General features: G+C 49.5%; 108 protein-coding genes, 4 tRNA genes and 3 pseudogenes (1 of these 115 running past the window's edge). 88 read left to right on the top strand and 27 right to left on the bottom strand.

Annotation, left to right across the window (positions count from 1 at the left end; all coding sequences use genetic code 11):
- From opp1B to HW447_RS13990, 9 genes are all read left to right on the top strand, one after another.
- A protein-coding gene (gene opp1B, locus HW447_RS14030; protein ID WP_176255760.1) for a nickel/cobalt ABC transporter permease crosses the window boundary here: on the top strand, window positions 1-704 show its 3' portion. Its footprint begins 235 nt before the window's first position; only the last 704 of its 939 coding nucleotides appear in the window; its start codon lies beyond the left edge, outside the window; its stop codon occupies window positions 702-704.
- 3 nt (window positions 705-707) lie between these two features.
- A complete protein-coding gene (gene opp1C / locus HW447_RS14025; protein ID WP_176255759.1) occupies window positions 708-1532 on the top strand; it encodes a nickel/cobalt ABC transporter permease in 825 nt (274 codons plus the stop codon).
- Window positions 1529-2359, top strand: coding sequence for an ABC transporter ATP-binding protein (locus HW447_RS14020; protein ID WP_176255758.1), 831 nt, complete (start codon window positions 1529-1531; stop codon window positions 2357-2359). Before opp1C ends, HW447_RS14020 begins: the two co-directional genes overlap by 4 nt.
- The gene (locus HW447_RS14015; RefSeq protein WP_176255757.1) at window positions 2352-3149 is read left to right on the top strand and encodes an ABC transporter ATP-binding protein; all 798 of its coding nucleotides are present in this window, start codon (window positions 2352-2354) and stop codon (window positions 3147-3149) included. Before HW447_RS14020 ends, HW447_RS14015 begins: the two co-directional genes overlap by 8 nt.
- On the top strand, window positions 3146-4117 hold the full coding sequence (locus tag HW447_RS14010; protein WP_176255756.1) for a M14 family metallopeptidase: 972 nt from the start codon (window positions 3146-3148) through the stop codon (window positions 4115-4117). The genes HW447_RS14015 and HW447_RS14010 overlap by 4 nt, the downstream gene beginning before the upstream one ends.
- Window positions 4118-4587: 470 nt before the next feature.
- Window positions 4588-5904: an SLC13 family permease gene (locus HW447_RS14005; RefSeq protein ID WP_176255755.1), complete on the top strand. Its 1317-nt coding sequence runs from the start codon at window positions 4588-4590 to the stop codon at window positions 5902-5904.
- 98 nt (window positions 5905-6002) lie between these two features.
- Window positions 6003-6938, top strand: a complete 936-nt coding sequence (locus HW447_RS14000) for a LysR family transcriptional regulator (protein WP_176255754.1) — start codon at window positions 6003-6005, stop codon at window positions 6936-6938.
- Window positions 6939-7194: 256 nt separating this feature from the next.
- Window positions 7195-8616 (top strand): tannase/feruloyl esterase family alpha/beta hydrolase, encoded by a 1422-nt coding sequence (locus HW447_RS13995; RefSeq protein WP_176255753.1) that lies wholly within the window; start codon window positions 7195-7197, stop codon window positions 8614-8616.
- 140 nt (window positions 8617-8756) lie between these two features.
- Complete coding sequence (locus HW447_RS13990) at window positions 8757-9710, top strand: 3'-5' exonuclease (protein WP_176255752.1); 954 nt, start codon at window positions 8757-8759, stop codon at window positions 9708-9710.
- Window positions 9711-9770: 60 nt separating this feature from the next.
- On the opposite strand, the gene HW447_RS13985 is transcribed toward HW447_RS13990, so the two are convergent.
- The 8 genes from HW447_RS13985 to HW447_RS13950 all read right to left on the bottom strand — a co-directional run bounded on the left by HW447_RS13985 (window position 9771) and on the right by HW447_RS13950 (window position 17085).
- Entirely contained in the window at window positions 9771-10463 is a 693-nt protein-coding gene (locus HW447_RS13985; RefSeq protein ID WP_176255751.1) for a response regulator, read from the bottom strand.
- Window positions 10464-10465: 2 nt separating this feature from the next.
- The gene (locus HW447_RS13980) at window positions 10466-11587 is read right to left on the bottom strand and encodes a sensor histidine kinase (RefSeq protein WP_176255750.1); all 1122 of its coding nucleotides are present in this window, start codon (window positions 11585-11587) and stop codon (window positions 10466-10468) included.
- A gap of 50 nt (window positions 11588-11637) precedes the next feature.
- Complete coding sequence (locus tag HW447_RS13975) at window positions 11638-13197, bottom strand: D-alanyl-D-alanine carboxypeptidase family protein (RefSeq protein ID WP_176255749.1); 1560 nt, start codon at window positions 13195-13197, stop codon at window positions 11638-11640.
- Between the two features lie 10 nt (window positions 13198-13207).
- Window positions 13208-13900, bottom strand: a complete 693-nt coding sequence (locus tag HW447_RS13970) for a TIGR01906 family membrane protein (RefSeq protein WP_176255748.1) — start codon at window positions 13898-13900, stop codon at window positions 13208-13210.
- Window positions 13901-14079: 179 nt separating this feature from the next.
- Entirely contained in the window at window positions 14080-15423 is a 1344-nt protein-coding gene (locus HW447_RS13965; RefSeq protein WP_176255747.1) for an MATE family efflux transporter, read from the bottom strand.
- Between the two features lie 136 nt (window positions 15424-15559).
- Window positions 15560-15632, bottom strand: a tRNA-Lys gene (locus tag HW447_RS13960).
- Between the two features lie 50 nt (window positions 15633-15682).
- Window positions 15683-16606 carry a mechanosensitive ion channel family protein gene (locus HW447_RS13955; RefSeq protein WP_176255746.1) on the bottom strand — a complete coding sequence of 308 codons (924 nt, stop codon included), beginning with the start codon at window positions 16604-16606 and terminating at the stop codon, window positions 15683-15685.
- A 14-nt stretch (window positions 16607-16620) separates the two neighbouring features.
- The gene (locus tag HW447_RS13950) at window positions 16621-17085 is read right to left on the bottom strand and encodes an RrF2 family transcriptional regulator (RefSeq protein WP_176255745.1); all 465 of its coding nucleotides are present in this window, start codon (window positions 17083-17085) and stop codon (window positions 16621-16623) included.
- Between the two features lie 464 nt (window positions 17086-17549).
- On the opposite strand from HW447_RS13950, the gene HW447_RS13945 reads away from it, so the two are divergent.
- The 10 genes from HW447_RS13945 (at window position 17550) to HW447_RS13900 (ending at window position 26293) form a co-directional block, all read left to right on the top strand.
- Window positions 17550-18590 carry a methionine ABC transporter ATP-binding protein gene (locus tag HW447_RS13945; protein WP_176255744.1) on the top strand — a complete coding sequence of 347 codons (1041 nt, stop codon included), beginning with the start codon at window positions 17550-17552 and terminating at the stop codon, window positions 18588-18590.
- Window positions 18577-19254 carry a methionine ABC transporter permease gene (locus HW447_RS13940; RefSeq protein WP_176255743.1) on the top strand — a complete coding sequence of 226 codons (678 nt, stop codon included), beginning with the start codon at window positions 18577-18579 and terminating at the stop codon, window positions 19252-19254. The genes HW447_RS13945 and HW447_RS13940 overlap by 14 nt, the downstream gene beginning before the upstream one ends.
- Window positions 19255-19301: 47 nt before the next feature.
- Window positions 19302-20147, top strand: coding sequence for a MetQ/NlpA family ABC transporter substrate-binding protein (locus HW447_RS13935; RefSeq protein WP_176255742.1), 846 nt, complete (start codon window positions 19302-19304; stop codon window positions 20145-20147).
- Window positions 20148-20159: 12 nt separating this feature from the next.
- Window positions 20160-21341 (top strand): M20 metallopeptidase family protein, encoded by a 1182-nt coding sequence (locus HW447_RS13930; protein WP_176255741.1) that lies wholly within the window; start codon window positions 20160-20162, stop codon window positions 21339-21341.
- Window positions 21338-22363 carry a methionine ABC transporter ATP-binding protein gene (locus tag HW447_RS13925; RefSeq protein WP_176255740.1) on the top strand — a complete coding sequence of 342 codons (1026 nt, stop codon included), beginning with the start codon at window positions 21338-21340 and terminating at the stop codon, window positions 22361-22363. The genes HW447_RS13930 and HW447_RS13925 overlap by 4 nt, the downstream gene beginning before the upstream one ends.
- The gene (locus tag HW447_RS13920) at window positions 22360-23028 is read left to right on the top strand and encodes a methionine ABC transporter permease (RefSeq protein WP_176255739.1); all 669 of its coding nucleotides are present in this window, start codon (window positions 22360-22362) and stop codon (window positions 23026-23028) included. Before HW447_RS13925 ends, HW447_RS13920 begins: the two co-directional genes overlap by 4 nt.
- Window positions 23029-23079: 51 nt before the next feature.
- Window positions 23080-23979, top strand: a complete 900-nt coding sequence (locus HW447_RS13915; protein WP_243176308.1) for a MetQ/NlpA family ABC transporter substrate-binding protein — start codon at window positions 23080-23082, stop codon at window positions 23977-23979.
- 120 nt (window positions 23980-24099) lie between these two features.
- Window positions 24100-24831: a gamma-glutamyl-gamma-aminobutyrate hydrolase family protein gene (locus HW447_RS13910; protein WP_243176307.1), complete on the top strand. Its 732-nt coding sequence runs from the start codon at window positions 24100-24102 to the stop codon at window positions 24829-24831.
- A 9-nt stretch (window positions 24832-24840) separates the two neighbouring features.
- Complete coding sequence (locus HW447_RS13905) at window positions 24841-26145, top strand: APC family permease (RefSeq protein WP_176255738.1); 1305 nt, start codon at window positions 24841-24843, stop codon at window positions 26143-26145.
- Between the two features lie 75 nt (window positions 26146-26220).
- Window positions 26221-26293, top strand: a tRNA-Lys gene (locus HW447_RS13900).
- A gap of 81 nt (window positions 26294-26374) precedes the next feature.
- Here HW447_RS13900 and HW447_RS13895 read toward each other — a convergent pair.
- Window positions 26375-26512: a hypothetical protein gene (locus HW447_RS13895; RefSeq protein ID WP_176255737.1), complete on the bottom strand. Its 138-nt coding sequence runs from the start codon at window positions 26510-26512 to the stop codon at window positions 26375-26377.
- Between the two features lie 194 nt (window positions 26513-26706).
- Entirely contained in the window at window positions 26707-27366 is a 660-nt protein-coding gene (gene trmB / locus HW447_RS13890; protein WP_176255736.1) for a tRNA (guanosine(46)-N7)-methyltransferase TrmB, read from the bottom strand.
- A gap of 272 nt (window positions 27367-27638) precedes the next feature.
- On the opposite strand from trmB, the gene HW447_RS13885 reads away from it, so the two are divergent.
- The 30 genes and pseudogenes from HW447_RS13885 to HW447_RS13740 all read left to right on the top strand — a co-directional run bounded on the left by HW447_RS13885 (window position 27639) and on the right by HW447_RS13740 (window position 57811).
- A complete protein-coding gene (locus HW447_RS13885; protein WP_176255735.1) occupies window positions 27639-28070 on the top strand; it encodes a PTS sugar transporter subunit IIA in 432 nt (143 codons plus the stop codon).
- 36 nt (window positions 28071-28106) lie between these two features.
- Window positions 28107-28598, top strand: a complete 492-nt coding sequence (locus tag HW447_RS13880; protein WP_176255734.1) for a PTS system mannose/fructose/N-acetylgalactosamine-transporter subunit IIB — start codon at window positions 28107-28109, stop codon at window positions 28596-28598.
- 28 nt (window positions 28599-28626) lie between these two features.
- Complete coding sequence (locus tag HW447_RS13875) at window positions 28627-29469, top strand: PTS mannose/fructose/sorbose/N-acetylgalactosamine transporter subunit IIC (protein ID WP_176255733.1); 843 nt, start codon at window positions 28627-28629, stop codon at window positions 29467-29469.
- Window position 29470: 1 nt separating this feature from the next.
- Window positions 29471-30283 carry a PTS system mannose/fructose/sorbose family transporter subunit IID gene (locus HW447_RS13870; RefSeq protein WP_207714815.1) on the top strand — a complete coding sequence of 271 codons (813 nt, stop codon included), beginning with the start codon at window positions 29471-29473 and terminating at the stop codon, window positions 30281-30283.
- Between the two features lie 131 nt (window positions 30284-30414).
- A complete protein-coding gene (locus tag HW447_RS13865; RefSeq protein ID WP_207714814.1) occupies window positions 30415-31380 on the top strand; it encodes a sugar ABC transporter substrate-binding protein in 966 nt (321 codons plus the stop codon).
- A gap of 13 nt (window positions 31381-31393) precedes the next feature.
- Window positions 31394-32704: a sensor histidine kinase gene (locus tag HW447_RS18030; protein WP_176255731.1), complete on the top strand. Its 1311-nt coding sequence runs from the start codon at window positions 31394-31396 to the stop codon at window positions 32702-32704.
- Entirely contained in the window at window positions 32704-33378 is a 675-nt protein-coding gene (locus tag HW447_RS13855) for a response regulator transcription factor (protein WP_176255730.1), read from the top strand. Before HW447_RS18030 ends, HW447_RS13855 begins: the two co-directional genes overlap by 1 nt.
- A gap of 107 nt (window positions 33379-33485) precedes the next feature.
- The gene (locus tag HW447_RS13850; RefSeq protein ID WP_176255729.1) at window positions 33486-34802 is read left to right on the top strand and encodes an ABC transporter substrate-binding protein; all 1317 of its coding nucleotides are present in this window, start codon (window positions 33486-33488) and stop codon (window positions 34800-34802) included.
- Window positions 34803-34846: 44 nt separating this feature from the next.
- The gene (locus HW447_RS13845) at window positions 34847-35671 is read left to right on the top strand and encodes a Cof-type HAD-IIB family hydrolase (RefSeq protein ID WP_176255728.1); all 825 of its coding nucleotides are present in this window, start codon (window positions 34847-34849) and stop codon (window positions 35669-35671) included.
- 115 nt (window positions 35672-35786) lie between these two features.
- Entirely contained in the window at window positions 35787-36848 is a 1062-nt protein-coding gene (locus HW447_RS13840) for an SH3 domain-containing protein (protein ID WP_176255727.1), read from the top strand.
- A gap of 280 nt (window positions 36849-37128) precedes the next feature.
- Window positions 37129-38901: a methyl-accepting chemotaxis protein gene (locus HW447_RS13835; protein ID WP_176255726.1), complete on the top strand. Its 1773-nt coding sequence runs from the start codon at window positions 37129-37131 to the stop codon at window positions 38899-38901.
- A 320-nt stretch (window positions 38902-39221) separates the two neighbouring features.
- The gene (locus HW447_RS13830; RefSeq protein WP_176255725.1) at window positions 39222-39533 is read left to right on the top strand and encodes an ATPase; all 312 of its coding nucleotides are present in this window, start codon (window positions 39222-39224) and stop codon (window positions 39531-39533) included.
- 4 nt (window positions 39534-39537) lie between these two features.
- Window positions 39538-40560 carry a V0D/AC39 family V-type ATPase subunit gene (locus tag HW447_RS13825; protein WP_176255724.1) on the top strand — a complete coding sequence of 341 codons (1023 nt, stop codon included), beginning with the start codon at window positions 39538-39540 and terminating at the stop codon, window positions 40558-40560.
- A 15-nt stretch (window positions 40561-40575) separates the two neighbouring features.
- Window positions 40576-42522: a V-type ATP synthase subunit I gene (locus HW447_RS13820; RefSeq protein WP_176255723.1), complete on the top strand. Its 1947-nt coding sequence runs from the start codon at window positions 40576-40578 to the stop codon at window positions 42520-42522.
- 29 nt (window positions 42523-42551) lie between these two features.
- Complete coding sequence (locus HW447_RS13815) at window positions 42552-42992, top strand: ATP synthase subunit C (RefSeq protein WP_176255722.1); 441 nt, start codon at window positions 42552-42554, stop codon at window positions 42990-42992.
- The gene (locus tag HW447_RS13810; RefSeq protein WP_176255721.1) at window positions 42992-43300 is read left to right on the top strand and encodes a V-type ATP synthase subunit F; all 309 of its coding nucleotides are present in this window, start codon (window positions 42992-42994) and stop codon (window positions 43298-43300) included. The genes HW447_RS13815 and HW447_RS13810 overlap by 1 nt, the downstream gene beginning before the upstream one ends.
- 54 nt (window positions 43301-43354) lie before the next feature.
- Window positions 43355-43936, top strand: coding sequence for a V-type ATP synthase subunit E (locus tag HW447_RS13805; protein ID WP_176255720.1), 582 nt, complete (start codon window positions 43355-43357; stop codon window positions 43934-43936).
- Window positions 43937-45703, top strand: a complete 1767-nt coding sequence (locus HW447_RS13800) for a V-type ATP synthase subunit A (RefSeq protein WP_176255719.1) — start codon at window positions 43937-43939, stop codon at window positions 45701-45703. It abuts the gene before it with no gap.
- A gap of 11 nt (window positions 45704-45714) precedes the next feature.
- Window positions 45715-47091: a V-type ATP synthase subunit B gene (locus HW447_RS13795; RefSeq protein WP_176255718.1), complete on the top strand. Its 1377-nt coding sequence runs from the start codon at window positions 45715-45717 to the stop codon at window positions 47089-47091.
- A gap of 11 nt (window positions 47092-47102) precedes the next feature.
- A complete protein-coding gene (locus HW447_RS13790) occupies window positions 47103-47717 on the top strand; it encodes a V-type ATP synthase subunit D (RefSeq protein WP_176255717.1) in 615 nt (204 codons plus the stop codon).
- Between the two features lie 198 nt (window positions 47718-47915).
- On the top strand, window positions 47916-48191 hold the full coding sequence (locus HW447_RS13785; RefSeq protein ID WP_176255716.1) for an HU family DNA-binding protein: 276 nt from the start codon (window positions 47916-47918) through the stop codon (window positions 48189-48191).
- A 3-nt stretch (window positions 48192-48194) separates the two neighbouring features.
- Window positions 48195-48434: an RNA-binding S4 domain-containing protein gene (locus HW447_RS13780; protein ID WP_176255715.1), complete on the top strand. Its 240-nt coding sequence runs from the start codon at window positions 48195-48197 to the stop codon at window positions 48432-48434.
- A 121-nt stretch (window positions 48435-48555) separates the two neighbouring features.
- Window positions 48556-48843, top strand: a complete 288-nt coding sequence (gene yabP / locus HW447_RS13775) for a sporulation protein YabP (protein WP_176255714.1) — start codon at window positions 48556-48558, stop codon at window positions 48841-48843.
- 13 nt (window positions 48844-48856) lie between these two features.
- Window positions 48857-49201: a spore cortex biosynthesis protein YabQ gene (gene yabQ, locus HW447_RS13770; protein WP_176255713.1), complete on the top strand. Its 345-nt coding sequence runs from the start codon at window positions 48857-48859 to the stop codon at window positions 49199-49201.
- A 34-nt stretch (window positions 49202-49235) separates the two neighbouring features.
- The gene (locus tag HW447_RS13765; protein ID WP_176255712.1) at window positions 49236-49553 is read left to right on the top strand and encodes a septum formation initiator; all 318 of its coding nucleotides are present in this window, start codon (window positions 49236-49238) and stop codon (window positions 49551-49553) included.
- Window positions 49554-49696: 143 nt separating this feature from the next.
- Window positions 49697-51112 carry a SpoIIE family protein phosphatase gene (locus HW447_RS13760; RefSeq protein ID WP_176255711.1) on the top strand — a complete coding sequence of 472 codons (1416 nt, stop codon included), beginning with the start codon at window positions 49697-49699 and terminating at the stop codon, window positions 51110-51112.
- A 93-nt stretch (window positions 51113-51205) separates the two neighbouring features.
- Window positions 51206-52627: pseudogene (tilS, locus tag HW447_RS18440) on the top strand (tRNA lysidine(34) synthetase TilS); the annotation flags it as partial.
- A gap of 114 nt (window positions 52628-52741) precedes the next feature.
- Window positions 52742-53272: a hypoxanthine phosphoribosyltransferase gene (gene hpt / locus HW447_RS18435; protein WP_176255768.1), complete on the top strand. Its 531-nt coding sequence runs from the start codon at window positions 52742-52744 to the stop codon at window positions 53270-53272.
- A 63-nt stretch (window positions 53273-53335) separates the two neighbouring features.
- Window positions 53336-55162 carry an ATP-dependent zinc metalloprotease FtsH gene (gene ftsH / locus HW447_RS13745; protein ID WP_176255710.1) on the top strand — a complete coding sequence of 609 codons (1827 nt, stop codon included), beginning with the start codon at window positions 53336-53338 and terminating at the stop codon, window positions 55160-55162.
- Window positions 55163-55696: 534 nt separating this feature from the next.
- Window positions 55697-57811, top strand: a complete 2115-nt coding sequence (locus tag HW447_RS13740) for a glycoside hydrolase family 13 protein (protein ID WP_408609679.1) — start codon at window positions 55697-55699, stop codon at window positions 57809-57811.
- A gap of 72 nt (window positions 57812-57883) precedes the next feature.
- On the opposite strand, the gene HW447_RS13735 is transcribed toward HW447_RS13740, so the two are convergent.
- The gene (locus tag HW447_RS13735; protein WP_176255708.1) at window positions 57884-59056 is read right to left on the bottom strand and encodes a cellulase family glycosylhydrolase; all 1173 of its coding nucleotides are present in this window, start codon (window positions 59054-59056) and stop codon (window positions 57884-57886) included.
- Window positions 59057-59223: 167 nt separating this feature from the next.
- Here HW447_RS13735 and HW447_RS13730 point away from each other — a divergent pair, with 167 nt between their 5' ends.
- On the top strand, window positions 59224-59931 hold the full coding sequence (locus HW447_RS13730) for a response regulator transcription factor (protein WP_176255707.1): 708 nt from the start codon (window positions 59224-59226) through the stop codon (window positions 59929-59931).
- Window positions 59932-59942: 11 nt separating this feature from the next.
- Window positions 59943-61367, top strand: a complete 1425-nt coding sequence (locus HW447_RS13725) for a sensor histidine kinase (RefSeq protein ID WP_176255706.1) — start codon at window positions 59943-59945, stop codon at window positions 61365-61367.
- 169 nt (window positions 61368-61536) lie between these two features.
- On the opposite strand, the gene HW447_RS13720 is transcribed toward HW447_RS13725, so the two are convergent.
- From HW447_RS13720 to HW447_RS13710, 3 genes are all read right to left on the bottom strand, one after another.
- Window positions 61537-61622: transfer RNA gene (locus HW447_RS13720), tRNA-Leu, on the bottom strand.
- Between the two features lie 91 nt (window positions 61623-61713).
- Window positions 61714-61795, bottom strand: a tRNA-Tyr gene (locus tag HW447_RS13715).
- A 72-nt stretch (window positions 61796-61867) separates the two neighbouring features.
- Entirely contained in the window at window positions 61868-62716 is an 849-nt protein-coding gene (locus HW447_RS13710) for a YitT family protein (protein ID WP_176255705.1), read from the bottom strand.
- 196 nt (window positions 62717-62912) lie between these two features.
- Here HW447_RS13710 and HW447_RS13705 point away from each other — a divergent pair, with 196 nt between their 5' ends.
- The 7 genes from HW447_RS13705 to HW447_RS13675 all read left to right on the top strand — a co-directional run bounded on the left by HW447_RS13705 (window position 62913) and on the right by HW447_RS13675 (window position 72808).
- Window positions 62913-64961, top strand: coding sequence for a DHH family phosphoesterase (locus HW447_RS13705; protein WP_176255704.1), 2049 nt, complete (start codon window positions 62913-62915; stop codon window positions 64959-64961).
- A 68-nt stretch (window positions 64962-65029) separates the two neighbouring features.
- Window positions 65030-65476: a 50S ribosomal protein L9 gene (rplI, locus tag HW447_RS13700; protein ID WP_176255703.1), complete on the top strand. Its 447-nt coding sequence runs from the start codon at window positions 65030-65032 to the stop codon at window positions 65474-65476.
- 145 nt (window positions 65477-65621) lie between these two features.
- On the top strand, window positions 65622-66980 hold the full coding sequence (gene dnaB / locus HW447_RS13695; RefSeq protein WP_176255702.1) for a replicative DNA helicase: 1359 nt from the start codon (window positions 65622-65624) through the stop codon (window positions 66978-66980).
- Window positions 66981-67137: 157 nt separating this feature from the next.
- The gene (locus tag HW447_RS13690) at window positions 67138-67836 is read left to right on the top strand and encodes a MerR family transcriptional regulator (protein WP_176255701.1); all 699 of its coding nucleotides are present in this window, start codon (window positions 67138-67140) and stop codon (window positions 67834-67836) included.
- A 110-nt stretch (window positions 67837-67946) separates the two neighbouring features.
- Window positions 67947-69539, top strand: coding sequence for an NlpC/P60 family protein (locus tag HW447_RS13685; RefSeq protein ID WP_176255700.1), 1593 nt, complete (start codon window positions 67947-67949; stop codon window positions 69537-69539).
- Between the two features lie 174 nt (window positions 69540-69713).
- Window positions 69714-70409, top strand: coding sequence for a response regulator transcription factor (locus HW447_RS13680; protein WP_176255699.1), 696 nt, complete (start codon window positions 69714-69716; stop codon window positions 70407-70409).
- Between the two features lie 8 nt (window positions 70410-70417).
- Window positions 70418-72808 carry a sensor histidine kinase gene (locus HW447_RS13675; protein WP_176255698.1) on the top strand — a complete coding sequence of 797 codons (2391 nt, stop codon included), beginning with the start codon at window positions 70418-70420 and terminating at the stop codon, window positions 72806-72808.
- Window positions 72809-72890: 82 nt separating this feature from the next.
- Here HW447_RS13675 and HW447_RS13670 read toward each other — a convergent pair whose 3' ends face one another.
- The 5 genes from HW447_RS13670 to HW447_RS13650 form a co-directional block, all read right to left on the bottom strand.
- Entirely contained in the window at window positions 72891-73640 is a 750-nt protein-coding gene (locus tag HW447_RS13670) for a phosphotransferase family protein (RefSeq protein WP_176255697.1), read from the bottom strand.
- A gap of 202 nt (window positions 73641-73842) precedes the next feature.
- Entirely contained in the window at window positions 73843-75786 is a 1944-nt protein-coding gene (gene glgB / locus HW447_RS13665; protein WP_176255696.1) for a 1,4-alpha-glucan branching protein GlgB, read from the bottom strand.
- 1 nt (window position 75787) lies between these two features.
- Window positions 75788-77128, bottom strand: coding sequence for an alpha-amylase family glycosyl hydrolase (locus tag HW447_RS13660; protein ID WP_176255695.1), 1341 nt, complete (start codon window positions 77126-77128; stop codon window positions 75788-75790).
- A 93-nt stretch (window positions 77129-77221) separates the two neighbouring features.
- Entirely contained in the window at window positions 77222-77461 is a 240-nt protein-coding gene (locus HW447_RS13655) for a YaaL family protein (protein ID WP_176255694.1), read from the bottom strand.
- A gap of 121 nt (window positions 77462-77582) precedes the next feature.
- A complete protein-coding gene (locus HW447_RS13650) occupies window positions 77583-77936 on the bottom strand; it encodes an ArsR/SmtB family transcription factor (protein WP_176255693.1) in 354 nt (117 codons plus the stop codon).
- A 577-nt stretch (window positions 77937-78513) separates the two neighbouring features.
- On the opposite strand from HW447_RS13650, the gene HW447_RS13645 reads away from it, so the two are divergent.
- The 11 genes from HW447_RS13645 to HW447_RS13595 all read left to right on the top strand — a co-directional run bounded on the left by HW447_RS13645 (window position 78514) and on the right by HW447_RS13595 (window position 89244).
- Complete coding sequence (locus HW447_RS13645; protein WP_176255692.1) at window positions 78514-79086, top strand: prepilin peptidase; 573 nt, start codon at window positions 78514-78516, stop codon at window positions 79084-79086.
- 46 nt (window positions 79087-79132) lie between these two features.
- Window positions 79133-80134: a P-loop NTPase family protein gene (locus HW447_RS13640; protein ID WP_176255691.1), complete on the top strand. Its 1002-nt coding sequence runs from the start codon at window positions 79133-79135 to the stop codon at window positions 80132-80134.
- Complete coding sequence (locus HW447_RS13635) at window positions 80127-81359, top strand: CpaF family protein (RefSeq protein ID WP_176255690.1); 1233 nt, start codon at window positions 80127-80129, stop codon at window positions 81357-81359. Before HW447_RS13640 ends, HW447_RS13635 begins: the two co-directional genes overlap by 8 nt.
- A complete protein-coding gene (locus tag HW447_RS13630; RefSeq protein ID WP_176255689.1) occupies window positions 81346-82179 on the top strand; it encodes a type II secretion system F family protein in 834 nt (277 codons plus the stop codon). Before HW447_RS13635 ends, HW447_RS13630 begins: the two co-directional genes overlap by 14 nt.
- A gap of 13 nt (window positions 82180-82192) precedes the next feature.
- Entirely contained in the window at window positions 82193-83563 is a 1371-nt protein-coding gene (locus HW447_RS13625) for a type II secretion system F family protein (protein ID WP_176255688.1), read from the top strand.
- A gap of 68 nt (window positions 83564-83631) precedes the next feature.
- On the top strand, window positions 83632-83811 hold the full coding sequence (locus HW447_RS13620; protein ID WP_176255767.1) for a Flp1 family type IVb pilin: 180 nt from the start codon (window positions 83632-83634) through the stop codon (window positions 83809-83811).
- Window positions 83811-85793, top strand: coding sequence for a DUF5702 domain-containing protein (locus HW447_RS13615; RefSeq protein WP_176255687.1), 1983 nt, complete (start codon window positions 83811-83813; stop codon window positions 85791-85793). Before HW447_RS13620 ends, HW447_RS13615 begins: the two co-directional genes overlap by 1 nt.
- A 219-nt stretch (window positions 85794-86012) precedes the next feature.
- Window positions 86013-86927, top strand: a complete 915-nt coding sequence (locus tag HW447_RS13610) for a hypothetical protein (protein ID WP_243176306.1) — start codon at window positions 86013-86015, stop codon at window positions 86925-86927.
- Entirely contained in the window at window positions 86928-87431 is a 504-nt protein-coding gene (locus HW447_RS13605) for a prepilin peptidase (RefSeq protein ID WP_176255686.1), read from the top strand. It begins immediately after the preceding gene.
- A 15-nt stretch (window positions 87432-87446) separates the two neighbouring features.
- A complete protein-coding gene (locus HW447_RS13600; protein WP_176255685.1) occupies window positions 87447-87851 on the top strand; it encodes a hypothetical protein in 405 nt (134 codons plus the stop codon).
- Window positions 87829-89244, top strand: coding sequence for a DUF6382 domain-containing protein (locus HW447_RS13595; protein WP_176255684.1), 1416 nt, complete (start codon window positions 87829-87831; stop codon window positions 89242-89244). The genes HW447_RS13600 and HW447_RS13595 overlap by 23 nt, the downstream gene beginning before the upstream one ends.
- A gap of 68 nt (window positions 89245-89312) precedes the next feature.
- On the opposite strand, the gene HW447_RS13590 is transcribed toward HW447_RS13595, so the two are convergent.
- Entirely contained in the window at window positions 89313-90716 is a 1404-nt protein-coding gene (locus tag HW447_RS13590) for a family 4 glycosyl hydrolase (protein WP_176255683.1), read from the bottom strand.
- 228 nt (window positions 90717-90944) lie between these two features.
- On the opposite strand from HW447_RS13590, the gene HW447_RS13585 reads away from it, so the two are divergent.
- Window positions 90945-91976, top strand: coding sequence for a helix-turn-helix transcriptional regulator (locus HW447_RS13585; RefSeq protein WP_176255682.1), 1032 nt, complete (start codon window positions 90945-90947; stop codon window positions 91974-91976).
- Window positions 91977-92057: 81 nt separating this feature from the next.
- Here the strand turns inward: HW447_RS13585 and HW447_RS18535 are convergent, their stop codons facing one another.
- Genes HW447_RS18535 through HW447_RS13575 form a run of 3 tightly spaced genes read right to left on the bottom strand, consistent with a single transcriptional unit; the run spans window position 92058 to window position 95373 of the window.
- Window positions 92058-92984: a helix-turn-helix transcriptional regulator gene (locus HW447_RS18535; RefSeq protein WP_330589217.1), complete on the bottom strand. Its 927-nt coding sequence runs from the start codon at window positions 92982-92984 to the stop codon at window positions 92058-92060.
- Window positions 92972-93550 (bottom strand): response regulator, encoded by a 579-nt coding sequence (locus HW447_RS18530; RefSeq protein ID WP_330589216.1) that lies wholly within the window; start codon window positions 93548-93550, stop codon window positions 92972-92974. The genes HW447_RS18535 and HW447_RS18530 overlap by 13 nt, the downstream gene beginning before the upstream one ends.
- Window positions 93544-95373, bottom strand: coding sequence for a sensor histidine kinase (locus HW447_RS13575; protein ID WP_176255681.1), 1830 nt, complete (start codon window positions 95371-95373; stop codon window positions 93544-93546). Before HW447_RS13575 ends, HW447_RS18530 begins: the two co-directional genes overlap by 7 nt.
- A 299-nt stretch (window positions 95374-95672) precedes the next feature.
- Between HW447_RS13575 and HW447_RS13570 the strand changes: the two genes are divergently transcribed.
- From HW447_RS13570 to HW447_RS13545, 6 genes are all read left to right on the top strand, one after another.
- Entirely contained in the window at window positions 95673-97031 is a 1359-nt protein-coding gene (locus tag HW447_RS13570; protein WP_176255680.1) for an ABC transporter substrate-binding protein, read from the top strand.
- A 101-nt stretch (window positions 97032-97132) separates the two neighbouring features.
- Complete coding sequence (locus tag HW447_RS13565; RefSeq protein ID WP_176255679.1) at window positions 97133-98023, top strand: carbohydrate ABC transporter permease; 891 nt, start codon at window positions 97133-97135, stop codon at window positions 98021-98023.
- Window positions 98024-98026: 3 nt separating this feature from the next.
- Window positions 98027-98872: a carbohydrate ABC transporter permease gene (locus tag HW447_RS13560; protein WP_176255678.1), complete on the top strand. Its 846-nt coding sequence runs from the start codon at window positions 98027-98029 to the stop codon at window positions 98870-98872.
- A 51-nt stretch (window positions 98873-98923) separates the two neighbouring features.
- Window positions 98924-99970, top strand: coding sequence for a glycoside hydrolase family 88/105 protein (locus tag HW447_RS13555; protein WP_176255677.1), 1047 nt, complete (start codon window positions 98924-98926; stop codon window positions 99968-99970).
- Window positions 99971-100401: 431 nt separating this feature from the next.
- Window positions 100402-100818, top strand: a complete 417-nt coding sequence (locus HW447_RS13550; protein WP_176255676.1) for an HIT family protein — start codon at window positions 100402-100404, stop codon at window positions 100816-100818.
- A 20-nt stretch (window positions 100819-100838) separates the two neighbouring features.
- Entirely contained in the window at window positions 100839-101375 is a 537-nt protein-coding gene (locus HW447_RS13545) for an RNA polymerase sigma factor (RefSeq protein WP_176255765.1), read from the top strand.
- Window positions 101376-101496: 121 nt separating this feature from the next.
- On the opposite strand, the gene HW447_RS13540 is transcribed toward HW447_RS13545, so the two are convergent.
- Complete coding sequence (locus tag HW447_RS13540) at window positions 101497-102567, bottom strand: undecaprenyldiphospho-muramoylpentapeptide beta-N-acetylglucosaminyltransferase (RefSeq protein WP_176255675.1); 1071 nt, start codon at window positions 102565-102567, stop codon at window positions 101497-101499.
- 110 nt (window positions 102568-102677) lie between these two features.
- On the opposite strand from HW447_RS13540, the gene HW447_RS13535 reads away from it, so the two are divergent.
- From HW447_RS13535 to HW447_RS18430, 9 genes and pseudogenes are all read left to right on the top strand, one after another.
- Window positions 102678-103451, top strand: a complete 774-nt coding sequence (locus HW447_RS13535; RefSeq protein WP_176255674.1) for a DUF4367 domain-containing protein — start codon at window positions 102678-102680, stop codon at window positions 103449-103451.
- 18 nt (window positions 103452-103469) lie between these two features.
- The gene (locus HW447_RS13530; protein ID WP_176255673.1) at window positions 103470-103985 is read left to right on the top strand and encodes a DUF6147 family protein; all 516 of its coding nucleotides are present in this window, start codon (window positions 103470-103472) and stop codon (window positions 103983-103985) included.
- Between the two features lie 39 nt (window positions 103986-104024).
- Window positions 104025-104453 (top strand): hypothetical protein, encoded by a 429-nt coding sequence (locus HW447_RS13525; protein ID WP_176255672.1) that lies wholly within the window; start codon window positions 104025-104027, stop codon window positions 104451-104453.
- A gap of 363 nt (window positions 104454-104816) precedes the next feature.
- A complete protein-coding gene (locus tag HW447_RS13520) occupies window positions 104817-105731 on the top strand; it encodes a phosphate ABC transporter substrate-binding protein (RefSeq protein ID WP_176255671.1) in 915 nt (304 codons plus the stop codon).
- A gap of 28 nt (window positions 105732-105759) precedes the next feature.
- On the top strand, window positions 105760-106695 hold the full coding sequence (gene pstC / locus HW447_RS13515; protein ID WP_176255670.1) for a phosphate ABC transporter permease subunit PstC: 936 nt from the start codon (window positions 105760-105762) through the stop codon (window positions 106693-106695).
- Window positions 106685-107587, top strand: a complete 903-nt coding sequence (gene pstA / locus HW447_RS13510) for a phosphate ABC transporter permease PstA (RefSeq protein ID WP_176255669.1) — start codon at window positions 106685-106687, stop codon at window positions 107585-107587. The genes pstC and pstA overlap by 11 nt, the downstream gene beginning before the upstream one ends.
- Window positions 107588-107605: 18 nt before the next feature.
- The gene (pstB, locus tag HW447_RS13505) at window positions 107606-108367 is read left to right on the top strand and encodes a phosphate ABC transporter ATP-binding protein PstB (protein ID WP_176255668.1); all 762 of its coding nucleotides are present in this window, start codon (window positions 107606-107608) and stop codon (window positions 108365-108367) included.
- Between the two features lie 41 nt (window positions 108368-108408).
- Window positions 108409-109071 carry a phosphate signaling complex protein PhoU gene (phoU, locus tag HW447_RS13500; RefSeq protein ID WP_176255667.1) on the top strand — a complete coding sequence of 221 codons (663 nt, stop codon included), beginning with the start codon at window positions 108409-108411 and terminating at the stop codon, window positions 109069-109071.
- A 195-nt stretch (window positions 109072-109266) separates the two neighbouring features.
- Window positions 109267-109749: pseudogene (locus tag HW447_RS18430) on the top strand (phosphatase PAP2 family protein); the annotation flags it as partial.
- A 60-nt stretch (window positions 109750-109809) separates the two neighbouring features.
- On the opposite strand, the gene fsa reads toward HW447_RS18430, so the two are convergent.
- The 3 genes from fsa to HW447_RS13480 all read right to left on the bottom strand — a co-directional run bounded on the left by fsa (window position 109810) and on the right by HW447_RS13480 (window position 112782).
- Window positions 109810-110463: a fructose-6-phosphate aldolase gene (gene fsa, locus HW447_RS13490; protein ID WP_176255666.1), complete on the bottom strand. Its 654-nt coding sequence runs from the start codon at window positions 110461-110463 to the stop codon at window positions 109810-109812.
- Between the two features lie 348 nt (window positions 110464-110811).
- Window positions 110812-111561 carry a DeoR/GlpR family DNA-binding transcription regulator gene (locus HW447_RS13485; protein ID WP_176255665.1) on the bottom strand — a complete coding sequence of 250 codons (750 nt, stop codon included), beginning with the start codon at window positions 111559-111561 and terminating at the stop codon, window positions 110812-110814.
- Between the two features lie 84 nt (window positions 111562-111645).
- Window positions 111646-112782, bottom strand: a complete 1137-nt coding sequence (locus tag HW447_RS13480; RefSeq protein ID WP_176255664.1) for a glycoside hydrolase family 88/105 protein — start codon at window positions 112780-112782, stop codon at window positions 111646-111648.
- Between the two features lie 457 nt (window positions 112783-113239).
- On the opposite strand from HW447_RS13480, the gene HW447_RS13475 reads away from it, so the two are divergent.
- From HW447_RS13475 to HW447_RS13465, 3 genes and pseudogenes are all read left to right on the top strand, one after another.
- The gene (locus HW447_RS13475; protein WP_176255663.1) at window positions 113240-114616 is read left to right on the top strand and encodes an ABC transporter substrate-binding protein; all 1377 of its coding nucleotides are present in this window, start codon (window positions 113240-113242) and stop codon (window positions 114614-114616) included.
- 201 nt (window positions 114617-114817) lie between these two features.
- Complete coding sequence (locus tag HW447_RS13470) at window positions 114818-115120, top strand: hypothetical protein (RefSeq protein WP_176255662.1); 303 nt, start codon at window positions 114818-114820, stop codon at window positions 115118-115120.
- 27 nt (window positions 115121-115147) lie between these two features.
- Window positions 115148-115343: pseudogene (locus HW447_RS13465) on the top strand (sugar ABC transporter permease); the annotation flags it as partial.

Genomic DNA, 115343 nt, shown 5'->3' with positions numbered 1-115343 from the left:
GGGATTTCGGCATCAGCTATGTAAATCCGGCCCGCACTGTGGCTGGGGAGCTGCTGCGCTGTCTCCCTGCCACATTGCAGCTGGCAGCAGCTTCTTTTGTGATCGTGTTAGTGTTAAGCATCCCCATTGGTTTTCTATGCGCTGTGTATAAAGACGGCTGGTTTGACCGGCTGATGCGCGGCGTGGTTTTTATCTCTACGGCTATGCCGGCCTACTGGGTAGGCCTGCTGCTGATGTGGGGGATCAGCGTTAAGCTTAAGTGGCTTCCCACAAATGGGAACGGCACCTGGCGTCATCTGATCCTCCCTTCCTTTACTGTAGCCCTCAGCTACATTTCCACTTATATCCGTCTAATCCGCAACAATATGCTGGAAAATATGAAACAGGATTATGTACTTTATGCAAATGTACGGGGTCTGCCTCAGAGGCAGATTCTGGTAAGGCATATCCTAAAAAACTCCATGCACACCTGTATTGTGGCAATGGGAATGAGTATTCCGCAGCTGATCTCAGGCACTATTGTAGTGGAAAATGTATTTTCATGGCCAGGTCTGGGTACTCTGTGTATCAGTTCTATTTTCAACCGGGATTATCCGGTGATCCAGACGTATGTACTGCTGATCGGAGTGCTTTTTGTGGTGTTTAACCTGCTGTTTGATATTTTACAGACAGTATCGGATCCCAGACTGAGAAGGGAGGATTAGACTTTGGGAAACCGTTTTCTACATAATAAAACTGCCGTGGCGACCGTGGGAATGGTAGCAGTCATTGCTCTTATGGGGATTTTTGCTCCATGGATCGCTCCCAATGATCCCTATGCTACGGATATTCTTAATAAATTTGCGGATTACAGCTGGAAATATCCTCTGGGAACGGATCAGCTGGGGCGGTGCGTGCTGTCCCGAATGATATACGGTATACGGCCTACTCTGGGACTTGCCATGGTGACAATGGCGGGAACGATTGGTCTGGGGGCTGTTCTGGGGATTTCGGCGGGATATTTTCGGGGGATTGTGGAAGAGGTAATCATGCGGCTGGTGGATGTGATGCTCTCGTTTCCGAGTCAGATTATGGTGTTTGCGGTGGTGGCCCTCCTGGGGATCAATGTCCAGAATGTAATTCTTGCAAATGTGTTTATCAAATGGGCCTGGTATGCAAGGATGATCCGCACGGGAGTAATGCAGTATAGAGACCGCAACTTTGTACAGTTTTCCCGCTGCGTGGGGATGCCGGAGCGGTTTATTCTGTTTCGGCATCTTCTGCCGTCCATTACCTCGGATCTGGCGGTGCTGGCTTCCCTGGATGTGGGCTGGGCCATTATCAATATTTCCACCCTTTCTTTTCTGGGGCTGGGGGTTCAGGCTCCTGTACCGGAGTGGGGGGCCATGCTCAACGAGGCAAAGGAGGTGCTGACCAGCAATCCGGTTCAGATGCTGGCTCCCGGAGCGGCTATTGTGATTCTGGTATGCTGCTTTAATCTGATGGGGGATGCTTTAAGAGATGTGCTGGATCCAAAGGAGGCAGAACAATGAAACCAGTATTTGAATTAGAAGGACTGCGGGTGTCCCTGAGACAGCGACATAAAAAAACAGAACTGGTCAGGGGTGTTTCTCTGGCAGTGGAGCCGGGAGAGTGCCTGGGAATCCTGGGAGAATCAGGAAGCGGAAAATCCATGTCTATTAAGGCGTCGATGGGACTGCTGGATAAGGGATTCTGCGTATCCGGCAGCGCCCGGTTTGAGGGACAGGAGCTGCTGGGGCGCAGCCCGGAGGAACTTCGGCGGCTTCGTGGGAAAAAGGTGGGAATTGTACTGCAGAATCCCATGACCTGCTTTGACCCGCTATATCGGGTGGGATATCAGATTGCGGAGACGTTTGCAGCACATAATGACTGGAACGCTGGGGAGATCCGACGGCGTTCGCTAAAAATGCTGGAAAAAATGTGTATCCGAAGTCCTGAGGAAACGCTGGAAAAGTATCCGCACCAGCTTTCCGGAGGTATGCTGCAGCGAATTATGATTGGCATTGCTGTGTCCATGACACCAAAACTGCTGATTGCGGATGAGCCTACCACAGCCATTGATGCCATCACTCAGTTTGAAATCCTGAATGAATTTTTGCGGGTCAAAAAGGAGCACCAGATGGCGATGATATTTATTTCTCATGACTTAAATGCCATCTCACGGGTTGCTGATCGGATTGTGGTGCTTAATCAGGGCCAGGTTGCCGATCAGGGTGATTTTTACCATATCCTTCATCATGCGTCGGATCCCTATACGCGCCTTCTGGTGGAAAAGCGGGCCGCCGTGATGGAGCGGTATCAAGGAATATTAGAGGAAAAGGAGGCGTCTTATGCTTGAAATGAGGGACGTCTGCGTCAGCTTTAAGAGTGAGCGTCAGGAGAAGATTTTTGGACACACCAGACAGCAGGTTCTGTTTGATATTTCTTTTCAGGTAAAAAAGGGAATCTGCCTGGGTGTGCTGGGAGAATCAGGAAGCGGTAAGTCTACCATGGGCCGTGTCCTCTGCGGCCTGTTAAAGCCGGATCGGGGAGAAACGATTCTGGATGGTGTTTCGGTTTACGGTTCCCGGACGGGGCGGAAAAATCTGCAAAATAAGCTCAGTGTGGTTTTTCAGGATTATACAACTTCTGCAAATCCAAGATTTAGGATTCGGGATATCATTGGAGAAGGGCTGACTGTTAGGGAGCGCCGTGAGGAGGTGCGGCTTAACCGGGAAGCGGAGACAGCGCAGCTTCTTAAGCTGGTAGGCCTTCCGACCGAATTTGAGGGACGGTTTCCTCATGAACTTTCCGGGGGCCAGCTGCAGCGGGTGTGCATTGCCCGTGCGGTGGCCTGCAGACCGGAAGTGATTCTGTTTGATGAGGCGATTTCCTCTCTGGACGCCCATACCCAGGTACAGGTGATGGATCTTCTGAGGGAACTGAAGGAGAAGATGGGGCTAACGTACATTTTCATTACCCATGATCTGACATCGGTCACGTATCTCTGCGACGAGGTGCTGTTTTTGTATAAGGGCCGGATCACAGAGCACCTTCCAACCGGACAGATCGGCCGGACAAAGGATCCATATGCCAGAAGTCTGCTGGAATCCATTATTGTATTTGACACAAAGGAGCAGGAAATATGATATTTTATGGAAATACTATTGCTCCAGGGGAAAAGAGAATCGTGCAGCTTCCGGTTACAGAAGGGCTTTCTCTGGAGGCGATCTGCATTTGCGGCGCATTTCCCGGAAGGACTTTAGCGGTTACGGCAGGAGTTCACGGCTGCGAATATGTGGGGATTCAGGCGCTGCTTGAACTGGCTAAGGAACTGGATCCCGGCCGTATGTGCGGAAATGCTGTTTTGCTTCCCCTGGTAAATCCTGAGGGATTTTATGATGGGGTGAAGCAGGTAGTGCCGGAGGACGGAATCAATTTGAACAGGGCCTTTCCAGGAGATCCTGGGGGAAGTATTTCTTTGCAGATGGCGTATATCCTGGAGCAGGCGCTTTATCCGGCGGCAGACTTGCTGGCGGATCTTCACGGAGGAGACTGGAACGAGGATCTTTGCCCGCTGGTGTTCTTTCCCGCGGGAAACTGCGGGGAAGTATATCAGGCATCGTTAGAGGCTGCAAAGCAGCTGAAGGTGTCTTACCGGGTGCGATCTCATGCCAGAAATGGTCTGTACAGCTGGGCGGTGCAGAGAGGTATTCCTGCTCTTCTGGCCGAGCGGGGGTGCGGGGGAAGATGGTCGGAGAAAGAAAAGGAGGACTGTATGGAGGATGTGCGCAGGCTGCTGCGGCATCTTTCTATTCTTCCGGGGGAGAATGAGCCGGCAGTACAGACCGAAATCTGTAGGGCTGTCTATGCAGAAGCAAAAGAGGACGGGCTCTGGTATCCCTGCATAAAAGCCGCAGAGACTGTAAAAAAAGGCCAGCTTCTGGGAGAACTAAGATCCATGTCCGGCCAGACACTTCAGGAGGTGCGGGCGGAATTTGCGGGAGTTGTACTCTATTATACAACTGCTTTGGGCGTCAGGAGGGGAGATCCGCTGGCGGCCTATGGGGAGAGCTGCGTGATGGGAGAAAATGTGGTGCAGTTAGAGATAATTTGAAGTTAAAAGTGCATAGAAAAAATGGATTATATCTGTTAAAGTACATCAAAATCCGGAGTTCCGCTTTGAAAACAGAGCGGGATCCGGATTTTTGCGTAAAAGGGACCGAATGTTATTCAATCGTTATTAACAGATGATAAATTTAGGATCACAAGTTCATATGATTTTGTTGCAAAAAGCAATACAATATATACGATAAAATGAAAATAATATGATTTAAAATATAAAAAATGCAGCAATACATAACAACAAGTTATAAAGAAAATGATATATATATTATTAAATATAAGAATTGTATAAAAATAATTGAAAACAACAAAATAATTGTTAAAAACCTGGGGTTTAATAACATTATATTATTAAAAAGTAATTAAAAATAACATTTCACTTGAAGTTTTGTTTCATATATAATTTAATTTGTAAAACTTACAGGGGCTCTTAGTGAAAATGATATGGTGGAGGTTGAGGTTATGAGCGTTACAATGTATGCTGTGTTAGGATTTAGCATGATGTTGATTTTGACGGTGGTTCTGGTATCTGGTAAATTTACGCCATCCATTCCGATGATTGCGATTCCCATGATTTTTGCAGTAATTATGAGGCCGAATTTTAAGGATTTATCATTATGGGTAACGGATGGATTGAAGGGGCAGGTAAGCAATGCCGCAATGTTTACATTTGCAATCATTTTCTTTGGTGTTATGATGGATGCGGGGGTTTTTGACCGAATTGTGGGGAAAATGATGTTGGGAGCAAAATCTGTAACAGCAGTCTGCATTTTGACCGTTTTGGCAACAATGATTGGACATTCGGATGGATCTGGTGCTACTACATATTTAATTGTAATTCCCCCTTTTTTGATGATTTATAAAAAATTAAATATGAGGCCCCTGATTCTTATGTGCCTTGTCTCTATTACTGCAGGTGTAATGAATTGCCTGCCGTGGGGAGGGCCTTGTGGCCGTCTTGCGGCTGGTTTCGGAATTTCAGCAACAGATATTTTAATAGCAGAGCTTCCTGGAATGATTATTGGGTTGATTTGCTGTTTCCTGATTGCGCTGTATTATGCGTGGAAGGAAAAAAAGAGGGGAGCGGGACTGAAGGAAGGTGTGCAACCATCACAGCTTTTTAGTGAGGCAGATAAATCGGAAGCTGAGAAGGCGCTTTTACGGCCCAATCTGTTTGGATTCAATGTTATTCTAATTGTGGCGGTAATTATTATAATGTTTGCGTCTGGGCTGCCCACCTTTTTGTGTTTTATGGCAGCGGCAGCACTGGGGCTGGTTGTGAATTATCCAGATGCGAAACTACAGAATGAACGTTTAAAATCCTATGCGCCTACAGTCCTTACTATGGTAAGTGTACTGTTTGCCTCCGGTGTATTTACAGGAGTATTAAATAATAGCCCAATGAAAGATTCCATGGTAGAAGTGGTTTCAGGGATCTTATCTGGCAGCACGACCGCTCATGTAAATACGGTTATGGGATTCTTATGGGGGCCTCTGAGTGCGTTGGGTCTAAATCACGAAGCCTGTGCTTATACGATTGTTCCAATGCTTCAGTCTATTGCAGCTGAGCATATTACTCCACTGCAGGCAGCGGCAAGCTATTTGATGACATTTGTTCCTCAGGTATTTGTAAATCCTGGAACAGCAGCTATGTATATTGGACTTGGGCTTGCTGGAATTGAGTTTAAAGACCATTGGAAGTTTACCTTTAAGTGGGCAATGCTGATTTGCACCGTTTGTTTTGCAGGCTCTTTGCTGGTAGGTGCCATTCCATTTTAAGTAGGCATACCTTTTTTCTTTCCAGATGCAGTTATTTTCTTTATAATATAAATAGTAATGATTCAGGGCACCTGTTTTAACATTGGAGGGTAACTGCGATGGCTGAGTTAAAAGAACAGAAATATATGCTTGAAATAGCAAAGGTACAGGGGATTGGAAAAGCTGCGGAGAATTTATTTATTTCCCAACCGGCGTTAAGCAAGTTTCTTGCAAGAACAGAAGAGATGTATGGAATACAACTGTTTGAGCGTGTGGGTAAAAAGATGATTCCAACTTATGCGGGAGAACAATATTTGAAATACGCGAAGCAGATGATAGAGATAGATCGTAATTTCAATGAACAGATTAAGGACATAAAGCAAATGAAAAGTGGCGTTCTTGCCATAGGATCTACGCTGGGGCGTGGGAAAGACATTTTTCCAAGTCTGCTGCCGCTGTTTTACAAGAAATATCCGGGGTTTGAGCTTCGTGTTTATCAGGAAAATGCGGTAAGATTGGAAGAACTGCTCAGAAATGGAGAGATTCAGCTCGCCATGCTTACAATTGAGGACGGAGAACAGAATAAATGGGATTTTCATGCGGAAGAACTGGATTCAGAAGAGATTTGTTTGATTGCGCCTAAGAACTGGAATTTAAAAGGTGTTATGAAATATGGTTTTCGACATCCATGGATTGACGTTCGTCAGCTGGAGGGGGAGCTGTTTTTGATGCTGAATAAGGGATCAAGGCTAAGAAGCGTAGCAGATAAAATGATGAAGAGTTATAATATGTCTCCTAAAAGTATGGAGTTTTCATCTATAGATACGATATGGAAACTGGTTTCGCAAAATTTTGGAGTTGCTTTTGCATCAGATTTTAATGCACCTCCAGTAGATGATGTGGAGATATTTTCCGTTGGATCAAAACCGATTACTTGGAAATTTGTTATTCTGACAAGAATCGGGGGATATATCTCTGCACCGGTACAATATATGATTGACATCACAAAAAATATTTATGGAAATGTAACGTTTCAGAATAGGGTATCTTCTTGAATGCCTTTCGTCATTCAAGAAGCATCGCTGTTTTCCCACTGTTTTGTACAGTTACATGGAAATTTATAAAATATTGAAAGACAGGATGGGGTGACAGGAAATGATTCCGTTATTAGAGGAACGGATTTCAACAGCGGCAGGATATGTTATTTCTCAAGATATGATAATAGGAGATAACAGAGGCGGACAAATACAGGATGTAGAGAGAAAGAAGGCGCAGAAAAATACCAAGATAAAGTATTTAACAGTAAAGGGTGTGATTTATCCAAAGGATCCGTCAGCTCCCAATATTGAGTGGAAGTTTCTTCTTCCTTATTTATGGAATAAAAGAAGTGTTCAGATTGGAGGCGGGGCTAATAACGGGATAATTCCTGAGTTAGAAGGACCGATGCTTATGTCTGAATATTCACCGGTCGATCATGGTTATGTGGTATTTGGCGATGATTCAGGACATCAATCGGAAGATACTATGTCAGCTGAATTTGCGGAGAATGAAGAGGCGCTCCAAAATTATATTAGAGACCATCTGATTAAAACAAACAGCATTATGCACTTTCTGGTAAAGTTTTTCTATGGTACAGATACAGAATATACATACTTTGCGGGCGGCTCAGCAGGCGGCAGAGAAGCTTTGGAATGCGCGACAACATATGGTAAATATTATGATGGCATATTTTGTGCAGACCCAGTTTCGGACTTCGTGCTGCTGCGAGTGTGGGGGGCACTTTTATCAAAAGCGGTATATGACAGCTATGACCCGAATACATACCCGTTTTCAGATGGTTTTATTGATCAGGAAACAATCGAAAAAATTCAGGCGGACGCGATTGAACTTTATGATGGATTGGACGGGATTAGGGATGGAATTATTTCAAATATTTATGCTGCCAGAATGAATTGCTCAGAGTTTTTAATGCAAATTAAAAAGAAATATAAGCTGACTGAGGCACAGATTCATACACTGAACGTCTATGAAGATGGTTTTGAACTGAACTATTGCCTGCCCGAAGGGAAAAGACGCTATTATGGATACAGTGCGCTGGAAGGAGGACTTATGGATCTGGGACCGGATCCCGTTCCCAGAGAACCCCTTGATACCAAATATAATGTACATCACGGCGACCGTTCAGACGGTGTTTTTAAATATTTTATTGCAAAAGACAGGAATTGGAAGCTGATTGATCATGATTACTTAAACCCGGATAGGGAACTTTTGCAGCTGCTGAAAGCGGCGTCAGAGGCATATGATATTAAAACAGACTTTGATGATTTTATTTGTCATGGAGGAAAACTGATTTTATTTACCAGCTGGAATGATATGTCGATTAGTCCATGGCAAATTGTAGATTTTTACCAACGTACCGTTAAGAAATATGGGCAGAGTGGTACAGATTCATTCCTTAAATTTTTCTCTATGCCCGCTGCGGTACACTGCGGCGGAATTACCATGGATTATTTGGAATGGCTGGATGTATGGTGCAGTGAGAAATGCTTTCCAGCAGATCCTTTGTATGGAACGATTGAAAAGACCGGGGGACAGATGCCAATGGCCTCCTTCCCCGGCTGGGTCAGGTATAAGGGGGGAGATCCCATGAAAGGGCAAAGTTATGAGGTATCATTTGAACTTCCAGACCGTTTTTTTGAGTATTTAGATGAAAAAAGAGCAACTAGGGGATGACTGGCTGAACGAGATAGCCAGGTATGTATACCAGTTGCGTTTTGCGCCTCCCCCCTTTCCATATGCTCTGTCATATGATAAGATAGTAAAGCGCCTGAAAGGTCCCGTCAGGCGCACTAGAAAATGACAGGATGATGGAAATGAATTATATTGTACTTGACCTGGAATGGAATCAGAGCCCCGATGGGAAGGAGGGCCAGACCCGGCATCTGCCCTTTGAGATCATTGAAATCGGTGCAGTGAAGCTGGATCAGAACCGGAAACGGGCGGGGAAATTTCACCGGCTGGTAAAGCCTCAGGTCTATGACGAACTGCATTTCAAGATACAGGAAGTGACTGGTCTGGACATAGAGCAGCTTCGCCGGGAGGGGGAATCCTTTCCCAAGGTGATCCGGGAGTTTCTGGAATGGTGCGGGCCTGAGGAATACAGGTTCTGCACCTGGGGTCCCATGGATCTGACGGAGCTGGAGCGAAATATTGCGTATTATGTTCTGCCGCAGCCGTTTCTGCGCCCGCTTCTGTATTATGATGTTCAGAAACTGTATTCTCTGGAATATGGGGACGGCAGCAGCCGTATGGCGTTGGATCTGGCGGCGGCAGAAAAAGGGCTGGCGCAGGAGGGCGCGTTTCACAGGGCGTTTAATGATGCCTGCTACACCGCAGATATCTTTGAGAAAATTGATCTGGAACGGTTTGGAGTTTATGTATCGGTGGATTATTATCTCCTGCCGGGGAAAGGGGAGGCTTATCGGCTTTATTTCCCCGAATATTCCAAATATGTGTCAGAAGAGTTTGAAACAAGGGAAGAGCTGCTTAAAAATAAGGAAATGAGCGATCTTGTGTGTTTAAAATGCAGACGTATGCTGCGTAAGAAGATCCGATGGTTTTCCTGCGGGCAGCGGTTTTATTTTGCCGTCGGCATTTGCCCGGAGCATGGATATATGCGAGGAAAGATCCGGGTAAAGAAGTCGGAGCGGGAGCTTTACTATGGGGTAAAGACCATCAGGGAAGCCGGGGAAGAGGAGCTGGAGCAGCTGATCCAGAAAAGGGAAGATAATAAGAAGAAAAGAAAAAACCTGCCTAAAAAGTCATAGGCAGGCTTTTTTGCATCGGAAAAAGATCTGGTGCGGCCATGATGCCCTCCCGTTCCGGGATCATTCCTCACGCATCCGGTAGCCGACGCCGATTTCAGTAAATATGTACTGGGGTTCTGCGGGATTTTCCTCCAGCTTCCGGCGGATGTGTGCCATATTGACGCGGAGGATCTGATTGTTGCTGTCCGCATAGGGGCCCCAGATTTTAGTGATAATGGATTCATAGGTCATGACCCGTCCGGCGTTCTGTGCCAGCAGGCAGACCAGCTTATATTCGATCTGGGTCAGATGGACTTCACGGCCTTTTACCTTTACCAGACGGCGTTCAAAGTCAATGGATAGTTCTCCCACTTCATAACGGGAGGCAGAATGGGTCTGGCCTCGTTGAGCATGGCGCAGGGCAGTGCGGATGCGGGCTAAGAGCTCTCCGGTGCCGAAGGGTTTGGTCAGATAATCGTCAGCGCCCATATCCAGGGCCTCTACCTTGCTGGTTTCCATGGTGCGGGCGGAAATAACGATAATAGGAGTTGTGCTCCAGGAACGTACACTTTCGATGAGCTTAAGACCGTCCATATCCGGCAGGCCCAGATCCAAAAGGATCAGATCCGGGTGGTCGGAGGTAATGTGCTGCAGGCCTTCCCGTCCGGTGGCGGCTGTAATGACCCGGTAACCTTCGGGCTCTAAGACACGGCTGATAAAGCTGCATATGTTTCTTTCATCTTCAATAATAATGATATTTGCTTTTGTTGACATAATCAGTATTCCCTCCAGTCTGGTAAGGTAAAGGTAAACATTGCTCCGCTTGCGTGGTTGGCGGCTTCTATGGAACCGCCGTGAGCATTTATAATGGTTTTGCAGATAGAAAGACCGATTCCCATTCCCTTGCGTCCGTCTCCGCTCTGATTGGTGCATACGCCGCCGCCGTCAAAGAGGGTGGGAAAGCGGCTGGAATCGATGCCTTTTCCATAGTCTTTGATGGTAATGAAAAGTACGCCGTTTTCTGTCCGGGCAATGAGATCGATCGGTTCATGGCTTTCGGAGTGGAAAAGGGCATTTTCCAGCAGGTTGTTGATCACCTGCTCAATGAGCTTTGCATCCATGGGAACCATGATGAAGGCGCCGGGGATGGTGACGCGGACCAAAGCGTCAGGGAACCGCTTGCGGAAACGCTGTACAGCCTCGGAAATGACTTCCTCTAAGGGTTCTTCGCTTTTTACAACAGCCAGGGAACCGCTGGAGTCCTGAATCCGGGTGACGGACAGAAGATTTTCCACCATATTTAAAAGCCATTGGGCGTCCTCTTCAATGTTTGCTACCAGCTGGCGTTTTTCCGTGGCTGACATCGAGTCCTCGCGTTCCAGGTAGGTGGCGCTGGAGCCTATGATGGTGGTCAGGGGAGTGCGCAGGTCATGGGATACGGCCCGCAGCAGATTCGCCCGCATGGTTTCCTTTTCCGCGTTCATAAGCTTTCGGTCCTGTTCCCGGATGAGGGCGGTCTGACGGGAGATCATGATGCAGATGCTGCTGGTAAAGCAGGAGATAAAGGTCATCCCAAGAAACGTGAGAGGATAGCCGCTGAGTGTAAAATTCAGCTTCATATACGGCACACTGAAGGCAAAATTAACCCAAAAGACGCTGTAGAGTGAGGCAATGATGCCCGCGCCGTAGCAGCTGGTGGCCCTGGCGTTGAGGATGATAGCCAAAATGTATACAAGGGATACATTGATCAGGTTATCGGTGAAATGAAACATAAGGGTGGAAACGAGGGTAGCTGCCGCCATGTAGACAATGGTAGTAGGCAGGGCGCGGATGGTTTCCAGGATTGCTTTTTTTATATGAAAGGGTTCCCGTGGAAGAGGGAGGTGGAGGGCAGTCATGTTTTTCTCCTTTTGATGGCAGGGGCAGCCGGGGATGAACCCCGGCTGTTTTATTTACGGCGGGTACGCTTTGGCAGGCGGGTCTTTCTGCGGCGGTAGGATGGCATGGAGCTGCGCTTTTGTGAAAGCATCTGGTCAAAATCGGAGGAAGAAAAGCCCATATCCTCCAACCGCTCCAATCGCCGCTGACGGCGGCGCAGAAGATCATCCTGTTCTTTTTTACGGCCATGGAGGATCAGGAAAAGGATGATGGCAAGGATCAGGACGGCTCCGCCTGCCAGACACACTCCCAGCCACAGGGGCAGTCCGAAAAAACGGTCGGGAAAACCGTCTGGCTGGTTCTGGCTGCGGGTATTCCTGCTGCCTGGGGCGTCAGAACTTTGAGGGCTGTCTGCTGCGTTGCTGTCCGGGGGCTCTGCGTTATGCGGGCTGTCTTTTGCAGCAGTTCCGCTTTGGTTTTCGGCGGCGGATCGCGCCTGTCTGTTTGCGGCTGTGGGGGCTGCTGTACACAGATACACTTTTCCGACCTCATGGCCATCATAAGAATAGGAGATACGGGCGATGGCATTTTCCGGCGCGTTCTGATCCAGCTCATAGGAGAGACTGGGAGTCAGGTCGGAAAAGACCGCATCCTTGGGCAGGATCACTCGGCTGTTAGGATCCAGAGACAGGGAAATGCTGTCCTTTGCCGTCATCCCGGCGATGGTCATATCGTTTTTCAGAGACGGATAAGCGGTCTCGTGATCTGCTGCCTTTAAGGACTGAAAATTGGAAAAACCAAAATCAAGCATCGCTTTCGTATCCCGGTAGTGGGTCTGATGGCCGTTTAACACCACAGCGATCAGGGTAATTCCATCACGTTTGGCACAGGTTACCAGGGTATTGCCTGCCAGGGAAGTATATCCCGTCTTTCCCGCAAATGCTCCTGGATAGGTAACTGCCGTATTTTTCTTTATCATATTGTGATGGTTGGCAACATATCCTCCCTCAGGATTTTTCTTTGTAGGAGCCAGCTGATAGCTTCGGGTACCGCTGATCTCCACAAACGTGGGATTTTTAATAGCTGCCTGGGCGATCAGGGCCATGTCGTGGGCGGTGGTGTAGTGATTTTCGTCATTTAAGCCGCTGGGATTAGCAAAGTGGCTGCCCGTGCAGCCAAGGCTTGCGGCTTTTTCGTTCATCAGCTCAGCAAAAGCCTCTCTGGAGCCGCTTACATGGCAGGCCAGGGCATTGGCGCTTTCATTGGCAGAGGCCAGAAGCAGGGCGTACAGGCAGTCACGCACCGTCAGAACGTCCCCTTCATCAATCCCTGCCGTACTGCTTCCCGCCTCCACGTTATAAACGTCGTCATGGGAAAAGGTGACCATTTCATCCAGATCACATTTTTCCAGTACGATCAGGGCTGTAAGGATCTTGGTGATACTGGCAGGATAGTAGGCCTGGTTCTCATTCTTTCCATATAGAATAGTACCGGTGTCAGCATCCATCAGGATACCGCCATCCGCTTCAATGGAAACATTGGAGGGCCAGGGAGAAGCTGCCAGGACGGTCCGGGGCGTAAGGCCCAGGATGAGGCACAGGCAGAGGATCAGGGGAAAAAGTCGTTTCATAGTCATACTCCTATGGGCGGCGCTTGTTTTTAATAGTCAGGGTCAGGCAGACGGCAAACAGGATCAGGGACAGGCTGCCAAAGGTAAAGGCGATCCGGCCGGCTGTATCCATGAAAAAACCCTCAGGTACAATATTTATAAGCATATCGGTGGCAGGATCCAGAATCCACAGGTCATTGTTAAAGAAAATGTGGTGGAACATGATAAAGTATTTTGTAAAGTCCGTGGAAATGACCGCGGTAAGGGCTGCGATTACACCGAAAAACAATCCGGTACCAAGACAGAGGGAAGGGGGGAGAACCCGCTTAAAATCTGCTTTTGAAACAGCCATAAATAAAAGAACTGCCGCACACAGCAGCAAACATATCCGGCGGATGGAAATAGCGGCCAGAAACAGTCCCCTTACATCCTCCATGTGGGCGATTTCCCGTGCATTAAAAAATTCACGCTCCTGTCCGCCTATGACGGTCATGACGTGGAGATCTGCTCTGTCTCCCCGCAGGTAGGCCATCATCTGATCCGTCACATCCAGAAGGTCTTCCATAGTCATAGGCGGCAGGTCGTCCAGCACCTGATATTTTGTGTATTCCTTTTCAAAATATCCCGGCGTCCAGTAGACGACCGCTTCCACAGAGGTTACAAATAACAGGATCATCAGACAGAACGCCATAAAGACGCCTGCCAGCCGATGAATATATTTCACAGAAAATTCCTCCTTATAAAAAAGAAAAGTCCGACTCAGCAGCTTCTTGAGTACCTGCAAAGTCCGACCTTTGAGCGCGCCTCTATGAATCATAACCGGCTGCATAAATCATTAAAAAGACGCATAAATCAATTATTTTATATCATTAAATGGGGGAGTTGTCAATGTGAAAATGGATTTTAGGAAACCTGCTTTTTGCCGATTCTCCCAAGCATTTTCCACGCCGCTACGGCCGCTGCTGCTTCTGCCGCCGGAAAGGCGATCCATATGCCGGTAGGGCCCAAAAAGCGCGACAGGATCCATCCCAGAGGCACGATGATAATAAGCTGGCGCAGAAGCGAGATGATCAGGGATTCCTTTCCCCGGCCAATGGCCTCAAATACGCCGGGAACAACGATGCCTGCGGTGGAGATCAGGAAACTCAGTCCGATAATGCGCAGCGCCGGTATGCCGTACAGCAGCAGCTGGCTGTCGGCGTCAAAAAGCCTGAGGATGGGGCCGGGAAAGAAGACGGCTCCAATAGTTCCCGCCAGAGTGATGACGGCGGTGATCCCCAGGCTGCAGCGGATGGTCTGGCGCACACGCCCGTGTTCGCCGGCGCCGTAATTATAGCTGATGATGGGACGCATTCCCTGGATCAGGCCGTTGGAGGGCAGGTTTACAAAGCTCTGGAGCTTAAAATAAAGGCCGAATACAGCTACATATACGCTTCCGAAGGCAGCCAGGATGCCGTTTAGGATCCCGGTCAGAAGGGACGGCATAGCCAGCATCAGGCTGGAGGGAACAGCAATACTGTAGATGGAACGGATGAGTTCCCGGTCCGGCCGCATGAGATGAGGCCGGATGGATACGCCGATGGGCATTTTCAGGTACACAGCCACATAAAGGATAAGGGCTCCGATCTGTCCGATTACCGTAGCCACAGCTGCGCCTGCAACGCCCATGGCAGGCGCGCCGAACCAGCCGAAGATAAGAATGGGATCCAGAATGATATTGATAATGCATCCGCTTGCCATCAGGTACATGGTGGTTTTCATTTTTCCGACGCCCTGAAAGAGCTTTTCCATATACATCTGCAGGATCTGCCCGAAGGAAACGCAGAGGACGATAAAGGTGTAGCTGCAGGCCCAGTCCAGAATCTGCGGATCATTTGTAAACATCTGGAGAAACGGGCGCGTGATGAAAATACCTGCTGCTATGAATACAAGGCAGTGGATCAGCGCCAGCAAAAGGCCCGCTGAGGCCAGATGGTCTGCGTGTTCCCGCTTTCCGGCTCCCAGGCTCATGGAGATCAGGGAACTGGCGCCTACGCCCAGTCCCACTCCCAGGGCCATGATGATGTTCTGTAAGGGAAATGCAAGAGAGACTGCGGTAATGGCATCCGTACCGAGTTTGGCTACCCAGATGCTGTCCACGATATTGTAAAGAGAATTGATCAGCATGGACAGCATAACAGGCACTGCCATGGAGAGCAGCAGGGGAAATACCGGCTTTTCTTTTAAAAAGAGTTGATTTTCTTCCATTGGAACGCTCCTTTTTGTGTTTGTGAGAATAAAAAAGCCTCCCCGCCTGTTTTGATGCGGGAAGGCTTGCATATCTGTCATATAAAGAAAAGTCCGACCCCGCAGCTTCCAATATCTGCAAAATCAGACCTCTCAGTGCGCCTCCAGGGATTCGAACCCTGGACAAATAGATTAAGAGTCTACTGCTCTACCAGCTGAGCTAGAGGCGCATATCTATGTGCTGTTGTGTGACACGATAGACATTATATGGTATGGCAGCTTATTTGTCAATAGTTTTTTGAAAAATATTTACATCCATCTGATTATAGGGAATCTCAATGCCGGCGTCATCAAATTCCAGCTTGGTTTTTTCAATAATGCGCCAGCGGGCTGCCCAGTAATCCTCCGTAGCAGCCCAGCCGCGGGAGCCCAGGATCACAGAACTGTCGGCCAGCTGGTCGACGTATACCGTGATGGGCTCATCCTGCAGGATCTGGGGATCCTCCCGGTAAATACGCTCTAGGATAGCCTTGGCTTTTTTCAGATCGGAGGAATAGCTGATACCAATGGTCAGGTCAATACGCCGCTTTTCCTGTGCCGTGACATTGGTGATCACAGCATTTGACAGGGTACCATTGGGAATGGTGATCCGTCGGTTGTCAACCGTCAGAAGAGTGGTGTATACAAGACCGATATTTAAGACCTTTCCCTCCACGCCCTCAGACACAATATAATCATGGATGCCAAAGGGCCGCATCACCAGGATGAGGATGCCTCCGGCAAAATTTCCCAGGCTTTCCTGAAGAGACAGGCCAATAGCCAGGGTGGCGGAGCCTAAAAGGGCGATAATAGAGGTGGATGGGATCCCGATTTTTTCCAGGGCCATAAAGATAACGATGGCATAGGCAATGGCATTTGCAAGAGAAATAAGAAACTTGCTCAGGCCAAGATCCATTCCCATGCGGTCAAAGGTACGTTTTAAAAAACGCCGAAGGTAAAAGGCGATCCTGTTTCCGATAATGATAATAATGGCGGCGTAGAGGAGCCGGTAGCTGAAGGATAAAAGGCCCGGTGTCCAGGAACGGATTGTTTCTAAAATAGCGTTTGGTTTCAGCTGCTGAAGGTCCTGGTGAACCTCCTGGACAACCGCCTGAGTCTCTTCAAGGGTTGGGATGGATGGGGTCTGCAGGGAAAAATATATCATAGAGTTCTCCAATATCATTGATGGTTTACATGGTTGTTGGAAGGGGAGCTTAAGGAGCATGGCAGATCGGAAAGCGCACCTTCGGCCAGATCCTTAAGGGTTACGCTCTGCAGATAATCCCGGATCAGATGATCCAGCTGTTCCCACATGGGAAGAGTGCAGCAGAACTGCCTGCGTCCGCAGGTGTTTTCAGGAGCCTTCAGGCAGGAAATGGGGGCGATCCGTCCTTCGATTGTTTCTATGATCTGGCAGGCTGTATATTCGGCGGAAGGACGGGACAGACGGTAGCCGCCGCCTTTGCCGCGGGAGGAAATGACAAGGTTTGCCTTGCTTAAAACAGACAAAATCCCTTCCAGATATTTTTCGGAGATCTGCTGCCGGTCAGCAATGTCCTGGAGCCTCACGAGGCTGCCGTCATTGTGTCCGGCCAGATCGATCATCACGCGCAGAGCATATCGCCCTTTTGTAGATACCAGCATGAAATCACCTCCGGTGTAAAATGATTATAAACATACAGAAATTATATGCGGTCTGTATTTTTCTGTCAATGTGAAAAAATGGTGCTGAAGTTATATATTATGTATAAAAATAATGGATTTGCAAGCTGGAAATACACAAATCAGATAAAATAGTGTCAATTCATAAAATCCTATTGACTTAGTAGGTTTAAAGGGCTATAATTTCCTGCATAACACACCAAAACAGTAGGTTAAAAACACAGGAGGAAATGAAGATGATGAAGGTAAACTGTATGTGCTGTATGGATCGAATGCTGAACTCCCGGACGTCCCGCGTATACCGGTCTGCTTTGTCGTACCTGCATTCATGTCAGAATCCTGTCAGGTAGGGGAAAAAGCCGTATATCTATCATGGGTTGTCCGGGAGCGAAAATGGTTTCCGGGCTTTTTTTATATCTAAAAACAGATGAAAAGGATACGATAAAATGATTGAACTGAAACATATAACAAAGATCTTTACATCAGGAAAGACCCAGGTAAAGGCTGTGAGGGATGTTTCCCTTGAGATCCGGGACGGTGAGATATACGGCATCATAGGTTTCTCAGGCGCTGGAAAATCCACGCTGGTGCGCTGCATCAATCTGCTGGAACGGCCCACACAAGGGACGGTGGAGGTAGACGGCGAAGATCTGACTGGCCTTACAAATGCTCAGCTTCGCAGGGCGCGCAAAAAGATCGGCATGATTTTTCAGCATTTTAACCTTCTTCCCTCCCGAACGGTATTTGAAAATATCGCCTATCCTCTGAAAGGGGAAAAAGGATCCGGCGCAGAACGGGCCAAACGGGTGCGGGAGCTGTTGGAACTGGTGGATCTGAAGGATAAGGAAAATGCCTATCCCAGCCAGCTTTCGGGAGGTCAGAAGCAGCGGGTGGCCATTGCCAGAGCGCTGGCAAATCATCCCTCCGTTCTGCTGTGCGACGAGGCGACCAGCGCACTGGATCCCCAGACAGCTCATGCGATCCTGCAGCTGTTAAAACGGCTGAACCGGCAGCTTGGGATTACCATTGTTCTGATTACGCATCAGATGGAGGCGGTAAAGGAAATCTGTGACCGTGTAGCCGTAATGGAGACGGGACGGGTGGCAGAGGAGGGAGATGTATTTTCCGTCTTTGCGGAGCCAAAGGAAGAGATTACCAGAGAATTTATTCGCTCCGGCTCCAGCCTGTACCGGATTCAGGAGCGGCTGGAAGGGGAGGTTTCTGCGCTTGCCCTTAAGCCGGGAGATCGGCTGGTGCGTCTCTCTTACCGAAAGAGAAGTGTCTCCGAGGCCTTGGTATCGGAGATATCCCGTCGTTTCTATATAAATGTAAATATTATTTTCAGTGAGATCGAACTGATCCAGGATGCGCCTTTAGGCGGTCTTGTAGCTGTTTTGAGCGGAACGGAGGAAGGGATCGAAGGCGCTGTCCGGTATCTGCTGGAAAAGGAAGTAAAGGTGGAGGTGATCGAACATGATGCTGCTTGAGAAGCTGGCGCCCAATATACTGAGTAAGCCGGATGAATTTCTGGAGAGCTGTCTTCAGACCCTGTATATGGTTCTTTTCTCCGGCGGAATTGCATTTGTGATTGGTCTGGCCTTTGGCGTGATCCTGACGGTGACCCGAAAGGGCGGCATCCTGCAGAATACGGCTGTTTACGCGGTGCTTGACAAGGCGATTAACCTGTTTCGATCCATTCCTTTTGTGATCCTGCTGACCGCCCTGATCCCTGTGACCCGTTTTGTGGTGGGAACGGCCATCGGTACAAAGGGCGCTGTCCTTCCCCTGGTGGCGGGAACGATTCCCTTTTATTCCAGGCAGGTGGAAAATGCTCTGGTTCAGCTGGATCATGGGCTGGTTGAGGCGGCAGAAAGCATGGGATCCGGCCCCTTTGAGATTATATTCCGTATTTACCTTCGGGAATCGCTGCCGGCTCTCTCGCGGGCTACAACGGTGACGCTTATCAGTCTGATCGGCCTTACCGCCATGGCCGGAGCGGTAGGCGGCGGAGGGCTGGGAGACTTTGCTGTCCGCTACGGCCACCAGCGGAATCAGGCGGATGTAACGTATGTGACTGTGATTGTCCTTTTAGCGGCCGTCAGCCTGGTTCAGACCATTGGGCTGTGGCTGGAACGGAGAACGACCCATTAAAAGCTGTTTTACATAGAGGAAAAAGATAAAAATGGAGGAAGAGGAAAATGAAAAAGAAGGAAATTTTAAGAATTGCTGCAGCTGCTGTGGCTGCTTTGGCGCTCACTGCCTGCGGAGAAACAGGAAAGACGGCTGGTTCAGAAACAACGGGGGACGGGAAACAGACAACGGTACGTCTGGGTGTTGTGGGGGAGAATAATGAACAGTGGACGCCGGTGATTAACCGTCTGGCAGAGGAGGGGATTACACTGGAACTGGTGAAATTTGCAGACTATACCCTGCCGAACCAGGCGCTGGCGGACGGGGAAATTGACTTAAACTCTTTTCAGCATTATGCCTATCTGAATAATGAGATCAAAGATAAAGGGCTGGATCTGACAGTCATAGGGGAGACGGTGATTGCTCCTCTGGGCGTATATTCAGAACGGATTGATTCTCTGGATCAGCTGAAGGAGGGAGATCAGATCGCTATTCCCAATGATGCGACCAATGAGGGGCGGGCTCTGAAGCTTCTGGAAACAGCGGGGCTTATAAAGGCGGATCCGCAGGCGGGATATACGCCGGCGCTTTCAGATATTACGGACAATCCGCTGAAGCTGAAGTTTACGGAGGTAGAGGCGGCCCAGACAGCAGCGCTTCTTCCCGATGTGGCAGCGGCGGTCATTAACGGAGGCCATGCGGTGGATCACGGACTGAATCCGACAGAGGATGCCATCTATCTGGAAGAGGTGCAGGAGGGAAGTGATAATCCATATATCAATGTGATCGCTGCAAGAACGGCGGATAAGGATAATGAGCTGTATAAAAAGATTGTAAATTATTTCCAGAGCGATGATGTAGCTGAGGTGATAAAGGAAACATATAAGGGATCATATGTGCCGGCATGGCAGTAAGGAGGAAGGGATATGACCGTTTTACAGCAGGCAAGAGAGAATGAAGGGTATATCATTGGGCTGCGGAGGGAATTTCACGCAGAACCGGAGCTGAGTCTTAAGGAATTTCATACGGCTGACCGCATAGAAGAGGAATTGGAAAAGATGGGGATCTCCCACTGGCGATGCAGAGAAACCGGCGTATACGCAGTTTTAAAGGGCACGGGAGAGGGAGGCGGCACGATTGCTCTCCGGGCGGATACGGATGCGCTGTCTATCGAAGAGACTCACAAAACAGAGTATTGTTCCCGAAGGCCCGGCGTGATGCACGCCTGCGGACATGATGCTCATGCGGCCTGCCTGCTGGGAGCAGCCCGTCTGCTGGCTCAGAGAAAGGAAACCTTTGGCGGAGAGGTGCGTTTTTTCTTTCAGCCGGGAGAGGAAATCGGCGCGGGAGCAAAGGAATTTATAGAAGAAGGGCACCTGGAGGGAGTACAGCGTATCTTTGGACTTCATGCAGCCTCAGACCTTCCGACGGGAACCATAGGGATTAAGCCCGGCTCCAACAATGCAGCAGTGGATTATTTTAAGATCACAGTTCACGGAACAGCGGCTCACGTTTCTACGCCGGAGAAAGGGGCGGATGCCCTTTATATTGCAAGCCAGATCGTGATTGGAGCTCAGGCTGTCGCCACAAGGCTTCATTCCCCCGTAGAACCCATGCTCATCGGGATCGGGAGACTGGACGCAGGTACTGCCTACAACATTGTAGCAGGGCAGGCGGTGATTGAAGGAACTACCCGCACTCTGACAGAGCAGACGCGGGCCGAGGTTCGCAGGCAGCTGGATCAGCTGGCAGGGCAGACGGCCCTGCTCTGGGGCGGAAGTGCGCAGACCCAATGGGTAGAGTTTACGCCGCCTCTGGTAAATCCGGAGGATGTAAGCAAGGAGGTGCAGCGTCAGGTGGCCCTGCTGCCGGGAGTACAGGTCATTACAGACCGCCCTGTATCCCTGGGAGGCGATAATTTCGCTGAGTTTCAGAAACAGGTTCCAGGTGTTTACGCCTATCTTGGAACCCGCAGTGAGAAAAAGCCAAACACAGCCCTGCCACACCACAACGGCGGCTTTGATATTGACGAAAGCGCTCTGGCGTATGGAACAGCGCTTTATGCACAGTATGCACTGTGGTGGCTGCAGGAAGGAAACAAAATATGATAACGTTTTCACACTTAAATAAAACATTTTACAGCCGGGCCGGGAAGGTGGAGGCTCTTAAGGATGTTTCTCTTACCATAGAGAAGGGGGACATCTTCGGCGTAATCGGATTTTCGGGTGCAGGGAAATCTACGCTGCTTCGGATGGCAAACCTGCTGGAACGGCCCGACAGCGGTACAGTTACGGTAGATGGAAAAGAACTGACCGGCATGAGCGAGCGTCAGCTGATTCCCATACGGCGCAGGATCGGAATGGTATTTCAGCAGTTTCACCTTCTGGAGTCACGTACGGTTGCGCAAAATATTGAGATTCCCATGGTTTTAGCCGGAATGGAGGCATCAGAGCGCGCCGCCAGAAGGGAGGAGCTGCTTAAGTTTGTGGGCCTTGGCGACAAGGCAGAGGTTTATGCTGGCCGCCTGTCCGGCGGACAGAAGCAGCGGGTGGGAATCGCCAGAGCGCTGGCTCTGTCGCCCTCTCTTTTGCTCTGCGACGAGGCAACCAGCGCCCTGGATCCCAAGACTACAGAGGATATTCTGGCGCTGTTAAAAAAGATCAACCGGGAGCTGGGAGTTACGATCCTTCTGATCACTCATCAAATGCAGGTGGTACAGCGCATATGCAGCCGTGTGGCAGTGATGGAGCAGGGACGGATCGCAGAGCAGGGCACGGTTCTGGAGGTATTCGGATCTCCCAGAGAGGAGATTACAAAAAGCTTTGTCCGTTCCATTATCCAGGATGAGGTGCCGGGGAGTATACAGGCGATCATCCGGGCGGACGGCCGGGGAGGCCGGATCGAAAAGCTGAAATTTGTGGGAAATACAGTTAATGAGCCGGTGATTGCGGAAATTGCCAGACAGGAGGGCATTGAGGTGAATATTTTGTGCGCCAGCGTACAGGAAATGCAGGACAGCGTTATGTGTGTATTTCTGGTGCGGCTTCTGGGAAGTGAGACGGCTATTTCAAAAACAGAAGCTCTGATCGACCGGATGGGCGTACTGAGAACGGAGGTGCAGCCGGCATGAAACAGAAATTATTTGGAGTTACCCTGGAAAAGCTTTTAAACAGTCTGGGGCAGACGGTTTATATGGTAGGGATCGCCCTGTTCCTGGGATCGCTGCTGGGGCTTGCGATCGCATTGGTGCTGGTTCTTTGCCGCAGAGGCGGCCTTAAGGAGAACCGGATAATTTACACGATCGTAAGCGTCTTTGTCAATGTGGTGCGGAGTGTCCCCTTTGTGATCCTTCTGGTTACCATCATGCCGCTTACAAGAGCCGTAGTGGGAACCACCATCGGAAGTACGGCGGCCCTTGTGCCGCTGATCTTCTACATAAGCCCATATATGGCCAGGCTGATTGAAAACAGCCTGCTGGAGGTGGATGCCGGGATGATCGAGGCCTCCCGCGCCATGGGGGCCACTCCTTTTCAGGCAGTCCGGTATTTCCTTCTGCCGGAGGCTCTTGGCTCCATTGCGCTGGCTCTGACGACCGGAGCCATCGGACTTTTAGGCGCGACGGCCATGGCTGGTTATGTGGGCGGCGGAGGTATCGGCGACCTGGCTCTTACCTATGGATATCAGAAATTCAATACGCCGCTGATGCTCTTTACCGTGTGTATTCTGATTTTTGTGGTCCAGATCCTGCAGGCGCTTGGAAACAGGATTTCACGGCGCCTTCGGGAGCGAAACTGAAGATTTGCTGTTAAAATATATTATATTCAGGGAAATGAGAGGAAAATGTGTATGAGAAAAATGAAAAAGGTAAAATATGGAATCATATTAGCAGGGGCAGCTGTTTTGTCTGCGGCGGCCCTGTCAGCCTGCTCGGCGAAGGCAGAGGCATCCGCGGACCATACAGCCAAAGAAACGACATCCGCGGACGGCACGGCTACAGAGACGGTGTCCGGGGAGAAAAAGACGATTCGGTATGGAAAATCACAGGGGCCTTATACGGAACTGTTTGAGGCAGCAGTGGTTCCTATCCTGGAGCAGGAGGGGTATACGGTGGAAGGAACGGACTTTTCCGATCTTCTGACAGCAGATGTAGCTTTAAATGACGGGGATGTGGATGTAAATGTGGAGCAGCATACGGCTTATCTGGAGAACTTTAATTCTTCTTACAATGGAGACCTTACGCCCATCAGCCCGATTCCTACCGTTCCTGCGGGAATATATTCCTCCACGCACACCAGTCTGGATGAGATAAAAAAGGGCGCAAAGATCGCTGTGCCAAATGACGCCTCCAACACCGCCAGAGCATATGCGCTGCTTCAGAAGGCAGGATGGATTAGGCTGAATGATCAGACAGAACTGTCTAAGGTTACTCAGGATGATATTACAGAAAATCCCTATGGGATCGAATTTACGGAAATGAACAGCCTGACCATCCCCAATGCCATGGAGGATTTCGACTATGTGGTGATAACGGGAAGCATTGTGTATAACGCGGGGATCGATCCTTCCAGCGCATTGTTAAATGAAGATATACTGGAGCCGCTGATCCTACAGGTGGTGGTAAAGAAGGAGAACGCACAGGCAGACTGGGCCAAAGCCATTGCGGACGCTTACCATTCTGATGCGTTTAAGGAATATATGAAGGAGCATAATGACGGCCTGTGGTACGTACCGGAGGAGCTGCAGTAAATATAAAACGTGAAAGAAGTAGAATACCCTGGCAGATTGTGGTATAGTGCAGTCAGAAGCCTGGCAGGCTAAGACTTTTAAAAATAAATCAGGCGAAAGAGCCGCAGAAAGGAAGTGGAAATGATGAGGAAACTGAGGATTGGGATTACAGGGAATATATTGATCATGGACGGAGGTATGCTCCCTGGAATCTACCGGTCATATGTCAATAATGATTATGTGGAAAGTCTGGAACAGGCAGGCTGTATCCCTGTCCTACTTCCGGTCATTTCAAATCTGAATGATGTAAAGGAGCAGATGGAAGGCCTTGATGGAATTGTGCTCTCAGGAGGATACGATATCGATCCGGCACTGTATGGGGAGCAGCCCATGCAGGGACAGGGATTTACAATGAATGAAGTGGACCGGTTTTATCTTGCGGTGATTCATGCGGCGGATGAGAAGAAGATTCCTGTACTTGGAATCTGTAAGGGAATCCAGGCCATAAATGTCGCCTACAAAGGAACGCTCTATCAGGATCTGAAAACACAGAAAGCCAGCGCAGGACAGCATATGCAGCAGGCGCCCAGGTACAGCGCATTTCATCAGGTGGAAACAGAAGAGGGAAGTTTCCTCAGAGGTGTCTTAGGAGAGAAGGAAATGGTAAATTCATTCCATCACCAGAGCATCAAAGATACGGCACCGGGATTTCGCGTGACAGCCAGGGCGCTGGACGGCGTTGTGGAAGGGATCGAAAAGGAGGAAGGAACGTTCATGGCGGGCGTTCAGTGGCATCCTGAGATGATGGCAAAGTTCGGACATGAGAAGATGACGCGGCTGTTTGAAAAATTCGCAGAAAAATGCAGAAAATAAGGAGGATATATGGAAGCTACAAAGAAAAAGTTCGGGTTGTTCAGCATCATCTTACTGGGAATGAACGCTATTATTGGTTCGGGTATCTTTTTGCTGCCGGGGCAGGCGTTTGATATTCTTGGAACCAGCAGTCTGTTTGTCTATCTCTTTATAACACTGCTGGCAGGTTCTATGGCGCTTTGCTTTGCGGAAGTTGCAGGGCTTTTCAAATCAAACGGCGGTGCGTATATTTATGCAAAGGAAGCGTTTGGAAATTTTGCGGGCTTTGAAGTGGGATTTATGAAATATATTGTCCAGATCATTGCATGGGCAACCATGTCGGTAGGGTTTGTGACAGCGCTTTCCGCGATTGTGCCCTCGGTCGCAGAGGGGCCGATGCGCGTTGTGACGATCATCCTTGTGGTTGGCGGGTTAAGTATCATAAATATTCTGGGGCTTGAACTGGCAAAATATGTAAACAACATTGCTACAGTAGGAAAACTGGTTCCGTTGGTTCTGTTCATCGCAGTGGGTATCTTTTTTATAGATGGGAGAAATTTTCAGCCTGTCATCCCGGAGGGGATTACAGCAGGAAAGTTTTCCGAGTCTGCGATCCTGATTTTTTATGCGTTTACTGGATTTGAGGCCATCTCAACTGCTTCAGAGGATATGGACAATCCTAAGAAAAATATTCCCATCGCAATTGCAGTATCCATTGGCTGCGTATCTCTGATCTATTTTATGATCCAGTTTGTGAGTATCGGAATTTTAGGCACAGGCCTGCATGGAACAAAGACTCCGGTAGTAGATGCGATGGCTTCCACCATTCTCGGAAATGCGGGTGGAATCATTGTTACAGCCGGAACGCTTGTATCCATTGGAGGGATCAACGTGGCATCTTCTTTCCTGACACCGCGCGGCTGCCTGGCGCTGGCACAGAGAGGGATGCTTCCTCCTATTGTTGCGAAAAAGACAGAAAAGGGAACTCCGGTCGCAGCAATTTTAATTACAGCCGTACTGGTGATTCCTATTGCATTATCAGGTACATTTACACAGCTGGCAGCGATCAGCGTTATTTCAAGATTTACACAGTATATTCCCACCTGCCTTTCTGTCATTGCATTCAGACGGCGCGGCATGAAATCGACATTCCGTATTCCTTTTGGATATACGATTCCGGTTCTGGCAACGATCGTAAGCGCATGGCTCCTGCTGAATGCAGATGGAAAGAAACTGATCATTGGACTGGGCGCGATGATCATTATTGCACCGCTTTATTTTGTGATGAAAAACTATAATCAAAAACATGGGTATGAGTTTAAGGACGCAGAATAGAAGGTTGAAAAAATAAAAAAAATAGTTGACAACTCTTTCCGGCTGAGCTATAATACTCGTTGTGTTCAAGAGAACGCGCCTCTAGCTCAGCTGGTAGAGCAGTAGACTCTTAATCTATTTGTCCAGGGTTCGAGTCCCTGGAGGCGCATTAAAAGGTCTGATTTTGCAGATATTGGAAGCTGCGGGGTCGGACTTTTTTTGTGTTTTGAAATTACAATAAGCAGTCCGGCTATTTTTTCTTTTTGCTTCCCAGCGCCTTTTGGGCCTCCTTGAAGGAACGGCTGAGCCGCAGCGCTTTGCGGTCCAGATCCGGGCGGTCACAGGTTGCCTGCTGGAGCTTCTTGAGAATGGATGGAGGAAGGGGCATAGGATCACCGTCTTTCTTAAAAATTTAATCAGGCATATATAGCAGATATATAAGTGCCCCGGCATCTGGATGCAGAATCAGATCAGCATCCGAACGCCGGGGCATTTTTGGCCTTTTCCATCCGGGGATATGGTATTGTTATCCGCAGATAGCGGCCGCGGATGATAAAGGGAAAAGCATCCTTTTGGGGCCTTTTACACTTTATCATATGCAGGCACATTCCGTCCCGCAACCAGCTTGCAGATAGGATTACCCATGGAAGAGAATTTCTCCTCATATTCTGTCATTACATTTCCTTCGTTCATGGAGTCGTGATGGAGGTCAAAGGTGTGCGCCTTGATCTGCCATCCGGCCTCAGGGATGGCTTCCAGAGAATAGTCAAACAATCCCCGGTTGTCGGTTTTAAACTCAATTACTCCGTTTTTTGCCAGAATCAGGTCATATACAGCCATAAAATCCGGAGAGGTAAGCCGGCGTCTGGCGTGGCGGTCCTTGGGCCAGGGATCGGAGAAGTTTAAGTAAATGCGGTTTACCTCGCCGGGGGCAAAGTATTCCGCCATGGCCTTTGCATCAATGCACAGGAAATAAATATTGTCTAATTCCAGCCCGGCTCTTTTCTGCAGGCCGCGCAGCAGCACGCTGGAATACCTCTCGATTCCGATGTAGTTGATATTCGGATTTTTCTGAGCCAGCTCCATGATGAAACGTCCCTTTCCCATGCCTACTTCGATTTCAATGGGATTGTCGTTTCCAAATACCTGGTTCCAGCTGCCTTTATGGAGCGCCGGCTCCTGGATGACATAGGGGCTTGTGGAAATGGCTTCCTCTGCTCCTGGGATATGTCTTAAACGCATAAATGTGTGTCCTCGTCTTTCTGAAAAACTTCAAAATAAAAAGCAATCGGACTCATTTTAACATTCAAACGGTGTAAATGCAACTGCCAAAGGCCTGAAATCAGGGGAAGCGCCAGGCGGGCGGGAGGGAAAATCATACAGGTATGACATTTGTCACGGGAAAATGACAAATGCAATGGATTTTTTGCTTAAATCCGTGACAATGGACAGCTGTTTTCACGATGCAAAACTGCTACAATCAAGTCAAGTGATCAGGCAAGGAGGGAACGGTTATGAAGTATGTGGTATTAGTAAGCCACGGGACATTTGCACAGGGGCTGCACAGCGTTTTAAAAATGCTGGCAGGAGGAGACCGGGCGGATGTGCTCAGTACAGGCATGGAGGACGGAATGGGGGCTGATGTATTTGCGGAACGGTTTAAGGAAACCATTTCTCCCATTGGAGATGAGGATGAGATCATCCTTCTGGCGGATATTATAGGAGGCTCGCCTCTGACGAATGCCCTGGATGTGGCGGCAAAGGCCGGAATGCTGGACAGGACACGGGCCTATGGCGGAATGAATCTTCCCATGGCTCTGACGGCTGTCCTGATGAAGGATACGGTGGATAAAGATACACTTGAAATGAGTATGCTGACCGAGTCAAAGAATGCCATGGCTCGGATGGAACTGCATACAGAAGAAGACGGTGAAGACGATATTTAGTACAGCAGCGCACATTTTTAGTAGGAGGATATAAAGATGTCAGTATCATTTGTAAGAGTAGATGACCGCATGATCCACGGCCAGACCTGCACCAGATGGGCGATGGAATACCCCTGTGACGGCCTGGTGGCAGTCAATGACACAGCGGCTTCCAATCCCGTATTAAAGGCGGCATATAAGAGCGCATCCGGAAAAAAGACCTTTGTCTGGACGATGGAAGAATGGAGACAGAAATGCCAGAAGGTGCTGGACAGCAAGGATCGGTATTTCCTGATTACCAAGAACCCGGTGGATATGAAAAAGATCCTGGTAGACCAGGGGTTTGATCCGGGAGTAAAGGATGTGATCATCGGCCCCTGTAATGACCGTCCAGGAACCGTAAAACTGGGAAATAACCAGTCCATCACGCAGGAAGAGGCAGAGGCATTGGAGGCTGTTATGAAGGCAGGATACAACGTGGAGTTCGCTCTGCTCAAGGACGAAGCAATCGGAAACTGGACTAAATTCAGAGGGCAGTTCGGCTTCTGACATACTCACGGAAAGGTGGTAATCTATTATGGAAATCAGTATGATACAGGCAATTCTGCTGGGCTTTTGTGCCTGCTTAGCCAGTATGCCCGGTATGGGAGGCACATCTTTTGGCAACTACACCCTGGGACGTCCTCTGGTAGCAGGTCTTGTGGTTGGCCTGATCCTGGGCGACATTCGGACGGGTATTATCGTGGGAGCCGCCATTCAGGTCATTTATATCGCACTGGTAACGCCCGGAGGCACCGTATCCGCAGATGTACGGGCTATCAGCTATATTGGTATTCCCCTTGCCATATGCGCCATTAAGGGTATGGGGCTGGATCCTTCTTCCAAGCAGGCTATGGATATGGCGGCTGCCCTGGGCGCTGCAGTAGGCACTCTGGGAACTGTGCTTTTCTACGGAACTGCCACCATGAACCTGATCTGGCAGCACATAGGATGGAAGGCAGTGGAAGAGGGAAATTTTAAGAAACTATATGTAGTTGATATGGGGCTTCCGTGGATTTCCCATTTTGTATGCTCTTTTCTTCCCACTGTAATTATCACCATGGCAGGCTCCAGCATGGTAGACCTGATGAAGGCATATCTTCCCATGGACGGAATCGCCATGAAGACGCTCTTTACTGTAGGCAGCCTTCTTCCGGCAGTAGGTGTGGCTATTCTGTTAAAGCAGGTTATTACAAAAACAGTTGATTTTCTGACATTTTTCTTTGGATTTACCCTGGCAGCCTGCATGGGCGTAAACCTGATCGGCGCAGCCCTGATCGGCGGATTCTTCGCAGTGATTAACTATAAGATTCAGATGCTCAAGACCATGCGCCCAGCAGCGGCAGGTCCTGCATATGACGACGATGAGGAGGAGATATAGAATGAAAAAATTATCAGCAAAAACCTTAAAAAAATCCTTCCTTTCCTGGTATTATGGCCATCTGACCTGTTTCTCCCAGGAGCATATGCAGACCTTTGGATATCTGTGCTCCATGGTTCCGGTAGTAGAGGAACTTTATGAAACAAAGCAAGAGCAGAAAGAGGCTTTAAAAACCTACAGCGCATTCTTTAATACAGAACCCCAGATCGGCACACTGGTCGTAGGCATGACGGCGGGTCTGGAGGAGGCCAAGGCAAATGGGGAACCCATTGACGGAGAAACGATTAACGGTATCCGGGCCGGACTTATGGGACCGTTGGCCGGTATCGGCGATTCTCTGATCGTAGGCACCCTGATTCCCATTTTGCTGGGCATTGGACTGGGGCTTTCTGGAAATGGATCGCCTCTGGGAGCGATTCTCTATATCGTAGTATGGAATCTGCTGATGTTTTTTGGTATGCGCTTTATTTACTACAAGGGGTATGAGATGGGAGGTAAAGCGGTAGAACTGCTGGTAGGTCCCCAGGCCCAGGCTATCCGGGAATCCATCGTAATGATCGGAACTATGGTGATTGGAGCTGTTGCAGCCAGCTGGATCAACATAAACACCGCTTTTGTGATACCAGGAGGCATCACACTTCAGAGTACGCTGGATTCCGTTTATCCCAGGTTTCTGTCTGCAGCAACGGTGGTATTTTGCTGGTGGCTGATGACAAAAAAGAAGATTTCTCCTACGATGGTCATGCTGATTTTGGTAGCGGTTGCATTTGCAGGCGTTCTTCTTGGTTTCTTTGATCCGGGACTGAGCTATTAAGTTCTGGCCTTTCGGCAGAAATAACACTGTCCGGAAGGCCTTTTGTATTTTAACGGATAAAAGCCTTTTCAAGAAACTCCGGGAATGGTATGATCAGAAAAAGAAGCTGCATTTGGAAGGGGGGCGTGAAAATGACCATGGAAAAGACAGCAAAGATATGGGCGGGAGCGGCGCTGGCAGCGGCTGTCGTGATGATTGCAGCCACCTTCAGTATCGTTTTCGGACAGTCGGGGAGGGAAAAGGGCGGACGTGTCTTTGGCGCGGTCTATATGACCATGAATAACCCTTTCTATGAAATCGTAGACGATGAGATACGGGGGGTGCTGGAAAGCCGGGGAGATATGCTGATTACAAGAGATCCGGCTCTTTCGGTGGAAAAGCAGACAGAGCAGATCGAGGAAATGATCGACCGGCGGGTATCTGCTGTTTTTGTGAATCCCGTAGACTGGAAAGCCATAGGCCCTGTGGTTGAAAAGGCAGAAAAAATGGGGATACCAGTCATTGCTGTAGACAGCGATATCTATGATGACAGCTATGTGTCCTGCACAGTGACTACAGACAATTATCAGGCCGGAGTGCTCTGCGCCAGACATCTGCTAAAGAGCAGGGATGATGCAGAGGTGATTCTTCTGACTCACAGCCAGACGAAATCCGGCATAGACCGGATACAGGGTTTTAAGGATACCTTGGAAGGAAGGGAGGGATTTGAGATCCTGGCGGAAAGAGACTGCCTGGGACAGCTGGAGATTGCCATGCCGGTTATGAAGGAACTGGCAGAAGAATATCCCCAGGCAGATGTGGTGATGTGTTTAAATGATCTGGCGGCCATGGGAGCCATGGCTGCTTTGGAGGAACTGGGGATGACAGGGAAAATGGCAGTCTACGGGGTAGACGGTTCTCCTGACGGAAAATCTATGATCGCAGAGGGAATCATGACAGCGACAGCGGCCCAGTTCCCTAGACAGATCGGGCGTGAGGCGGCGTTGGCAGCCTATGATATTCTGGATGGAAATTTGGCAGAGAAAGTGATCCAGATTCCGCCCTGCCTCATTACGGAAAGCAACCTGGAAAAATATGGAATAGACGGCTGGCAGTAGGAGGGGATTGAATATGAACAGGGAAAAAGCAGTGAGCGGACTGCAGATAGCCATGTATATGTTAAACCTGGCCGCGGTATGTCTGGTGGCAGGCATCATGAGCTTTAGCCTGAAGGCGATCGTCCGTTCCATGGATGCCCTGAGCTTTCTGGAAATGATTCAGGCCAGGCCCTGGCGTCCGGAAACCATTCTGCTGACGGCTGTCTGCGCGTATCTCTTTCTGGTGTTTTTGAGCACGCTGCTTCAGCAGCGGGAGGAACGGCCGGGTGCATTAAGAACCTGGCTGTTGGCAGGAGAGACGGCGGCCTGTGTGGCTGCCACGGCAGCTATGGGAATGAATTATGATGGACTGGTGCTTTTAGTAGTGGCTGATCTGATTCGGGGCCAGAAGGGCAGCCGCCAGAAACTGATTCTGGGGATTGCAGTAGTGGCGCTGTATACAGTGCTCAATTATAATCTTGCAGGAAGATGGCTGGGAATGGTGTCCTGGGACGCTTTCTTAAGCTGTTACCAGAGCAGCGCCCAGATCTGGCTTCGGGGGCTTCGCAGCCTGATTACTTCTGTTAATCTGGCCATGTTCATTTTATATATGACTATTCTGATCCAGGGAGAATACAGGGAAAGGGCCAGGATCCAGCTTCTATATGAACAGCTGGAATCGGCCAATGAACAGTTAAGAAACTATGCCATGGAGGCAGAGCGCAATGCAGAAACCAGAGAGCGCAACCGCCTGGCAAGAGAGATTCATGACACGCTGGGCCATGCTCTGACCGGGATCGTGGCCGGAATCGATGCCTGCATTACCATGCTGGATTATTCTCCAGAGGCCACCCGAAGCCAGCTGGAAAAGGTTGGAACTGTAGCTCGCCAGGGCATTACCGATGTGCGCCGGTCCGTGAGCAAGCTGCGGCCGGATGCTCTGGAAAAGCTTCCGCTGGAGGAGGCGCTGCGGACGATGCTGGAGAATATGGCCTCCGCCTCCGGGGTGAACATATCCTTTGAGAATCAGGTACGCCCTCTGAAGTTTCACGAAGACGAGGAAGAGGCGGTGTACCGGGTGATACAGGAGGCTTCCACCAATGCCATACGGCACGGCCATGCTGCCCGGATCAGTATCTGCATTGCGAAAAAGGATCAGTGGCTGACGGTGCAGGTAAAGGACAACGGCTGCGGCTGTGAGAAGGTAGAAAAGGGCTTTGGGTTAAAACACATGGAAGAGCGGTTAAAACTGTTAGGCGGAAAATTATCCTGGGACGGCAGCCGCACAGGATTTGTGATCCGGGCGGAGATACCGATCCGGTGGGGAGAGGGGTATAGTTCATAATGGATGGAAAGATAAAAATTGTAATTGCAGATGATCAGGAGCTGATCAGGGAAAGCCTTAAGATCGTCCTGTCGGCCAACCCGGATATGGAGGTCACGGATACAGTGGCGGATGGAAGAGAGGTGATCCGCTCTGTGCGGGCCTGCAGGCCGGATGTGATCCTGATGGACGTGAGAATGCCGGAGATGGACGGCGTTTCCTGCACCAGGATCATTAAGGAAAATTATCCTCAGATCAAGATTATTATACTGACTACCTTTGATGATGACGAGTATGTATATAATGCGCTGAAATACGGGGCCAGCGGCTATCTGCTCAAAGGTGTTTCCATGGCGGAGCTGTCTTCGGCGATTCGTACCGTTCACAGCGGGAAGGCCATGATCAATCCCGATGTGGCGGTAAAGGTAGTGCGGCTCTTTTCGCAGATGGCTCAGAGCAATTACGGTATTCGTGTGGACAGCCGTATGGTGGAAGAGATTGGAAAGACGGAATGGAAAGTGATCCAGCAGGTGGGCTACGGACGATCCAACAAAGAGATTGCCGCAGCCTTGAATCTGTCTGAGGGAACGGTGCGCAATAATCTAAGCTCTATTTTAAGTAAGTTGGAGCTGCGGGATCGGACTCAGCTTGCAATCTGGGCGGTACAGACAGGAGTGACGACCAGACAGCTATAGAATATGGCCGCTGAAAGGTTCGGATGAGTGCTGTCATGGGGGCGGTTCGGCCGGTTTTCCCTGGGGGGAGGGAAAATCTGAGAACACCGCAGATGGGAGGACGGGAGATGAAGAAAAAGGGTAAAGATCAGAAAGCGTTTCCAGGTGCAGCCTCGGCGGCAGCTTCGGCGCTGCTTCTGACCGTCATGGCGGCTCTGGTGTTCTGCAGCATACGGAACAAAGAAGAGGGTCAGGTTCTGCGCTTTGGGATGTGTGCGGAAAGCTACTGGGACGTTCCGGTAGGAAACTGCTATCAGATCGTGGATGATGCCATTGCCCGGTTTGAAAAGGAGCATCCGGGGGTGAAGGTGGAATACGTCAGCGGCATACGCAGGGATGCCTATCCGGAATGGCTGGCAGAGCAGGTTCTTCTTGGTACGGAGCCAGATGTATTTATGATTCCCAAAGGGGAATTTGATACACTGGCAAGCCTTGGGGTTTTGCAGGAACTGGATGGAATGATCCGAAGGGACGGCGGTTTTTCATCCCAGGCATATTATTCGGGAGCCTACGAATATGGGAATATATCCCAGAAACAGTATGCTCTGCCTTATGAAAGCGTTCCTACTCTGATGTTTGTGAACAAGACCTTTCTGGAAAGGGAGGGAATTGATATGCCAAAGGATGACTGGACTAGCGAGGAATTTCTGGATATCTGCAGACAGGTCACAAAGGATACAGATGGGGATGGGATTCTGGATCAATTCGGCTGCTATGATTACAGTTGGCAGGATGCAGTGTATGCCAATGGAGCCGCCCTTTTTGATTCGGATGGAAAATATGCCTATTTTTCAGATGTACGGGTAGAGGAGGCTCTGCGCTTTGTCCAGGAACTGAATGGATTAAACCATGGATTTTTTGTGACTTCCAGAGAATTTGATCTGGGAAAAGCGGCCTTTATGCCTCTGGCCTATTCAGAATACAGAACGTATAAGCCGTATCCCTGGAGGATTAAGAAGTATTCTGACTTTGAATGGGATTGTGTGAAAATGCCTTCGGGGCAGGAGGGAGAGAGCCGGACAGAACTGGATACCCTTTTGATGGGGATTGGAAGCCGCAGCAGCCGGAAGGAACTGGCATGGGAATTTTTAAAAGAGCTCTGCTATGAGGGAGAGACGCAGAGGCAGCTTTTGGAGGATTCTCAGGGAGTGCCGGTGGTAAAAACTGCCCTTCTGACTAAAGGCGGTAGGGAACAGGGCCAGATGGATTTTGAAATTTTAGACCAGGTCATGGGGGAAGCAGTGGCAGCCCCTCATTTTGGAAAATATCCTGAAGCCATGAAACGCGCCGACAGCGAGGTGGAACGGATCCTTTTGGGGGAAGCCTCCATGGACAGCGGGCTTTTAAAACTGCAGCGGGAAATGATGGCGTTTTTGAAGGAATAGGCGTTTGCAGGCATCCAATGAGCAAAAGAACGGGAGGAAGAAAAATGAATAGAGAAACATATCGCATTGTATTCAGCGACATTGACGGTACGCTCTTAAACAGCAGCAATCAGGTTCCGGATTCAGCAAAGCGGGAGATCAGACGTCTGTACCGCGGCGGCGTGCCGTTTGTGCTGGTGTCAGCCCGTATGGCTTCGGCCATGACTCATATCAGGCAGGAGCTGGGAACGGGAGGCCCTATGGTGTGCTACGGAGGGGCGCTGGTTTTGGATGAGGAGGGAAGGACGATCTATAGCTGTTCTATGCCCCTTTCCCTGGCTCTGCCTGTTAAAAGGGAAATGGAAAATCGTTTTCCCGGGCTGTGCTGCAGCGTTTATGGCGGCGATATCTGGGCGGTAGACTGCCGTCAGGACGAGCGTGTTGCCCATGATGAGCGCATAACCGGCACAAAGGCCGTAGAGCAGGCAGCAGATTCAGGTATTTTTGAGAACACGGGAGTCCACAAGCTTCTGTACATGGGCGATCCGAAGGAGATCCACGCCGCCAGTCTCTGGCTGAAGGAGCATATGCCCCAGATAAATGCCGCCTGCTCTTCCCCTAATTATCTTGAGGTTATGAAAGCAGGCGTGGGAAAGGCACAGGGGATGGAGGCAGTCTGCCGTCATCTGGGGATAGACTGCCGGCAGGCGGTTGCTTTTGGAGACGGCTATAATGATCTGGATATGCTGTGCGCCGCCGGCCGCGGATATGCCATGGCAAATGCTCCTGAGGGCGTTCGGGCCGCAGCTCCTTATGTCACAAAAGCCAATGATGAGGATGGAATAGCCTTTGCATTGAGAGAGTGCTTTCCTGAGGCGGCCCGGATCTGAACTGAATCCAACGTTAAAATCCTTCCGATTCCTAGTGCAATTTCAAGTAAAGTAAGGTATAATATGGTCACAGAAAGTTTTTGCGGAAATCCGCTTACACGAAGGAGGAAGGCATATGTCAAATCTGGAGCATACCACCAGCTGGCAGCAGATCCAGCAGGGGGTCAGAGAGGCAGAACGTTTGATCGTTAATAAAAATTACAATCTTGTGATGGTAAAAGCGAGACAGACCTTAGAGTGCATGGTGCGCTGTATGGCAGAGAGGGCCTGCCTGGTAGAGGGAGATTTATCAGACACCATCGACCAGCTCTATGAGGGAGGATGGATCGATAAGCAGACCAAGGATAATTACCATACAATCCGTATTCTGGGCAATAAGGCGGTTCATGAAAATGACAATACGGCTTATAATGCCGATCAGGCCTATCAGTTGCTGACCCAGGAGGTCCACGCATTTTCCCATGATGTAAATGCGCCCAGAGGGGGGCGCAGCCAGAGACCTCCTGTTTCCAGGAGCAGTCAGGAGCGGGCCTTTGCAAGAGGAGAAGAACGGATGGCTCAGAGAAGGGCTCCAAGGAATCAGGTTTCGGGCAGCCGCACAGGCAGCCGTCATACCGGCCAGGGCCAGAGAGGTCAGGCAGGCCGTTCCGGTTCCGGCCAGAGAGGCGGAAATGTCCACCGGAGAAAGCGCAGGAGGGTGTCGCCGTTATTTTATTTATGGCGTCTTTTGATTCCTGTTCTGGTGGTAATTTTCCTTATTGTGGTGATCCGCATGATGCGCCCGGCTCAGGACGATACAAAGAATACCGTGGTTTCCACCGAGAGCGTAACCACGTCTGAAGCGATGACGGAGAGCGCTTCTGAAACAGAATCCGAGAGTGCTGTGGAGACCGAACCGGAGACTGAGCCGGAGGCTGATGTTTATGTGGTCGCCGGAAACAGTGTGAACGTCCGCACAGAGCCGTCTACCAGCAGCCGCATCCTGGTTCAGCTGGCCCATGGAGCGGAAGTGAATTATGTAAAACGCTACAACAATGACTGGACCGTCATAAATTATGACGGCCAGGAAGCCTACGTTTCCAGCAAGTATATCGAAAAAAAGACGCCGGAAACAGAAAGCGCCCCGGAAACGGAACATGGGGAAGAGACGCAGGCCCAGAGCAGCCAGGCTCAGTAAAACTGTCAATAACCGTCGGACAATGGAGAACCCGTTGTCTGGCGGTTATTTTAGTTGTCCCCTTTGTATAAAAAACAATAAAATTTCCAAATATTGTATGAAAAGAGATAAAAAAACAGAATGCTGCTAAAATTGATTAAAAATTCTCTTGCGTTATCAAAGTAAAGTGTATATAATGCCATGGTAAAATGTGAATGGGAGCAATTATTTTCCAGGATATGCTCTTGTATTCACTGCCTCATCTGAAAAGCAAACAAAAAGAAAAAGGAGAGTACACAAGATGAAGAATTTGAAAGTCAAAAGTAAATTGCTGCTTGGATTTGGTATACTGATATTTCTGATGCTGGGCGTCTCGCTCTCATCCGTTATCGGACTGAGAGCATTAAACAGGGAGAATAATACTCTTATCAAAAAGACGCTCGCCAATACCAACTATGTTTGGGAAATGAGAAGGAATCTCATCTCCGAACAGAGATATGAACTGATGGCGTTTGCTGAGAGCGATCTGGGCAGTATAAAAAACAATCTGGATATGGCACAGCAGGAAGTTGACAAAAATACGTCCCTTTTGGAAGAATATAAGAAAAACTACCGCGTAGATAAAAGTAAGGTAGATCAGCTGGAGAAGCTTTTTGAAGAAGAAGCCGCCCCAAGACAGAAGTTTATGAATCTGCTGTCACAGGGAACAGAAACCGGCAATACGGAGGCATATGCCCTGTTTGAGAATGAATTTAAACCGCTGCTGGATGATCAGGCGCAGCTGCTGTCTGATATTGGAAACGAACAGATCAGCCTGGCGGAGGCTCAGACAAAAAAAGCGGCAGTTACATATTATAAAACGCTGGCTGTGACAGTAGGTCTTATTGTGATTGCGCTGGTTGTCAGCGTGATCGTTATAAAAAAACTGGTAAAGGGGATTACGGCTCCCCTTGCGGAGATTGAGAACGCTACTAATTCCCTTTCCCGCGGTGATTTTGATGTTCAGATCACTTATGACAGTAAAGATGAGTTTGGAAAAACCTGTAAAAATATGCAGAACAGTTTTTCAGCGCTGAAAGTCATCATTTCTGATATATCGGCTGTGCTGGGCGCATTGAGCAAAGGTGACCTTACAACCGGAGTATCGGTAGAGTTTCCGGGACAGATGCGGGAAATTGCCGTTTCTATTCAAACATTAACAGCAAACTTAAATGAATCGATGCGTTCCATCCAGGAGTCTGCAAACCAGATCAGCGCGGGAGCAGATCAGGTTTCCAGCGGAGCGCAGGCTCTGGCTCAGGGGGCAACAGAACAGGCCAACAGCGTAGAGGAATTGTCTGACGCGATTTCGGAGGTTTCCGGCCAGGTACAGGCCAATTCAGAAAATGCAGAAAAGGCCAATGCGCTTGCAGCCGATTCTGGAAAGGTGGCACAGTACACGTTGAAGGATATGAATGAGATGATCTCAGCCATGCGTGAAATTTCCACAAACGCGGAAGATATAAAAAAGGTTATTAAGGTGATTGATGATATTGCATTTCAGACCAATATTCTTGCGCTCAATGCGGCGGTAGAGGCTGCAAGAGCCGGATCTGCAGGAAAGGGATTTGCAGTGGTTGCGGATGAGGTGAGAAATCTTGCAGGAAAGTCCTCTGAGGCAGCAAAAGGAACTACAGAACTTATTGAAAGCGCGCTTACCGCGGTTTCTCATGGAGAAAAAATTGCAGAAAAGACAAATACTGCTTTTGAGGAACTGGCCCGAAAGGTGCAGGAAGTGGTAGAAACCATTGGGGAAATTTCCAGTGCATCCAGAGAGCAGGCAGACGCGATCCGGGAGATTACGGCCGGGGTGGATCAGATTTCCTCGGTTGTCCAGATGAATTCTGCAACCAGCGAAGAAAGTGCGGCGGCCAGTGAAGAACTTTCCGGCCAGGCAGGCGTGCTCAATGATCTGGCGAGACAGTTCCGTCTTGCGGCGAATCCGTCAGATTCGGGAAATGCAGCAGATCATCTTTTCGCTCCGGAAAATGATTTTAAAGAGCCGGGATACGATCCGGGGGATGAGAAATACTGAATATAGATGCTTTTGAGGGCGCAGATGACGTTTGTTCATCTGCGCCCTGCTTGCAGAATAAATCAAAAACGAAGACAAAGCATATGGCCTGCAGTATGCCTGATATGTACATAATATTGAACATAATGCACAAAAATACGGGGTGGAGTTTGGCAAAAACGCGGATCCATCTCTTTTTTGTTCTGCATACACTTAAAATTTATTGTTAAAAATATATTTATTTTACAAAATGCCACTGGTATTTTTGAAAAAAAGTAGTATCATAATGGGATATGAAACGGACTTTTTCAGGAAAGATCCGGGAAAAGGAGGAGCAAGGCATGGATACAGTGATCGACCGATTATCGGATATTGAAAAGGCCGCCGGCTCTGTCATGGACGATGCGGGAGTCAGAAAAAAGGCTCTGGCAAAGGAAATGGAAGAGAAAACGGCGGCTTTTGATCAGGAGCTGGAGCGAAAGACCGCAGAGCGCATTTCGCAGATTCAGGAACAGATGGAGCGGGAGATGCAGGAGGAGCTTGACAAACAGGCCTCAGACGCCAAAGCGGCCATCGCCCGGCTGGAGGAGACCTATGAAAAACATCATAAAGCGTATGCGCAGACACTCTTCCAGAATATGATAAAGGAGTAAGCCTATGGGAAGCCTGATCAGTTACAGCGGCATTTCCACGAAGGTAAGGGCCATGGAGCGGTGGCGCATCCGGCCGGAGCAGTTTGAGGCCATGGCGGCTCTGGAGAGTGTGCCGGAGGCGGTGCGTTTTCTGCGCTCCATTCCTCCCTATGAGGAGATCTTTTCCGGCGTGGAAGATAAGGAACTGCACCGGGGAAGGATTGAGCAGCTGCTCAACCTGGCACAGTACAGGGATTTTGCCCGGCTGTATCAATTTGCCAACATCAAGCAGAGGCGGTTTCTGGATCTGTATTTCATGCACTATGAGATTGGTATCTTAAAGACCTGCCTGCGCAATGGAGCCGGAAGGCGTGAGGCTGCCCAGGATCTGTCGGGCTTTAAGGAGTTCTTTGACCGCCACTCCTCTCTGGATCTGGTGCAGCTTTCGCAGTGCCGTTCCATTGACGAGGTGATTGCGGGCATTAAGGGCAGCATTTACTACGGGCCTCTTTATGCACTGCGCCAGCAGGGAAACGCTACCCTTCCTGCCTGTGAGACTGCGGTGGATATGCTGTATTTTAAGACGGTGTGGAGGATCAAGGACAAATATCTCTCCGGCCATGAAAGAAAGGATCTGACCCAGTGCTTTGGAACGAGGATGGATATGCTGAACCTTCAGTGGATCTGCCGCGCCAAGAAGTATTATCACCTGCCGGAGGGAGACATCTATGCATTGATTATCCCTATCAGCCTTCATCTGAAAAAGAAGGAGATCCAGGCCATGGCTCAGGCAGAGGAACTGGAGCAGGTTTATGCCGTGATACGAAACAGCTGGTACGGACGCCTTGACATGGGCAGTCTGGAAAACGGACAGAGTCTGGAAGGCCCTGCCAGGGAGATCGTGGACAGGATTTATGAGCTGACCAGCCGTAAGGAGCCTTATTCTGCGGCTGCACTCAATTCTTATCTTTATTTTAAGGAACGGGAGATCGAGAAGATCATCACTATCATCGAGCGGATTCGCTACGGAGTGGCGGCGAACGCATAAAGGGGGTTTTACGACGTGATCGAAAAGATGAAATTCTTGAGTATTACCGGCCCCAGAGAGGACATTGACCGGGTAGTGGACACATACCTGTCCCGCTATGAAATCCACTTGGAAAATGCCCTTTCCGAGCTGAAAACGGTAAAAAACTTGAGACCATATATTGAGGCTAATCCCTATAAGGAGCAGCTGGCCTCAGCCAGAAATCTGATGGAGCGTTTCAGCGGAACGCTGCCGAAGATTCCTGCAAACCGGGGAGAATCCCTTCCTGGAATTAAGGAAGCGGCCTCCTTTGTGGAGCAGCTGAATGAAGAATTAAAAGAACTGACCAAAAAAAGGGAAGAACTGGCGGTTCAGATCCAGGCATTAAAGCAGTCCAAGGATCGGGTGGCCCCGTTTACGGAGTTAAATTACAGTCTGCGGGAGATCCTGGGCTTTAAGTTCATTAAATTCCGTTTTGGCCGTGTTACCAGGGAATATTATGACAAGATCAATAACTATGTGTACGATACCATTGATACGGTGATGTTTAAGTGCCTGGAGGATCCGGAGTATGTCTGGATCGTGTATTTTGTGCCGGATAAGCTGTCTGAAAAAATCGACGCCATCTATGCCTCCATGCACTTTGAGCGTGTGTTTCTGCCCGACGAGTACGAAGGTACGCCCTTAGAGGCAGAGCACGTGCTGGCGGACCGGATCCAGGCTTTAGAGGCCCAGGAACGGGAGGCCCAGGAAACGGTAAAAACGATTCTGGAGGAGAAGAAAGAGGAGCTTACAGGGGCCTGGATCCGTCTGGAGCGTTTCGGAGTCAATTTTGATGTGCGCAAGCTGGCGGCCTGCACCATGCACGCCTCCAACAACTTCTATATCCTCTGCGGATGGATGACGGAAAGAGATGCCAGGGCCTTCCGAAAAGAAATCGAGGAGGATGCGGATACGTTCTGTATCTTGGAGGACAACCGGGGGAATATTACAAGCACGCCGCCTACGAAGATGAAAAATCCGGGGCTTTTTAAGCCTTTTGAGATGTATGTGGAGATGTACGGCCTTCCCTCCTACAATGAAATCGACCCCACGGTTCTGATTGGAATTACCTATTCTGTTCTCTTTGGCTTTATGTTCGGAGATGCGGGACAGGGCCTTTGCCTTCTGATCGGCGGATTTTTGCTGTATCGTCTTAAAAAAGTCCGGCTGGCGGGCATTATATCCTGCTGCGGTTTCTTCTCTGTTATCTTCGGCCTGTTGTTTGGAAGTATCTTCGGCTTTGAGGATATCATAGACGCCCTGTGGCTCCGCCCCCAGGAGGCGATGACGGATCTGCCGTTTATCGGCCGGCTGAATACGGTGTTTGTGGCGGCGATTGCCATTGGCATGGGAATCATCCTGCTGTGTATGATCCTTAACATTATCAACAGCGTAAGGGCCCATGATACGGAAAAAATATGGTTTGACACCAACGGCGCGGCCGGCCTGGTATTTTACGCCGCTCTTGCTTCTGTGATTGTGCTGTATATGAGCGGGAACCCTCTTCCGGCTACGGCAGTGCTGGTGGTTATGTTCCTGATCCCGCTGGCTGTGATGTTCTTTAAGGAACCTCTTACCGCCATGGTGGAAAAGAAGGCCGAGAAACTTCACGGAGGGGTGGGAATGTTTATTACCCAGGGGATTTTTGAACTCTTTGAAGTGCTTTTAAGCTATTTTTCCAATACCCTTTCCTTTGTCCGGGTAGGCGCCTTTGCAGTGAGCCACGCGGCCATGATGCAGGTAGTTCTGATGCTTGCGGGGGCAGAGGCCGGCGATCCCAACTGGGGCGTTATCATCGGCGGGAATCTGTTCGTCTGCGGCATGGAGGGCCTGATCGTAGGCATCCAGGTACTCCGTCTGGAGTATTATGAACTGTTTAGCCGGTTCTACCGGGGCAGCGGGCGTGCTTTTGAACCTTATGGAAAAACAGAGAAAGCCTGAATCAAATCAATAGAAAAGGAGAAGCCATTATGAGTTTATTAGTTAAGATCACATTAAGCGCAGCGCTTATTTTAAGCACCATAGTTCCCTTTGGGGCATTTGCAATAGGAGAAAAGACGAGAGGACGATATAAGGTTGCTCTGGCAGTGAATCTTTTCCTCTTTTTCGGCACCATGATCGTTGCTGCCGTGCTGATGTTTGACGGAAATGCGTTCGCGGCAGAAGGGGCGAAAGAAACGGCTGCTGCGGTTTCCTCGGCGGCCGGAATGGGTTATTTATCCGCAGCGCTGGCAACAGGTCTTTCCTGTCTGGGCGGCGGTATCGCTGTATCTGCGGCAGCCAGCGCCGCTTTGGGAGCCATCAGCGAGGACAGCTCCATTCTTGGTAAATCCCTTATCTTCGTCGGTCTTGCCGAAGGTGTGTGTCTGTACGGACTGATCATTTCCTTTATGATCCTTGGTAAGCTCTGATGAAAATGTATCTGATCAGCGACAACATCGACACCTGGACCGGTATGCGGCTGGCAGGTGTGGAAGGGGCGGTCGTCCATGAGAGGGAAGAACTGAAACGGGAGATTGATAAGGTCCTGGCCGATAAAGACATTGGCATTATCCTGCTGACAGAGAAATTCGGCAGGGAATTTCCGGAACTCATCGATAACGTGAAGCTGGAGAGACGGCTTCCGCTGATTGTGGAGATCCCGGACCGCCATGGCACCGGCCGCAAGCCGGACTTTATCACCTCTTATGTGAACGAAGCCATCGGACTGAAGCTGTAAAGCGCGCCGCAGGGACGTTCAGGCGCATTTTCATAGAGAAAGCAGGTGAAGAGCATGACAACTGAGGAAAAACTGAAACATTTTCAGGAAATCTGCATGACGGATGCAAGGGAAAAAAGCGCCCGTATGCTGGATGACTGCGTCCGTGCGCTGGAAGCGGCTTTTGAGGAGCATAAGGCAGACGCAGAGCGCAGGGCCGCCATGCAGGAAGAAGCCCAGAGAGAGAAACTGGAGCGGGAAAAGAACAAAAAGCTTTCCATTGGCCAGCTGGATCAGAAGCGGGAGATCAGCCGCAGGCAGGAGGAGCTAAAGGATAAGCTTTTTGTGGAAGTAAAGGATATGCTGGCAAATTTTATGGAGACCAGGGAGTATCAGGAGCTTTTGGAAAAGCAGGTTCAGGCCGCAAAGGATTTTGCGGGCGACGAGGCTCTGATCATCTATATGGATCCTTCCGATGAGGATAAGGCCCGCAGACTGGCCCTTCACCACAATGTAACGGTGAAGATCAGCGAGTATTCCTTTAACGGCGGCATCCGTGCAGTGGTTCCGGCCAAGCACGTTCTGATCGACAGCTCCTTTGATACAAAGCTTAAAGAGGCCAGACACGATTTTACATTTGATTTGGGAGGTAAGTAAATGGCTAAGACAGGTGTGATCTACGGGATCAACGGCCCTGTAGTTTCTCTGGAGGGAGATCCCGGATTCCAGATGAACGAAATGGTGTACGTCGGCAGGGAAAATCTGGTAGGCGAAGTCATCGGACTTACCTCGGAAAAGACAACCATTCAGGTATATGAGGAAACCAGCGGCCTAAAGCCGGGAGAGACTGTTACCGGCACCGGCGCGCCTGTGTCCGTGACCCTGGCTCCCGGTATCTTAAACAATATATTTGACGGCATTGAGAGGCCCTTAAGCAAGATCGCCGAGCACAGCGGCTATTCCATCAGCCGCGGCATCAGCGTGGATGCCCTGGATACTTCCAGAAAATGGGATGCCCATATTACTGTAAAGAAGGGCGATCGCCTGATGCCGGGAACCATTATCGCAGAGGTGCCGGAGACACGGGCCATTGTCCATAAGGTCATGGTGCCGCCGGACATGGAGGGCTATGTGACAGAGGTGGTTTCTGACGGCCAGTATACCATCAATGAAATGCTGGTTCGGCTGCAGCTGATGGACGGCTCCGAACGGGAACTGACCATGACCCAGAAATGGCCCATCCGCGTGCCAAGGCCTACAGCCAGACGGTTCTCCGCCACCAGGCCCCTGATCACGGGCCAGCGGATTCTGGATACCATGTTCCCGCTGGCAAAGGGAGGCACAGCGGCCATTCCAGGCGGTTTCGGAACAGGAAAGACCATGACCCAGCACCAGATTGCCAAGTGGTCTGACGCGGATGTGATCATCTATATCGGCTGCGGGGAGCGCGGAAATGAGATGACCCAGGTGCTGGAGGAGTTTTCAGAACTGATCGACCCAAAGAGCGGCAATCCGCTGATGGACCGGACTACTCTGATCGCCAACACATCCAATATGCCGGTAGCGGCCCGGGAGGCCAGCCTGTACGCCGGGCTGACTCTGGCGGAGTATTACAGGGATATGGGCTATCACGTGGCTATTATGGCGGATTCCACCTCCCGATGGGCCGAGGCGCTGCGAGAGCTTTCCGGCCGTCTGGAGGAGATGCCTGCCGAGGAAGGGTTTCCGGCCTATCTGGCCTCTCGTTTGTCGGCTTTTTATGAACGGGCGGGCATGATGCGCAACTTAAACGGCACAGACGGTTCTGTGACCATCATAGGAGCCGTTTCTCCTCAGGGAGGCGATTTCTCCGAACCTGTGACCCAGAATACCAAGCGTTTCGTTCGCTGCTTCTGGGGACTGGACAAGAACCTTTCCTATGCCAGACATTTCCCGGCCATTCACTGGCTCACCAGCTACTCAGAGTATATAAACGACCTGTCGTCCTGGTACATGGACAATGTGGATCAGAAGTTCGTGGATTACCGCAATCGCCTCATGGCCCTGCTGACCCAGGAAAGCAGCCTGATGGAGATTGTAAAGCTGATCGGCTCCGACGTGCTGCCCGACGATCAGAAGCTGGTGCTGGAGATCGCAAGGGTGATCCGTCTTGGCTTTCTGCAGCAGAATGCATTTCACAAGGACGACACCTCTGTTCCGCTTAAGAAACAGTTTAAGATGATGGAGATCATTTTATATCTCTATAAGAAGTCAAAAACACTGATTTCCATGGGGATGCCTATGTCGGTGCTGAAGGAGGATCCCATCTTTGATAAGATCATTTCCATCAAATATGATGTTCCGAATGACCGCCTGGAACTGTTTGATGAGTACCGGGCGCAAGTGGACCGGTTCTATGAAAATGTAGTGGAGCGCAACGCATAAGGAGGATTCAGATGGCAGTTGAATATTTAGGTTTAAGTGAGATCAATGGCCCTCTGGTGGTTCTGGAGGGCGTTCAGAATGCGGCGTATGATGAGATTGTGGAAATGACTGTGGCAGGCAGCACAAAGAAGATCGGCCGCATTATTGAGATATACGGGGATAAGGCGATTATTCAGGTATTTGAGGGTACGGACGGCATGGCCCTGCGGAACACTCATACAAGGCTGACCGGACATCCCATGGAGATCGCCGTGTCTGCCGAGATGCTGGGGCGAACTTTTAACGGCATCGGTGAACCCATTGACGGTCTGGGCGACATCATTTCCGATGTGCGTCTGGATATCAACGGACAGCCATTAAATCCGGTGTCCAGAGAGTATCCCAGAAACTACATTCGTACGGGTATTTCCGCCATTGACGGCCTTACCACGCTGATTCGCGGGCAGAAACTGCCTATTTTCTCCGGAAACGGCCTTCCTCACGATCAGCTGGCGGCTCAGATCGTACAGCAGGCTTCTCTGGGGGAAGGCTCCGATGAAACGTTTGCCATCGTATTCGGAGCCATGGGCGTTAAGCATGATGTGGCGGATTTCTTTCGCAGAACCTTTGAAGAAAGCGGCGTGTCGGAGCACGTTGCCATGTTTATCAACCTGGCAAACGACCCGGTGGTGGAGCGCCTGATCACGCCCAAGATCGCCCTGACCCTGGCGGAATATCTGGCCTATGAGAAAGGAATGCATATCCTGGTGATTCTGACAGATATGACTTCCTATGCAGAGGCCCTGCGTGAGGTTTCCTCCTCCAAGGGAGAGATTCCGTCCAGAAAGGGGTTTCCGGGTTACCTATACAGTGATCTGGCCTCTCTGTATGAGAGAGCGGGCATTGTGGCAGGGCGTCACGGATCTGTGACCCAGATTCCCATTTTAACCATGCCCAATGACGATATCACCCATCCCATCCCGGATCTGACGGGCTATATCACAGAGGGGCAGATTGTGCTGGAACGGCAGTTAAACAGCCAGTCCATCTATCCGCCCATCAGCGTGCTGCCGTCTCTGTCCCGCCTTATGAAGGACGGAATCGGAGAAGGCTATACCAGGGCGGATCATCAGGACGTGGCCAATCAGCTGTTTTCCTGCTATGCCAAGGTGGGAGACGCAAGGGCATTAGCATCTGTTATTGGAGAGGATGAACTTTCGCCCACGGATAAGAAGTACCTGGAGTTCGGCAGAGAGTTTGAGAGCCGGTTTATCGGCCAGAGCCATTATGAGAACCGGTCTGTAACAGAGACGCTGGATATCGGCTGGGAGCTCCTTCGGATGCTGCCCAGAGAGGAACTGGATCGTATTGATACAAAGATCCTGGATCAGTTTTATGAGAAAAGGTGAGGTGATACAGTATGGATCCCAATACATTTCCCACCAAAGGAAACCTGATCGCGGCGAAAAATTCCCTGAAGCTTGCTGGTATGGGCTATGGCCTTATGGACAAAAAGAGGAATATCCTGATCCGGGAGCTGATGGGGCTGATCGATGAGGCTAAGGGAATCCAGTCGGAGATCGACGCTGTGTTTACCGCAGCCTACAAGGCGCTTCAGGAGGCCAATATCGAACTGGGGATCAATTATGTCCAGGAGATCGGTATGTCCATACCCATAGATGAGGGTGTGGGGATCAAGGCGCGCAGCATTATGGGGACGGAGATTCCTCTTGTCCGCCATGAGTCGGGACCCATGGAGGTGGCCTACGGCTTCAACAATACGTCTGAGTCTCTGGACATTGCCAGACAGCATTTTGAGCGGGTGAAGGAGCTGACTATTAAGCTGTCCATGGTGGAAAATTCTGCCTATCGGCTGGCAAACTCCATCAAAAAAACGCAGAAGCGGGCCAATGCCTTAAAAAACATCACAATTCCCCATTATCAGGAGTTGTCAAAGTCTATTTCTGACGCCCTGGAAGAGAAGGAACGGGAGGAATTTACCCGCCTTAAGGTCATAAAGCGGATGAAGGATTAAAGGGTGGGCAGCTATGGTGAAAAACCGCTGCAAAAGGCACGAAAAACCTTGACAAATCTTAGCAAAACAGATATAAATGATAGGGTATAAATTGACATTACCATCAGAACGGGATCCTGAATCTTACGCAGATGGGATCCGCCTCCCAAAGGAGCGCGGTTCTGTTTCAGGTTTCCCATCATCTAGGAGGAAAAATTGATGAATAAGACAGAATTAATCGCAGCAGTTGCTGAGAAGGCAGAGATTTCCAAGAAGGATGCTGAGAAGGCAGTTAAGGCGTTCACAGATGTTGTAACTGAGGAATTAGTAAACGGCGGCAAAGTACAGATCGTTGGCTTTGGCAACTTTGAGGTTGCTGAGAGACCTGCAAGAGAGGGAAGAAATCCCAAGACCGGCGAGGTTATGACCATCGCAGCTTCCAAGTCTCCAAAGTTCAAGGCTGGCAAGGCTTTTAAGGATGAGGTTAATAAATAATTCATGAGACTTGATAAGTTTCTTAAGGTCTCCCGTCTGATCAAGCGCAGGACCGTGGCAAACGAGGCCTGCGATGCAGGACGCGTCCTGGTCAATGACAAACCGGCCAAGGCCTCCTTAAATGTAAAGACAGGCGATATCATCGAGATCCAGTTTGGAGCCAGGGCAGTAAGAGCTGAGGTGCTGGATGTCCAGGAGACCGTTAAAAAGGATGATGCAAAGGAGCTGTTTAGGTATCTGTAAGAGCGGTTTCGCTTCGGTATAAAACAGGTCATCATACGGCTTGTGGTATAGAAATGCCCGCCTCCCCATATATTTATTTTAAGGGACTGCCCTTACGATGAATATATGGGGAGGTTTTTGTATGGAAGAAAAACTGGGCGCGGCAAGACCCCACCGTCTGACCATTCAGGACCGGAAACTGGCGGGGATTACCGGCGTATCGGACTGTGTATCCTTTGATGAAAATGAGGTGGTGCTGGATACGGATATGGGCCTTTTGACTATTCGGGGAAAGGATCTCCATGTGAACCGGCTTACCCTGGAAAAAGGGGAGGTGGATCTGGAAGGGACGGTGGAAAGCTTTGTCTACAGCTCCAACGAGGCCCTGCGCCGGTCCGGGGAATCTATTTTTACCCGGCTCTTTAAGTAGAGGAGGGAGCGTTTTGAGCGAGCGGATTTATTATGAGCTGCTGCTGACGGCCCTCAGCCTGATCACCGGCGGATGGCTGATGGCAGTGTATGACGGTTTTCGTTTCCTTCGTATCCTGATCCGGCATAATTCTCTGTTTGTGGGGGTCGAAGACTTTTTTTACTGGATCTACGCAGGGGGAGCGGTATTTATGCTGCTTTATGAGCAGAACAATGGGGCTTTTCGTTTCTATGCAGTAGCGGGGGTGTTTCTGGGGATGGTTTTTTACGACCGTTTTGTAAGCCGATTTTTCTTCCGGTGCTTGAAAAAGATACATAAATGGTTTAAAATGATAACAAAGGGCGTTCTCACCCGCTGAATGCCCGGTTTTGCAGAAATCAGGAGAGCAGTTCATGGGATCTTATGGAAGATCAAAGCGTGCAAGACGCGGCAAATGGGAGAATCGTATGGCGATCTTAGGCATAACTATGGTGGTCATTTCTCTTGCTGTGGCTGTAAACGCCAAGGGAGCTTCTCTAAGGCAGACAGAACTGGATTATCAGCAGAAGGAAGAGGAACTGACCCGCAAGGTGCAGGATGAAGAGAACCGCACCAAGGAGCTGGAAGAATACAAGGTCTATGTCCAGACCAAGCAGTATGCCGAGGAGGTAGCCAAGGAAAAGCTGGGTCTGGTAAACCCGGATGAGATTCTTTTAAAACCCAAACAATAGGGAGGATGTCGAAAATGGTCGAAGGATTTTCCCTTACAGCCAACTGAATACGACAGATATTTCCCCTCTGGTCCGCGTATACTGGATAAGAGATGGGCTTTTCAGGAGTACCAGGCCCATCCGCGCAGATTGGAGGGATTTTTTTGTTGTCAGGAAAACAGGAAGTAAGAGTGAGATCCGATGTGAATTATTATACGGCCAGAAAGCTAGAGGACATGGCACGCTCCATGGAACGGCTGGCAAAGGCCTTTGATGAAGGAATGGGAAAGGAGTCCGGCCTCACAAGAGACGACGGTCTGGCAGCCATGGAGACGTCGGCGGCCATGGTGTGCGGGGACTGCAGTCAGTGTGGGATCTACATGGACAGCCGGAGGGAGGACAGCTATTACCTCTACTACCTCCTTCGTGCCTTTGAACAGAAGGGGCAGATCGAAAAGGAGGATATGCCTAAGCTTTTTCAGGCTGACTGCCGTAAGAAGGAGGATTATCTGTCCCAGTTAAACCGCAGTCTGGCCCGCGCTACCATGAACCTTTCCTGGAAAAACCGTTTTTTGGAGAGTCGCGATGCTGTGGTGTCCCAGTTTCGGGAGATGTCCCTGATTCTGGGGGAGTTTTCCCATCAGATCGACCAGGCGGCGGATGTGACGTCCGAGTATGGATACATAATGAAAAAGCTGTTCCGCCGGTGCCATGTGGCGGTGGAAAATATGCTGATCCTGGAGTATGAGAGCGGACGCAGGGAGGCCTATGTGACGGCAAGAACCACCAATGGCAGGTGCATGACGGCAAAGGATGCGGCGGGTCTTATGGGAGAGGTGGTGCCGGGAACAAAATGGAATCCCGCAAGGGACAGCCGGAGCATCATTACAAGGCAGACGGGAACCGTCCGGTTTGAGGAGGAGGGAGAATATCAGCTGCTCTATGGAGCGGCCAGAGTACCAAGGCAGGGAGAGCGCTATTCGGGAGATAACTATACCTTTTGTGAGAGCCCCGGCAGTCAGGCGATGATCAGTCTTTGCGACGGCATGGGCTGCGGGGAGCAGGCGGGCCAGGAAAGCCGGCAGGTGGTAGAGCTGACAGAAGGGCTCCTGGAGGCAGGGTTCGGTCCCAGGGCGGCCTTTAAGCTGGTGAATACGGTACTTCTGCTTGCGGGGGCGGAGCAGCATCCGGCGGCGCTGGATGTAAGTTGTGTGGATCTGTATACCGGGGTGCTGGATGTGATGAAGCTGGGAGCTGCGCCTACCTTTGTGCTGGGCCAGGAGGGCGCTGAGGTGCTGGAGGCGGGTCAGGTGCCCGCAGGGATCCTGAACGGGGCGGAGCCGGTAATGCTTTCCAGAAAACTCTGGGACGGGGATCATGTGATCATGGTGACAGACGGGGTGTTGGACGCGCTGCCGGGAGAGGATAAGGAGCAGGCGATGTGTCAGTATCTGGAAAGCATGGAGTTTATGACGCCCCAGGAGATGGCGGAGCGGATTCTGGAGTTTGCCCTGTCCTTTGTGCCCGGAGCCAGAGATGATATGACAGTTCTTACGGCTGCCATCTGGAAGAAGGAGTGACAAAGCCTCTTAAAACTAAAAGGATTTTTGGAAAAAACTTGCCTTTGAACAGAAGAGCCGTTATAGTTAGAGCGTATGGAAAAATGATTTTCAATGATATACCAGGAGCAAAAAGAAACCATGGACAAGCTGACATACAGGGTCAGAGAGACCATTGAGGAACATCATATGCTGGAGCCGGGAGACCGGGTCATCGCCGCTCTTTCAGGAGGGGCTGACTCTGTCTGTCTTCTGAGCATTTTGACCCGGCTTCGTGAAAGCCTGGGCATCCGCCTGCGGGCCGTCCATATCCACCATGGGCTGCGGGGGGACGAGGCGGACCGGGATGGCCGGTTTGCCGCACAGATCTGCAGAGAACTTTCGGTGCCCTTTTCACTGATAAAGGCAGATGTAAAGGGACTGGCGGCCAGAGAGGGGCTGTCGCAGGAGGAAGCGGGGCGGATCCTGCGGTATGAGTGCTTCCATGAACAAGGAAAGAAATGGGAAAACGAGGCGTCAGAGGGAACGGAGGAACCGGGGAAAAGAGCTGCCGTTAAAATTGCGGTGGCCCACCACAGCAATGATCAGGCGGAAACCATTCTTCACAACCTGTTTCGCGGCAGCGGCCTTGGGGGATTAAAAGGGATTCCCTATGTACGGGGGAACGTGATCCGGCCCCTTCTGGATGTGAGCCGGGAGGACATAGTAGCGTATTTGATGGAACGGGGGCTTTCATGGGTGGAGGATTCCACCAATCATACAGATCACTATACCCGCAACCGCATCCGGCTTGAGATTCTTCCCGCTGTGGAGGAAAAGGTCAATCCCGGCGCAGGGGCTAATGTGCTGCGGATGGGAAAGCTGGCCGGAATGGCGGATGCGTATCTGAAGGAACAGTCCGCAGCGTGGATTAAGAAATGGACCTGGCAGACGCCAGAGGATAGGACAGGCTGTAAGATAGGGCAGGCGGCGGATGCAAAAGCTTCCCGCGCCCATTGCGTCTTTCTTCCGGAAGCGGCCTTTCGGGCCGCAGCTCCTGTGCTGCAGCTGTACGTTGTGATGGAGCTTTTAAAGCATCTGGCCGGGTCTGCGAAGGATCTGGGGCTGATCCATGCAGAAGCAGCACAGGCGCTGTTTGACCGGCAGCCGGGACGCCGAATCGAGCTTCCCTACGGGCTGGGCGCTGTCCGGGAATATGGTGGGATCCTTCTGGGACGCCAAACGGCTATTTTCGGTCTGGCATTGGATCCGTCTCCTGTACTGTCCCCCGTTTTTACCGTATTTCCTTACAAAAAAGGCGCGCCAATTCCTAAAAATATGTATACGAAATGGTTTGACTGTGATAAAATAAAGGGTACGCCCGTCATCAGAACCAGACAGCCCGGAGACTATCTGGCTCTTTCGGAGGGAGTCCACAAGCCCCTGCGCAGATATATGATCGATGAAAAGATCCCATCCGGGCTCAGGGACAGGATCCCCCTTCTGGCAGACGGAAGTCATGTGATGTGGGTGATCGGATACCGCATCAGCAGTGATTATAAGATCAGCGCGCTTACAGAACACGTATTTCAGGCAGAGATCCCGGCAGGCGACAGGCCGGCACTGCCCCGGAAAAAAGAAGAATATGAAAAGAAAACGGAGGATAAGACGATGGCAGATAAGATCCGTGTATTGCTCACAGAGGAAGAAGTGGAGAAGAGGATCAATGAAGTGGCAGAGATCATTAACAGGGATTACCAGGGAAAGGAGATCCATTTGATCTGTATTTTAAAGGGAGGCGTATTCTTTACCTGTGAACTGGCAAAGAGGCTGACAGCGCCTGTATCCATGGATTTCATGTCTGTATCCAGCTACGGAGCAGGCACCGTATCCAGCGGTGTGGTGCGTATTATCAAGGATCTGGACGAGCCCCTGGAGGGAAAAAACGTCCTGATTGTTGAGGATATTATTGATTCCGGCCGCACCCTGGCGTACCTGATCGAGGTATTAAAACAGAGAGGGCCGGCAGATATCCGTCTGTGCACTCTGCTTGACAAGCCGGAACGCCGTGTAAAGAAGCAGGTAAAGGTGGATTACACCTGTTTCACCATTCCTGATGAGTTCGTAGTAGGCTATGGGCTGGATTATGACCAGAAATACAGAAACCTTCCCTATATCGGAGTGGTAGAGCAGGAAGGCTGAGGGGACAGTGCAGGGTTTCCTGCCGGGTACCGATTATTATATTTGACTTAAGGAGGCAGTTCGTTGAGACAGCAGCAGACATTCAGAGGATTTGTATTTCTCCTTATGATGCTGGTTCTTCTGGCTGTGGCGTTTAAATATACCGCTACGGCAAGAACAGAAGATAAGCTTACCCATGAGGAGTTTTTGCAGGTTCTCGACACACAGAAGGTAGAAGAGGCAGTAATCAGCCAGAACCCCCAGGCGCCCACCGGTGTTGTTACCCTTACGCTGGACGGCAACCGGGTGGCAAGACAGAATGTTTCCGATGTAAAGGAGGCAGAGCAGCTTCTAAAGGAGCACAATATTGACTATTCGCTGGAGGGCGTTCCCCAGGAAAGCACGATGCTGACCATTGTGATGCCGTTTATGCTTTCCATCGTTGTGGTTGTTGTGATCATTATGGTGATGAACCGCAGCGCATCCGGCGGCGGAGCCAATTCCAGGATGATGAATTTTGGCCGGAGCCGTGCAAGGCTCAGCCGTGACAGTAAGGTGAATTTCTCCCGAGTGGCTGGTTTGGAGGAGGAGAAGGAAGAGCTGGAAGAGGTGGTGGATTTCTTAAAGAATCCTCAGAAATACACCAGTGTGGGCGCAAGAATCCCCAAGGGACTTCTTCTTGTAGGCCCGCCCGGAACGGGTAAGACCCTCCTTGCAAAAGCAGTAGCCGGGGAAGCAGGTGTTCCGTTTTTCTCTATTTCCGGTTCTGATTTTGTGGAAATGTTCGTAGGCGTAGGCGCATCCCGTGTCCGTGACCTGTTTGAAGAGGCTAAGAAAAACGCTCCCTGTATCGTGTTTATCGATGAGATCGACGCAGTGGCGCGCCGAAGGGGAACCGGCATGGGCGGCGGCCATGATGAGAGGGAGCAGACCTTAAACCAGCTTCTGGTTGAGATGGACGGTTTTGGTGTTAATGAGGGCATCATCGTTATGGCCGCCACCAACCGGGTGGATATTCTGGATCCCGCCATTCTGCGTCCGGGCCGTTTTGACCGGAAGGTAGCTGTAGGGCGGCCGGATGTAAAGGGCCGTGAGGAGATTTTAAAGGTGCACTCCAAGGAAAAGCCTCTCAGCGAGGACGTGGATCTGCACCGGGTTGCTCAGACGACCTCCGGTTTTACGGGAGCGGATCTGGAAAACCTGATGAACGAGGCAGCCATTCTCTCCGCAAGGGAGAACCGCCGTTTTATCCGTCAGAATGATATCGACCGCGCCTTTGTGAAGGTAGGGATCGGCGCTGAGAAGAGGAGCAAGATCATTTCCGAAAAGGATAAGAAGATCACAGCCTACCATGAGGCGGGCCATGCTATCCTCTTCCATGTGCTGCCGGATGTGGGGCCGGTTCACACGGTTTCCATCATCCCTACCGGCGTAGGGGCCGCAGGCTATACCATGCCCCTTCCGGAGAAGGATGAGATGTTCAACACCAGGGGCCGTATGCTCCAGGACATTATGGTAGATCTGGGCGGACGGATCGCCGAGGAACTGATCTTTAAGGATGTAACCACCGGCGCGTCCCAGGATATCAAACAGGCCACTCAGCTTGCAAGAGCCATGGTAACTCAGTACGGTATGTCTGAGCGGGTAGGTATGATTCAGTATGGCAGCGATGATGATGAGGTATTTATTGGCCGTGATCTGGCGCATACCAAGTCCTATGGCAATGAGATGGCAGATGTGATTGATGAGGAGGTAAAACGGATCGTAGATGAATGCTATGCCAAGGCAAAGGAGATAATCTGCGGTCATGAGGATGTGCTTCATTCCTGTGCGGCCCTTCTGATTGAGAAGGAAAAGATCGGCCAGGAAGAGTTTGAAGCATTATTTGCACAGAAGGAAGTTACTGTGTAGACGCCTGATTGTTATCTGCTGCGGTGAGAACTGTTTAAAAAGCGCCGTCTGCAGGCGGGAGATGAAGAATTCTCCTGTCTGTGGGCGGTATTTTTGTGCCGGCAGCGGTCACAGACGCCGCGTGACAGACAAAAATCTCAGGGTGCGTTTTTCTGTAAGCAAAAAAACGGGGGGAGAATGGAAATTTAAAAACACGATTGTTATTTTGACAGCAAAATGGGCTTAAAAAAGTGTATATTTGTGCACACTTTTTCTGGCGCCTGTGCTATTATAATAGACGTAACCCCCCCAATACATTATATAGTTTTTGCTACACCCCATAAGAAACGAAATACCTTCTCCTGAAAAGCCTGGCTACCCCGCCAGGCTTTTCGCATACTTCCCGTTAAGGCACGGTTGAGATTAACATCAAATGTTTTTCTTGTGTATTTAAAGCAATTCAGATAAAATGGTAATAATGGCAACAAAGGTTTTGGACAGTAAACAGCATAAAAAGGTAAGGAAACCATTGTGGGAGAGAATATAAAAGATCAGATGAACCAGGACGCGCTGTTTTCCGCAGAAACGGAGGACTACCGCAGCCCCATGGAGCCGGAGGCCGGCCAGGAGGTCTGTCTGCGGATGCGAACTGCAAAGGATGATGCAGACCATGTTTATTATATAGAGGGCGAAAATGAGGTTCCAATGGAAAAGACAGCCTCAGATGAATACTTTGACTATTATGAGCACAGGATCACAGCGTCTGCGGATCAGGTGCTTTATCATTTTAAAGTACAAAAGGGACAGGAAATATGCCTGTATAACCGCCTGGGTTCTGGAGGAGATGGCCGGCCGGAGTTTGATTTTAAGATCACTCCGGGCTTTCACACGCCGGACTGGGCTAAGGGGGCGGTGATGTACCAGATTTTTACAGATCGTTTTTGCAACGGAGATCCCGACAATGATGTAGAGTCTGGGGAGTATGTTTACATCGGAGAGCCTGTGTGTCGTGTGACGGACTGGAGAAAAAATCCTTCTGCCATGGATGTAGGCTGTTTTTATGGAGGAGATCTGCAGGGCGTTTGGGATAAGCTGGATTACATTCAGAGCCTTGGGGTAGAGGCCATTTATCTGAATCCTGTGTTTGTATCTCCCTCCAACCACAAATACGACTGCCAGGACTACGAGCATATCGATCCCCATTTTGGCCGGATTGTCAGGGACGGCGGTTCTCTGGTAGATCCAAACAGTACGGACAACAGACAGGCAGAGCGCTATGTGGTTCGGACGGCTGACAGGGAAAATCTGGAAGCAAGCGACGCGCTGTTTGCAGAGCTGGTAAAAGAAATCCACAGCCGGGGGATGAAGGTGATCCTGGACGGTGTGTTTAATCACTGCGGCTCCTTTAATAAGTGGCTGGATGCGGAAGAGATCTATGAGCGTTCTGGCGGCTATGAGCCGGGAGCCTATATTTCCAAGGACAGTCCTTACCACAGCTTTTTTCAGTTTCATGATGACAGCGACGGCGCCTGGCCGGGCAATAAGACCTATGACGGCTGGTGGGGCCACGATACACTGCCGAAACTGAACTATGAAGGATCTGAAAAGCTGGTGCGCTACATTTTAAATGTGGCCCGGAAATGGATCTCTCCGCCCTATAGCGTGGACGGCTGGCGTCTGGATGTGGCTGCGGATCTGGGCCACACGGCGGAGTACAATCATGAATTCTGGCAGATGTTTCGCCATGCGGTAAAGGAGATCAACCCTGAGGCGCTGATCATGGCGGAGCACTACGGAGACCCTTCTGGCTGGCTTCAGGGCGATCAGTGGGACTCTATTATGAATTATGACGCGTTTATGGAGCCGGTAACCTGGTTTCTGACCGGAATGGAAAAACACAGCGATGGCTGCAATGAAGCTCTTTATGGGGATGGAGCGGCCTTTTTTGATGCTATGAGCTACCATATGAGCCGTATGCAGACTAATACGATCCTCACAGCCATGAATCAGCTCTCCAATCACGACCATTCCCGTTTCCTTACCCGCACCAACCAGATGGTGGGACGGATCGGCAGCATGGGGGCGGAACGTGCCTCGGAGAACGTGAAAAAATCCGTGCTCCGGGAAGCTGTAGTCATCCAGATGACCTGGCCCGGTGCGCCCACCCTGTATTACGGAGATGAGGCCGGTGTCTGCGGATGGACGGACCCGGACAGCAGGAGGACGTATCCCTGGGGGAGAGAGGATCTGGAACTGATTGAGTTCCACCGATATATGGCGGGCCTTCATAAGCAGAACCCTGCTTTGAAAAAAGGGGCGGTGAAGCCTTTGTATGCAGGATACCAGCAGATCGCTTATGGAAGGATGTGCGGGCGGTATCAGACGGTAACCGTTATTTCCAACCTCCCGGAACCAGCAAAGATGGAGATACCGGTATGGCAGCTTGGCATTACCGATGATATGATTCTGGGACGGCCCATTTTGACTACAGAAGAGGGATATAATGCAGGAATTGTATTCTACCGGGCAGAAAATGGAATGCTGAAGGTGACGATGCCCTCATGCAGCGGAGCGGTATTTGTATCACGGCCGGAGGAGTTTTATCCAGTGATGGAATCGCGGTTTGCTGGAGAAGATGGGGATAGGGTGACAGAGACGGCAAATGAGTAAAAAACAGGGATCGAAAGAACATTGAAACAGATGTACTTTCGATCCTCTTTTTAGCTGTAATATCGGCCCGCCCTACCGCCCGGAAAAAATAGCCGCAGCAACCGGCTGCATATCGCTGATCCACTCCTGCTGTTTCGCATCATAATACTTGGTATCGGCGTTTACCGCAAAGGGAATGTGGGCGGCAGTCAGCGCAGATGTCATGTATGAGGCAAAGGCAGTCTGCTCTTCTGCGGAATAGGAATTTCCCTTATTATAATTTCCTGGCATCCAGGCACCGACCCATGTAGGGACTCCCGTCTGCGCCTGCCAGCTGAGAGCGGCATTGATTTTATCCGTAATCAGCTTCTTTTCCTCATCGGTTCCGGTAGTCCACTTTTTCTTTTCATTCACTTTATCCGGCCCGGAGGCGTAGAAATGCCATTCAGCCATTAAATAGCCATTGTGGGCAGAAGGGATTTTTAATTCGTGAAGATAGTATGGGTCGGAACGAAGCCTTGGGGAGATGATGACGATTCGGGAGGGATTGGTCTGCCGGATAGCGGAAACGGTCTGCTCATAAAGCTGATTTAAAGCCTCTGGAAGCTGGTTGACCGCATCGGAAGCTTCGATCATCAGATCAAAGGCCAGCAGGTGGGAGCTGTCTTGATAATGCTCTGCCATAGCTGTCCACCATGCGGTGACGTGATCCATGGTTTCCTGGCAGGGATTTTCTTTGAACGCATGGGCCTGATATGCCAGAATAGGGATGATTCCGTTGTTCAGGCAGTCATTGATCTGCTGATCCAAAGAGGCGAGAAGTTCAGCAGAAATATCATCTTTAACGCGGATCCTGACATGGCTGACGCCGGCCGCCTTAAAATCCTTTACCATCTGCTCACTGTAGGACGCGGTCTGTTTTGGAAATTCAGACCATGTGACATCCAGGCCTTTTCCCAGCATAGACTGATAAAACCATGGGGAAACAGCCTGATCTCCGCTTTTTCCCAGCGGTTCGATCCATGCGCCGTCAGAGCCCACCACATATCCGTCGGGCGTCATAGTACTAGATTTCATATACCCGTCTGGGCCAAAATAATACCACCGCGAATCACTGTCCTGATACCAGGTATTTTTCATATGATCTCCACTGTCAGTTTTGTATTTCCATCCGTTCTGATCCTGCTGCCATTGGCCGGCATAGGAGGAGAAAGAAAGGGCAAGCTGTATTGCGGCGAGACATACGGCAAATGTTCGTTTTTTCATGTGAGTAACCTCCCTGTTTAAGATGTTTTTATTGTACAGAATACGGCCCGGTTGTTTCAAGAAGTTTTATGTGGCAGAAATGTGGCAGAGGTTTACGATTTTATGACAGCATGATATGCTTAGTAAAGAGAATGTGAATAGTTACTGTGGAAATTAAGGAGAACGGTATGCAGAAACTGATCTATATAGCGGATGATGAGGAAAATATCCGTCTTATGATGCAGACTTTTTTAGAAAGCGAGGGATATTTGGTTCGGACATTTGAGAATGGGAGAGGGATCCGGCAGGCTGCTGCAAAGAAAAAGCCGGATATGATCATTCTGGACATTATGATGCCTGGAGAGGACGGGCTTAGTCTGTGCACTTTTTTTCGGAAGGAGAGCGGGATTCCCATCATTATCGTATCGGCAAAGGACAGTCCTTTGGATCGGGTAACGGGATTTACTCTGGGAGGAGATGACTATATAACCAAGCCGTTTCTGCCATTGGAGTTTCTGGCAAGAGTAAAGGCCCTGTTTCGCAGAGTGGAGCTGTCATCCAGAGAGGGCACGGTTTCCAGAGAAGGGTTTCAGTGTGGAAATCTCTCGCTGTATCCGGGTGAAAGGCGCGTTATGGTAGGGGATGAGGCGTTTCCGGCAACGCGGACAGAATTTGATTTTCTACAGTATTTGATGGAACGGAAGGAAATGGCAGTTTCAAAAGAAGAAATTCTGAAATATGTATGGCAATGCTGCTGTGCAAAGGAGGAGCAGAGGATGCCGGACGATCTGATGAAACGCCTTAGAAAAAAGCTGAAAAACGCTCAGTCCACCGCAAGGGTAGAAACGGTTTGGGGATACGGATACCGGCTGACAGAGCGGCAGCAGAAAATCTGAAAGGAGCATTGATGGGAAAGCATATTCATACGCGGATTTTTCTGCTGGTTCTGGCGGTCATCCTGTTTTTGACGTTGGGAGCCGGGCTGATTTTTTCGGCATCATCTGCAAGATATGTGGAATACGCTGCCCGGCGGGATGGAGAAGCTATGATTTCCATGGTGGAAAAGATCGTGAAAGATATGTGCTGGAAAGAAACGGGTCGGCAGTCTGCAAAGGAAGAACGGGAAGGTTCCAAAAGGATCCTTCAAAAGGTAAAGGAAACCATTAAAGAGGAGGCTTTTGATGGGAAACTTCTGGTTTTTAACTCAAAGTATCGCCTGGTTTACCCGGAAACATATGAGGAGGGAGAGCTTCCCGATGCATTGACACAGCGCTGCCAGGAAATATTAAAGCAGGGCGGGAATGTGAGGCCTGAAAGAGTGCAGATAGAAAATAAGTCATGGAATTTGCAATGTTTCACGCTGGATACGGTCCATTCTGTCCGAGCAAAGTATTTTATTGCAGCAGTGCCTGCGCCGGACATGGATATTTTCTGGGACGCGGTCCGACAGCTTATGTGGGGGGTCCTGACCGCTGCGGCAGCTGCTGCATCCGTACTGGCCTGGCTGATTTCAAAGAGCATTTCCAGGCCGCTGCAAAAGCTCTGCAGTCAGATTCAAATGGCGGGAGAGGGGCGCAGCGCACAGATCAACGAGATCTATTCGCTTTCGGAGCTGGAAACCCTGAAACGGTCTTATAATCAGATGGAGAGCAAAATAAGAGAAAAAGAAGAAGAAAAAAAGCGTTTTTTTCAAAATGTTTCCCATGACCTGAAAACGCCTCTGGCTTCCATTACCGGCTACGCCCAGGGGATTTCCTGCGGCATCATAGAGGACGGGCAAAAGGCGGCAGGAATTATTCTGACAGAAAGTATTCGTATGACAGAGCTGGTGGAGAGTATTCTGTCACTGACAAAAATGGACAATCAGGAACTGGAGCTGCATATTACAGAGGTGGATCTGGTTGAATTTGTGGATGAGTGTCTGGAGGCGCTGCGGGGGATCAGGATATCGTGCGAGCTTTGCCTTGCGTGTGAGGAACAGGAGTTGCCGATAGAGACAGATCCAAAACTTCTGGAGCGGATTCTTCAGAATATAATTTCCAACTCATTCCGCTACGCAGAAACAACGATTGCGATTCGTCTGAAAGACACGAGCGATGGGGTGTTGATTCTCGTAGAGGACGATGGCCCAGGATTTGACAAAGAGGATCTGCCTCATATATTTGAGCGTTTTTATAAAGGAAAGGGAGGAAAAACGGGGATCGGACTTTCGGTGGTGTGGGCGGGAATTTGCTATTTGGGCGGAACAGTGGAAGCGGGAAATCGGAACCCTCCCTCAAAGGGCGCGTATTACTGTATACGGCTTCCGAAAACATTCAGGCGGGAGGAATGACGGCATATATCAATTTGCACAGAAATATGCGTATGTCAGCCAGCTTGCAGCACATACTTCCGTACAAATTGCCGCAAGGCTGAACCGTTACGGAAAATCAGGCCGTCGACCAGGAGAAAGCCGGAGCATAAAAAAACTCCTGTCTCTCAACGAGACAGGAGTTTTTCAGTGCCGCAGACCGGAATCGAACCGGTACGGGTATCACTACCCACGGGATTTTAAGTCCCGGGCGTCTGCCAGTTCCGCCACTGCGGCTTTCTCTGAAAATTTAGTGCATACCTGTGCTGAAAACAAGGGTCTTTACACGCTCGGCGCTGATATTCTTAAGCTTATTTTGGTATGCAAATGGGCGAAGGTGGATTCGAACCACCGAAGGCAGTGCCAGCAGATTTACAGTCTGTCCCCTTTGGCCACTCGGGAATTCGCCCATGCTTTGTTTGATAAGCAGTGATTATAATACCATAAGTACATGGAAAAATCAATAGGGAGAGCGAAAAAAATTATCTCTTTTGTTTTGGGCGGCAGATGACCTCGCTGACCGTATAGACAGTGACAAAGGCGGAGGGATCTGTTTTCAAAAGGTAGGACATCAGGAGGGAGTATTCGTTTTTGTCCACAATGGTAATGATCTCGGTTCTGGGCTGGTCATTATACGCTCCCCGGCCCTCATATAGGGTCGCTCCGCTGTGAAGGCGGTTAAGAATAAAGTCCCGGATTTCGGCCTCCTTTTCCGAAATGATACAGACCCGTTTTTTCAGGTTCAGCCCGAATATAAAATGATCCAGCACGATTCCGTTTAAATAGGTGCCCAAAAGGCTTAAAACCACCAGCTTTTTATCATAGAACAGGATGGAGGACAGAGCCACGCACATACCGGGAAGCGCCATAGCCTTTCCCATATCCATGTGCAGATATTTATTCAGCAGCTTTGCTATGATGTCCAGCCCGCCGGAGGAAGCGTTTTCACGGAACAGGATTGCAAGCCCGATGCTCACGGTAAAAATATAGCAGACCATATCCAGGAAAGGATCGCCGTTAATGGATGAAAAATCTGGAAAATAAATCTCAAAGACTCTTAAAAACAGAGGGAGCAGCAGGGAGGTATAAACGGTCTTTGCGCCGAAGTCTTTGCCGATCAGAAGAAAACCTGCGATCAGCAAAATCCCGTTCAGTATAAAGGTAATGACGGACATATGAAGGGGGATGACATTTCCCAGGATCATTGCCAGGCCGGATATGCTTCCCACCGACACCTGGCTGGGGAGAAGGAAGAAAAATACGGCTGCAGAAACGATCAGTGTGGCGAAGGTGATGATAAAACATTCTCTGATAAACTCTGACTTTTTCATATGGAAACTCCTGATTTCTTAAAATGTTTTGTATTACCATCCATACTATATTAGATTCTCCCGGCTGTGTAAACCATTTTTTAAATTCACAGGGGACATTTGCCAAAATCCGTTTTTTCATGGACGAATCCCCCTTGATATGGTATAATCCATAAGATAGGCGTATTCCATTTTCGGATACGATTGGAGGAAAGATATGAAAGATAAAGGAAAGATGCGGTGGACCTTTCGCGTATATCTGCAATGGCCGCTGTATTTGACAGTCTTCATGATCCTGCTGACGGCTGCTGTGGGGGCGGTATCGTTTACGGCGGGGCTCATTGTTTCGGCTTTTACTCTTGTCTACATTGGAATCGCGCTGTGGCTTTACATCTCCAGAAAAAGGGGGATCCTGGCAGGTCTGATTGCATTTTCAGAAAGCTATGATCAGAGCAGGCAGGGGATCTTAAGGGAAATGCTGGTTCCCTACGCGGTAGCGGACCGAACCGGCCGCCTTTTGTGGATGAACCGGGAGTTTGAGTCCATTTTGGAAGAGGATAAGACGGTTCCGCCAAGCCTGACGGCGCTGTTTCCGGAGATTACGAAGGAAATGCTGTCCACAGGCGGGGAGACGGTAAGCATCCACAGCTCTTTTTCCGAGAGGAATTACCGGGTGGACCTGCGGGAGCTTGTGATGGATCCGCTGGCTCAGGCTGCGGCGGATAACGGACTGGAGCCCGGCGAGAGCCGAATTACGGCGGTTTATCTCATTGACGAGACACAGACATTAAAATATAAGCAGCAGATCAATGACCAGAAGCTGGTGGCAGGTCTGATCTACCTTGACAACTATGAAGAAGCGCTTGAAAGCGTGGAGGAAGTGCGCCGCTCACTGCTTACGGCCCTCATCGACCGTAAGATCAGCAAATACATTTCTTCCATGAACGGCATTGTAAAGAAGATCGAGAAGGACAAGTATTTCTTCGTGATCCGCCAGCAGTATATGATTCAGATGCAGGAATCCCGTTTCCCCATTTTAGAGGATGTAAAGACGGTCAATATTGGAAATGAAATGGCTGTCACCTTAAGCATCGGAATCGGAATGAACGGGGAAAGCTACGCTCAGAACTATGAGTATGCCCGAACCTCTATTGATATGGCCCTGGGCCGGGGCGGCGACCAGGCGGTAGTGAAGGATCTGGATAAGATCCAGTATTACGGCGGCAAGGCTCAGCAGATGGAAAAGACCACCCGCGTAAAGGCACGCGTGAAAGCCCATGCCCTGCGGGAACTGATGGAAAATAAGGACCGCCTGCTGATTATGGGACATCGTCTGACAGATATTGATGCCTTCGGCGCTGCCATCGGCATTTACCGTATTGCCGCGTCCATGAATAAAAAGGCAAATATCGTGCTTAACGAGGTTACCTCCTCTGTGCGTCCTATGATGGAGCGGTTTCTGGATAATGCGGAGTATCCCGACGATATGTTTCTTAAGGGTTCAAAAGCCGCTGAACTGGTGGATTCCGGTACGATGCTGGTAGTAGTGGATGTGAACCGCCCAAGCATCACGGACGAGCCGTCCCTGCTGCGTCTGGTACGCACCATTGTTGTGCTGGATCACCACAGAACCAGCAACGAGATTATCGACAATGCAGTGCTTTCCTATGTGGAACCATATGCTTCCTCTGCCTGTGAAATGGTTGCAGAGGTGCTTCAGTACATTGCTGACGGCATTAAGGTACGCCCGGCGGAGGCAGACGCCATGTACGCGGGTATTGTGATTGATACCCAGAACTTCACCAACCAGACCGGCGTGCGCACCTTTGAGGCGGCGGCGTTCTTAAGGAGAAGCGGGGCAGATATTACCAGAGTACGCAAGCTGTTCAGGGAAAATATGAAGGATTATCAGGCTAAGGCTGAGGCTGTCCGGGCGGCGGAAGTTTATATGGAGGCCTTTGCCATCAGCGTATGCCCGGCAGAAGGACTGGACAGCCCCACAATTACCGGAGCGCAGGCGGCCAATGAGCTTTTGGAGATCAAGGGCATCAAGGCATCGGTGGTGCTGACAGCTTATAACAATACCATTTATTTCAGCGCCCGTTCCATTGACGAGGTTAATGTGCAGGTGATGATGGAGAAGCTGGGCGGCGGCGGCCACAGGACCATTGCAGGAGCCCAGATTCAGGGAATTTCTGTCGAAGAGGCCAAAAACCGCTTAAAAGAGGTGATCCGCCAGATGATGGACGAGGGCGATGTCTCATAGGCTGCTTTCTCACAAATGCTGTATAAAAAAGATTCTGAGGATATCCCGGAAAGAAAGGATGTAAAAACATGGAAATTGTATTATTAGAGGATGTAAAGGCGCTTGGTAAAAAGGGGCAGGTAGTGAAAGTAAATGACGGCTATGCCAGAAACTTTATCCTGCCAAAGAAACTGGGTGTAGAGGCTACAGCTAAGAACTTAAATGATTTAAAACTTCAGAAGGCAAATGACGCCAGGATCGCGGCTGAGCAGCTGGCGGCGGCAAAGGAACTGGGAGAGAAGATCGAAAAGTCTGCAGTTACTGTTTCTATCAAGGCCGGAGAGGGCGGACGGGCCTTCGGCGCTGTTTCCTCCAGGGAGATTGCAAAGGCCGCAGCCGAGCAGCTGGGACTGGATATTGACAAGAAGAAGATTGTTTTAAATGATCCCATTAAAGCCATTGGAAGCTTCGAGGTGTCGGTAAAGCTTCATAAAGAGGTAACTGCAAAGCTGGCTGTGAAGGTAGTGGAAGCATAAATGGGCCTTGCCTGAGGGCAGAAGGAATCACAAGAGGGCGGCGCATCGTTTTCTGCAATGGAAGCGTTGCGCCGCCGTGCGTTGGGCCGGGAAGAGAAACGGCCGGGCAAAGGAATGTAAGGGAAAATAGAAGGAGGAACAAATCATGGAAGAGGCCCTGATCAAGCGGGTGCTCCCTCATAGCCTGGAGGCGGAGCAGTCGGTTATCGGCTCCATGCTTATGGACCGGGAGGCGGTGATCGCGGCATCGGAGATTATTACGGGAGGCGATTTTTACCAGCAGCAGTACGGTATCATGTTTGATGCCATGGTGGAGCTGTTTAATGAGGGAAAACCCGTAGACCTGGTGACGCTCCAGGACCGCTTAAAGGAAAAGGATGTGCCGCCGGAGGTCAGCAGCCTGGATTTTGTCCGGGATATCATCACAATGGTGCCTACCTCGGCAAACGTTAAGTCCTATGCCAACATTGTCAGCGAAAAGGCAGTGCTGCGCCGTCTGATCAAGACCACAGTGGAGATTGCAAACGCCTGCTATGCGGGCAAAGAACCTCTGGAAAATATTCTGGCAGATACGGAGAAATCCGTGTTTGACCTGCTTCAGAACAAAAGCGGACAGGAATTTGTGCCTATTAAGCAGGTGGCCATCAATGTACTGGAAAAGATTGAGGACGCTTATCGCAGTCAGGGAACCGTTACAGGTATTCCCTCCGGCTTTATTGACCTGGATTACAAGCTGTCCGGCTTTCAGCCCTCGGATTTTATCCTGATCGCAGCCCGTCCTTCCATGGGTAAGACGGCTTTTGTGCTGAATGTGGTGGATTATGTATCTGTGCGCAAAAATCTGCCCTGTATGGTATTCAGCCTGGAGATGTCAAAGGAACAGCTGGTAAACCGTATGCTGTCCATGGAGTCCAATGTGGATGCCCAGAAGCTGCGTACTGGCACGCTGACGGACGCGGACTGGGACGCAGTGGTAGAGGGCGTAGGCGTAATCGGCAACTCCAAGCTGATTATCGATGATACACCCGGTATTTCAATCACGGAACTTCGCTCCAAGTGCAGGAAAATGAAATTGGAATATGGATTAAGCCTTGTGATTATTGATTATCTGCAGCTTATGAGCGGAAGCAAAAAGGGTGGCAGCGACAACCGACAGCAGGAGATCTCTGAGATTTCCCGCTCCTTAAAGGCCATTGCAAGAGAGCTTCATGCCCCTGTGATCGCCCTGTCCCAGCTGTCCCGTGCCTGCGAGACACGTACCGACCACCGTCCCATGCTTTCGGATCTTCGAGAGTCGGGAGCTATTGAGCAGGATGCGGACGTGGTTATGTTCTTATACCGTGACGATTACTATAATAAAGATACGGAGCACCCCAACGAGGCTGAAGTTATTATAGCAAAACAGCGAAACGGCCCCATCGGTACGGTGAACCTGATCTGGAAGCCGGAGTACACCAAGTTCGTAAACGCAGCACGGCCTCAGGGCGGAAATCAGGAGGGGTAGCATCATACTGCTTCTTACCCGGGCGGTTCCATTTTTCGATATAAAATTCAGTCATAATACTTCTTCTCAACGCATACATTAAAAGTAAGGTCGGACCGGACCGCGCGAAGCACGGCGGAGGATCTTTACATTAAGTGGTGTGAAGGAGAGAACAGCTATGGATGAAGTACATTATCTTATATCGGACGCGTCCAGAAAGGTGGATGTGGAGGCCCATGTATTAAGATACTGGGAAGAGGAACTGGAACTTGATATTCCCCGAAATGAAATGGGGCACCGGTATTATACGGATCTGCATATCAGGATGTTTAAGCAGGTAAAGAGCTTAAAGGAAAAGGGGTATCAGCTGAAGGCCATTAAACACGCCTTAAATCAGGTTCTTAAGAAGGATGGGGAAAATGGAGCCCAGCTGACGGACGAGCTTCTGGAGCAGGATATGGATGCCGCATTGAGGGGGATCAGGGAGGAAGAGCGTCTGGCAGCTTTAAGCACGGTTCAGACGGAAACGGCCCCTGTGATCTCTATGGAGGATAAGATGGCCCAGTTCCAGCAGATTATGAACCTGATCATAGGACGGGCTCTGGAGGTCAATAACGAGAAACTGAGCCAGGATATCAGCAGTCTTGTAAACGAAAAACTCTCCGGGGAAATGGAGTTTCTTCTGCAGTCTGCGGATCGGAAGGAGGAGGAGCGTTTTCGTCAGCTGGACGAAGTAATCCGATCCTTCCAGAAGAGCGGACAGGCAGAAGCGGCGGCTGCCAAGGTGCCGTTTTTTAAGAGAAAGCCCTTTGGAAGAAGCGGTAAAAAGATGAAGGCTCCAGGCCATTCCCAAAGGCCAAAAAGCCTGCTTCCATAAAAAAATCTCGCTATTTACCCTGGAATATGATATTATAACCAGGTAAGTGTTAAGATGCGGGCTGAGGATTAAGAGCCCCATGATACAAAGGAAGGATCAAGTGTATTTTCATGAACCAAAGATTTAGATACAGAACATACCTTAGATATGCCCTGATTTCCGGCTCTCTGGCTGCTTTGCTGGCGCTTGGAGGCTGCTCAGCGGATACCGCCAAAACATCTGGGACAGCCACGCCGGCTCAGGCAGCCTCAGAGCCACAGGGGGAGACAGAGGACATCGCACCCCTGGGACTGGGAGGTCAGATCCTGCCGGATCTGGAGGACGTAGAGCTGCCGGAGGATGCGGAACCGGCACCGGAATACCTGAGAGAGGGCGTCCGTCATGAGATCGTAAAAAAGCTGCAGCAGCGTCTGATGGATCTGGGCTTTATGGACAACGATGAACCCACGGACTATTTCGGTCAGGCCACGCTGCAGGCGGTAAAGCATTTCCAGAGACAGAACGGTATGCCTCAGGATGGTATTGTGGGCGATGCCACATGGGATGCCCTGATGGCAGAGGATGCAAAGTATTACGCTGTTTCCAAGGGGACAGAGGGAGATGATATCAAGCGGATCCAGCAGCGTCTCTACGAGCTGGGATATCTGGCAAAGGCAGATCAGGTTACGGGAAATTTCGGCGATTCCACGGAGGCAGCTGTAATCAAACTCCAGGAGGTCAACGGTCTGAATCCTGACGGCACGGTGGGAAAAAAGACATATAACTTGCTGTACAGTGACGAAATCAAACCGAATTATCTCTCTTATGGTGAAAAGAGCGAAGTGGTACTGGCCTGCCAGGAGCGTCTGAAGGAACTGGGATATCTGACTACCACTCCGGACGGCGCTTACGGACAGGATACTGTGATCGCTGTCAAGCAGTTCCAGGCCAGAAACGACCAGGTGGTAGACGGTTACCTTGGCCCCTCTACCCGTATCGCCCTAAATGACCCGTCTGCCAGACCAAACGGTCTGATGCTGGGCGAGCAGGGTGACTCTGTTACAAGAGTGCAGCAGCTTTTAAGCAAGTACGGTTATCTCAATTCTGCTAATGTTACCGGCTACTACGGCGAGGTGACAGAGCAGGCGGTTAAGAACTTCCAGTCCCGCAACGGACTGTCCGCAGACGGTCAGGTAGGCGTGCAGACCATGGCAAAGCTGACCGGCGACCATGTAAAGCGTCCGGCGGCAGGCTCCACTGGAGGCAGTTCCGGCCAAAGCGGCAATAAGGGCGGGAACAAGGGAAGTTCCGGAAATAAGGGAAATCAGGGCGGTTCCTCTTCTGCGCCTAAGGTGCCGTCGGGCTCCGGTGTATCAGCGCTGATTTCTGCGGCGTCCTCCAAGATCGGAAGTCCTTATGTATGGGGCGCAAAGGGACCAAACTCCTTTGACTGTTCCGGCTTTGTATACTGGTGTCTGAACCAGGCCGGCGTCCGCCAAAGTTATATGACCTCTTCCGGCTGGCGCAATGCGGGACGATACACCAAGATCACCAACTTCAATGATATTCAGGCCGGAGACATCGTAGTGGTAAACGGCCATGTAGGTATCGCGGCAGGCGGCGGCACAGTCATTGACGCGTCCTCCAGTAACGGACGGGTGGTACACAGAAGCTTAAGCCAGTGGTGGAGAAGCAACTTTATCTGTGCGTGGAGAATCTTCTAAACAGACGGACAGCCGTCTTTCAGGAAGAGAAACGCAGCCATAACACATCCGCGGGCCTGGCGTCTGGCCTGCGGATGTGTTTTTTTACGGAGACAGCGGGTGAGGTATGCCGCAAGGCTTCTGCCTCGCTGCCATAAATATCAGAAGTACATAGAAAAACGGGAGGGAATACGAATGCAGACCATTCTTGTATGTGATGATGACAAGCAGATCGTGGAAGCCATTGATATTTATCTGACAGGGGAAGGCTATAAGGTGATCAAAACCTATGACGGTTATGAGGCGCTGGAATACCTGGAAAACAATACGGCGGATCTTCTGATCCTGGATGTGATGATGCCGGGGCTTGACGGCATACGCACCACTCTTAAGGTAAGGGAAAACAGCAGTATCCCTATTATCATTTTATCTGCAAAGTCAGAGGATGCGGACAAGATTCTGGGGCTGAATATCGGGGCTGACGATTATATTACAAAGCCGTTCAATCCATTAGAACTGGTAGCCAGGGTGAAGTCTCAGCTGCGCCGGTATACCCAGCTTGGCAATTTAAGTCAGCAGGAGCAGGATCAGGTCTACAAATGCGGAGGCCTTCAGATCAATGATGATAACAAAGAGGTGTCTGTAGACGGAGATCCCATCAAGCTGACTCCCATCGAATATAATATCCTCCTGCTGCTGGTAAAGAATGCGGGAAAGGTATTTTCCATTGACGAGATCTATGAGCAGATCTGGAATGAGGAGGCCATCGGCGCGGATAATACAGTGGCTGTCCATATCCGCCATATCCGTGAGAAGATCGAGATCAATCCCAGAGAGCCGAAGTATCTTAAGGTAGTCTGGGGCGTAGGATATAAGATCGAGAAACAGTAGGTGGGCCTATGGAACAAAACAGAAAGAAAATGCGTCTGCAAAAGGCAGTTTTATCCCTATTGTCCCTGATCTTTCTTGCCATGGCCCTGGCAGGCATTGGCGCCATGTATTATAACGGCGGATACGGAAAAGGAATCAGCTGGGTATATGAGGACAGTTATGAAGATTCGGATACCTTCTGCCTGAAACTGGGAGAGGATATAAGAAATATTTTCACCTATATTGGCTATAAGGACCTGTTTGAGACAAACGGGCAGCTGGATATGAGCAAGCCGGTGGTGCGGCTTACCGACGGTCCGGGAGTGGATGAGGACTGGACTCTGGATCAGATCGTGCGCTATGCGAGAGTCCGCGGGTACTATCTGGGAGACAATTTCACGGTGCAGGGTTCTCCTATGTCCATGGATGATGACGACATGGAGGTAACGGTTCAGTTTTTAAACCCCAGCCTTGATTTTTTAAGCACCGGCCAGATGGAAACGCGGATGACAAAGGAAGAACTGGCGCTGGATGTGCTGGAATGTCTGGGACAGTATTACTCCATCTATTATAATTTCATGGAACATGAGACAAATGTGAGGTTCCGCGTTGTCTATAAAAGTGATGAGGGTGTGGAGACGGTATATACCAATGTTCCTGACATGACGCTGGATGAACTGAGGGGATTTGGAAAATACCTGTTCATTCCCGGAAATACCATACGAATGGATACCAATCTGGCTGTGATTCCTGAGGATGCGGCGGCTCTTTTGGAGACCTGGAACCCTAATAACAATGACCAGAATTATCTGGTAGTTTCAGTAGATACCACTTATCCCTATAATGACAGCTATTCTGCTGCGTCTGCCCAGTACCACAGCGTGAGAAATGCCTTTATCATGGGAATGGGCGGAGTGATCGTAGGCTTTATCGGATTTTTTGCAACGCTGGTATGGCTTATGTTCCTGTCAGGCCATACAGACAGCCTTGATAGTGAGATACGCCTTTACCCTATTGATCGGATTCCTACGGAACTGTGCATCCTGATAGGAGCTGTGGCGGCTGCTGCGCTCCTTATCTGGGGAAAACGGATGGGTATGATGGTTATCGGTCTGTTTGTGAATGAGGAGCATCTGCCGTTCTGGAATAAGCTGCTCCGGTATCTGATCTTTTACGGCTGCGGCATTCTTTGCGGGTTCAGCCTTCTGAGGAGGTATAAGGCAGGTACTCTATGGAAGGGCAGTCTGGGAAAACGGGCTGCTCAGGCCTGCAAAACCTACCGCCAAAAGGCCAGCTATGCGGCGGGAGCGGCGTTTTGCTACCTGCTCTTTCTGGCCTGCAACGGCTTTATGATGTGGCTCATCCTTTTTCTGTTTGCAACAAGGGGGGAGCGGATCAGTTACCGTATTATGTATTATGTGGTTCTTGCACTTTTTGCAGGAATCGACGGCTGGGTATTCCACCGGCTGTTTCGCGAGTCCTGCCAGAGAGATATGCTGGATCAGGCCATCAGCACTATTTCCACCGGTGACACGGGATACCGACTGAACACAGAGGTTCTGACGGGCAAGGAAAAGAAGATGGGCGAGCATATCAACAATATTACCAGCGGTCTGGATACGGCTCTTCAGGAAAAGGTAAAGAGCGAACGTCTGAAGGCGGATCTGATCACCAATGTCTCCCATGACATCAAGACACCTCTTACATCTATTATCAACTATGTAGATCTGCTGAAACGTCAGAAGATCCAGGATCCTAAGATTGCGGCATATCTGGAGGTATTAGACCAGAAGTCCCAGCGGTTAAAGACGCTGACGGAGGATCTGGTAGAGGCGTCCAAAGCCAGCTCCGGAAACCTGAAGCTGGAGATTTCAGATATCAATCTGGTGGAACTGGTGCAGCAGACCAACGGTGAGTTTGAGGAGCGTTTTGCCCTGCGCCGTCTGGAGCTGATACAGGATCTGCCGGAAGAGGTAATGATCATCCGGGCTGACGGAAGGCGTCTTTGGAGAGTTCTGGAAAATCTCTACACCAATGCCTTTAAGTACGCCCAGGAGGGAAGCCGGGTCTATGTGGACGTAAAGGAAGAAGAGGATACGGCGGTATTTACCATGAAAAACATATCCGAGAAACCGTTAAACATAAGCCCGGATGAACTGACCGAGCGTTTCGTGCGGGGAGATGTGGCCCGGACCACGGAAGGAAGCGGCCTGGGCCTGTCCATTGCAAGAAGCCTGACCCAGCTGCAGAACGGCCAGTTTAAGATCATAATTGACGGTGACCTGTTTAAGGCCCAGGTGATTTTTCCTGTGAAACGGAGAGAGAAGAAAGCGGAGTGGCTGGCGGAGGAGGCTGCAGCTGGAGACGAGATGAAGGAAGGGCTGGATGAAGAGCAGGGTTTTGCGGCCGGTTCAAAATAAGAGAATAAGAAAATCCCCCCAGAATGATTCCGGGGGGATTTTCTGAACCCTAAATAATGTGTTAATAAGATCTGTTTACTGTTTATTGATACTCAAATACATTGATCCAGCTCTCTAAAAGCTCCTTCTCCTCAGGACGTTTGTAAGCCAGCTGAGCCGCTGCCACCACAGGGAGCCAGCCCTGTACATAACGCTTCTCAGTACCGGTCTTTTCGCAGAAAAGATCCATGTACAGTTCGGCTTTCTTTTTGTCCTTTAAGCTTAAAAGGAGGTAGGTTCTTGCCACATCGGCGCTGGCATTTCCCTGGGAAGCGTGTACCCAGTCAATGACATACCATTTTCCGTCATCACCTACGATGATGTTGGATGGGTTGAAGTCGCCGTGGCAGAGCTTGGTGTGTTTGGGCATTCCGTCCAGTCTGGTCATCAGCTCATAACGTGTGCTGTCATCCAGCTGCTCCACGGATTTGAGGGCGCGGATGGTCTTTTCCTTCAGCTTGTTTAACAGAGGGCAGGCCTGCTTGTGGATCAAAAGGTGGAGATCCACCATGCCTTCCATGTACTCCTCCAGCCGGTCAGGATTCTCATCCATCAACTGCTGCAGGGTCTTTCCCTCCACAAATTCCTTCAGGATAGACCATTTTCCATCAATAACAGAAACCCCCAGGATCTTAGGAACGTTGAGCGCCTCGATATCCTCCACCCGTGCGTTGCACAGGGCTTCGTTGAGTACCTCAGCTTTCGGGAATCCATCACAGAATTCCTTGATGGCAGTGCTGCCGTCACGATAAACGGTTTTCTTTTCACTTGTGAAAACTAATTCTTTTGCCATAATCATACTCTCCTTCCACACATTATATACGGTACTGCGGCAGTTTCCCGCCGCACTGTACTTATTCTACTACAAGGATGGTAAAATGTACATACCAAATTTGATAAATTTTTAACGTACTTTTTGGATGAACTGTAAATTCTGCGTCTGACCTGAGCATTTGACCGTTGGATATAAAGTTTCCCCTGTTTTTGCGGCGGGGTCAGAAACGGAAGATGGCAGTGCCGTAGGCTCCAAGAGGATAGGCGATGGAATAGGGCTGACCGTCGCATTCCCCTTTTGCAGAGGTATAAGTGGGGCATTGGGATGCCTTGTAAGCGCCGTGTTCCTGATCCAGCAGCAGGGTGTACTTACATTTTTTGGGAACTCCCACCCGGTAGTCAGGCCGCGGAACAGGTGTGAAATTTATAACAAACAGCAGGCTCTTTTTTCCAGTCTCATCCCTGCGGATAAAGCTGAAAATACTCCGGTCCCCATCATTGGCATTGATCCACTGGAAGCCATTCCAGTCATGATCCAGGCTGTAAAGACAGGGATATTTCTTATAAAGGTGCAGGAGATCCCGGACGTATTTCTGGAGACTCCTGTGGCTGTCTTTATCTGCCAGATACCAGTCAAGAGCTTTCTTTTCATCCCATTCGTGCCACTGTCCGAAGTCCTGTCCCATAAAGAGCAGTTTCTTTCCCGGATGCCCCAGCATGAAGGTATAGCCGGCCTTTAAATTGGAAAACTTGTCCTCTCCCAGACCAGGCATCTTGTTGATCATGGAGCATTTTAAATGAACCACTTCATCATGCGACAGCACCAGGATATAGTTTTCACTGGTAAAATAAGTCAGGCTGAAGGTCATGCGGTTGTGGCTGTATTTGCGGAAATAGGGATCCAGCTTCATGTATTCCAGGAAATCGTGCATCCAGCCCATATTCCACTTAAAGGTAAATCCGAGGCCGTCCTGCTGCGGGTGTTTTGTCACGCCGGGCCAGGCGGTGGACTCTTCAGCAATCATCATGACGCCGTGGTTGCGTCCCTGAACCACGGTATTTAAATGCTTGAAAAATTCAATGGCCTCCAGGTTTTGGTTTCCGCCGTAGCGATTGGGCGTCCACTGTCCCTCCTGGCGTCCGTAGTCCAGGTAGAGCATGGAGGCCACAGCATCCACACGCAGGCCGTCCACATGGTACTGCTCCACCCAGTAAAGGGCGTTGCTGATCAGGAAGTCCTTAACCTCATTTTTTCCGTAGTCAAATACCCTGGTTCCCCAGTCGGGATGTTCACCCTTTTTTGGATCCTCATATTCATATAGCGGATGGCCGTCAAAATCAGCCAGTCCGTGGGCGTCCTTTGGAAAATGGGCCGGTACCCAGTCCAGGATCACGCCAATGCCGTTTTTATGGAGGTAATTTACAAAATACATAAACTCCTTAGGTGTGCCGTATCGGGAGGTGGGAGCAAAATACCCGGTGACCTGATACCCCCAGGAGCCGTCGTAAGGGTGTTCTGCGATCCCCATCAGCTCCACATGAGTATAGCCCATTTCCCTTACGTAGGCTGCCAGCTCGTGAGCCGCCTCGATATATGTATAACAGCCATCCTTTTCTTCCCGGTCTTTTTTTCTCCAGGAGCCAAGATGGACTTCGTAGATACTGATGGGACGCTTTGCCATATCCGTATGGGAACGGGCGGCGATCCATTCGTGATCGCTCCAGGCAAAGCCTGATATATCTGCAGTGACAGAGGCGGTGCCGGGGCGGTACTCGGCGCTGAAGGCAAATGGATCTGCCTTGTAAAGGATCTTTCCTGTGTCTGTAGTGATGGCAAACTTGTACAGTTCCCCCACTCTCATCCCCGGATTAAAATACTCCCAGATACCCAGCTGCGAGATCTTTTTCATGGGATTGGCATCCGGGTTCCAGCCGTTAAAATCACCAACAAGATGGACCGCCGCCGCATGGGGTGCCCATACGGCGAAGAAAATTCCGTCCTCTCCATTCCAGTTCATGGGATGAGCTCCTAATTTCTGGTAAATGTCATAATGGGTGCCGGCACCGAAGAGATAGCAGTCCAGCTCAGAGATCCAGCCGGTGTCGGGCTTTGGTTTTCTGGACGTGGTTTTAGCGGGCGTTTTAGCGCTTTTTCTTACAGCCATTTTACAGTTCCCCCTTGATCTTAAGGACTGCTCCGCTGCAGCCTTGTAAAGTAATTTGGATTTTTCCGTCAGTTATGGGAAGGATCTCATTATCCTCAAGGAGATTCACAGCCTCAGAGGCCGCTATGGGAACAGGAATATTTAATACGGCTTCCTGATCGTCATTGTTCAGGGCAGTGATGATGAGACGGTTATTTCCGTGTCTTGCAAATGCGTACTGGCGGTTCGTCAGAAGAAGTTCCTGATACCGGCCCATATGCAGCTCCTCATAGTCCCTGTGGATCGCTCCCAGTCTGGCGATTTTGTCGGTCAGTTCACAATGGAGCTTTTCAAAATCATCCGGTGAAACAGCCGGCCGGAGGGCCTCGTCGCAGTCCGGCGTCCGTTTTCCTTCCATCCCCCATTCCCCGCCATAATAGATGGAAGGGATGCCGGGTAAGGTCATCAGGCAGATATAGACTGGAAACAGGTGCTCTCTGGTGCGCAGCTTGCTGGCGATCCGATCTTCATCATGATTGTCTGCAAAGGTATAAAGACTGCGGCCGATGGCTTCCAGGCGGCGTACATTGTGAGCGATTTCAAAGAAATTGCGGTCGTTAAATCCGGAGTAAATACTCTTGTGAAGCTCATAGTTGGTAACAGAGTGCAGCATACGGTCATTGACCCAGCGGCTGTAATCGCCGTGGATCACCTCGCCCATAAGCCAGAAATCCTCTTTCATAGCCTCTGTTTCCCACCACATCTCCTCCATAAACCGAAAGTCAAGCACATTGGCACAGTCCAGACGGATACCGTCAATATCAAATTCATCCACCCAGAAACGGATTACGTCAAAGAGATATTGTCTCACTTTAGGATTGGCATGGTTAAGACAGGGCAGTTCAAAGTGCCCCTGCCACGCTTCATATCCAAAGGGATCGCCTAAAGGGCTCTGCCAGTCAAAGCTTACGCCTTTATACCAGTCTTTAAAGGGAGAATCCCATTTCTTTTCCTGGATATCCCGGAAGGCAAAAAAATTTCTACCTGTATGATTGAATACCCCGTCAACCACGACCCGGAGCTCATGCTCATGGCATAGGGCCGTGAAACGGCCAAAAGCCTCGTTTGATCCAAGACGGCGGTCCGTCTGCTTGTAATCTGTGGTGTCATAACCGTGGCTGGCAGACTCAAAAAGAGGGCCTATGTAAATGGCGGTACAGCCCAGAGATTTTATGTGGGGGAGCCACTGCTCCAGCTTTCTGAATTGGTCAGCGCCCTCTGTGCCGGTATTCTGCTTTGGAGCTCCGGTCATACCCAGAGGATACATATGATAAAAAATTGCCTTCTCGTACCAAGCGCTCATATTGTTGTCCTCACAATCGTCAGTTTTGTGCCTGACACCTATAGGGCTGCGTCCTGCACGGCAGCCCCGGAGCAATCTGCTCTTTGGGAAGTGTCAGCTTTCCCAGCTTTTAAATTTTCTTAAAAGGAACTGATAACGCAGCTGGGCTGCGTTCCATTCATAAATACAGCAGTCAATAAGGGTGGGATCCACCTCCTGCTCAAAGTGATTTCTGGCCGTCTCGATGGCAAGCTTTGTATCCTCGATATCGGCCCGCAGCCGCAGGACAGACGGGTCTTTTCCTCTGAGGGAAGCTGCGGCCGTCTCGCGAAAGGCTTTCAAAAAACCAGGCATAACATATCATCTCCAAATAGGCCGGCAGTCTGGGCCGGCGTTTTGCTGCGGTAGCTGTCAGTGACAGGAACAGTATATCCGTAATATTCCATTTTATGCAGCAGCGGGTAAATGATTTTGGTTATAATATAAATTCCTCGATTCGAAAGCCAAGCTTCATCAGCTGTCTGGTAGGAACCCGAAGGGTAAGATAATAGTAATTGGCAGTGCCGTCCTGGCGGACTCCGATCAGTCCGGCGGCTTTCAGGATCTTTAAATGGTGTGAGATGGCCGGACGGGACAGGCTGGTGCGCCGGGTGATTTCGTTTACATTCATAGCATGATCCGCAAAATCCACAGGGCCGGAGGAATGTTCCTGGCTCAGCGCATTTTCCGTCAGTGCTTCAATAATGGAAAGCCGAACCTCATCGCCCAGGGCAATGAAAATAGGCATACAGGAGCGAAAGTGTTCCTGCAGCTCCTGTGCAGTGGTCATTGGTTTTGCCTCCTTTGGTTTAAAAATTTGGACTAATATTATTTTACCATTGGGAGGGGGAAGGGTCAAGGAAAAATAGATAAAATATACAAAAAATAATAGAAAACAATCGACAAATTGTTTATAAAAACGACACAATTTTAGGAAAAACTGCGATCAGAGAAAAAAACGGTAAAAAAATATAAATTCAGGGTTGACATTTGGACAGGGGTGGGGCATAATGTAGTAACATTCATTTCAAAATTCTTTTATTTACTGTAACTGTTCAGAATGGCGGGAAAACAGGTATTAAGCTCGTTTATAAGTATGATTTTGCAGCTGTTTTCGCATCGAAGGAATCTTCTGAATCGTTACTGTTTATTCTACTTTTCTAATTTATGAGAAAATGAACCCCGTATCGGGGAGTAATTCCGGGATGTTTTTATTTTTACAGGAAATGGACGCAGGAGTGCAGGGCTGTAAGTATATTGTGCAGCTGTTTTGAAGGAGGATAACGCGGTTATTCTGAGGGGCGGCAATCCGTATGCTCTGCAGCGCACTCAGAAGCAGGTGCCTGGACAAAAAGGGGGAATGTCTGTTGTATTTTGTATGCAGGTGTGTATTTTGGAGCGCGCTGACAGTGGCGGCGGTATGGGATGTGAGAGAGTATCGGATCCCTAACGGGTGTCTGGCGGTGTCATTGGTGTCAGGAGCTGCGGCAGCCTTTGGGGTGAGCGGCGCAGCTTTTGGGGGCATGGCGGCATCGTCGGCCGGTGGTCTGCCATTTAGCATAGTAGTGCTGTCGGGCTTTTTGATCCGGTTTTTAATGGTAGTGGCGCTGGGATTTCCTGTTTACAGATGGGGGATGATCGGGGCAGGGGATGTGAAGATGGCGGCTGTTTTGGCCGCATGGCTTGGATTTAAGGATGGAGCAGCGGCTATAAGCGCTGGTTTTGCGGCAGGAGCCGTTCTGGCTCTTGGAAAAATGCTGCGTCAGGGCAGTACATATCAGAGGTTTCTTTATTTATCCGCCTATATCAGGCAAAAAATTCAGTTTGGAACAGTTGGACGCTATTACGAACCTGATCGGGACGGCAGAGGGCCTGTCATCCCTCTGGGGGCCTGTTTCTTTGCAGGCGCGGCGGCCATAGAACTGTGGCAGAGACTCTAAAATACCGGCGCTCTGGGGATGTTGATAAGAACAGGAGGAAGGATTTATGGTAAAAATTTTGGCAGTGTACGACGAAGACCCGCTTTATGCAGAACGGTTGGCGGAGTATGTGAATCAGCGGGAAACCATTCCCTTTACAGCAATGGCATTTTCTGATCTGGAACGGCTGAAGGCTTATGGGAATGAGCATGAAATTGAGATCTTGCTGGCGGGAGAGGGGGTGAAAAATCAGACGGATCAGGTTCGGGCCGGACTTAAAATGGTGCTGTGCGGCGGGGAATTTTCCATGGAAAAGGAGAATCCATCTATTTACAAGTATCAGTCAGGAGACAGCATTTTAAGAGAAGTGATGACCTGCTACTGCGCTGCGCCGCCGGAACCGGCCTTAGCTCTTGCGGGGGCCAGAGGCCGGATACTGGGCGTTTATTCGCCGGTAAACCGCTGCGGAAAAACCGCGTTTGCCCTGACGCTTGCTCAGGTTCTTTCCAAAAACTGGCCTGTACTATTTATTAGTCTGGAAGAATTTGCAGGATTTGAGGCTATCCTGGGAGGCCAGGCCCCACGGGATCTGTCAGATGTGCTATATCTTTGCCGCCAGGGCGGATTTAACTGGATGAAGCTGCGGACGATAGTATGTTCTGTGGGGCAGGTAGATATGATCCCTCCGGCGGCATATGGGGAGGATCTGGATCAGATGGAGCCGGAGGAGCTGGCGCAGGTGTTTGGGCGAATTGCAGGAGAAAGCGGATACGGCAGGATTGTAGTGGATCTGGGGCATATGGGGCGTGGATCGGCTGCTTTGCTGGACGGCTGCGACGGGGTGTATATGCCGGTGCTGAAGGATCCGGTCTCTCAGGCGAAAATAGAGGCTTTTGACCGGTATCTTGGGGCGGCCGGAGCCATTTCTTTAAAGGAAAAGATACAGCGTATTCAGCTTCCGGTGATCCGTGGATATGGACGTCTTGATGACTATATGGAGAAACTGCTCTGGGGTGAGATGGGCGATTTTGTCCGAAGCCTTTTGGAGGGGGGCCTGGGAAATGGCTGATGGGAACAGGCGGGAAGGAATACGCAGTGAGCTTCGGGAGATGATTGTGGAACAGCTTCAGGAGCGCAGCCATATGGAGGATGAGGAGCTGTATGAGCAGATAGATGGGGCCATCAGCAGGAAAGGACGGGAAATATTCCTGTCTTTAAAGGAACGGCTGTGGCTGAGAAACAGTCTGTATGACAGCTTTCGCCGTCTGGATATCCTTCAGGAGCTTCTGGATGACAATGAGGTAACGGAGATCATGGTAAATGGAGCAGGGAAGGTCTTCCTTGAACGAGGGGGAAAAACTGTGCTGTGGGATCGGAGGTTTGATAGACCGGAACAGCTTGAGGATATTATTCAGCAGATCGTGGGGCGGGTGAACCGGGTGGTCAACGTGTCTTCGCCTATTGCGGATGCCAGATTGGAGGATGGATCCAGAGTGCATATTGTACTGCCCCCCGTGGCGCTAGACGGGCCGGCAGTGACCATCCGCAAGTTTCCAGAGCCTATTACCATGGAAAAGCTCATTCGTCTGGAGGCCATAACGGCAGAGGCGGCGGGATTTATGGAACGTCTGGTGGAAGCCAGATACAATATTTTCGTCAGCGGGGGAACCAATTCGGGGAAAACCACTTTTTTAAACGCGCTGTCCTCTTTTATTCCCCACAGGGAGCGGGTGATCACCATTGAGGATTCAGCGGAGCTGCAGATCTCTCAGGTACCGAATCTGGTTCGTCTGGAGACGCGGGATGCCAATACGGAGGGAAAGGGAGAAATTACCATCAGCCAGCTGATCCGGGCATCTTTACGTATGAATCCAGATCGGATTATTGTGGGAGAAGTAAGAGGGGCGGAGGCCCTGGATATGCTTCAGGCTATGAATACGGGCCATCCGGGATCGCTGTCCACCGGGCACAGCAACTCGGCCAGAGATATGTTAAACCGGCTGGAGACAATGGTGATGATGGGAGCAAGGCTGCCCCTGGAGGCAGTAAGAAGTCAGATTGCATCAGCTATTGACATTATGGTTCATCTGGGGCGTTTGAGAAACGGCAGCAGAAAGGTGCTTTCCATTGCGGAGATCGGAGAAATCCGGGATGGAGAGATAGAGATAAAGGAGCTGTACAGGTATGACAGGGAAACAGGAAAACTCAGGAAGATCCGGGAACTTGAAAATCGGGAAAAACTTGGAGATGCAGGGGATTGCCAGAGGGAGAAAGGCGCGGATGAGCAGTGGTGACCCCGGGGCAGGGATAAGAAAAGGAGCGCTGCGGGAATGTTTCCGGGGGTTTGCAGGTCCGGGTGCGCGGGCGCCGGATGGAACGGATTACCGGGTGTATCATCTGACAGTTCGGGAATATCTGCTGCTTGGGTGCTCGGGACTGGGAGTCTGCGGGCTGACGGCCTATGTATTTTACAGAAGCTGGATTGCCTTTGTCTTTCTGGCGCCTCTGGGGCTTATGTATCCGTTTTATAAAAAGAGGGATCTTAAAAAGGAACGGCTTCGGCAGCTGACCCTGCAGTTTAAAGAGGGGATACAGGTATTAGCTTCTTTTTTAAGTGCCGGATATTCGCTGGAAAATGGTCTGGCCATGAGTACCAGAGAGCTGGAAACTCTTTATGGAAGGGAAGGGATGATTACAGAGGAATTTGAACGGCTGACGGCGGGAGTGCGGATCAATCGGCCGGTGGAGCAGCTTTTGATGGAGTTTGGAGAGCGCAGCGGGATTCAGGATGTGGATCATTTCGCGCAGGTATTCGTGGCGGCCAGAAGGAGCGGAGGGGAGCTGGTGGAGATCATTGGCCAGACCGCCGGAATCATCCGGGATAAGATTCAGGTTCAGGAGGAGATTCATACCATGACGGCTGCCCGGATGTTTGAGCAGAAGATCATGAATGGGATTCCCTTTGCAATTGTGCTCTATATTGATTTTACCTCCCCAGGCTTTTTTGAAATCATGTACAGCACGCTGCCGGGACGTCTGGTTATGACTGCCTGTCTGGTGATGTATGCCGGGGCAGCGGTTCTGTCTAAGCGGATACTGGAGATTGAGGTGTAGGGGGTAATAGGATATGGCAGAGAAAAGACAGGAGGGAAGAGTGCAGGTGCCGGGCCGGCAGACCAGGGGAGGCTGGCGCAGGGAATCAGCCGGAGACCTCCCCGCAAAGAAAATTGGGATACAGACAGGAAAAAAGAAAGACCGTTTGATAAAGGGGTTGGAACGGTGGAAAAAACAGCTGATTTGTGTGGCTGCCGGGATTTTTCTGGGAGCGGCGTCTCAGTATTTTGCAGGGATTGATCCTGTGATTAAGGATGGATATACAATGCAGAGAAGTCCGCCGGGCCAGGGAGAGGAGATATATTCTCTTAAGGTGGCAGGTCTGGCAGGGCAGAAAAATGAAGAGGAGCTGGAGGTGGTTCTGGGGGAAGAAGCGTATACGAAAGAAGAGGCAGAGGCCTTATATGACCGGATTATGGAGGAGCTGCCGCAGAAGATCCTTGGGGAAAATGAATCGTTTGATGAGATACGGACGGATATGAATCTGGTGTCAGAGCTTGCTGAATACGGTGTAAGTCTCATCTGGCAGTCTCAGTCCCCGGAAATATTAGAGACGACGGGTCAGGTTCACAGCAGAGGGCTTTCGGAGGAGGGGGAGCGGGTTCTTCTCCATCTGCGCCTGACGGACAGCCGGTGGCCCAGGGAATATGAGATCCCGGTCACTGTAAAGCCGCCTGTTCTGACACCGGCTCAGGAGGCAATGGAGAATCTGAAAGAACAGATAAGCAGAGCGGAAGAAGCGGGGCGCTTTGAACGCGAATTTTCTCTTCCTGCCGCTTTAGGGGAAGATAAGCTGTCCTACACTCTTAATGATGGTCCGCCGCCGTTTTTTACACTGGCTGGTCTGGGCGTCTTAGGGGCAGTTGTGATGTCTGTGAAGGAGAAAAACGATCTGCAAAAAAGAGAGAAAAACCGCCGCAGCCAGATGCTTCTGGATTATTCGGAGGTATTATCACGGCTGATCATTTTTCTGGGGGCGGGGATGAGTATTCGTAGCGCCTGGGAACGGATCTGCGGGGAGTACAGGCGGGCCGTGGAGCGGGGAGACCGTACAGAGAGATATATTTATGAAGAAATGTACCTTACTGGCAGCCAGATAAAAAGCGGCATATCTGAGGCTCAGGCCTTTCGGGAGTTTGGGAACCGATGCGGCCTGCAGCAGTATATGAAGCTTGCCGCACTTTTAGAACAGAACCGGAAAAACGGTTCCAGAAACTTAAGGGAACGGCTGCGCCTTGAGATGGCAGAGGCCTTTGAAGAACGCAAGCATCAGGCGCGCAGGCTGGGTGAAGAGGCGGGCACAAAACTGCTGGTTCCGCTGTTTCTTTTGCTGGCAGTGGTCATGGTGATGATCGCCGTCCCTGCTTGGCTGGCATTTTGTTAGAAGATAAACGTATGAATCGGGAGGAATTGCGTATGAGATTACAGATAGACAGGAAAAATACAGCAGATATGGGAGCAATGAAAGAAATACAGACATTTGCCTCCGATGAATCAGGGGTGGGAGTAATCGAACTGGTGCTCATTTTGGTGGTCCTCATCGGGCTTGTGATCATTTTCAAGAAACAGATCAATACCTTACTGGAAAGTATTTTCAAGCAGATCAACAGTAAATCAAAAGAGGTTTACTGATGCGGTACCGGGGGGAAGTGACCGTTTTTCTGACTATGATTCTGATAAGTATCATGAGCTTTCTTCTGGTGACAGTGGAATCGGTCAGGGACACAGGGGCCAGGCTGTACCTTCGGATGGCTGTGGATTCCTCTATGGATTCGGTGATGGCCCAGTATCACAGAGAGCTTTGGGAACGATACAGGCTTCTGGGATTGGAAACGGGGGAGGATGGGAAACTGGAGGAAGAATTTAAGGCTTTTTTTGAACCTTACAGGAGGGCAAAAAACTGGTATCCTATGAAGCTGACCAGTGTCTCGCGCAGGGATGCAGTGACGCTTACAGAAGGAGATGGAGCTTATTTTGAGCAGGAGATTTTAGACTATATGAAATATGGTCTGATCGGTATGATCTGGGATGGCATGGAGGAAGGAGGGGCACTGGAGACATTAGAGCAGATGAAGGATGCAGAGGGAGTTAATGCGCTTTCGGGCCTTTATGACGGTCATACAAGAGAGGCAGTGCGGGTAGAAGAAGCTCTGGAAAAGATAAATGCCCAGCTGATCCGCCAGAAAGAGGGATGGAACCAGGGGATGGAGTATCTGAATGGGCTGGATGGGGACGGCTTTATACGGCAGGCAAAGGATATGATAAAGGCATTAAAGCAGCTGCCTTCTCTGGTAAATGGATATGAGAAGAAAGCAGACCATTTAAACGAAAAACTTAAGGAGAGCCGGCAGGAATTTGAGAACCAGGAGGATCTAAGCAGCGCTTCCAGAAAGGCATTGGAGGAAGAACTCGATCAGTATGAGGCCTACACGAGAAGCGATGGGGAGCGTCGGATGGAAATTGCTGCGCTGGAAGAGAAAAGCAGGGAAAACATTATTTTTCTGGAGCAGCTGATTGGAGAGGCAGAGGATATTATAGATTATATTGACAACTGGGAGCCGGAGGACGAGGAGGATGAACTGGATGAAAATGAACTCTGGGATCCTGTCAGAAGACGCTTTTCCCGATATCCCATGCTGAGTCTTGGAATGGAATTTGGAATAAGGGATAAGGAAAAAGAAGGGTGGTTAGAACGGATAGGAGACCTGGCAGCCGGCGGTATTCTGGAACTGGTTCTTCCGCCAGAAACGGTAGTGTCCGGGAAAAAACTGGATCAGAGGGAACTGCCGTCCGAAGAGGCTAAATCGGAAAAAGCAGGTGCGGGAACAACGGTGTTGGAAAGGGGAAGGTCAGGTGGAGTCAGAGGACATTCGCCGATTGGCGTACAAAACCTCCTGGATCGTCTGTTGGTGTCAGAATATGCGATCCGCTATTTTTCTGCCTTTGAGACAAAGCTGCCGGAACATTCATTTTATCAGCTTGAATATATCCTGTATGGAAAGAAGAGAGATCGCGACAATCTGGAGGCATCTCTGCTCCGTCTGACTGCTCTGCGCCAGGGATTGAATCTGGCCCATATACTGGGGGATCCGGTCAAACGCCAGGAGGCCAGAACCCTTGGAATGGCCATTGCAGGGGGAACGGGGATGGCACCTCTGGCAGCAGTAGTATCTTTTTTTATTATGACAATATGGGCTCTGGGAGAAGCGCTGCTGGATGTGCGGTGCCTGCTGGAAGGCGGCAGGGTGCCTCTTGTTAAGAGCCGATCCCAGTGGCGGCTCGACCTGGAGGGACTGCTGCGCATAGGGGCTCAAGGACGCCTGCCGGAACTGCCTGCCAAAGAAGAAGGGACGGGGCTGGATCACAAGGGTTATCTTCGGCTGATGCTGTTTGCGGGCTATTGTACAGAATACGTCTATCGAATGATGGATGTGATGCAGATGAAGATTTGCAGAAATCAGACGGGTTTTCGGATGTCTCATTGTGTGTGTAAAGTGGATATGGAGGCAGCTGTTTGTGGAAAACCTGTATTTTTTTCGGGCGGGCCGTGGACAGAAGCGGGAGAACTGCGGATGGAGGTGTCAGGAAGCTATCTGGAGGATAATCGGCAATAAGAAAACATTATAAAAAATAAGGGGTGTGCTCTCTTTTTTATTCTGGGAGTACACCTGCAAGAAAGGAGGCCTGTGATGATGCCCTTTTTCCGGCATAATTATAAAGTTCATATTTTAGCACGACACTCCGAATCAAAAATGATCTGGCAGACAGTGACCCATCAGCAAAAATGTTTAGTGAAAATCGCACCTCTCCAAGTACGAAACAGGATAAATAGAATGTATGGAAAACGGTCTGTGCCTGGAAAAAGGGTGTCATCATGGGCCTTTGAGGCAAATATGGTTTGGCGGAAAGAAAGGAAAAGGCATTTATCCACAGAGGCGAAGGGAAGTCTTACACTGGAGGCGGCTCTTGTATTTCCGCTGTTTGTATTTTTCTGTGCGATTCTGCTGATCCCCATGCAGCTGATGGATCGTCAGCGGCAGATCCAGTCTGTAGTAGAGTCGGTAGGGGAGGATATCAGCCAGTATGCTTATGGGGTCTATGTGATGAATAAAGGAAAGGAGAAGGCTGTAGATCTCGATCGGGATGATGGGGAGTCAGAGGACATGAGCCTGTTTTTTAAAGGGGCAGCTGAGGCCTATGTCAGGGCGGCTGTTCTGGGCAGAATCAATGGGAAATGGGTACGGGATGTGTCATTTTCGGGAACGGAGGTGGGCACGGATGAGATGGTTCGGATTGTGATGAAGTACAGGATGCTGCTGCCGTTTTCCATATTCCGTACAGACAGTATTGAGGCAGAAGCAGTTTGCAGCAGACGGCTCTGGACCGGAGCAGGGGGAAACCGCGGCGGAGCGGATGGAGGCGGAACGCCTGAGGAAGAGGAGATGGTCTATGTTGGCCGGGATTCTACCAGATATCACAGAAAACGAGACTGTCACTATCTGTATAATGATCTGAAGCAGGTGGGAGCAGGGGAGATAGAGGATCTTCGCAATCAGGATGGAAAACGGTATCATCCCTGTTCTTCCTGTCAGGCTGCTTCCTTCAAAGGGCCGTTTTTTGTGATGCCCTGGGGGACGCGTTATCATGCTACGGGGAGGTGCTCTTCTATAACAGCCTTTGTACAGACAGTGCCATTAAGCCAGGTGGAACATCTGGGAGCCTGTTCATATTGCGGAGGGAGGCAATAAGTGGAAAAACAGTGGTTTGAAACAGCAATTCTGACAGCATTTCTTGTTTTTACTGCTTTTGCAGCGTATCAGGATATAAAATACGGATCTATCCATGTGGGAGTATTTGTAGCTGGGGGAGCAGTGGGGATATTTCTGCAGACAGGGAGGCTGATTGCAGCTTTTGTAAGGTCGGGGATATGGCCGTTTGGAGGAGGAATGGCATTTACAATGCAGCAGCTTTTGGGCGCTGCTGCTGTTGGAGTATTTCTGCTGTGTGTTTCCTGTATAACGCAGGAGGCGGTGGGGCAGGGAGACGGGTTCTTTTTTCTGGTAGCCGGATGCTATCTCGGTTTCTTTAAAACGGTATTTCTGTTTACAGGCGCATTATTTTTATGTTTTCCTGTAAGCGCGGTTCTGCTGATACGGCAGATACTGTGCGGCGGAGCCGGATCTGTCAAAGGCGGAAGGCTTCCGTTTCTTCCCTTTGTACTTCCGGTGGCGGTGCTGGTTTTGTTTTGGTAAGGGAGGGGAGAGATTGTGAAAAAGAGATATTTTAAGGGAAGCCTGACCATAGAGGCAGCGGGGGTGATGGCGGTTCTTCTTTTTGGCCTTGGGACTATGATCATGGAGGCTGGAAGGATACATGATGAGGTTACAGGTGCGATGGTGATCCACGAAGCAGTGGAAAAGAGCCGGCATGAAAAGGAACTGGATCTGAAAGAGGCGGCATCTTTTTTCCAGGCGAACCGGGGAGCCAGGCTCCGTCTGAGCGGCTACCGGGTATATCTGGATGAGAACAGAAAAACTGTCCGGGGCAGGGCAGCCGCCGGGAACTGGGAAAAGGAAATTCAGGGACAGCGGTTTCGTCCGGAGGCATTTTTACGGAAGATCACATTGATAGAAAAGCTGGGGGATAAAAATGAAGATCCGTTATATCCGTGAGACAAAACGCAGCTACATGACAGTGGAGCCGGAAGGGGCGGAGCAGCAGGAGGATGGGGTATGGGAGGCGGGGATGCTGGAGGAAAACAGGATTCGGGGACTTCTTCCCATGAAGGTCAGATACAGGGAGGGAAAGGCGCTGTACTGCTATGATATTACCTCACGGCAGCCGCTGGAACGGCTGCTGGAAAATCATCCGGTGACTGCAAAGGAAGTTCGGAGCCTGTTTTGGCAGATATACCGGACGTTGGAAGAGATGGAGGAGTATCTCCTGAGAAGCGGGGGTATCCTTTTGGAGCCGGAGCTGATCTATGTGGAGCCGGAATGCTTTGAACTGGGAATCTGTGTCATTCCAGGAGGAACAGGAGATTTTTCATCCAGATTCAGCCATTTTTTGCAGTACCTGTTAAAACAGGTGGATCACAGGGACAGGGACTGCGTGGTTCTGACATATGGTCTGTATCAGGAAAGTCTTAAGGAAAATTATGGAATAGAGGATCTGGTAAAAATTGTAACAGGAGAAGGATGTGAGACAGGGGAACGTGAAATTGACCGTCAGAAGCCTGAAGATCGGGAGATGGTAAAGGAAAAGAAGATAGCGTTGAATGAGAAGGGAGAACAGAAAAAGGAATTTGGGGAGGCTCCAGGCACACAACAGCCGGATGCAGAAAGAAACGGCGAAAAAAATAAGAAAACAGAAGGGATACTGTACTGTCTGCTGCGTCGCATTCTGACAGCTGCAGCTATATTCCTTGCGGCAGCAGGCGGGATCTGGCTTTTGCGGGGATGGAGTACCCTGATGAGTGTAAAATGGATTCTGGCAGGAGCGGGCGGCCTGACCGCTGGATTGACAGCAGTGGTGACAGCTGCAGGTACTATAGCCGGAAATAAAAGCCTTTTTGGAAAAAAGGAGCGTCAGAATATGGGGGAAGAGGAGGATCCCTGGCGTATCTTATACGAGGAAGAGGATGAGGATCCGCTGGGGAATGTGATGGATGAAACAGAGGACAGGAAACCGCCTGTCCGTGAAAACACGGCGGTAAAAAGTTCTGTTCCTGAAGAGTTTCAGACCGTGCTTTTGGCGGAACCGTCATCGGAAGAACCTCTCCACTGCCTTGTTTCGGCAGATCCTGTCCGGGAATCCATCGAAATTCCCTATTATCCCTTTGTGATTGGAAAACACAGAGATCTGGCGGACTATATTCTGGATCACAGCACCGTCAGCCGCTTTCACATCCGGCTGGATCGGGAGGGAGACTGTTTCACGGTTACAGATTTAAATTCCACTAATGGAACCACCGTGGCAGGCGTCTGTCTGGCAGCCAACGGCACGGCACAGCTGAAGGAGGGGGATCAGGTTCAGATCGCAGAACTGTGCTTTATCTGGAAATAGAATCTGTCCCCTGTGTTTGGCAGTGCAGTGAATCCCCCCCCATTGTTGTTTGCAGTTCAGATAGGCCTTTACAGCCTCCAGCCTTCAGGCAGATAAGCCTTTGTATTTTGAAGCATATCATGTACCAGGGTACGTATGTCCTCTTTGGAGAGAGCTTTTCCCTTTACAATGGGATCATTCATAAAGGCCTCTGCCACCAGGTTTTCATCGCAGGTTAGAGCTGCCTTTAAGATCCGATCATGGTTTTTGATATGGGGCATAATCAGGTCTTTTACATTCGCAGGAAGCGCGCCTGCGGCTACAGGGTGGATGCTGTCGCGGTCAAAGAGGGCGTTTGTCTCTACCAGAGCGTCAGCGGGCAGGTTGGAGATCTGAAGGGCGCTGTTGGGGATATTTACATTGCTTACGACGCGTTCCAGACCGCAGAGAGCCTTAATCAAAAGGATTCCCTCTTCACCGGTAGGCTCCAGCTGGATGTTTTCTTCGCCGGAGGCCAGTCTGCGGCTGCGTTTAAGACGCTTTCTCAAATCCTCTTTGCGCCAGTCTACGGTGGTCAGGCCGAACTTCCAGGCGGCTGCAGTTTCAGGATCATTCAGATATTCATTTCCGGGCATAAACTCAGCCAGATGGCGGTCTCCGGCGGCGGCAATCAGGCCGTAGCGCTTAAAGAGATCCATTTTTACACGATGGGCGCACTGGAAGGAGGAGTTCATCCAGTTTTCTCCCTGCAGTTCATAGCCTTCTGCAAAATGGCTGTCAATATAGCGTCTGTAGATCGGGAACAGGTCGTTCCCCTTATAGCTGGCTTCGGTAAACCATGTGAAATGATTGATTCCAACTACATTTACATGGACATCGTGCCAGTCGTCCGCGGTGTCGCCGGTTTCTGCCTCGTAGATGCCTTTAAGCACTTTCTGGGTGCCAAATACCTCGTGGCAGCAGCCAAAGGCCTTAATTTCCGGGAATATGTGGTACAGTGTCTTGACGCACAGGGACATGGGATTGGTGTAGTTGATGACCCAGCAGTTGGGGGCATAGGCCTTAATGGATTCTGCAATTTCCACAAACATGGGGATCGTGCGCAGGGCGCGGATCATCCCGCCGGGTCCGGCAGTGTCGCCGACAGACTGGTAGATTCCCAGACGTTCCGGAAGATGGACATCAGAGGCCATCTCATCAAATGTGCCGGGAAGAATAGAGATCACGGCAAAATCGCAGCCGGTGAGAGCTTCCTTAAGGCTGTTTTTCACCTCAAATTTCCAGTCACCCCCTGCGTCCTCGCGGCTCATAAGACGATTGCCGATGACTGCATTGTTTTCGGCAGCGCTGCGGTCAATGTCATAAAGACGGATGGTTCCGCTGATCTGTTCATCCAGGGCAAGATCAGTCATAAAGGTCCAGGCCCAGCCTCTGGAACCGCCCCCGATGTAAGCGATTTGAATGTCGGAAACTTTGTTTTTGCTGTAGTTCATGAATTGCACCCTCCTGCAAAATATGATACGCTGCGCCTGGTTTTAAGGCCACACGCAACTTGCTTTTGATAGGTATTGTACCGAATAGGGGTGTTAATTGCTAATAAAATCAGCCATTTTTTAAAAAAAATTATCTTATCAGATACAAATATAGGGGGACAGGGAAGAAACAGCGAAAAAATTGTGGTATACTACAGTCAAAAACAGATTTGGCCAAAGGAGCAGGATATGGAAATAAAAGGAAGTTTATCTGAGAAAACGGCCCGGACAACAGCCTCTTATCTGGAGACGTCTTTGGATGCAGCAGATACGGTTTACCTCCCCGCCTGCCAGATTCCATGCGGACAGGAAATCCTGTTTCAGGGAGAGATACCCGGTATTTTCGCAGAAGAGGCGGTGAGAAACCACAGCTTTTCCATGGTCAGCCGCCATTTTCACGAGAGTCTTGAGCTTTATTTTCTTCTGGAAGGTGAGCGCTTTTATTTTGTAGAACAGGACACTTATCATGTAAGGGATCATATGGGGATTTTAGTGGATCAGAATCAGATCCATAAAACCTGTCCCGCAGGGACAAAGACACGCCATCATCGATTCCTCCTGCAGCTGGAGGGCAGGGCGTTAAGTGAAATTATAAGGCTTTGCGGCTTTCAGGGACTTCTGGAATTTGGAGAGCAGTACAGGGGGATCATTCATTTTTCTGAATCGGAGTGGAATCAGGTATTAAAACTGCTGGAAAGGATTAAATCTGAGCTGAGCTGCATTGGAACTTCAGAAAGGTTCTCCGGATCAGAGGCGGAAAAAAGAGCGGCAGAAGGCATGATCCGCCTCTATACAGCCCAGCTTCTCCTTCTTCTGATCCGTGTAAGGAGCAGGGAGGAAGCACAAGGCTGGAAGGAGCCCAGACAAAGCAGTCTGGTGCATACGGGAATGTATCAGAAGGTTCATGAAATTGCTATCTATTTGCAGAATAACTCGGCCAGAAAGCTGTGTCTGGACGATCTGGCAGCCCATTTTTTTATCAGTCGTTCCTACCTGACCCGGATTTTCCGCACGGTGACCGGATTCACGGTCAGTGAATATCAAAATATCTGCCGGATAAAAAAAGCCCAGATACTGCTTAGGGAAACCTCTATGTCTATCACTGAGATTTCCATGGAGACTGGTTTTGGAAGCCTTCCATACTTTGAAAGGGTATTTCGTCAGACTGCCGCCCAGACGCCTCTTCAATACAGGCAGAGTGTCAGGAAACGCGTTAATTAGCATCAGCCGGCTGTATGGGCAAATTCATACAGCGGCGCGCCGGAGACTCTGGGAAAGGAGAAATGTGAAAAACGCCGTCCGTCATCCCTCTCCGTGAAGCCTGGCCGCATATGCGCTTGGGGTTACTCCTGTGTTTTTCTTAAAGAGCTGAGAGAAATACTGAGGATTATTTCCGCAGCCCACCTGTTCCGCCACCGTCTGGATCTTATCGCTTCCCGCAGAAACCAGAAGTTTCTTGGCCCGTTCGATGCGGACGCTGGTTAAATAGTTGGAGAACCTGGTGCCGGTTTCCTTCTGGAATTTTTTGCTCACATAATCGGTATTCATAAACAGATGCTGTTCAGCAATTCCCTTTAACGTAAGGTTGGGATCGGAAAGATGCTGGTCTACATAATCACGGATCTGCTTTGTCATAGCGCTGACAGCTGATTTTTCGGGTTTGGCAGACAGGAGTGTTCTTAGCTTTTCGACCAGAGTAAGCTTTAATGGTTCCAGCTGGGTCTCATGGGTTACATTAAGGAGCCATTCTGTCAGCTCTACGGTGGAAAGACGGCTGTCAGCAGCAGAGATTGCCAACATAAGGGAATTGGACAGCTGTTTTAAAAAGGACAAATCTGTTACCTCGGACAGAAGGCTGATCAGGCTGTCCGTATTCTCTGTGCTGCCGCTTTGAAGAGACGCGGACAGCTGCTTATTTGCCTCATCCATAATAAAGCTGTAATTGCAGCTGGACAGAATGTGAAAGTCATTTATGTAGTAGATCATGCTGAACCGTCTAACCTTATCCAGAGCAGTCTGCAGGAGACTTTGAAGATTTTTAAAAGACAGATCCTCTGTTTCCAGAGATGCGCTGTGTCCGGCAAGCCGCATATGGGAAAAAAAGTGGGACATATCCTGATAATTTCCCGCAAATTCCTTAAAGAAAAGCATCAGAGTATAGTTGACGTAGATCCCGTGGATGGTTACCTGGGGGAACCGGTTTTTGGCATACTGTTTTAGCTGCTGCAAAAATTCTTCCAGATTCTCAAACCCCAGAAAAAATATATAAAACAGGTGATAAGAGGAAAAGTAAAAGTCCATATATGGATCGTAGGCCTGCATGATTTCATCATAGGGGCGGTTCTGACAGACCGCATGGTAAAGATCACATTGTGGCGGATGCTGTTCAGGGCGGGATAGGAGCGTTCTGAACTGTTTTTGCGGTAGCAGTCCTGGGCGATGTCCCTAATGCTTTCCAGAATGTGTATTTCACTGCAGGGCTTGAGCAGGTAGTGACGGACGCCGTACTTCATAGCTGCCTTGGCATATTCAAACTCTCCATAGCCGGAGAGAATGATAAACTGGGTATTTAGGTCTGTCTCATAAATGCGCCGGATCAGTTCTAAGCCGTCCATTCCGGGCATACGGATATCTGTGAGCACAATATCCGGCGACTCGTCCAGGATCATGTCATAGGCCTCCAGGCCGTTTCTGCACAGCCCCACAAGTTCAATATCGTATTTTTTCCAGTCAATGATGGTGGAAATGGTTTCCCGGATGATGCGTTCATCATCGGCAATGATCAGTTTCAGCATGATACAGGTTCCTCCGTGCAGTATGGGATGATAATGGCGGCGACTGCGCAGTCCTCTTCGTTATAAAGAGACAGGCCGTATGCATCGCCAAACAGAAGTTTAATACGTTTGTCAATGTTTAAAAGTCCGATACCGGAACGATTCGGCTGTTTCCTTTCCGTGCGGAGAAGCTCCAGCAGGTTATCGTCAAAGGCGGATCCGCTGTTTTTGACCAGAATCCGCAGCCGGGGAGTGGAATTGCAAGCATCCTCTGGGATTGCTTCTGCCATAATGGTGATATAGCAGGTTTCCATGATCTCTTCCAGGGCGTAGTGAATGGAATTTTCCACCAGAGGCTGCAAAGTAAGAGGTGGAATCAGGGCGTCTTTTACGTGCTCCGGTATCTGTGTGCGGTAGTCCAGCCGTTCCTCAAACCGGATTTGCTGTATGGTGATGTAGCATTGGATGAGATTCAGCTCATAGGAGAGTGTGACAAGGGACTTTTTGTTGCTTAAGGCGGCTCGCAAAAGAGCTCCCAAAGACTCTGTCATCAGGGAGATCTCCCGGTTTCCTGCTGCCTTTGCCCTCCAGTTGATGGATTCCAGGGTGTTGTAGAGGAAATGGGGATTGATCTGTGATTCCAGCGCCTTGATCTGAGCCTCGCGTGCCAGGATTTCATTGACATAATTGGTGTTTACAAGGTGCTGAATCCTCTCGGTCATGCGTTCAAAGCATTGATGGAGGCGGCCGATTTCATCTTTGCGGTAGGCGTAGTCAGAATCGTATTTTGTGCTTAAAAGGGCAGCTTCGTTCCGGCTGAACGTATCCATTTTTCCGATCAGGATATTGAAGTGCTTTAAAATCGAGCGGATCAGGCAGTAGGATATTACAACGATCAGGATTACGCCCGCGAACAGCATAAAAAAGATAAAAGCCATGGAGGAATGGAGAGTGCGGGTAATCTCATCATAGGATACCAGACTGTAATAATCCAGCCCATAGTCAGGGATGGTGTTGCGTACTGTGAAATAGGAGTGGGAATCCAGCGTCAGAGTCTGGTATTTTTCCAGAGAGGAGGAGACAATCTTTTCTATTTCTTCTCTGGAAAATGCTTCTGGCACATAGATTTGGCTGTTCCCGGTGCAGAGGATGTACTGGCTGTCGGAAAACTGGGCGGCGGCCGCATTGGCCTTGCGTATGATCTGATTCAGATCGACATAGATGATCAGAGTTCCCAGATGACTTAAATCAACGTTGTCTATTTTGCGGATTTCACGGCTCATCAGAAGGGCATTGCTGCCGGGATCTGCCGGAATCCAGGCTGCAGCGCCCTTTTTACCTTCTGCCGCACGGACGGCTGCCTGCAGGCTTTCCTGAGAAAGCTTGTTTTTCCATACAGTATAGGTGGAGTTATGAAAATGGTCATTTTGTATCATCAGAAAGGAAACGCCGTTATCCTTCACGGAGGAATGGTACATCTGCAGGGAATTGTTTATGATCCTGTTTGCATTGGTCCAGGCAGCCCGGTCATCTGATTCGGCAATATCTGAGAGAGAGGACTGGATTTCCGGCGCTGCAATAATGGAGGAGGATACTGCCTCGATGCTTTTTAGGCTGTCAGAAATTGTATAGGCAGAGTGGGTCAGGTTGCCAGCGGTGGTTTGGTAAAGCAGCCTATTGTAGGCCGCGGCACACAGGCACAGGCTTAAGAGGGAGAGGACTACGATGAGGAAAACATTGTTTAAGACGATAAACAGCATTTTCTGAAACAGGGGAAGATTATTTAATTTATACCGGATGGTTCGGCCTATGGAGCCTGAAAAGCGTTTCAGAGAGTGCGCCATATGTAAGTCCCCCTTTCGGAAACAGAGCTTTTAATGAAAAGATTCGGCAGAGAGGGATAAAAAACCCCGCTGCAGGTACAGCTTAAGTATACATTTAAATCAGAAGTTATGCAATCAATACAGAAAACAGGTCTGTTTTGTGAACACGAATGTCGGTTTTACTTATTACAGAATATGGAAGAGGGAGCGTATAATAAAACTGACAGTTCAGTAAAGATGGATGTGTACAGAGTCAATGGATCATGAAAGAAACTGGCCAATGCTCTGTGTACACTGCGAGGACAGGAGGGTATATTTTTATGAAAAAGAGAAGCATTGCATTAGTGATGGCCGGATTGATGACCGCTGTGAGCCTTGCCGGATGCGCAGGAAATTCTTCATCAGATACAGCTGATGCCGGGGGTGCAAAGACTGAGGCGGCCGGTTCGGGAACGGAAACAGGCGGCCAAAAGAGCCTGACCGTTGCGTGGTGGGGCAACCAGGTTCGCAACGAGAGAACGCAGGAGGCTCTGGATAAATATTCAGAGTTAAATCCGGGAGTAACTCTGGATGGACAGTTCTCTGAGTGGGGGGATTACTGGAATAAGCTGGCAACGGCGTCCGCGGGAAATTCTCTTCCTGATGTGATCCAGATGGATTACGCATATCTGGATCAGTATGCACAGAACAATCTGCTCTTAGACCTGACGCCTTATTTGGAGAATGGAACGCTTAATCTGGATGACGCTAACCAGGATGTATTAAATTCAGGAAAAGTAAATGGAAAGCTTTATGCGGTGCCCATTGGAATCAATGCTCCGTCTTTACTGTATAACAAGGCAGTGACAGATGCTGCAGGCGTAACCATTAAAGATAATATGACGCTGGATGAGTTCATTCAGGCCTGCAGGACCATCAGGGAAAAGACGGGATACCGTACCAATATGGCATACGGCGTTACTCAGGAAATTGTTCAGTACATGATTCGCGCAAACGGACATTCCATGTACGGCGAAGGCAGATTAAATGTAGAAAGTGCAGACGAATTCGTTCCTATGTTCAAAGTATTTGAGGATGGCGTAAAGGAGGGATGGCACGTAGACCCCAGTATTTATGCGGAGATCACCCCAGGCTCTGTAGAGCAGGATCCCTTTGTTTACGGCGCAAGTGAGGATTCCAGATCCTGGTGCGTATTCTGCTGGTCTAATCAGATAGGCGCGTATGAAAACTGCAAGCCGGAGGATATGCCTGAGATCGGCATCACTACCTGGCCGTCCGCAGATCCGGCTAAGTCCGACTTCCTAAAGCCGGCGCAGTTTTTCTCCGTATCTGCCAATACAGCAAATCCGGAAGAGGCAGTCAAGATCATCGATTACTGGACCAATAGCATGGATGCCAACAATATACTCCTGGCTGAGCGAGGTGTGCCGCTGTCTGAAAAGGTAGCCGATGAACTGTCACCCAGTCTTGAGCCGGCCATTCAGGACAGCATTCAATTTATCAACGAAGTCGTATCTCCGGCCTCTTCACAGATCGATCCTCCGATGCCGAATGGCTCCAGCGAGGTGACAGAGCTTTTATTACAGCTGGAAGAAAAGGTAGCATATGGACAGATGACATCTGAAGAGGCAGCACAGGAACTGTTTACAAAGGGAAATGAGATTATGTCGTCCAAATAATGGGCTGTGATTTCAGCAGACAGGAATAAAACAGGTTTCTTAAGGCTCTGCCTGCTGCGTTTACACGTATGCAGGCAGAATCTTTCCGAGGAGGAAATAGGATGAATCCATTCAAAAAAGCCCTGAGCAGAGAAAGTACCGCAGGCATTATTTTTACGCTTCCCTTTACGATCGGATTTCTGCTGTTTATGATTGTTCCCATGGGAATTTCCCTTTATTACTCATTCTGCAAATATGACATTCTTTCCCCGCCTGTGTTCACGGGTCTTGATAACTTCGTGAAAATGTTTCAGGATGAAACTTTCTTTAAGGCGATTGGCGTTACCTTTTATTTTGCTCTGGTATCTGTTCCCTTAAGGCTGATATTTGCGCTGGTGGTAGCGATGCTTTTGTTAAAAAATTCAAGGATGAGCGGTTTTTACCGGGCCGCCTACTATCTTCCGTCCATTATTGGAGGATCCGTAGCCGTAGCCATCCTGTGGAAGAGAATGTTTGCCACTGACGGCGTAATAAACCGCCTGCTGGGAATGGTTGGCATTGAAACCACCTTTGCCTGGCTGGGCGAAACGAGAACCGCTATCTGGGTGCTGATTCTGCTGGCTGTATGGCAGTTTGGCTCCTCCATGCTGATCTTCCTGTCTGCCTTAAAGCAGATCTCAAGGGAACTTTATGAGGCGGCTGAGGTAGACGGGGCCAATGGGATCCAGAAATTTTTCCGTATCACCCTTCCTCTCTTGACACCGACCATTTTCTTTAACCTGGTTATGCAGATGATCAACGGTTTCCTGGCATTTACCCAGAGTTATATTATCACCCAGGGAAAGCCCATGAACTCCACTCTGTTTTATACCGTATATATGTACCAGCAGTCTTTTGAGTTCTACAACACAGGATACGGCGCAGCGCTTGCATGGGTCATGCTGGCTATCATCGGCGCAATCACCCTGATTCTGTTTGCAACTAAGAAATTCTGGGTATATGAGGAGGGATAGGCGATGAAAGAAAAAAGAGCAGTCAAGGGGGCAGTCTATCATATACTGGTATTTATTTTTGGTCTGATCATGATCTATCCCCTGGTATGGATGGTCATGAGTTCCTTTAAGCCGACCAGCACCATTTTCCAGACAGCGGGCAGTCTGATTCCTGAAACCTTTACCTTTGAAAATTATGTAAATGGCTGGAAGGGGTTTGCAAAAGTAACATTTGCAGTATTTTTCAAGAACTCTCTCTTTATTTCTGCGGCGGCTACCATCGGTACGGTGATGTCCTCCGCTGTGGCTGCCTACGGCTTTGCGAGATTTAAGTTCCGCGGAAAGAAACTTTTATTTTCCGCCATGCTCCTGTCTATGATGCTCCCGGCGCAGGTGCTGATGATCCCTCAGTATCTGTGGTATCAGAAGCTGGGATGGGTAGGCAGCTATATGCCTCTGATTGTACCGTATTTTTTTGCAATTCAGGGCTTTTTCGTATACCTGATGTCAAACTTTATTTCGGGTATCCCCAGGGATCTGGATGAGGCGGCAAAGATCGATGGCTGCTCCTATGCGGCTGTTTTTACAAAGATCATTCTGCCTTTGATCAAACCGGCTCTGGTGACCGGCGGAATATTCTCTTTCATGTGGAGATGGGACGATTTTCTCTCCGCCTTGCTGTATGTGAATAAGTCGGCCAGGTATCCGGTCAGCCTTGCGTTAAAGTTGTTTTGTGATCCTGGCTCATCCTCTGACTACGGGGCCATGTTTGCAATGGCTTCTCTTTCTATTCTTCCCTCGGTTCTGATTTTCATTTTCTTCCAGCGCTATCTGGTAGAGGGAATCAGCACTTCCGGGCTGAAGGGATGACAGAGATAAAAAGGGCCTGATGAAAAGAAGGGAGCACCGGAAAGGACGAATATGAAACTTGACTATGATAAGGCAGTGATTGAGACTGCGATTGATAAAATGGCAGAGCGCACCATGAATATGGATATGACCTGGGACTGGCCCTGCGGCGTAGCCTATTACGGTATGGCGGAGGCTTACGAGGCAACAGGGAATAAGAAATATCTGAATATTGTAAAGGAACGGGTAGACGAACTGATTTCTCTGGGACTTCCTGGCTTTACGGTGAATACCTGCTCTATGGGCCATGTGCTTTTGACCCTTTATAGGGAAACTCAGGATGAGATTTATAAAAAGATTATAGATGAAAAGCTGGATTATCTGAGCTGCAGGGCACTGCGGTTCGGGGATCATGTGCTTCAGCACACTGTTTCCGCAAACAATGATTTCCCGGAGCAATGCTGGGCGGACACCCTGTTTATGGCGGCGTTTTTCATGCTTCGCGCAGGGGTTATGTTTGACCGGACAGAGCTGGTGGATGACGCCTTAAATCAATGGTACTGGCATATTCAGTATCTTCAGAATGAGCGTACCGGCCTCTGGTATCATGGCTATGACAATATGGCGGGAAATCATATGAGCGGGTTTTACTGGGGCAGGGCCAACTGCTGGGCGGCGTTCACCATGTCACAGGTGGCTCATATCCTTCCTCAGTGTTATCTGTATCCGAAATACCTGGAGATTGTGGGAAGTCTGAATGAACAGTTGGCTGCCTTAAAGACTCTGCAGACAGAAAAGGGCCTTTGGAGAACTATTTTGGATGATCCTGAGTCTTATGAAGAGGTTTCCGCTTCCGCAGGGATTGCCGCAGCGATGGCCCTGAAGGGAAATCCTCTTCACATTAAGTATATTAACAGGGCGGTTGTGGGAGTGTTGGAAAATATTTCTGAAGATGGGAAAGTCATGAACGTGTCTGGAGGAACGGCAGTGATGAAAGACAGGGAAGGCTACCGCAGTATCTCAAAACGCTGGATTCAGGGATGGGGGCAGGGAATGGCTCTGGCATTTTTCGGAACCGTTTTAAACTATGAGAAATATACGGGCGACGGAGCGCTGTAGACGGACAGACGCAGCGTCTTTGCTTTACTGCTTCGGGCGTAAGAAGCGGAACTGGAGCCTTGTGGAAGCAGTCTGATTGATATAAGCCGATATCCGTTTATGCCCTAAATAGTTATGTTATACTGCACGATTTATGGTTGGCTCTATGTGCACTATTTACATAATTTTACAAATTGACACAAATTTTACAGGGGAAGGGGAGAATTTCTCGCCAATACAAGAATTTTACTTAACAAGCAATGGAAACTATGCTACTATATAAAGCATATCTGGAAATAATTGCTGTTCACTGCGCTGCGGGGGGAGATTATTTTCAGGTATGCTTCAAGCTGTATCTGGGACTGTGGTCTGAACGGATTCAGAAAAGTCCTTAAAGGGCAGTTTCAGAAAAATGATTGCTGCGGCGAAAGCCGCGGGAGGAGGAAATCAAAGTGACAGATGATACGTGTATTTTTTGCAAGATCGCAAACGGAGAGATACCATCAGCAACGGTATATGAGGATAATATGTTCCGGGTGATACTGGATCTTGGGCCTGCGTCAAAGGGCCATGCTCTGATCCTGCCGAAGAATCATTTTCCCGATGTATGCGGACTGGACGGGGAGACAGCTGCCAGAGTGCTTCCTCTTGGGGCAAAGATCGGCGCAGCGATGAAAAAAAGCCTGGGCTGTGCTGGATTTAATCTGGTTCAGAACAATGGAGAGGCTGCCGGACAGACGGTGATGCATTTTCATATGCACGTGATCCCGCGCTATGAGGGAGGGCCTTCAATCGTGGGCTGGACGCCGGGAACGGCATCAGGGGATGAACTTGCTCAGCTGGCACAGAGGATAAAGGACAGCTTGTAAAGACAGCGATGAGCAGAAAAATGGATGTGGAGTCCAGAGAAAAGTTTGAGGGGATGTATCTGAAGTATCAAGGGGTTTTAAGGCGTCTTGCCTATGAGTATGAAATACCTCCTGACTATATTGATGATGTAGTTCAGGATACATTCGTGTCGTTTGCTCAGTATGACTATTCTCTTGAGCAGTCGGAGCAGGGAAAGAAAATACTGCTGGGACGGATCCTCAAAAGCCGTTGTATGGATTTTCACAGAAGACTGGGGAATAAGCCCTGTCAGGATGTAGATGATGAGGATTTTATAATGGAAGAATTCAGGATACAGTCCGGGAGGCAGAGTATTCCGGACTTTGTTGCGAGCAAGGAGAGATGTTTTGCCATTCTGGAGGCCATTGAACGTATGCCGGAGAACTGGCAGCAGGTGGCAAATTTAAAGCTGATTGAAGGCAGATCCACAGAAGAGGTCTGTCAGATCCTGAATATCTCAGAAAAAGCCTGCTATTCCAGAGTGAGCCGCATCAGAAAATCTGTGGAAAAGCTTCTCAGGGACGAGAGCTGGCCATAAAAGCGGGAATCAGGTAAAGGGCGTAAAACGGAGCAGATCTGCGGACTCTACGGATGGTATCATCAGATAGAGCTTTTGCGGTCTCCGGGAGTACACAGATCTGTAAAGCAGAAGGCAGCTGTCAGGAACGGCTGGCGCAGGATTCGATCAGTGACATGACGGTTTCTACGGCATGGTTTAACTGGCTGGTCTCCATGGCCCTGATATAGGAGGCGCGGCTGGTATAGAGCTCAGTCACCGCATCACAGAGAGCGTCATCGGTGATAGCCTCTTCTTCCAGGACTTTGCTGAAACCCTGCTTTGCAAAGGAATTAGCGTTTAAGATCTGATCGCCTCGGCTGGCAGCCGCAGACAGAGGGATCAGCAGGTTGGGCTTTCTGAGGGCTAAAAGCTCGCAGATTGAGTTGGCTCCGGCACGGGATACCACGATGTCAGCAGCCGCAAAAAGGTGCTTTAAAGGAGCGTCTACGTATTCATACTGCATATAGCCTTCTGTGCTGATAAGTGATTCATCCAGATTGCCTTTTCCGCAGATATGTATGATCTGGAAGGAAGGCAGAAGGCGTGGAAGGACGCGGCGTACCGCAGTATTGACGGCTACAGAGCCCAGACTGCCGCCGATGATCAGCAGAACCGGTTTATCGCCTTTTAAATGGGTGTAGGCCAGGCCGGAGGCACGATCGCCTTTAAGAAGCTCCGCACGGATAGGGGATCCGGTGAGAATCGCCTTGTCTTTTGGAAGGTATTTTAAGGTCTCAGGGAAATTGCAGCAGACCTTTGCAGCAGAGGGGATACAGATTTTGTTTGCCAGTCCGGGGGTCATATCAGATTCATGGATAATGGTTGGGATTTTATAATGCTTTGCTGCCAGCACGACTGGCACAGCTACAAAGCCGCCCTTTGAAAATACCACATCGGGTTTATACCGTTTTAAGAGACGTCTTGCCTCAGCATAGCCCTTGATAACGCGGAATGGATCTGTGAAGTTTTTTATATCAAAATACCGGCGCAGCTTGCCTGAGGAGATCCCGTCATAGGGAATCCCAGCGTTTTCAATCAGCTTGCGCTCCATGCCCTGATAGGAACCGATATAGCGGACTTCATATCCAGCCTCTTTCAGAGAAGGAAGCAGGGCCAGATTGGGGGTAACGTGTCCGGCAGTACCGCCGCCGGTCAGAATAATTTTTTTCATAAATGGCCTCCTGAAGGTAAAACATCTACTATTATAGTAAGCATTAACTGCAAAAAGTCAACCCTAAAGCATAAGGGAACTTAAGGAGATTTGGTAAATAGAGGTGCCCCGTGGGAAAATTTTACAGTAATCAACCCAATCAGAATATTATCATGCAGAGGAAACTGGAGAAAATATGTGGTCTTTCAGACGAGCAGATCCTGAGGGAGTTTGAAAAAGCCCAGAAAAATACCCGCCCTTTGCCAATCAAACCGCCGCCTGCGGATGAGTTTGAACGCATCTGCAGGCGGGTGGAGGCAGAACGCAGGAAAATACTTACCGCTCCGCAACGGGTTAAATGGAAACGGGTGGCCGCTGTAGGACTGCTTGCGGCAGCGCTGACTGGCAGCGGATGCTTTGTGGCTTTGGGGAGAAAGTCGTATTTTTATCGGGAGAGAGAGGCTGGGGGAGGTGTTGTACTGAATAATGATTCAAATAAAGTAAGTGAGGGAGATGAGGAATTAGCTTATCAGAAAATAGAACAAATTCTGGAACAAAAACCAATTCGTTTCGGATACAGGCCTTATAAAATGAAATTTTCGGAGATCGTTATTGAAGATGGAATGGCAAAGTTACGTTTTGTTTTAGGAAAGCAAAATATATATATGATTCAATCAAAGTATGAAACAGAAGTTTCTTATCAGTATAGATCAGATTTAGTACAACAAGAGAACACTGTTTTTAATAAGTGGATTGGCAGGGATTTAAAAATATACAGTGAAGTTTTATCCAATGGTGAAATGCGATATGAGACAACCTTTATAGATGATGGAGTGTATTATAGATTTACGGCTGATATTGATGAAGAAGAATTTATAAAAATAATAGAGAATTTGACATATTAAAGTGAAAAGGAATACAAAATGAAAAAAATAATTAAAAGTTTAATTATATCATTATTAATAATACAATTAATGTCTTTAAATGTTTTGGCAGCATCTCGAAATTTACAGAAACCTGCATCACTTCAAACAAGATCTTCATTACTTCCTAAAAATAGGGATAAAGCAAAGGCAAGTGAGAGAGCAGTAGAAAGAGGAGATTTTTTTGTTGGTGCAGATGTAGTCATTTCTAACCAAGGAAATGGAGATATTGGGGGGGTAGGAACGGCGTATTTAGCAGTACCAGTAGAAGAGGTATATATTACTTTGTATTTAGATCGATATGATGAAGAGGATGGGGCTTGGTATCAAGTTACATATTATGATGCAGAATTTTACGCGAAAGATTATCCGGATGGATTAAATTATCCATCAGTAAATATAACATTTAAGAACCAGAAAAAAGGTTATTACAGAATCAGAGGCGCCTTCTCAGCTGTAAAAGACAACAAATTCGAAGGCTTCAGCCCAGTAACCGACGGTATCTGGATCGAATAATCCCACCTCGTCTACATCCACCAAGGAAGGAGCGCTCAAATGCAGAATCTAAGAGAAAAACTCCAACGCTTTATGATTGGCCGCTATGGTGCGGACGAGCTGGGACGGTTTTTGTCGTGGGTGGTTGTTTTATTGGCGCTGTTCAGCTGCTTTATCCGATCGTACTGGATCCTTTCATTTATCCGCGGTCTGCTTCTGCTGCTGCTCATCATTCTTTACGCCCGCATAATTTCCAGAGACATCTCCAGACGCAGCAGGGAAAACGAAGCTTACCTGCGCTTTCGTTTTCACATCACAGAAATCTGGAAAAAGTGGAGGTTTCGTCTGAGCGAAAGCCGAAGATACAGGATTTTTTGCTGCCCCAACTGCAAACAGAAGATCCGTATTCCCAGAAATCACGGAAAGGTAAGCATTCACTGTCCAAAATGCGGAAATGATTTCATAAAAAACACTGGGGCAAAGAAATAGTAATTATTCAGTCCTGCGATCTTCCTGCCAGACTGCCGCACATATTTCCGCACAAGTTGCCGCATGGATGAATAGTTACAAAAAATAACACAGATGTTTATATGTTTCTGTTTGAACAGTTACAATCATGTAAAACGCTGGAAGAAAGTGGTAAATCCGCTGATTCCGGCGTTTTTGCTTTGTCCGTGTATCCGACCAGGGGAATCAGCGCCCGGTTTTTATATCAATTTACATAGAATTTACAAAACTTATACCATAACTTGCTTTCTCCAAATGTAAAACTTTTGTATACTCCACAATGTAACGAGGAACACAAACACATAAAAATATAGCGCAAGGCGCAAAAAGCGGAGGAACAATATTATGAAAAAGAATGGTAAGAAGATTCTGGCAGCGGTTGGTTCTGTAGTGATGGCCGCAGGGATGCTGGCAGGCTGCGGCAGCTCTTCTGCAGAGACGACTACTGCTGCAAAGCAGACCACAAAGGCAGCAGAGCAGACAGACGCTAAGACAGAGGCGGCAAAGGAAACAGCCGACTTAAGCGGCTCCATCAGTATGGTAGGCTCGACTTCCATGGAAAAATTTGCAAATGCTCTCAGCGAGACATTTATGGAAAAATATCCAAAGGTAACAGTAACAGCTGAATTTGTTGGATCCGGCGCAGGCGTTGAAGCAGTTGCAAATGGTTCCGCAGATATTGGAAATGCCTCCAGAAACTTAAAGGATGAGGAAAAGGCAAAGGGCGTCGTTGAAAATATTGTAGCGATTGACGGAATCGCAGTTGTAGTAGATCCCTCAAACACGGTAGAAGACCTGACAAAGGATCAGCTGGCAGGTATTTATGACGGCACTGTGACAAACTGGAAGGATGTAGGCGGAAGCGACGCGCCGATCGTAGTAGTGGGCCGCGAGTCTGGTTCCGGCACCAGAACTGCCTTTGAAGAGCTGTTAAAGCTGGAGGACAAGTGCAAGTACGCCAATGAGTTAGACAGCACCGGTGCGGTAATGGCAAAGGTTGCTTCCACACCTGGAGCTATCGGCTATGTATCTTTGGACGTACTGGATGACACAGTAAAGGCATTAAAATTAGACGGATCCGAACCAACCGAGGAGAATATCAAGGCTGGAAACTACTTCTTGAGCCGTCCGTTCGTAATGGCAACCAAGGGTGAGATTTCTGAGCAGAATGATCTGGTAAAGGCCCTGTTCGATTTCATTCACTCTGAGGAAGGCACTGAGCTTGTCAAGTCCGTAGGACTGATCTCCGTAGATAAGTAATCAGATACGCGAAAGGAGACGATCTGCAATGACAACGGAAACATTTTCCATACGTTCCCATCATGGCAGCAAGTCCGGCGTTGAAAAAGCTGCACAGGTGATTTTCACCGCCTGCGGCTTTTTCGCTGTTCTGGCTGTTGCATCCATTACGTTATACATGGTGATCAGCGGTGCGCCCGCTCTGTTTCAGGTAGGAATTACCGATATCCTGTTTGGAACAGTCTGGAAGCCTGACGCTGCGGATCCCAGCTTTGGTATTTTATATGTTATTCTGACTTCCATTGTGGGAACCTTCCTTGCCATTCTGATCGGAGTTCCCATTGGCGTGATGACGGCGGTTTTCCTGGCAGAGGTAGCGCCAAAGAAGGTTGCCAATATCGTCCGTCCGGCAGTTGAGCTTTTAGCGGGTATTCCGTCTGTAATCTACGGACTGCTGGGTATCCTGATCTTAAACCCGCTGATGTATAAGCTGGAGCTGATTATTTTCAAGGGAACAGACCATCAGTTTACCGGCGGAGCCAATCTGATCTCGGCGGTGCTGGTGCTGGCCCTGATGATCCTGCCCACCGTGATCAATATCAGCGAATCGGCTCTCAGAGCCGTACCGGGGCATTTAAGAAGCGCATCCCTGGCGTTGGGGGCCACTAAGATCCAGACGATTTTTCAGGTGGTTCTTCCTGCTGCAAAGTCGGGCATCATCACAGCTATCGTCCTGGGAATCGGCCGTGCCATCGGAGAGGCCATGGCGATCAGCCTCGTATCGGGAAGCTCTGTTAATGTTCCGCTGCCCTTTAATTCCGTTCGTTTCCTTACCACTGCTATTGTGTCCGAAATGGGATACGCCTCTGGACTTCACAGGCAGGTGCTTTTTACCATCGGCCTTGTGCTGTTTGCATTTATTATGCTGATCAATATCAGCCTTACGAGAATACTTAAGAAGGGAGACCATAAAAATGACAGGTGAAGCCGCAGTTAATGTCGATGAACGTTCTGCTGTCAGAGAAAGCATTTACGGAAAACACGTCCGTTCGGCGGATGTAGCGCTTACAGGTGTGATCTACGGCTGCACAGCTATCTCCCTGCTCCTTCTGGTTGGTATTCTGGGATATACCTTTGTAAGGGGTATACCCCATGTGACCTGGTCTTTCTTAAGCACAGCCTCCAGCGCCACCAAGGGAACGGTCGGTATCCTGGGAAATATTATCAATACCCTTTATATTGTTGTGATTACGCTGCTGATCGCTACTCCGCTGGGCGTAGGCTCGGCCATTTATTTAAATGAATACGCAAAGCCGGGAAAAGTAGTGCGCGTGATCGAATTTACCACAGAAACACTGTCCGGTATCCCATCCATTATTTTTGGTCTTTTTGGAATGGTATTTTTTGGGAATACACTGGGGCTGGGATATTCTATCCTTACCGGCGCGCTGACGCTGACTCTGATGATCCTTCCGCTGATTACCCGCACAACCCAGGAGGCCTTAAAGACGGTTCCTGACAGCTACCGCCACGGCGCGCTGGGAATCGGTGCTACCAAGTGGTATATGATCCGCACGATCCTTCTGCCAAGCGCTATGCCCGGTATCATCACTGGAGTAATCCTGGCTATCGGACGTATTGTAGGAGAGTCCGCCGCGCTGCTGTTTACCGCGGGAAGCGGTTACTATCTGCCGAAAAACCTGCTTACAAAGATGTTCGAGTCCGGCGGAACGCTGACCATTCAGCTGTATCTGTTTATGCAGAAGGCAAAGTACAACGAGGCCTTCGGAGTTGCCGTCGTTCTTCTGGTGATCGTCCTGGGAATCAACGGCCTTGCAAAATATCTGTCCCATCGTTTCAACGTGGAAACGAGATAAGACCAAAGGAGAAAAACTGTGGAAAACAAGGTAAAGATCTCCACACAGAACCTGAATCTGTATTACGGAGAGAATCACGCGTTAAAAAACATAAATCTGGATCTCTATGAAAATAAGATCACTGCCTTTATTGGCCCTTCCGGCTGTGGAAAGTCTACTTATCTGAAAACTTTAAACCGTATGAACGATCTGGTTCCCAATGTAAAGATCGAGGGAACGGTGCTTCTTGACAATGAAAATATCTATGATCCTCAGGTAGATACCACCCTGCTGCGTAAAAAGGTGGGAATGGTGTTTCAGCAGCCCAATCCGTTTCCAATGAGCATCTATGATAATATCGCCTACGGCCCCAGGATCCATGGCATCCGCAATAAGGCCCAGCTGGATGAGATCGTAGAGCGCAGCTTAAAGGGCGCGGCCCTCTGGGATGAAGTTTCAGACCGTTTAAAGAAGTCGGCGCTGGGGCTTTCCGGCGGCCAGCAGCAGCGCCTGTGTATTGCAAGAGCGCTGGCAGTGGAGCCGGAGGTGCTCTTGATGGATGAGCCAACGTCCGCTCTGGATCCCATTTCCACCTTAAAGATTGAGGATCTGATGGATGATCTTAAAAATAAATATACGGTTGCCATTGTTACCCATAATATGCAGCAGGCAACGCGTATTGCTGACCATACGGCCTTCTTCCTGGTGGGAGAGGTTGTGGAGTATGCGCCTACGGATGAACTGTTTACCATGCCAAAGGACAAACGCACAGAGGACTATATTACAGGACGTTTCGGCTGATGGGATTTCTATAGCCGGAGATTGACAGAAAGGGAAATGATATGACGGTTCGCGTTACTTATGAACATGAATTAGAAGAATTAAACAAAGATTTAAGGGAAATGGCTCTGATGGTGGAAAGGGCCATTGAGCAGACCTTTGTGGCTTTTGAAGATCAGAATTATACGCTTGCTGAGGACGTGATCAAGGGAGACCGTCTGGTAAATGACATGGAGCGCTCTATTGAGTCCCGCTGCCTGTCTCTGATCCTGCGCCAGCAGCCGGTAGCCTGCGATCTGCGCCAGATCTCCACGGCATTAAAGGTGGTAACGGATCTGGAGCGCATCGGCGATCATGCTTCTGACATTGCAGAACTGATCCTGCGCATCCGCAGCGAGCACGCATATCACATCGTAAAGCACCTTCCCGCTATGGCCCAGGAGGCCCAGAAGATGGTGCATGATGCGGTTGAAGCCTTTATTACGCAGGATTTGGAGGAGGCTACCAAGATTATCCACATGGATGATGAGGTAGATAGTCTGTTTAATAAGGTGAAAAATGACGTGATCAGTCTGTTAAAGTCATCTCCGGATCAGGCTGATCAGGGAATTGATCTGCTGATGATTGCCAAGTATCTGGAACGCATCGGTGATCACGCCGTAAATGTGTGCGAATGGACGGAGTTTTCAAAGACGGGAGCCTTAAAACACGTCAGAATTATGTAAACAAATACGGATTACAGGTAATCTGCAAAAAAATACACAGGTACGAAGAGGCCGCGGCTAATCTGAGCCGGCGGCCTTTTCTGTTTCAAACGGAAAGGGGTTCATCCTGGCTTTCCGGCAGAATTATTCTGGCCGCCTGGCTTTTTACCTGGTATAATGGGTATGATAGATGTTAATCAGGAAGGAAAGAGTTAAATGAATATAGATTTTATGATATTGGATCTCATACAGAAGCATATGCGCTGTGAAATGCTGGATGCTGTGATGCCGGTCATTACAGCATTGGGAAACGGCGGGATTATATGGATCGCCATGACGGCGATCCTGCTTTGCTTTCCAAAAACACGCAGACTGGGAGCCGGTATGGCAGTCAGTCTGGCGCTTGAAGCGGTTTTATGCAATGTGATACTGAAACCGCTGGCAGCCCGCACGAGGCCCTTTGACATCCGTGCAGAAATTGTGCTTTTAATTGCCAGGCCTCATGATTATTCGTTTCCTTCCGGTCATACAGGGGCTGCCTTTGCCGCCGCGGCGGCCCTTTACTTTGGAAAGAGCCGCGGGTGGATACCAGCAGGGATACTGGCGGTCCTTATGGGCTTTTCAAGATTGTATCTTTATGTGCACTATCCGACAGACGTTCTGGGAGGAGCGCTCCTTGGAATAATCACTGGCTGTCGGTTCGCTTTTTGGAAAAAGCAGACCGCCTCTGGGGAGAAAGAAACCGCTGATATTATTCCGTCATTCCCCAAACACAGCACGGTAATCTGCCTGGAATTTGGCGATTCCCTGGTCGGTCAGCGGGTGTTTTGTCATCTGCTCCAGAACCTTATAGGGAACCGTGGCAATGTCAGCCCCGGCCTTGGCGCAGTCGATCACATGGATGGGGTTGCGCACGCTGGCAGCGATGATCTGAGCGGGAATATCGTGCATCTGGAAAATCTCGGTGATATCGCAGATCAGGTCAATACCGGGCATGGAGATATCATCCAGGCGGCCCAGGAAGGGAGACACATAGGCAACTCCTGCGCGGGCGGCCAAAAGAGCCTGGGCTGCGGAGAAAATTAGGGTCACGTTGGTTTTGATCCCTTCAGATGCCAGTACCTTTACGGCTTTGAGACCCTCAGTGGTCATGGGGATCTTTACAACCATGTTGGGATGGATGGCTGCGATCTCACGTCCTTCGGCGATCATTCCTTCTGCGTCTGTGGTGGTGGCTTTTACCTCTCCGCTGATGGGCCCGTCTACAATAGATGCGATCTCGGCAATCACTTCTTTGAAATCACGGCCCTCCTTGGCGATGAGAGAGGGATTTGTGGTAACTCCGCAGATGATCCCCATATCATTTGCTTTGCGGATGTCGTCTACATTAGCAGTGTCGATGAAAAATCTCATAAACAAAATCCTCCTCATTCCATTTTGCGGCAGCTCGCCCGATGGGCGGGTGTTAGAGGCCTGTTTTCGCCGGACGGATACAGGTCTTAAGCCCGATTTCTCTTCTTCCGGGCTGCCGCCGTGTTTGATACTGGTTTACATATCCATTATAACGCGTGTCAAAGTAATGTCAAGCAAAGTAATGCAGAAAAATGCGGTAATTTGCACAATATATCATATAAATATATTCAAGATCATAAAAAACGCATAATAACGCATGAAAACAAAGGGGATAGACGCAAAAACGCGCAAATACGCCGCCTTGAATCGCTGCAAAGCATTCATAAAAGGCGGGATGTAATGGCAGCCCTATAAAAAATCCAATCCCCGATTCCTGTATCCAAACGCCATCTCGCCCTCCACAGATCCGTCGCTGATTAACGCCGTGAATGCTTCAATACCGCATACATGATAGCGGGACACGGTGTTCAGCTTTACCGGGTCTACAAGGGCAATGACCCTTCGGGAGGAACCGATCAGCTGCCGCTTAATGCTTACTTCTTCTGGATAGGGGATCGTCATGCCGTACTCAGGATGAATAGCGTAGACCCCCATAAAGCAGAGATCCGGGTGGTAGGCGGCCGCCTGAGCGGCGGCGGTTTCTCCCACTGTGGTCATGGAATCCTTTAACAGATCTCCGCCAAGTACGATGACTCTCACCCTCTCCTTCATGGAGCACACATGAGCAATGCTGTAGCTGTTGGTCAGCACGGTCAGCTTCATATCAGAAGGGATATTTTTGGCAAACTGCAGGTTTGTGCTGCTGCCGTCGATCGCCACCAGCTGATCCGGCTCCAAAAATCCAAGAGCCCGCTCGGAAAGCTTTTGTTTCAGTTCCACATTGGCGCTTTCACGGTCAAAAAATCCGATGACCGGCCGTTCTAAGGGGATTGCACCGCCAAAGACCCGCTTTAACATTCCCTTTTGGTCTAAGTCCAGCAGATCCCGGCGTACGGTATCCTCGGATACCTGAAGGTCGGCGGCCAGCTGGCTGACTACGACCTTTCCTGAGGTGTGCAGTTTATTTAAGATCTGCGCCTGTCTTTCTTCTTTCAGCATAAATAAATTCTCCTGATCTGCAGTGTAGTTGACAAAAAAGGGGGAAAAGCGTTTTGCCTGACAGCGCCGAAGGGGCGCTGCCTCTTAACGCTCTGCTTTTTCCCGCATCATTATTTCAATATAGGCAAGGATCAGCGGAGCCACGCCCTTTGCCTCATTTTTAACAACAGGCTCTCTCATATAGTAATCAAAGGTTCCTTCCCGCATTTCCTTATTTCCAAGGCCTGCTACGAGACAGATACCGCCCAGCTGCAGCTCGCCGTTTTCCTCAGAGAGATATTTTTCGCAGATGCCGTCAAACGCCTTCCTGCCGAAAGCAAAATAGCGTTCATCCAGATAACCCAGGCGCACGCTTTTCATAATGGCATATGCGAAAATAGCAGATCCTGAGGTCTCCAGATAGTTTGGCTGGATGCGTCCGCGGTTCACTACCTGATACCACATACCGCTTTCCTGGTCCTGGTAGGGCAGCATGGCGTCGATGAGCTCCTTATAGACAGCGCCCAGCCGTGCCTTTTCTTCGGCCATCTCCTCCGGCATTACCTCCATGGTGTCAACCAGAGCCATAGCGTACCAGCCCAGAGCGCGGAGCCAGAAATTGTCGGACAGTCCGGTGACAGGATCGCACCAGAAGGCCTCTCTGGAATCATCATAGGCGTGGTAATACAGGCCGTTTCTTGTGTCGCGCATCAGGTCATACACATGGAGGAACTGCTCATAGGAATCGCGGCAGTTGGCTTTATTGTTGTATTCTACCTCATACTGCATATAGAAAGGCTGTGCCATGTAAAGTCCATCCATCCAGATCTGGTTGGGATAGATCATCTTGTGCCAGAAATTGCCCGTAGAGGTCCGGGGCTGTCCCTTTAGCTGGCTGTAAACTGTATCGATGGCTTTGCGGTATTTTTCCCGGCCTGTGAGCTTATACAGGTCAAACAGCGTCTTGCCTGCATTTACGTTGTCCAGATTGTATTCCTTCGGATCATACGACTGGATGGAGCCATCCTCGTTTACAAAATAGTTGATAAAGGAATCGGCAAATTCCAGATATTTCTTATTTCCTGTAATGTGGTACAGCTCGATGACTGCCTTGATCATACATCCGTCGATATAGTTCCAGGTGGATTTTCCGCCGCTTTTGATCTTCTCAATATTCCATACAGGGGCCTGAGGTGTGCTTTTTTCCAGTAGCTGGTCAATGTAGTTGTCTAAAATCTTCATTTTGTTCTGCGCTCTCCTTTATACATATAAAATAGTAGCATAAATGTAAGTGTTTTCAAAGACAAGGGGAATGCAAATGGGTTGTAAACGTTTGCAGTGGGAAAACGGGTAATAAATACCATTGTAATTCCATATTTCTTTGAATTGATTTAGTGAAAAATACCTTATAATATGCCCGAAGTGTTATTTTTCGCTCTGAAAACATCTTATCATAAAAAAATAAAGATTAAAACTGGGCATATTGCATAAAAATAAAGTATAAAAATGTGCACAATACATAATTGACAACTGTATGGTATGATGATATGATGAAAACATCAAAGGAAATGAGCACGTTTACTGAAAAGGTAACAAATTTGTAAACGCTTACCTATAAGAAGTGCACAGTTTCCAAAACAACGTTGCAAACCTTTGCAAAATGTGTAAGCAAAGGGGAGGAAAAGAAAGGGAGAGTAAAATGAAGAGAAATTTGAAGAAAGCAGCATCTCTGGCTCTGGCATCCACTATGGCACTGTCTTTGGCGGCCTGCGGCAGCTCTGGTTCCACAGAGACCAAGGCAGCAGATTCCAAGGCAGCTGAGGGAGACAGCAAGGCGGCTGACAGCGCGGCGAGCGGCGAGGAAGTAACACTGAAGTTCTCCTGGTGGGGCGGTGACAGCCGTCACGAGGCAACTGAGAAGGCAATCGAAGCGTTCATGGCGAAGTATCCTAATATTAAGGTAGAAGCAGAGTACGGCGCATGGAACGGCTGGGAGGAGAAGCAGGCGCTTGCAATCCAGGGAGGCAACGCGGCAGACGTAATGCAGATCAACTGGAACTGGATTACCTCCTACAGCGGCAATGGAAAGAACTTTGTAAATCTCAATGATTACAGCGATGTGATCGACTTAACACAGTTCGATCAGGATGTGCTGGATCAGTGCAAGATAGACGACAAGCTGATGGCAGTGCCGATTTCCTTAACAGGACGTCTGTTCTACTGGAATAAGACGACCTTTGACGAGGTTGGATGCGACATTCCTACCGATGAGGCATCTCTGCTGGCAGCAGGCGAGGCATTTAAGGCCAAGGGCGACGATTATTATCCTCTGGCTCTGGGCGAGTATGACCGCCAGATCTTCCTTGTTTACTATCTGGAGAGCAAGTACGGCAAGCCCTGGGTAGAAAACGGCGAGCTGCAGTATACACAGGAAGAGATCCAGGAGGGCATGGATTTCATCACAAAGCTGGAAGAGAATCATGTAATTCCTACTCTGGCAACTCTGCAGGGCGATATGGCAGACTCCATCGATAAGAATGCCAAGTGGATCAACGGTAAGTACGCAGGCATCCTTGAGTGGGATTCCTCTGTAAGCAAGTTTAAGAAAGCTATCGAAGAGAGCACCGACAAGCCAGGACAGGAACTGGTGATCGGCGAATTCCCCAAGTTTGGCGATTACAACGGCGGATTTACAAAGGTATCCATGGCATTTGCGGTTTCTGCAAACTCTGAGCATCCAAAGGAAGCAGCTATGCTGATCAACTTCCTGCTAAATGATGATGAGGGCATTGAGATCTCCGGTACAGAGAGAGGTATCCCATGCTCCAAGAAGGCCCTTGAGATCCTTAACGAGAAGGGCATCGGCGACGAGATGGTTAAGGAAGCAAACGCCAAGGTAACTTCCTACAGTAAGTTCCCTCTGGATCCATATTTTGAGCACAACGACTTAAAGGCAAATCCTGACGGCGTATACTACAAGGTATTCGGCAAGCTGTCTGCAGGACAGGAGACCTCCGCAGAGGCAGCACAGGAGCTGATAAAGGGAATCGAAGAGTGCTACAGCAACTATCAGTAAAGTGATTTTTCCTGCGCTGCGCCATCCAGATGCAAAACCGGACGCAGCAGCGCAGTGTAAGAAACGGCAGAACATAAACACGGCAGCGTCTGAAAAGGCGCTGCCCCTTTACAGGGGCCGCCGGCCATATTAGGTATCCGCTGTCCGGAGCGCTGTTTGACGACAGCGTTCCGGAAGGCCGATACATGACAGGAATGGATTATGACAGAAAAAGAAATCAGAGAAGCAGTTAAAAACAAAGAAAACTACAGCAGCATTGTTACATATTTTAAGACACTGAAAATTCTCAGCGAGACAGACCTGGCTCTGCTGATCGACATTATAGAAGAGATGTCCCCTGAGATCTATGAGCATTACAGAGCGCTTCAGGACATCTTCCGCGAAGGCATCAGAACACAGCTGGAGGGCCGTAACAGGGCCTTCAGTGAACCGCTCGCATACGCCGTGAAAAAGGGCTGCGCTACAGGCACGCTTCTGGCGGAAAAGTATGCGGACTGCGTATAAAGCACCAAATAAATGGAGGTAACCATTATGAAGAAAAAGAAAGGATTCTGGGCATTAAATATCGGCCTTCTCTACATCCTGCCCTGGCTGGTTGGGTTTATCCTGTTTAAGGTATATCCCTTCCTCTCATCCCTTTTCTACAGTTTTACAAACTATGACCTTTTCAATGGCATTACCAAGTACGGGCTGATGAACTATGAGAAGATCTTTACAGATCCCGACA

The sequence above is a fragment of the Enterocloster alcoholdehydrogenati genome (assembly GCF_013282095.1).
GTDB classification, from domain to species: Bacteria; Bacillota; Clostridia; order Lachnospirales; family Lachnospiraceae; genus Enterocloster; species Enterocloster alcoholdehydrogenati.
This window is presented reverse-complemented; position numbering and strand designations above follow the sequence as displayed.

Coding starts and splice junctions, on each gene's coding strand:
- HW447_RS13920 (WP_176255739.1), top strand. CDS start 22,360: ATGAAACAGAAATTATTTGGAGTTACCCTGGAAAAGCTTTTAAACAGT.
- HW447_RS13595 (WP_176255684.1), top strand. CDS start 87,829: ATGAAGATCCGTTATATCCGTGAGACAAAACGCAGCTACATGACAGTG.
- HW447_RS13680 (WP_176255699.1), top strand. CDS start 69,714: ATGCAGACCATTCTTGTATGTGATGATGACAAGCAGATCGTGGAAGCC.
- HW447_RS13805 (WP_176255720.1), top strand. CDS start 43,355: ATGACAACTGAGGAAAAACTGAAACATTTTCAGGAAATCTGCATGACG.
- HW447_RS13660 (WP_176255695.1), bottom strand. CDS start 77,128: ATGAGCGCTTGGTACGAGAAGGCAATTTTTTATCATATGTATCCTCTG.
- HW447_RS13725 (WP_176255706.1), top strand. CDS start 59,943: ATGGGAAAGCATATTCATACGCGGATTTTTCTGCTGGTTCTGGCGGTC.
- HW447_RS13810 (WP_176255721.1), top strand. CDS start 42,992: ATGAAAATGTATCTGATCAGCGACAACATCGACACCTGGACCGGTATG.
- HW447_RS13615 (WP_176255687.1), top strand. CDS start 83,811: ATGCGGTACCGGGGGGAAGTGACCGTTTTTCTGACTATGATTCTGATA.
- pstA (WP_176255669.1), top strand. CDS start 106,685: ATGACAGGTGAAGCCGCAGTTAATGTCGATGAACGTTCTGCTGTCAGA.
- HW447_RS13735 (WP_176255708.1), bottom strand. CDS start 59,056: ATGAAAAAACGAACATTTGCCGTATGTCTCGCCGCAATACAGCTTGCC.
- HW447_RS13765 (WP_176255712.1), top strand. CDS start 49,236: ATGGGATCTTATGGAAGATCAAAGCGTGCAAGACGCGGCAAATGGGAG.
- HW447_RS13585 (WP_176255682.1), top strand. CDS start 90,945: ATGGAAATAAAAGGAAGTTTATCTGAGAAAACGGCCCGGACAACAGCC.
- HW447_RS13560 (WP_176255678.1), top strand. CDS start 98,027: ATGAAAGAAAAAAGAGCAGTCAAGGGGGCAGTCTATCATATACTGGTA.
- HW447_RS13975 (WP_176255749.1), bottom strand. CDS start 13,197: ATGAAACGACTTTTTCCCCTGATCCTCTGCCTGTGCCTCATCCTGGGC.
- HW447_RS13675 (WP_176255698.1), top strand. CDS start 70,418: ATGGAACAAAACAGAAAGAAAATGCGTCTGCAAAAGGCAGTTTTATCC.
- HW447_RS13930 (WP_176255741.1), top strand. CDS start 20,160: ATGACCGTTTTACAGCAGGCAAGAGAGAATGAAGGGTATATCATTGGG.
- HW447_RS13710 (WP_176255705.1), bottom strand. CDS start 62,716: ATGAAAAAGTCAGAGTTTATCAGAGAATGTTTTATCATCACCTTCGCC.
- HW447_RS13475 (WP_176255663.1), top strand. CDS start 113,240: ATGAAGAGAAATTTGAAGAAAGCAGCATCTCTGGCTCTGGCATCCACT.
- HW447_RS13640 (WP_176255691.1), top strand. CDS start 79,133: ATGGTAAAAATTTTGGCAGTGTACGACGAAGACCCGCTTTATGCAGAA.
- trmB (WP_176255736.1), bottom strand. CDS start 27,366: ATGCGTTTAAGACATATCCCAGGAGCAGAGGAAGCCATTTCCACAAGC.
- HW447_RS14000 (WP_176255754.1), top strand. CDS start 6,003: ATGGCTGAGTTAAAAGAACAGAAATATATGCTTGAAATAGCAAAGGTA.
- HW447_RS13690 (WP_176255701.1), top strand. CDS start 67,138: ATGGATGAAGTACATTATCTTATATCGGACGCGTCCAGAAAGGTGGAT.
- HW447_RS13845 (WP_176255728.1), top strand. CDS start 34,847: ATGAATAGAGAAACATATCGCATTGTATTCAGCGACATTGACGGTACG.
- HW447_RS13480 (WP_176255664.1), bottom strand. CDS start 112,782: ATGAAGATTTTAGACAACTACATTGACCAGCTACTGGAAAAAAGCACA.
- HW447_RS13525 (WP_176255672.1), top strand. CDS start 104,025: ATGCAGAATCTAAGAGAAAAACTCCAACGCTTTATGATTGGCCGCTAT.
- HW447_RS13880 (WP_176255734.1), top strand. CDS start 28,107: ATGTCAGTATCATTTGTAAGAGTAGATGACCGCATGATCCACGGCCAG.
- HW447_RS13730 (WP_176255707.1), top strand. CDS start 59,224: ATGCAGAAACTGATCTATATAGCGGATGATGAGGAAAATATCCGTCTT.
- HW447_RS13935 (WP_176255742.1), top strand. CDS start 19,302: ATGAAAAAGAAGGAAATTTTAAGAATTGCTGCAGCTGCTGTGGCTGCT.
- HW447_RS14005 (WP_176255755.1), top strand. CDS start 4,588: ATGAGCGTTACAATGTATGCTGTGTTAGGATTTAGCATGATGTTGATT.
- HW447_RS13790 (WP_176255717.1), top strand. CDS start 47,103: ATGGATCCCAATACATTTCCCACCAAAGGAAACCTGATCGCGGCGAAA.
- HW447_RS13800 (WP_176255719.1), top strand. CDS start 43,937: ATGGCTAAGACAGGTGTGATCTACGGGATCAACGGCCCTGTAGTTTCT.
- HW447_RS13985 (WP_176255751.1), bottom strand. CDS start 10,463: ATGTCAACAAAAGCAAATATCATTATTATTGAAGATGAAAGAAACATA.
- HW447_RS13620 (WP_176255767.1), top strand. CDS start 83,632: ATGGGAGCAATGAAAGAAATACAGACATTTGCCTCCGATGAATCAGGG.
- HW447_RS13825 (WP_176255724.1), top strand. CDS start 39,538: ATGGGAAGCCTGATCAGTTACAGCGGCATTTCCACGAAGGTAAGGGCC.
- pstC (WP_176255670.1), top strand. CDS start 105,760: ATGACAACGGAAACATTTTCCATACGTTCCCATCATGGCAGCAAGTCC.
- HW447_RS13780 (WP_176255715.1), top strand. CDS start 48,195: ATGAGACTTGATAAGTTTCTTAAGGTCTCCCGTCTGATCAAGCGCAGG.
- HW447_RS13575 (WP_176255681.1), bottom strand. CDS start 95,373: ATGGCGCACTCTCTGAAACGCTTTTCAGGCTCCATAGGCCGAACCATC.
- HW447_RS13955 (WP_176255746.1), bottom strand. CDS start 16,606: ATGATATATTTTTCCCTGCAGACCCCATCCATCCCAACCCTTGAAGAG.
- yabP (WP_176255714.1), top strand. CDS start 48,556: ATGGAAGAAAAACTGGGCGCGGCAAGACCCCACCGTCTGACCATTCAG.
- rplI (WP_176255703.1), top strand. CDS start 65,030: ATGGAAATTGTATTATTAGAGGATGTAAAGGCGCTTGGTAAAAAGGGG.
- HW447_RS13990 (WP_176255752.1), top strand. CDS start 8,757: ATGAATTATATTGTACTTGACCTGGAATGGAATCAGAGCCCCGATGGG.
- HW447_RS13570 (WP_176255680.1), top strand. CDS start 95,673: ATGAAAAAGAGAAGCATTGCATTAGTGATGGCCGGATTGATGACCGCT.
- HW447_RS13565 (WP_176255679.1), top strand. CDS start 97,133: ATGAATCCATTCAAAAAAGCCCTGAGCAGAGAAAGTACCGCAGGCATT.
- HW447_RS13895 (WP_176255737.1), bottom strand. CDS start 26,512: ATGCCCCTTCCTCCATCCATTCTCAAGAAGCTCCAGCAGGCAACCTGT.
- HW447_RS13855 (WP_176255730.1), top strand. CDS start 32,704: ATGGATGGAAAGATAAAAATTGTAATTGCAGATGATCAGGAGCTGATC.
- HW447_RS18530 (WP_330589216.1), bottom strand. CDS start 93,550: ATGCTGAAACTGATCATTGCCGATGATGAACGCATCATCCGGGAAACC.
- HW447_RS13530 (WP_176255673.1), top strand. CDS start 103,470: ATGAAAAAAATAATTAAAAGTTTAATTATATCATTATTAATAATACAA.
- HW447_RS13815 (WP_176255722.1), top strand. CDS start 42,552: ATGAGTTTATTAGTTAAGATCACATTAAGCGCAGCGCTTATTTTAAGC.
- HW447_RS13945 (WP_176255744.1), top strand. CDS start 17,550: ATGATTGAACTGAAACATATAACAAAGATCTTTACATCAGGAAAGACC.
- HW447_RS13910 (WP_243176307.1), top strand. CDS start 24,100: ATGATGAGGAAACTGAGGATTGGGATTACAGGGAATATATTGATCATG.
- HW447_RS13850 (WP_176255729.1), top strand. CDS start 33,486: ATGAAGAAAAAGGGTAAAGATCAGAAAGCGTTTCCAGGTGCAGCCTCG.
- HW447_RS13705 (WP_176255704.1), top strand. CDS start 62,913: ATGAAAGATAAAGGAAAGATGCGGTGGACCTTTCGCGTATATCTGCAA.
- HW447_RS13870 (WP_207714815.1), top strand. CDS start 29,471: ATGAAAAAATTATCAGCAAAAACCTTAAAAAAATCCTTCCTTTCCTGG.
- HW447_RS13915 (WP_243176308.1), top strand. CDS start 23,080: ATGAGAAAAATGAAAAAGGTAAAATATGGAATCATATTAGCAGGGGCA.
- HW447_RS13905 (WP_176255738.1), top strand. CDS start 24,841: ATGGAAGCTACAAAGAAAAAGTTCGGGTTGTTCAGCATCATCTTACTG.
- HW447_RS13545 (WP_176255765.1), top strand. CDS start 100,839: ATGGATGTGGAGTCCAGAGAAAAGTTTGAGGGGATGTATCTGAAGTAT.
- HW447_RS14015 (WP_176255757.1), top strand. CDS start 2,352: ATGCTTGAAATGAGGGACGTCTGCGTCAGCTTTAAGAGTGAGCGTCAG.
- dnaB (WP_176255702.1), top strand. CDS start 65,622: ATGGAAGAGGCCCTGATCAAGCGGGTGCTCCCTCATAGCCTGGAGGCG.
- HW447_RS13980 (WP_176255750.1), bottom strand. CDS start 11,587: ATGACTGCCCTCCACCTCCCTCTTCCACGGGAACCCTTTCATATAAAA.
- HW447_RS13830 (WP_176255725.1), top strand. CDS start 39,222: ATGGATACAGTGATCGACCGATTATCGGATATTGAAAAGGCCGCCGGC.
- HW447_RS13625 (WP_176255688.1), top strand. CDS start 82,193: ATGGCAGAGAAAAGACAGGAGGGAAGAGTGCAGGTGCCGGGCCGGCAG.
- HW447_RS14010 (WP_176255756.1), top strand. CDS start 3,146: ATGATATTTTATGGAAATACTATTGCTCCAGGGGAAAAGAGAATCGTG.
- hpt (WP_176255768.1), top strand. CDS start 52,742: ATGGCAGATAAGATCCGTGTATTGCTCACAGAGGAAGAAGTGGAGAAG.
- HW447_RS13950 (WP_176255745.1), bottom strand. CDS start 17,085: ATGCTGGTATCTACAAAAGGGCGATATGCTCTGCGCGTGATGATCGAT.
- HW447_RS13685 (WP_176255700.1), top strand. CDS start 67,947: ATGAACCAAAGATTTAGATACAGAACATACCTTAGATATGCCCTGATT.
- HW447_RS13835 (WP_176255726.1), top strand. CDS start 37,129: ATGAAGAATTTGAAAGTCAAAAGTAAATTGCTGCTTGGATTTGGTATA.
- HW447_RS13875 (WP_176255733.1), top strand. CDS start 28,627: ATGGAAATCAGTATGATACAGGCAATTCTGCTGGGCTTTTGTGCCTGC.
- glgB (WP_176255696.1), bottom strand. CDS start 75,786: ATGGCTGTAAGAAAAAGCGCTAAAACGCCCGCTAAAACCACGTCCAGA.
- HW447_RS13925 (WP_176255740.1), top strand. CDS start 21,338: ATGATAACGTTTTCACACTTAAATAAAACATTTTACAGCCGGGCCGGG.
- HW447_RS13470 (WP_176255662.1), top strand. CDS start 114,818: ATGACAGAAAAAGAAATCAGAGAAGCAGTTAAAAACAAAGAAAACTAC.
- HW447_RS14020 (WP_176255758.1), top strand. CDS start 1,529: ATGAAACCAGTATTTGAATTAGAAGGACTGCGGGTGTCCCTGAGACAG.
- HW447_RS13650 (WP_176255693.1), bottom strand. CDS start 77,936: ATGACCACTGCACAGGAGCTGCAGGAACACTTTCGCTCCTGTATGCCT.
- phoU (WP_176255667.1), top strand. CDS start 108,409: ATGACGGTTCGCGTTACTTATGAACATGAATTAGAAGAATTAAACAAA.
- HW447_RS13740 (WP_408609679.1), top strand. CDS start 55,697: ATGAACCAGGACGCGCTGTTTTCCGCAGAAACGGAGGACTACCGCAGC.
- HW447_RS13555 (WP_176255677.1), top strand. CDS start 98,924: ATGAAACTTGACTATGATAAGGCAGTGATTGAGACTGCGATTGATAAA.
- fsa (WP_176255666.1), bottom strand. CDS start 110,463: ATGAGATTTTTCATCGACACTGCTAATGTAGACGACATCCGCAAAGCA.
- HW447_RS13940 (WP_176255743.1), top strand. CDS start 18,577: ATGATGCTGCTTGAGAAGCTGGCGCCCAATATACTGAGTAAGCCGGAT.
- HW447_RS13520 (WP_176255671.1), top strand. CDS start 104,817: ATGAAAAAGAATGGTAAGAAGATTCTGGCAGCGGTTGGTTCTGTAGTG.
- HW447_RS13840 (WP_176255727.1), top strand. CDS start 35,787: ATGTCAAATCTGGAGCATACCACCAGCTGGCAGCAGATCCAGCAGGGG.
- HW447_RS18030 (WP_176255731.1), top strand. CDS start 31,394: ATGAACAGGGAAAAAGCAGTGAGCGGACTGCAGATAGCCATGTATATG.
- HW447_RS13540 (WP_176255675.1), bottom strand. CDS start 102,567: ATGAAAAAAATTATTCTGACCGGCGGCGGTACTGCCGGACACGTTACC.
- HW447_RS13610 (WP_243176306.1), top strand. CDS start 86,013: ATGTATGGAAAACGGTCTGTGCCTGGAAAAAGGGTGTCATCATGGGCC.
- HW447_RS13785 (WP_176255716.1), top strand. CDS start 47,916: ATGAATAAGACAGAATTAATCGCAGCAGTTGCTGAGAAGGCAGAGATT.
- HW447_RS13590 (WP_176255683.1), bottom strand. CDS start 90,716: ATGAACTACAGCAAAAACAAAGTTTCCGACATTCAAATCGCTTACATC.
- HW447_RS13865 (WP_207714814.1), top strand. CDS start 30,415: ATGACCATGGAAAAGACAGCAAAGATATGGGCGGGAGCGGCGCTGGCA.
- HW447_RS13885 (WP_176255735.1), top strand. CDS start 27,639: ATGAAGTATGTGGTATTAGTAAGCCACGGGACATTTGCACAGGGGCTG.
- HW447_RS13655 (WP_176255694.1), bottom strand. CDS start 77,461: ATGCCTGGTTTTTTGAAAGCCTTTCGCGAGACGGCCGCAGCTTCCCTC.
- HW447_RS13635 (WP_176255690.1), top strand. CDS start 80,127: ATGGCTGATGGGAACAGGCGGGAAGGAATACGCAGTGAGCTTCGGGAG.
- HW447_RS13795 (WP_176255718.1), top strand. CDS start 45,715: ATGGCAGTTGAATATTTAGGTTTAAGTGAGATCAATGGCCCTCTGGTG.
- HW447_RS13630 (WP_176255689.1), top strand. CDS start 81,346: ATGAGCAGTGGTGACCCCGGGGCAGGGATAAGAAAAGGAGCGCTGCGG.
- HW447_RS13485 (WP_176255665.1), bottom strand. CDS start 111,561: ATGCTGAAAGAAGAAAGACAGGCGCAGATCTTAAATAAACTGCACACC.
- HW447_RS13670 (WP_176255697.1), bottom strand. CDS start 73,640: ATGGCAAAAGAATTAGTTTTCACAAGTGAAAAGAAAACCGTTTATCGT.
- HW447_RS13965 (WP_176255747.1), bottom strand. CDS start 15,423: ATGGAAGAAAATCAACTCTTTTTAAAAGAAAAGCCGGTATTTCCCCTG.